This is a genomic window from Acidiphilium rubrum, from assembly GCF_900156265.1.
Classification (GTDB): domain Bacteria; phylum Pseudomonadota; class Alphaproteobacteria; order Acetobacterales; family Acetobacteraceae; genus Acidiphilium; species Acidiphilium rubrum.
The window spans coordinates 1-113,435 of record NZ_FTNE01000002.1 but is presented as its reverse complement, the minus strand read 5'-3'; the positions used below and the strand labels follow the sequence as shown (position 1 = coordinate 113,435).

Here is a 113,435-nt window from a genome sequence, read left to right as displayed (position 1 = left end):
CAGCGAAATCGCCGAGGAAGGCGCTGGCATCGATCATGGTGATGACCGAGAGGCTGCGCTTGAACGGGGCGATGGCCGGGCGTTCCAGCACGCCGATCAGCGAAGCAAGATCGGCGACGCCGGAGGGTTCGATCAGCACGCGGTCGGGGGCGAATTTGCCGACAACTTCTTCCAACTGGCTGGCGAGGTCGTTTTTCAGGGTGCAGCAGATGCAGCCGTTCGGCAGTTCCACCACATCCGCCCCCTGGCCGCGGAGCAGCGAGCCATCGATGCCGACGGTGCTGAAATCATTGACCAGGACGACGGTTTTTTCACGGGTTTCCACCGGAACATTGCCCAGCATGTCGAGCCGGCGGCGCATGAAGGTGGTCTTGCCGGCGCCGAGGAAGCCGGCGACGATTTCGACGTCGAACGCGCGTGCGGGCTTGTGGGATTTCAGGCCCCAGTTCCAGAGTTTCGCGGCCGGCAGCGGCAGCACGAGGAACCAATGTTCGAGGATGGCGAGCGCCATCATCACGCCGATGAAGGTATCGCCGGCGCGGGCAAAGCCCGTGGTGGCGCGGCCGGCGTGTTCGAACATGATGGTGCCGATCACGGTGGAGATGGTGATCGAGAACGGGAACAGCAGGTTCATCGGCTTGCGCTTGAGGAAGCTCTTCAGGAAGTTCAGATGTTCCGGCAGGAACTCTTCGTTCAGGTTGCGCACGCCGAGGAAGACGTTGAGCTTCGCACTCTGGTGCATCCACCACAGCACCATGAAGGTCCAGACGCCGATCTGGTTCGGCTGGCCCCAGGTGGCGACGACGATGATGACCGCCGAGCCGATGATGGCGAGTTCATGCCACAGGCTGGTCTGGATGGCGTGGCCGAAATGTTTCCAGCCCTTGCAGTTTTCCGGGCAGGATGCGGTGCGCGGGCCGGTGACGAAGCCCATGTAGAAGCTGATTTCCTGCCAGCCCCAGGCGAACAGGCCAAAACCGAAGGCCCAGTAGGCGGCGGCGACGGTTTGTTCGCCGCTGACCTTCACCAGCCCGATCACGCAGATGGCGAAAACGGTGGTGGCACCCAGCATGCTCCATTTGAAGGTCGGCCGGGGCAGGCCATCGAGGAAAATGATCGCGCCGGTGCTGAACCACCAGATGAACAGGGCGAACAGTCCAGGGATGATGTAGTTGCTCATGATGGGTCCTTGGGCTTACCAGGTGGGTTGCAGGCGCACGTCGGCCGGCAGTGCCTGGGCCTTGGTGCGCATGAGATAGAGCCGCGCGAAGCTGGCGGCAGCGCGGACGGCGTAGGAGGCGCGTTTGAGTTTCGCACCGATGCCCGGCACGTCGCGGATCGCCTGATTCGCGACGTCGATTTTCCGCAGGCGTTCGAGCCCGGCGAGGAAGGCGGGGTTTTCGATGTCGAGCGTGATCGGGAACACCTGCTGGGCGATTTTGCTGGTGATGCGGAACACCTGCATGTCGTACGCGGTGGGGTCGAGCCCGAGGGCGGCGTGGAAATTGGGCCGCGCGTGGTCGCGCACATACATGGTGGCGAACACGGCGAGCTGGAAAAACCGCACCCAGAGCTTGTTCATGCCGGTCAGCATCCACGGGTTGGCGCGCATCAGCAGAGCGAAGGCTTCGCCGTGGCGGAATTCATCGTTGCACCACTCGCGAAACCATTTGAAGATCGGGTGGATGCGCAGTTCGGGATGGGCTTCGAGCTGGCGGTAGATGGTGATGTAGCGGGCGTAGCCGATCTTTTCCGACAGATAGGTCGCGTAGAAAATGAATTTCGGCTTGAAGAAATGGTATTTTTTCGCCCGTGTGAGAAAGCCGAGGTCGACACGGGTGTTGAGGTCGCGCAGCGCCTCGTTGATGAAGCCGGCGTGGCGGGCTTCATCGCGGCTCATGTAGCCGAACAGGCGGCGGAGATCTTCGTTGCCGCAGCGTTTCTTGATTTCGGCGTAGAGCACGCAGCCGGAGAATTCGGCGGTGACCGAGCTGACCAGGAAATCGAGGAACTCGCGGCGGAGCGCTTCGGGCATGCCGGAGATGTCGACCTTGAATTCATCGGTGCGGGCGAAGTGACCCTTGTTGGGGTCGGCCTTCAACTCGGCCATCAGGGTTTCCCACTGATCGCGGATCGGGCCGACGTCGATCTTGTCGAGGGCAGCGAAATCGGTGGTGTAGAAACGCGGGCTCAGCATGGTGCTGTTCTGCGCGGCTTCGGTCTGGGCGTTCGGCGCGCTGTGGGCGCCGGGTGCTGCGATCGTGCTGGTCATGGCGTTCATGATCTCAGACTCCGGTATGGGTCGGGGCGATGTTGAAGTCTGCGAGCGGCTGGAAGCCGACTTCGTAGAGCTCGCCGATTTCGAACAGCGAGCGGAACTGCGTCCAGGCGCGTTCGAGGCGGCCGGCGCGGAGCAGTGTTGCGGTGCATTCGCCGGTCAGGCGTTCGCCGAAGCCGACCATTTCGGGCGCGTCGTGCAGCAGGATTTCATCGCCGGGCCAGATTTCGACATCCTGCGGAATCGCGTGGGCGTGCAGGCTTTGTGGAGTCTGTTCGAAGTCGATCTGGCAGCGCAGATCGATGCGTTGCTTGGTGCCGATCATGAGCGGTCTCCGTTGTGAAGCATCAGGGCCTTGAACTGGCCGGAATTGCTGGGGCCGAACGCCTGCAGGTCGATGTGCTCACCGGTGGTGGGGTCATCGAGGATCAGGACATGGTGGGCGGCGGGGATCAGCAGGAACGGGGCGGTGCGCGAGAAGCCATCGGCCAGGCGGGCCTCGATCATGGTGCGCAGGGTGGTGCGCAGGAAGGCATCGGCGCTGGGCGCGATGGTGGTGATGGGCTTGCCGGTGGCGGCGTTCTGCACCAGCAGGGCCTGCGCCTCGGTCTGGATGAAGCGGACCGCCATGATCGGCGCGGTGGCCGCGGGCAGGCTGTAATCAGGCGTGGTCAGGCGCGAAATTGTCGCGAGGGCGACGGTGCCGAGCATGAGGCACCCCGCCGCGATCACCGCCCAGCGCGGCACATGCGGCGGTGCGTCGTCGTCATGATAGGGTGCGGCGCCGCTCATGCCGCGTGACCGCCCGAGGCCAGCGCGTCCATCGCATCGCTATCCTGGCTTCTGTCGCGCTGCGGACTGGCGGCGATCGGCATGATCGCGGCCGGTGCGCGCGACGGATCGAGCGCGGCGGCGAGCACGCGGGCGGCGCCGGCGGCATCGGGGATGCCGCGCAGCACGGGTTCGACCCGGCCGCGCTTGCCGGCGCGCACATGCGGCCAGAGCAGCAGGTAAGACAGGTTGCGGTCGGCTTCCGGCGTCATCACGATGTCGCCCGTGCCATCGGGCGCGGTGCGCAGGCCGACGGCCTGGATGGCGCGGAACGGCAGGTTGACGTGTTTCTGGATCGCCGCACCGTAGCGGATCACGATGCGCTTGCTGGTGATGGTGTAAATGGTGGTGCGGGCGGTGAGGAAGGCGAAGCCGAGCACCATGGCCAGTGCGAGCACGCCGAGGAACAGCGACCAGAAGCCGGCGGCTTCGGCGACGCGCAGCGAGTGATGCGAGATCAGCGCGCTGACGATGCCCCAGGCCAGCATGATCGCGACGTAGATGCTCCACGCCTTGACGTGGAAGGCGCCGACCGCGAGGGCGCGGAAGGTGGGCGAGCCCTGCCACAGCAGGGTTTCACCCGCTGGCAGCGCGTGCGGCAGGCCGCGCCCCTCACGGCGATCGGGTGTGCTCATAGCAGCGGCTCCGAACGCTGCGGCGTCGCGTAGAGATGGCCGGAGGCGAAATAGGCCATCAGGCGATCTTCCTCGCGCGGGGTGATGATGTCGGGCATGGCGATGGGCGGGGCGATGGCGAATTGCGCCGCGGTGACCGAGGCGAGTTTCACCGAGACGCCGCTGGCCGAGCGGGGCAGGCCGGCGGTGCCACGGCTGCCGCTGACGATGCTGCCGAAGCTGACCCAGGCATTGTCGAACGGGTTGCTGTTGGCGATGACCCGGCATAGCGCGATCGGGAACATCACGCGTCGCGCGGGATCGGAGGCGACGCTGGCTTCGAGCCAGAGCGGCATCTGGTCGGCGCGGTCGATCCAGATATCGACGACGGTGCCGCCGATCACGCCATCGCAGCAGATCACCGGGGCGCCACGTGGATCGGGGTCTTCGGCGGCGACCCAATGGTCGGTCGCGACACGGAGCGGGGCGATGCGGACTTCACCTTCGGGCATCATCTCGGGGTGGGTGGAGCGCTGGGTGTAGGAGGCCGGGCCGATGCCATCGAGCATCGGGTTGCCGAGCGGGATGATCGGCGCGCCATCCCACGGTGCGCTGGAACGGGCGTTGATCACCTCGATCGGCTCGTTCCAGGGCACGGATTTGGTCGTGCCATCCGGCAGGATGAAGGTTTTCGGGGTCGGCAGGAAGGGAAAACCTTCGAGGCGTTCGCCCTTGTGGCCGGTGACCAGCGGGTAGCCTTCGCGCTTGCTCTCGCGCTGGAGGTAGAACACGAGGCCGAAAAAGAAGATCCAGAATGCGTAGAGCACCAACTGAGCGACATCGATATAGGGAGTGATTGCACCGGTTTGCATGACGGACCTCGTGGTTATTTCAGGCCGAACGCAGCGTCCTGCTGCGTCAGCGCGTTGGTTGGGGTGGAGGAGCGGCGGACCAGCGGCCCGATCGCGATCAGCGTGGCGAACAGCAGGTAGATTTCGACGTGATAGACGGCATCGTAACCGACGGCGGGGCCGGTGAAGCTGGGGCCGAAGGTGCCGTGCGCGGCGAGTGTGGCGATGGTGCCGCGCAGCGTGCCGGCGATGGCGATGGCGATGCCCGAAGCGAGCACCTGCACCGCACCCCAGGCACCGAGGGCGAGGCCGCTCATGTCGCCAATCACGCGGCCCATGGCATCGGACAGGGTACCGACCAGGAACAGGCCGCCGCCGAAGCCGATCAGGCCGACGCCGGCGCCGAAGATCAGGCCCGAATGCAGCGGGGCGGCGAAGATGACGCAGCTGAACGCGAGCAAGCCGACCAGCGTGCCGGCGGCGGCGATGCGGTAGGGATCGCCGTTGCGGGTCAGGCGCCAGCGCGCGACCAGCGCGGCGGCACCGGCACCGGCGGCGAGCAGGGCGGTGAGCGCGGTGGTTTCACCGACCGGCAGGTGCAGCACCTGACCGCCATAGGGTTCGAGCAGAATATCCTGCATCGAGAAGGCGAGGGTGCCGAGCCCGATGGTGACGAGGCGGCGCATCGCGAGCGGCTGGGCGCGAAACAGCGCCCAGGCGGCCGAGAGGGTTTCCATCCCCGCGCGGCGGGCGGGCAGTTCCTCGTCATCCGCGTAGCGGCGGCGGGGTTCCTGTTTCCAGAGGGCGATGCTGTTGAGAACGATGGTGATCAGCGCGGTGGTCTGGATCACCTGGATCATGTGGAACTGGTTGTAGGGGGTGAGCAGCCAGCCGAACAGCAGCGCGCCGCCGATCATGCCGGCGAGCAGCATGGCGCAGAGCATGGCAACCACGCGCGGGCGGGCGTGCTCGGGTGCCAGATCGGTCGCGAGCGCGAGGCCGGCGGTTTGCGTGGTGTGCATGCCGGCACCGACCAGCAGGAAGGAGAGCGCGCCGCCGATTTTACCCCAGATCGGCAGGCCGACGGCATGGCCGCTGAGGATGATCAGCGCGAAGGGCATCACCGCGAGGCCGCCGAACTGCGCCATGGTGCCGAACCAGATGAACGGCACCCGGCGCCAGCCGAATACCGAGCGATAGCCATCCGAGCGGAAACCGATCAGGGCGCGCACCGGGGCAAGCAGCAAAGGCAGGGCGATCATGAACGAGACCAGGGCGGCCGAGACGTGCAGCTCCACGATCATCACCCGGTTGAGCGTGCCGATCATCAGCGCCGCCGACATGCCGACAGTGAGCTGGAACAGCGACAGGCGGAGCAGGCGGCGCATCGGCAGTTCGGGCGTCGCGGCATCGGCGAAGGGGAGCCAGCTGGTGTCGAGCTTCATCCAGAAGGGGGTCATCGTGCGTTCGATCGCACGGCCTTTGGTTTTGATGTGTTGGCTCATCGGGACAACTCCAGGGCCTGGGAGATGTAGAAGCTGCGCGAAATCCGCGTGGTGCGGCGGGGCGCGAAACCGGCGAGCGCCGGATTTTGCTGGATGGCGCGGCGGAGTTTGCGCTCGGGCTGCGGCTCGATCGCCGGTGAGCGGTCACTGCGGGGGAACAGGCGGCCGATCACGCGGGCGGTGATCAACAGCGGCGTGCCCGGGGCGAAGGTGAACATCATACCGTGGCGGACGCGGGGGGCGATGCGGGCGAGGGACGCCACCACATCGTCACGCTGGTAATGGATCAGGGAATCCATTGCGACCATGTAATCGAAATCACCATGCGCGGCATCGAGCATGTCGCCGGCACGGAAATCGATGCGGGAGGCGGCGGGGTCGCTCGCCGCGCGTTCGCGGGCGAGATCGACCAAGGTGGGCGAGAGATCGACCGCGACGACATCGGCGCCGCGGCGGGCGACTTCGATGGCGAGTGCGCCGGTGCCGCAGCCGGCATCGAGCACGCGGGCGCCGGTCAGATCGTCGGGCAGATAGCCGAGCAGGGTGGCGCGCATCGCGTCGCGCCCGGCGCGGACCTTCGCACGGATGCCGCTGACCGGGGCATCCGAGGTCAGGCGTGCCCAGGCGGCGGCGGCGGTGCGATCGAAATAGGTCTCGATTTCGCCGCGCCGGAGTTGATAGGTCTCGCCTGCCATTATTCGAACCCCAGCAGGTCGAAGATCTCGCGGTCCTTCAGCGGCACGGCGGTCAGCGGTTCGACGCCGGCCCAGAGGGTTTCGGCCAGCGCCATGTATTCGGCGCGTACCGCATCGAGTTCGGGGCTGTCTTCCATTTCGAACAGCACGGATTTTTTCAGGCGCGAGCGGCGGATGACATCGAGATCGGCGAAGCGGGCGAGGGTGGAGAGGCCGGTGGCGGCGTTGTATTTGTCGAGCTGGTCGGTCGCGGCCGAGCGGTTGGCGATGACGCCGCCGAGGCGGACGTTATAGTTTTTCGCCTTCGCCGCGATCGCCGCGACGATGCGGTTCATCGCAAAGATGCTGTCGAAATCATTGGCGGTGACGATCAGCGCGCGATCGGCGTGCTGCAAGGGGGCTGCGAAACCGCCGCACACGACATCGCCCAGCACATCGAAAATCACCACGTCGGAATCTTCGAGCAGATGATGTTCTTTCAGGAGTTTGACGGTCTGGCCAACGACATAGCCGCCGCAGCCGGTACCGGCGGGCGGGCCGCCGGCTTCGACGCATTGGACACCGCCGAAGCCTTCATAGACGAAATCCTCGACGCGGAGGTCTTCCGGGTGGAAATCGACCGCTTCGAGCGCATCGATCACGGTTGGGACCAGGCGCTTGGTGAGGGTAAAGGTGGAATCGTGCTTGGGATCGCAGCCGATCTGGAGCACGCGTTTGCCGAGACGGCTGAAGGCGGCGGAAAGGTTCGACGATGTCGTGCTCTTGCCGATGCCGCCCTTGCCATAGACCGCGAAGACTTTGGCGCCGGTGATTTTGATGTGCGGGTCGAGTGCGACCTGCAAACTGCCTTCGCCGTCACCGCAGGAGGTGCTGCAGCTTGAGCCGCCGATGCGTTCTGCGAGTTTGTTGACCGTGCTGATGTCGTTCATGCTGCGCGCTCCATATCCAGCCCTTCGAGCCGGTCTTCCAATTCGGCACCGGCGGCGCGCAGCGCTTCGAGCGTGGCGTCATCGGGTGTCCAGTAGTTGCGTTCGTGTGCTTCGAGCAGGCGGCCGGCGATCTTGGCCGAGGCGATCGGGTTTAGCTTCGCGATGCGGTCGCGCATTTCGGGATCGAGCACGAAGACGTTGCTGATTTCGCGATAGATCCAGGGTTCGACCTGGCCGGTGGTGGCCGACCAGCCGAGCGTGTTGGTGACCGAGGCCTCGATGTTGCGCACGCCTTCCGAGCCATGGCTCAGCATCGCCTCGAAATATTTCGGGTTCAGCATGCGGGTGCGGGTTTCGATCGAGACCTGTTCGCTCAGCGTGCGGATGGTGCCGTCGCCGGTGGTCTGATCGCCGATATAGAGCGCCGCGTCGGTGCCGCGGGCGGCTTTGACGGCGCGGCTCATGCCGCCGAGGCCATCGAAATAATGATCGATGGTGGTGACACCGAGATCGAGCGAGTCGAGATTTTGATAGGCGACATCGACGGTTTTCAGGATCGCGCCGAACACCGCATCGTGCCGCTCAGCACGGCCGGCGACACCATAGGCGAAGCCTTTGCGCTTGACGAAGGCGTTGCCGAGCTCATCCTCGTTCTGCCAGGCGCCGGAATCGACCAGCTGGTTGACGTTGGCACCATAGGTGCCGTCGCCGTTGCTGAAGACGCGGAGTGCGGCGTCTTCGATGCTGCCGCCGTGCTGGGCGATGAAATCCTGCGTGTGCTTGCGGATGAAGTTCTGGCTGGCCGATTCGTTGATTTCGGCGGCGAGCAGGGCGGCTTCGGCGAGGAGTTTGGTCTGCAGCGGCAGCAGGTCGCGGAAGATGCCGGACAACGTGATGACCACATCGATGCGCGGGCGGCCGAGTTCTTCGAGTGGGATGAGTTCGGCGCCGGCGAGGCGGCCGTAGGAGTCGCGGCGCGGGCGGGCGCCCATCAGCCAGAGCGCCTGGGCGATCGGGCCGCCTTCGGATTTCAGATTGTCCGAACCCCAGAGCACCAGGGCGACGGTTTCCGGCAGCGCGCCGGACTCGGCCTGGTGGCGGGCGATCAGCCGGTCGGCCTGGCGGGCACCATCGGTGACGGCGTAGGGGCTCGGCATGCGGAACGGATCGAAGCCGTAGATGTTACGCCCGGTCGGCAGGATGGCGGTGTTGCGCAGGATGTCGCCGCCCGGCGCGGGGCGGATGTAATGACCATCGAGCGCGGCGATGATGGCGGGGAGTTCGCTGTCAGCACCGAGCAGCGCATCGAGCCGTTTGCGCTCGACGGGATCGGTGATGTTGGCGGCGTTCAGCAGATCGGTACGCTGTTCGGCGTTCGGCGGGCTGCCGACCACGTGCAGGCCCATCGGGATGAGTGAATATTCCAGATCGAGCAGGGCGATGCCGAGTTGCGCGATGGCGGGCTCGGCCGTGTCGCCCCAGGCGGGCTCGGCCTTGGCGAGATCGAGCTTGGCGGCGTCCGCCTGGATCAGCGCTTCAAGGTCGAGCCGTTCGGATGCCGGCGCGTCCGGCGGCAGGCTGCGCCATTGCAGGATGGTGGCCTTGAGATCGGCGAGGCCGCGATACAGCCCGGCCTGGGTGACCGGCGGGGTGAGGTGGCTGATCAAGGTCGCGTTGGCGCGGCGCTTGGCGAGCATGCCCTCGGACGGGTTGTTCGAGGCATAGAGATAGAAATTCGGCAGATCGCCGATCAGCCGGTCCGGCCAGCATTTGCCGGTCATGCCGGCCTGCTTGCCGGGCATGAATTCGAGCGCGCCGTGGGTGCCGAAATGCAGCACGGCGTGGGCGGCGAAATCTTCGCGCAGCCAGCGGTAGAAGGCGCTGAACGCATGGGTGGGGGCGAAGCCGCCTTCGAACAGCAGGCGCATCGGGTCGCCTTCGAACCCGAAGGCGGGCTGGACGCCAACGAATATGTTGCCGAGCTGCGCGCCGACCACGAAGATCGAGGACCCATCGGTGTTCTGCCGGCCGGGCGCGGGGCCCCACATTTTCTCGATTTCGGCGAGATGCGGTTCGCGGCGGACATGATCGTCACGCGGGATTTTCACCGCGACATTGGCGGGCGCGCCGTATTGCGCGGCGTTGCCGACGCAGATCATATCACGCAGGGCTTCGACATCGGCCGGCATTTCGACGGTGTAGCCAGCGTCGCGCAGGGCGCCGAGCGTGTTGAACAGCGACTGAAACACCGAAAGATAGGCGGCGGTGCCGGTCGCACCCGCGTTGGGTGGGAAGTTGAAGATGACGAGGCCGATGCGGCGATCGGCGCGGGCCGCCTTGCGCAGGCGGATCAGCCGGCCGACGCGGTTGGCCAGCATCGAGGCGCGCTCGATATGGACCGACATGGCGCGGGCGTTCTCGCCGGTGCCGCCGACCCTGCCGCCGAAGGTCATCGGCACGATGCCGCCATCGAGTTCGGGCAGGGCGACCATCATGGTCGCCTCGATCGGCGTCAGGCCGCGCGGGTCGGCTTCCCAGGCGGAGATCGGCTGGAATTCGAGGGCGTGGGCCGACATGTATGGCACGTCGAGTGCGGCGAGTGCTGCTTCGGCGGCTTTGGAATCGTTGTAGGCGGGGCCGCCGACCAATGAAAATCCGGTCAGAGAGATCACCGCATCGACGGTAGGAATGCCGTCCTTGACGAAATATTTATCCATCGCGGGGCGGGCATCGAGCCCGGCGGCGAACACCGGCAGGACCTGATAGCCGCTCGCTTCGATCGCGGAGATCACGCCGTCGTAATGGGCGCAATCGCCGGAAATCAGCAGGCTGCGCAGCAGGACGAGGCCGACGGTGCCGTGGGCACGGGTGCAATGCGGCACCTCGTTGCGCTCGGTGCCGAATTTGCCCGGCATACGCGGATGATAGACACCGACTTCGGTGTATTCGCGCGGCGCGGGCACGGCGAGCTTGCTTTTCAGCGCGCCGCGCGGGCCGGATGCGTAGCGGCGGATCAGCATCCGCATCAGGCTTTCGATATTGTCCGACGAGCCGGCCAGCCAATAGGACAGAGCGAGGAAATAGCTGCGCAGATCCTGGGCGGCACCGGGGATCAGTTTCAGCATTTTCGGCAGGCGGCGCAGGGTGCGCATCTGCGATTCGGCGGCCGAGGCATCCTTGCGCTTCGGGCGCAGGTTTTTCAGGAATTTGAGGGCGGCGCTGCCCTCCTTGCTCATGTCCAACCGGCCGAGTCGGGTCAGGTTGACCACTTCGGCGGCGGACAAGGCGCAGAGCATCGCATCGCAGGAGTCGCGCCGCGCGGCGAGGGCGGGCTGGACCAGTTTGATATGATCATCGAGGAACAGCATCGTGGCGATCACGATATCGGCGCTCGCGATCGCATCGGTGCAGGCGGTGAGCGCGGTTTTGTTGGACGCCCAGTGGTCGGCGGTGTGCAGCTCGATCGACAGGCCGGGGTATTCGCTGATCAGGGATTTGCGGCCGGCCTCGATCACGCCATCGAGATGGCTGTCCATCGTGACGATGGCGACGCGGATCGGCGTCGCCTGGTCAGCGGGAGAAATGGGCTTTTGCATCGTAAATCGTCTCAATCGTGATGAGGGTCACGCCATGCTCGGCGGCAAAAAGTTCGGTGTTCTTCCGCGCCTTGCCGCGCACGAAGAACGGGATTTTCTTGAGTTCGGCCTCGGCTGACGGCTCCCAGCCGGTGAGGATGGGTGCGGTTGCTACCGGTGCCGCGGCTTCGGCGCCAAGATGCGAGGGGGCAGCCTGATCGTTGAATTCGAAATCCTCGCGGAACATGCCGAGCAGATGCTCTTCGAGACCCATCATCAGCGGGTGGGTCAGCGTGTCGAACAGCACATTGGCCCCTTCGAAGCCGGCGAAGGGCGAATGGCGGGCCGGGAAATCCTGCACATGGGTGGGGGCGGAAATCACGGCGCAGGGAATGCCGAGGCGTTTGGCGATGTGGCGTTCCATTTGTGTGCCGAGCACCAGCTCGGGCTGGGCGGCGGCGATGGCGGCTTCGACGGTCAGGTAATCGTCGCTGATCAGGGCTTCGACATTGTAGAGTGCGGCGGCGGATTTCACTTCGCGGGCAAACTCGCGGCTGTAGGTGCCGAGGCCGGCGATGGTGAAGCCGATTTCGGTGGCGGCGATGCGGGCGAGGGCGATGGCGTGGCTGGCATCGCCGAAAATGAAGACGCGCTTGCCGGTGAGATAGGTGCTGTCGATCGAGCGGGCGTACCAGGACGAGCGGGCCTGGCTTTCCAGATCGTCCGGCACCGTGCTGCCGGTGAGGGCCGCGATTTCGGCTGCGAAGTCGCGCGTGGCGTTCAGCCCGATCGGCACGGTGGTGATGGTCTTCTGGCCGAATTTGCGGGCAAGATAGGCGGCGGCGGTGCCGGCGATTTCCGGGTAGAGCACGATATTGGCATCGGCCGCGGGGATGCGCGCGAGATCGGCGAAGCGGGCGCCGAGCGGGGCGATCACGTTGATCGAGACACCGAGTTTGCCCAGCAGGTCGGTCACTTCGATCAGATCGTCGCGGTGGCGAAAGCCGAGTGCCGCTGGGCCGAGGATGTTGACCGCGACCGGGCGGCCGGTGCGATCCGGTGTTGCGACGCCGTTGGTTGCGGCGCGGACCAGATGATAGAGGGTTTCCGCCGCGCCCCAGTTTTCCTTGCGCTGATAGGCGGGCAGCTCGAGCGGTATCACCGGGATCGGCAGGCCGAGTGCCGCGGCGAGGCCGCCTGGATCGTCCTGGATCAGTTCGGCGGTGCAGGAGGCGCCGACGATCATGGCTTCGGGTTTGAAACGGTCATAGGCGTCGCGCACCGCGTTTTTGAACAAGGTTGCGGTGTCCGAGCCGAGGTCGCGCGCCTGGAACGTGGTGTAGGTGACCGGCGGGCGGCGGTCGCGCCGTTCGATCATGGTGAACAGCAGATCAGCGTATGTGTCGCCTTGCGGTGCGTGCAGCACGTAGTGCACGCCCTGCATCGCGGTGGCGATACGCATCGCGCCGATATGGGGGGGGCCTTCATAGGTCCAGAGGGTCAGCTGCATGGCGCTATACCGAAAGCAGGGCGCGGCGCGCGAGCGGCCGGGCGAAGAGATTGGCGAGGTCGGCGGCCTGTTCGAAACCGTGGATCGGGCTGAACACCAGTTCGATCGACCATTTGGTCGCGATGCCTTCGGCTTCGAGCGGATTGGCGAGGCCAAGGCCGCAGATCACCAGATCGGGCTGCTCGGCGCGGCAACGGTCGAGCTGGCGTTCGACGTCCTGGCCTTCGGAGAGTTGGGTGGCGAAGGGCAGCAGAGCGAGTTCGGCATCCATCAGGTCGCGGTGGAGGAACGGGGTGCCAACTTCGACCAGTTCGACGCCGCATTCGCGGGCGAGGAAGCGGGCGAGCGGGATTTCGAGCTGCGAATCGGGGAAGAAGAAAATTTTGCGCCCGGCGAGTTTGGCGCGGACCGCGGCGAGCGACTCGGTGGCGCGGCGGGCGGGTAGGGCAAGCACGCTTTCGGTGCGGGCGGGATCGATGCCGAAGGCGGCGGCGGCGGCTTCGATCCAGAGGCGGGTGCCCTCGGCGCCGAGCGGGTAGGGGGCGGCGATCCGGCGGGCGCCGCGCTCGTGCAGGGCGCGCGCGGTGGCGGCGAGGAAGGGCTGCGCGAGGATGAATTTGGTGTGCGGCCCGACCGCGGGCATCGCGCCGGCGTGGCGGGCGGGCAGGAAATCGACCCGCTCGATGCCGATGGCGGTAAACAGGCGGCGGAACTGGTCCTCGACGATATCGGCGACCGCGCCGACCACCATGAGGGAGGTGGTGGAGCCGGCGTCGGCGAGGGTGGGAACCAAGGCTTCGAGGCAGGCGTCTTCGCCCTCGGTGAAGGTGGTTTCGATGCCGCTGCCGGAATAGGCGAGGATGCGGGGCAGGCGGCCAAACCGCTCATCGAGCCGGGCTGCCGCGCGGGTGAGGTCGAGCTTGATGACTTCGGAGGGGCAGGAGCCGACCAGGAACAGGAGTTTGATATCCGGGCGGCGTTCGATCAGGCGGGTCACCACGCGGTCGAGTTCGTCATCGAGATCGGCGCGGCCGGCGAGGTCGCGCTCCTCGATGATGGCGGTGGCGAAACGGGGTTCGGCGAAGATCATTACCCCGGCGGCCGATTGCACCAGATGGGCACAGGTGCGCGAACCGACCACGAGGAAGAACGCATCCTGGATCCGCCGGTGCAGCCAGACGATGCCGGTCAGGCCGCAGAACACTTCGCGCTGGCCGCGCTGGCGGATGATGTCGGGCGCGGTCGCGGAGGGCGCGGTGGTGCAGACGCTCATTATATCGACACCGCGGCATGACGCGGTGCTTCGAGCCGGGCGGCGCGCAGTTTCATGATGAACTGCATCGCGTTGATCAGGTAAGTGGCGTAGGCCGCCAGCGCGATCATCATTTGCGTCTGCGGGCCCGCGATATGGGTGAACAGCACCAGCACGTAGAGCGAGTGCAGCGCGATCACCAGCATGCTGAACAGGTCTTCCCAGAAGAAGGCGCGGGCGAAGAGGTATTTTCCGAACACCTCGTGTTCCCAGATCGCGCCGGTGATCATGATGGTGAACAGCACGATGGTTTTGACCAGGATGGAATCGGTCGCCAGGGCAAGACCGTTGCCGGTGATCAGGTAATGCGCGACCAGGCTGAGGCTGACCAGGAAGACCACGAACTGGATGGGCGCCAGAATGCCCTGCACCAGGGTCCATTTGGTGGCGTCGCGCCGGCGGCGTTCCTCGATACTATAGAGAAAGGGCGTGCGGCGCGGCTGTGGCGCGCTGGTCTGGTGGCGGCCATAGCCGTGACCCTCCCATGGGCAGCAATTGACGGCACCGGTCAGGCGCTCAACGACCTTTGTAAACATCGCTTGACATGTCCTGAAAGGAGGCGTTCGATCCCGTCGCTAAATAAGCATTGGTTAATGTGTGCCCGGCTATTTCGCTTGCGGCACCGCGCCAGATCAACGGGAGACGACCATGGGAATCGTAGAATTCGGTAGCTTGGTTCATCAGAGTTTCCTCTGTCGCGGGTCAGCGACGAGACGAAAACTAGCCCCGCTGAATATCGACTGTCAACCTTTATTTACGTCAATCAAACTTGACACTCGACGCGGTTCGGGTGCATGTTCGTTGAAGAGTTGAGGAGGCCTATCGATGAGAGACGCCACACAGCACCAGGGATCGCGAGGCCAATCCGGCCGGTCCGAACTCGACCGTGCCGCCTTATCCTCGGGCGGCAACGCGAGCGGCCCCGTGGCAGGTAACGCGCCGCGCGGGGCGGCTCCGAGCAAACCACATATATATGAAGCGATCGCCGATGAGTTGCATCGCCAGACCGTGATCCGGCCGTGGTCCGGCCTGCTGGAGCGCACGATCGCGACCGAGGTGCTGCCGCGCATGCTGGCCAACCGGCCCGATCGCGCGGCGGCACCATCGGGCGCGGCGCCGATGCCGACGCGGGGCGAGGTGGAGCGGTTCGTCGATCTGATCCTGGCCGAGAACATCGCCGAGGCGCATGCCACGCTGGCACGGTTCGTGGTGTCCGGTGCTACACGCGATGCGGTTCTGCAGGGGTTGTTGGCCCCGGCGGCGCGGCGGCTGGGTGATTTATGGGATGAGGACCGCACCGATTTCGCGGCGGTCACGCTCGCGATGATCCGGCTCAACCAAATCCTGCGCGACACTGCCGATCCGGTCAGTGACGCGCCGATGTTGCGTGGTCGTGAGCGGCATTTTTTGATCGCGGCGGCGCCGGGTGAGCAGCATAGTTTCGGGATCGCGGTGTTATCCGACCTGTTCCGGCGGGCCGGGTGGATCGTGCAGACCGAGGCGTTGCTGACGCGGGCGTCGCTGATGTCGATGGTGCGGCGCAACTGGTTCGATGTGGTAGGGCTTTCGGTGAGCGGCGAGGGAGGGCTGAAGGGTCTGCCAGCGGTGATCCGCGCCCTGCGGCGCACCGCGCTGAACCCGGCGCTGGGCGTGATGGTGGGCGGCAAGGCGTTTGCCGATCATCCGGAGCGGGCACAGTTCGTGGGTGCGGATGCAACGGCGCGCGATGGCCAGGCGGCGTTGTTCGAGGCGGATACCATGGTTGAGCGTGCCCACGCGGCGATCCGATAGCAACGGCCCGGCGATGTCGGCGCATGATGGTCTGTCATGTGGCGATTGCGAAACGAGGCAAAACGAGTTGACGGAGAGGTGGCAAGGTTACATCTGCAGATACTTATATATTCGAAAGTGTGGTCGTCTATGAAAGCCTTCAAATCGCCAGCGAAATGGCTTGCCGATGTCGATGCCGACGCTGCAGGCATGCTGATCGCCGCGGCTGCCGATATCGCCCTGATCGTGGACCGCAAGGGCATCGTGCGCGATGTCGCGTTTCAGAGTGCGAGTTTTGCCAATGAGTTCGATCAGAGCGAGACCTGGATCGGGCGACCGTGGGCGGACACCGTAACGGTCGAAAGCCGGACCAAGGTGACCGAGATGCTGCACGACATGGCGGGCAAGGCGGATGACCGGCCCAACCCGCTGGGGCGGCATGTGAATTACCCGGCCCGTGAGGGCAAGGACGTGCCGATTTTGTTTTCAACGATTCCGGTCGGCCATAGCGGGCGGGCGATTGCCTTCGGGCGGGATCTGCGGGCGCTCGCCTCGTTGCAGCAGCGCCTGGTGGATGTGCAGCAATCGTTGGAGCGGGATTATTCGCGGCTGCGCCATGTCGAGACGCGCTACCGGATTTTGTTTCAGATGTCGGCCGAGCCGGTGCTGGTGCTCGATGGCCAGTCGCAGAAGATCGTCGAGGCCAATCCGGCCGCGCAGCGGTTGTTCGGGGATCGGGACAAATTGGCCGGGTTGGCGTTTGCCGGGCTGGTCGAACCGGAAAGCCGGGGGGCGCTTGAGCAGTTGCTCGGCAGCATCCGCGCTGCCGGTCGGATGGATGACGTGCGAATCCGGCTGACCGATCATGATAGCGAAATGCGGATTTCCGCGTTTTTGCTGCGTCAGGGCGAGGGGCAGAATTATCTGCTGCGTCTGTCGCCGGTCAGCCCGGTCGATCCGCATAATCTGTTGTCCGACAGCAAGGCCAAGCTGCTCAAACTGATCGAGAGCGCGCCGGATGGCTTCGTCGTGACCGGCAATGACGGGCGGCTGCTTGCGGCCAACGCCGCGTTTCTGGATATGACGCAGCTGGGTTCCGAGGAACAGGCGCATGGCCAGACGCTGGATCGCTGGCTCGGCCGGCCGGGGGTGGATTTGAATGTGCTGAGCGCCAACCTGCGCCAGCATGGTTCGGTGCGGTTGTACCCGACGTTCCTGCGCGATGAGTTCGGCACCCAGACCGAGGTCGAGATTTCGGCGGTGACGGTGATGAACGGCGGCAAGCCGTGTTTCGGGTTTGCGATTCGCAACATCGGCCGACGGACCGCGCCCGAGTTCATTCCGCCGGCGACGACGACGCGTGCGGTGCCGCGTTCGCTCGAACAGATCAGCGAGTTGATCGGGCGCGTTTCGCTCAAGGAAATCGTGCGCGAAGCGACCGAGGTGATCGAGCGCCTGTCGATTGAGGCGGCGCTGAAGATCACCGGCGATAATCGCGCGTCGGCGGCCGAGATGCTCGGTCTGTCGCGCCAGAGCCTTTACGTGAAACTCCGGCGTTACGGCATGATGGATGCCGAGGCGCTGGGAGTCGCATAACCCAGGACCGGAGACCGGATGACGCCAGCCGACAAGCCCAGCATTACCTTCGATCAGCCCGCGGCCTCGGTGCGTCTGCCCGATCTCAAGGTCTGTATCGAACTGCTCAAACCGGTCACCTGGTTTGCCGCGATCTGGGCTTTCATGTGCGGGGTGGTATCGTCCGGTGCGCCGCTCGCGGCACGGTGGCCGGAGCTGGTGCTGGGCATGGTGCTGGCGGGCCCGATGGTGTGCGGCACCTCGCAGGCGGTGAACGACTGGTTCGATCGGCATGTCGATGCGATCAACGAGCCGGATCGCCCGATTCCCTCGGGCCGGATGCCGGGGCGCTGGGGGTTGTATATCGCGATCATCTGGTCGGGCGCCTCGCTGCTGGTGGCGCTGCCGCTGGGGCCATGGGGCGTCGGTGCCACGATGTTCGCGTTGGCGGCGGCCTGGGGCTACAGCGCGCCGCCGTTCCGCTTCAAGATGAACGGCTGGTGGGGCAATGCCGCCGTGGCGCTCTGCTACGAGGGTGTGCCGTGGTTCACCGGGGCGGCGGTGATGCGCAATGCGCTGCCTTCGCCGCATATTCTGATCATCGCGGCGCTCTATAGCGCCGGGGCGCACGGCATCATGACCTTGAACGATTTCAAATCGATCGAGGGTGATTTGAAAATCGGGGTCCGCTCGTTGCCGGCGCAACTCGGTGTGCTGCGCGCCTCGATCGTGGCGTGCATCATCATGGCGGTGCCGCAGGTGTGCGTGATCGAGTTCATGATCGGCTGGCATCATCCGCTGGCGGCCACACTGATCGGGGTTTCGCTGCTGGTTCAATTGTTTCTGATGCGCCGCTTGCTCGAAAAGCCGCGCGAACGCGCGCCCTGGTACAATGCCACGGGCACGACGCTTTATGTTCTGGGCATGCTGGTCAGCGCGTTCGCGCTCGCCGCGACGGGGGTTTAAATGACACAGATGACCGAATACGACGTGGTGGTGGTCGGCGGCGGCCCGGCGGGTGCGACCGCGGCGGAGACGCTGGCGCGCGCCGGGCGCACCGTGCTGCTGCTGGATCGGGACGGGCGGATCAAGCCTTGCGGCGGCGCCGTGCCGCCGCGGCTGATCCGCGACTATGATATCCCCGAGCATCTGATCGTGGCGAAGGCGCGCGGCGCGAATATCGTGTCGCCGAAGGCGAAGAAGGTCGCGATGCCGATCGATGACGGTGGCTATGTCGGCATGGTCGATCGTGATGTGTTCGATGCGTTCTTGCGCGACCGGGCGGCGGCGGCGGGGGCCGAGCGGCGCACCGGGCGGTTCGAGCGGATCGAGCGCGATGCCACGGGCCGCACCATCATCCACTACAAGACCAAGGATGGCATGGGTGCCGTGGTGGCGCGCGCGGTGATCGGCGCGGATGGCGCGGTTTCGGCGGTGGCGCGGCAGACGATTCCCGGGGCGGACAAGCACAAGCGGGTGTTCGCCTATCATGAGGTGATCAAGGCGCCGCCGGCCGGCACGCCGGGGTGGAACCCGCAGCAATGCGAGATTTATTACGATGCCAAGGTATCGCCGGATTTCTACGCCTGGATTTTCCCGCATGGCGAGACCGCGAGCATCGGCACTGGCAGCGCGGTCAAGGGGTTTTCGCTACGCGGCGCGGTGGGTGATCTGCGGAGCACGGCGGGGTTGACCGGTGCCGAGACGATCCGCTCGGAAGGCGCGCCGCTGCCGCTCAAGCCGCTGCCGCGCTGGGATGACGGGATCAACGTGCTGCTCGCGGGCGATGCCGCCGGGGTGGTGGCGCCGGCTTCGGGCGAGGGGATCTATTACGCCATGCTCGGCGGGCAGTTGGCGGGCGAGGCGGTGGACGAATTCTGCCGGACCGGCGATGCCAAGGCGCTGAAAACCGCGCGCAAACGCTTCATGAAGACGCATGGCATGGTGTTTTTCGTACTCGGGTTCATGCAGGATTTCTGGTATTCCAGCGACAAGCGGCGGGAATTGTTCGTCGCCATCTGCGGGGATTCCGATGTGCAGGCGATGACCTGGCAGGCCTATATGAACAAGGCGCTGGTGCGGGCCAAGCCGATCGTGCATGCACGCATCTTTGCCAAGAACATGATACGGCTGACCCGGCTGATGCAGGCATGACGGCGCTGGCGGTCGGGCAGTTTCGTGACACGCGGACAGGAGATCGCAATCATATGAGTTGGTTCGGCGGCCATTGGGGACCGGTTCTGGTCGCGGCGGTGACCGCGACGGTGGTGGCCGGTGCCGGCGGTGCCGCCAGCACGATCGGGCCGTGGTATCGGGGCTTGCGCAAACCCTCGTGGCAGCCGCCGCCCTGGCTGTTCGGACCGGTCTGGACCTTGATTTTTGCCCTGATCGCCGGGGCTGGGGTGATCGGCTGGGAAGCCGCGCCGAGTGTGACGAGCGCGACGTTCCTGCTGGTGTTGTTCGGCATTAATGCGGTGTTCAATGTCGCGTGGAGCGTGCTGTTCTTCACCATGCGCCGGCCGGATTGGGCGTTGATCGATATCGCACCGCTCTGGCTGACGATTCTGGCGCTGGTCGTCACCACCGCGCAATTCGCCGGCACCGCGGCGCTGCTGCTGATGCCGTATCTGCTCTGGGTGACGTTTGCCGGCTACCTGAACCTTGTGATCGTGCGGCTGAACGCGCCGTTCACCGTAACCGCGCAGGCCGAGTGATGGCGCTGTATCCGTTCACCGCGATCGTCGGCCAGACCGAGATGATCCGCGCGATGCTGATCGCGACGGTCGAGCCAACGCTAGGTGGGGTGCTCGCGTTCGGTGATCGCGGGACCGGTAAATCGACCGCGGTGCGCGCCCTGGCGGCGCTGCTGCCGACCATGCGCGCGGTGGCCGGCTGCCGGTATCATTGCGATCCTGCGGCGCGCAGCGCGCTGTGCCCAGAATGCCGCAACCGCCGGGCGGCGGGGCGGCTGGCATCGGAACGGGTGCGGATCCCCGTGGTCGATCTGCCGCTCGGCGCGACCGAGGACCGGGTGGTCGGCGCGCTCGATCTCGAGCGGGCTCTGGCCGATGGGGTGAAGGCGTTCGAGCCCGGCCTGCTGGCGCGCGCGCATCGGGGGTTTTTGTATATCGACGAGATCAACCTGCTCGAGGATCATCTGGTCGATCTGCTGCTCGATGTCGCGGCGTCGGGCGAGAACGTGGTGGAGCGCGAGGGGCTCAGCCTGCGCCACCCGGCACGGTTCGTGCTGATCGGCAGCGGCAACCCCGAGGAGGGCGAGTTGCGGCCGCAGTTGCTCGACCGGTTCGGCCTGTGCGTCGAGGTGAAGACGCCCACCGATCTCGACCAGCGGATCGAGGTGGTGCGGCGGCGTGATGCGTTCGAGCACGACCAGGCGGGATTCACGCGCCGGTTTGCGGCCGATGAGGCGGCGTTGCGGCGGCAGTTGGTGACGGCGATGAAACTGCTGCCGCTGGTCAGCGTGCCGGAGGCGATTTTACGGCTGGCGGCGAAGCTCTGCATCGAACTCGGCACCGATGGTCTGCGCGGCGAACTCACCCTGCTGCGTGCCGCACGCGCCGAGGCGGCGTTGGAGGGCGATACCGTGGTGACCGAGAGCCATCTGCGCGCGGTGGCGCCGGCGGCGCTGCGGCATCGGTTGCGGCGTGATCCGCTCGATGAATCGCTGGCGGGTGCGCGGGTCGAGCGCGCCATGGCTGCGCTGTTCAGCCAGGCGGCGATCGCCGCATGAGCCCGTTGCCGGCGCCGCGCAAACCGACCCGCGACGCCGGCCTGGCCGCCTGCCTGTTCGCCATTGATCCGGTCGGGCTGGGCGGCATGGTGATCCGCAGCCGGATCGGGCCGGCGCGGGACGGGTTTTTGAGCCGGTTGCGCGGCCTGCTGCCCAGCGCCACGCCGGTGCGGCGCTTGCCCACGCATATCACCGATGATCGGCTGCTCGGCGGGCTCGATCTCGCGGGGACTCTGTCTTTTGGGTCCAGGATTGTGGCTACCGGCTTGTTGGCCGAGGTCGATGGCGGAGTCGTCGTGATTCCGATGGCCGAACGGCTGGATCGCGCGTTGGTCGGCAAGCTGGCGGCGGCGCTCGATCGTGGCGTGGTCAGCGTGGCGCGCGATGGCGTGATGAGCGAGCGGGATGCACGGTTCGGCGTCGTCGCGCTGGATGAAGGGATCGGCGATGACGAGGCGGCACCGGGTGCGCTGTGCGACCGGCTGGCCTTCGTGCTCGACGAGACGATGCTCAATGATGATTTCGTCTGGCCGGGGGCACGCGCGATTGCCCGGGCGCGCGGGCGGCTGGCGGGGATTGTGGCAGGCGATGATACCGCGATTGCGCTGTGCCGGACGGCGGCGGCCCTGGGGATCGATTCGTTGCGCGCGCCGATTCTGGCGTTGCGCGCGGCCCGGGCGGCCGCGGCATTGGCCGGGCGGCGCAGCATCGATGAGGCAGATGCGATTCTGGCGGCGCGGCTGATCCTGGCGCCGCGCGCGACGACGCTGCCGGCGCCCGAACCGCCGCCCGAGCCGCCATCCGAGCCGCCAACCGAATCACAGAACGAGCCGGACGAGCCGCCGCCCGAGGCGCGCGAGGCTCAGGCGGATGACCAGCCCCAGGATGAACCGCCGCCGGGTGATGCCTCGGAGGAGCTGGCCGAGCGCGTGCTCGATGCGGCCCGCAGCGCCTTGCCGCTCGATCTGCTGGCGGCGCTGGCGATGCTGGGCGGCCCACGCCGCGCCGCGAGCGCCGCCAGCGGCAAGACACCGATCGCGCAGGGTGGCGTGCGTGGCCGCCCGGCGGGCGTGCGGCCCGGCCGGCCCGGCAATGGCGCGCGGCTCGCCTTGATCGACACGCTGCGCGCCGCAGCGCCGATGCAGCCGCTGCGCCGGCGTGAGCGCGCGGCGCAAAACCCTGGGCCGATGCCGCGCGTGCTGGTGCGCGCCGAGGATTTCCGGATCAAGCGGTTCATTGCGCCGGTACGCACGGTCGCGATTTTCGCCGTCGATGCTTCGGGTTCCTCCGCGCTCAACCGGCTCGCCGAGGCCAAGGGCGCGATTCAGATTTTGTTGGCGGATTGCTATGTTCGGCGCGATCAGGTTGCGCTGATCGCGTTTCGGAACCGCACCGCCGAATTGCTGCTGCCGCCGACCGGAGCGCTGGCGCGGGCACGGCGCAGCCTGGCCGCCTTGCCGGGCGGTGGCGCGACGCCGCTGGCCCTGGGCATCGATGCCGCCTGCGCCATGGGGATTGCCGAACGTCGGCGCGGGGCCAGCCCGTTGATCGTGCTGTTAACCGACGGGGGGGCCAATATCGGGCGTGACGGCAAGCCGGGGCGCGAGGCCGCCGGGCGCGATGCCCGCGCCGCCGCCCAGGCCTGCGCCGCCGCAGGGCTGGCGGGCATGGTGATCGACACCGCGCCGCGCCGCAGCGGGTTCGCGGCGGAACTCGCGCGCCTGATGAACGGGCGTTACTTGCCGCTGCCCTACGCCGATGCCGCCGCACTCAGCAACGCCGTCCGCGCCCAGGCGGCCTAGGGGAATGACCAGAATGGCCATCGAGATGTCCGAGCCTGTGATAACGACTGAAGACACCTCGCTGTGGCAGGCGCTGCTGGGCGATGGCGCGCCGAACTGGCAGCGCGACGGCACCAATTGGCCGAACCGGGCGGCCAGCCGCTTCATCGAGGCGGGCGGACTGCGGTTTCATGTGCAGATCATGGGCAAGGGGCCGGTGGCGCTGCTGCTGCACGGCACCGGCGCGGCGACGCATTCCTGGCGCGACCTGGCACCGGCGCTGGCAGCGGATTTTACGGTGGTGGCACCCGACCTGCCCGGCCATGGGTTCACCGAGGCGCCGGTCTGGCCGCGCATGTCGCTGCCGGGCATGGCGGGGGCGGTGGCCTCGCTGATCGGCGTGCTCGATATCGCGCCGGCGCTGATCGTCGGCCATTCGGCGGGCGCCGCGATCGGGATCGATCTGTGCCGCAGCGGGCAGGTCGCACCGTCCGGGCTGGTCAGCCTGAACGGCGCGTTGCTGCCGTATCGCGGCAATCTGACCAAAGTGTTTTCGCCGATCGCCAAAATGTTCGCGATGAACCCGCTGGTGCCGCGGCTGTTCGCCTGGCGCGCGAAGAACCCGAGCATCGTGCGCCGCCTGCTCGCCGGCACCGGTTCGACGATCGATTCGGCCGGCGAGGCGCATTACGCGACGCTGGTGCGTCGCAGCGGCCATGCCGCCGCGGCGCTGACCATGATGGCGAACTGGGATCTGGACCCGATCGAGGCCAATCTGCCCAATCTGGCGCCGAGGCTGTTGCTGGTGACCGGTGCGAACGATCGCTCGATCCCGCCGCGCGAGGCGGAGCGGATCGCGCGCATCGTGCCGGGCGCGCGGCTGGTGTCGATGCCGGGGCTCGGTCATCTCGCGCATGAGGAGGCACCGGCCGAGACCGCTGCGATCATTGCGGAATTCGCGCGCGAGATCGGGGTGCTCGGCGCATGAACGCGATGCCGGAGCGTGGCGCGCTGGATGATCCGCAGCGGCCGCATGCGATCGTGATCGGCGCGGGGATCGGCGGTCTGGCCGCCGCCATCCGGCTCGGCGCGCGGGGCTGGCGGGTGAGTGTGCTGGAACGCTGCGAGCAGGCGGGCGGGCGCGCCGCGGTGTTCCGCCAGGACGGGTTTACCTTCGATGCCGGACCGACCATCATCACCGCGCCGTTTCTGCTGGAAGAACTCTGGACGCTGGCGGGAAGGCGGTTTGCCGATGACGTGACGCTGGTGCCGATCGACCCGTTCTATCGCATCCGGTTCGATACCGGATCGTATATCGATTGTTCGGCCGATCCCGCGTTCATGCGCGCCGAAATCCAGCGGCTCGCGCCGGGTGATCTGGCGGGGTATGAGCGGTTCATCGCGCTGACCGAGCGGATTTATCAAATCGGCTTCGAGCAGCTCGGCCATGTGCCGTTCGGTTCGTGGACCGACATGGCGCGGATCCTGCCGGATTTGTTGCGGCTGTCCGGCCATCGCAGCGTCTATGCGCTGGCGGCGCGCCATGTGCGCGACGAACGAATTCGCGCGGCGCTGAGTTTTCACCCGCTGCTGGTCGGCGGCAATCCGTTCAAGGTGAGCGCGATCTATGCGATGATCCTGCATCTGGAGCGCGCGCACGGCGTGCATTTCGCAATGGGCGGCACCGGGCGGATCGTCGAGGGTATGGCCGGGCTGATTGCCGGGCAGGGCGGCAGCATCCGGCTGAATACCAATATCGACCGGATCACCATTGCGGATGGCGCGGCGACCGGGGTGGCGCTCGATGACGGCACGCGGATCGCGGCGGATATCGTGGTGTCCAACGCATGCACCGCGCATACCTATCGTCATCTGCTGCGCGATGCGCCGCGCCGGCGCTGGACCGACCGCAAACTGAAAGCGACCCGGTATTCGATGGGTCTGTTCGTCTGGTATTTTGGCACCGACATCAAGTTTCCCGATGTGCCGCATCACGCGATCATCATGGGGCCGCGCTACCGCGGGCTGCTCGATGATATTTTTGAACACAAGACACTTGCGACCGACATGAGCATTTACCTGCACCGACCGACCGCAACCGATCCTTCATTGGCACCGCCGGGGTGCGATGGGTTCTATGCGCTCGCACCGGTGCCGCATCTCGGCGGTGATATCGATTGGGCAACGCAGGCCGAGCCGTATCGCCAGGCGCTGGAACGGCGGCTGGCCGAGACCATGCTGCCCGGGCTCGCGGGGCATGTGGTGACCTCGCGCATCATGACGCCAGCGGATTTCGAGAGCCGCTACGCCTCGACCCTGGGGGCCGGGTTCGGCATGGAGCCTGTGCTGACGCAGAGCGCATGGTTTCGGCCGCATAATGCGAGCGAGGAATTGCGGAACTTGTTTCTGGTCGGCGCCGGGACGCATCCGGGTGCCGGGGTGCCGGGGGTGCTGTCGACCGCGCGGGTGCTCGATGGTCTCGTGCCGGCGGTTTCGACCGTCATGTCGTCGGCGGCGGGGCGGGAGGTTGGCCAGCATGTCTGAGCGGATCGCCGATCCGGATATGGCCGCCTGTGCCGCGATGCTGCGTGGCGGTTCGCTGAGTTTTCATGCCGCCTCGCGCCTGCTGCCGGCGCGCATCCGCCATCCGGCCACCGCGCTCTACGCGTTCTGCCGCGTCGCGGATGACGCGGTGGATGACGGTGCGGACAAGGGGGCAGCGGTGGCGCGTCTCGCGCAGCGGCTCGACCGGGCCTATCACGGCCGGCCGGAGAATACGCCGGTCGATCGCGCCTTCGCCCGGATGATCGAGACCCATGCGATTCCGCGCACGCTGCCGGATGCGTTGATCGAGGGCCTCGCCTGGGATGCCGCCGGTCGGCGCCACGAGACCATTGCCGATGCGCGTGCCTATGCCGCGCGGGTGGCCGGTTCGGTCGGCGCCATGATGACGCTGATCATGGGCAGGCGCGATGCGGAGAGCCTGGGTGCGGCCTGCGACCTCGGCATTGCGATGCAGTTCACCAATATCGCGCGCGATGTGGGCGAGGATGCCCGCGCCGGGCGCCTGTATCTGCCGCTCGACTGGCTGGCGGCGCGTGGCATCGATGCCGAGGCGTTTCTGGCGGCACCACGGTTTTCGCCCGATCTGGCGCAGGTGATCGCGCAATTGCTCGACGAGGCAGAGCGTTTCTACGATCGGGCGCGGCCGGGCATTGCGTGCCTGCCGTTCGATTGCCGACCGGGGATCCAGGCGGCGCGCATGATCTATCGCGCGATCGGGCGGGGGCTGGCGCGCGGGGGTTATGATTCGATCACGCGGCGCGCGCGGGTTTCGGCGCCGCGCAAGCTGGGTCTGGCCGCCCTGGCGGTCACGCGCACCCTGCTGCCGGCGCTGCGGCTGCCGGCCCTGACCTGTGCCGAGACGCAATTTCTGATCGAGGCGGCGGCGTTGCCGGTGCGCGAGTCGATCGGGCCCGGGACGCGGGTGATCATGCTGATCGACCGGCTGGAGCGGATCGATCGTCTCGCGCCGGGCGTACGTGCCGAATTGTCTGCCCTGTCTGGCGATTTCGCCTGTCCACCCTAAATCCGTGCGAGGAGGATCAACCCATGTTGGATACCGCCATCGGACTTTCGCTCTATCTGACCGCTGCGGCCTTCGTGCTGCACGGGATTCGCGCCCGCCGGCTGAAGCGGCTGGAGGCGTATGAGCCGATCAACCCGATGATTTTCGCCGCCGGCGAGATCATGCGGCCGATCTTGCAGATCGCCGCGGCCTATGCGGCGGTGAAGACCAGTTTCATGTATTACGCGCTCGGCGGCCCGCGGATTTTTCCGCTGGTCGATTTCGGCGGGTTGCTCGCGGTGATCGCGGCCTATGGCATCTGGATTCAGCTCAAGATGCAGCCGGTCGCCGAGCCCAACCAAGGCAGCAGCGAACCGGCACCACCGCCCGCGCCGCAGCTGCCGGCGCTGCCGCCTGAGCTGATACCCCAGCCGGCGGCCACGCAGCGCGAACCGGCGCGGGCGCTTGAACTGATCGACTGAGCCGCATGCTGAAACTGTTCGGCCATTACGCGACGTTCCTGGAATTCGGTGGCCTGGAACTCGTCGTGCTGGCCGGCGCGGTCTGGTCGCTGGTTTCGGTGCGGCGGAGCCTGAAGCGGGACCGCGCGGCGGAGGCGGCGAAAGATCAGCGGGAGTAGAGGCGCCGATCAGCTGCGGGTCGGTGTCGGGTCGATCACATTGGCGCAGGCATCGGTCGGCGCGGCGGCGACCGGGCCGACCAGCGGCACGATTTTAAGCCCCGCCGACGTCACCCGGCAGGGTGCGGCAAAGAGTCCGCACCCGGACAGCGCCACGGCGGTAAGGCAGAACAGCAGGATGACGCGCAGTTTCATGATGATCCTCATTGAAATCAAGGCCGGTATATAAGGTCGTGCGGTCGCCGGTGCATCGGGACCGGTCCGGTTGGCGATTCGGGACCGAAGTATTATGTGCAGTGCACAACTGATGATCGGAGCCATGCCCATGTCATTGCAACTCGGCGATACCGCCCCGGATTTCGAGCAGGACAGCTCAGAGGGCCGGATCAAATTCCATGAGTACCTCGGTCATTCCTGGGGCATCCTGTTCAGCCACCCGGCCGATTACACGCCGGTCTGCACGACCGAGCTTGGTGTGGTCGCGCGGCTCAAGCCGGAATGGGACAAGCGCAACGTCAAGCCGGTCGGCCTGTCGGTCGATACCGGGGAGAACCACGTCGGCTGGGCGAAGGATATTCAGGAGACCCAGGGCCAGACCGTGAATTTCCCGATCCTTGCGGATCACGACCACAAGGTCAGCCGGCTGTATGAAATGATCCACCCGAACGCCAGCACGACGGCGACGGTGCGTTCGGTGTTCATCATCGACCCGGCCAAAAAGATCCGGCTGATCCTGACCTATCCGATGGCGACCGGGCGCAATTTCGATGAGATCCTGCGGGTGATCGACTCCTTGCAGCTTACCGATTCCGACAAGCTCGCCACCCCGGCCAATTGGAAGGACGGCGATGACGTCATTATCGTCACGTCGGTGTCGGATGAAGAGGCGCACAAGCGTTATCCGGCCGGTTTCAAGACGTTGAAGCCCTATCTGCGTCTGGTGAAGCAGCCGAAGCTGCCGAGCGCGGGCTGACCCGGCACATCTGTCATAAAAGCTTCATCGCACTGTCATAACCATGGCATGATAGGGGCTTAAGGAGCGGTGTCATGATCCTGACATTGCTCCTTCCCACGCTGTCGCACCAAGACGGAGCCTGTTGATGCCCGAAGCCGCCGCCCGCCTCGCACCGATGGCGCAGTCCGCGTCCGAGGAGCCGCGGATCGCCATCCGCAATCTCGATTTCTATTACGGTGCCACCAAGGCGCTGAAATCGGTCTCGATCGATTTTCTCGACCGCCAGACCACCGCGATGATCGGCCCGTCCGGTTGCGGCAAATCAACGCTGCTGCGCGTGCTCAACCGCATGTACGATCTTTACCCCGGTCAGCGCGCCGAGGGCGAGGTCATGCTCGATGGCGAAAACATCATCGCCCCCGGCATGGACATCAACCGCCTGCGCCGCCGCGTCGGCATGGTGTTCCAGAAACCGACGCCGTTTCCGAAGTCGATCTACGAGAACGTCGCCTTCGGGGTGCGTCTGCACGAACGCCTCTCGCGCAGCGCGATGGACGAACGGGTGGAATCATCCCTGGTGCGCGCCGCCCTGTGGGGTGAGGTGAAGGACAAGTTGAACAATTCGGCGCTTGCCCTGTCGGGCGGGCAGCAACAGCGCCTGTGCATTGCCCGCACCATCGCGGTAAAACCCCAGGTCATCCTGCTCGATGAGCCGACCAGCGCGCTCGACCCGATTTCGACCCTGAAAATCGAGCAGCTGATCGAGGAATTGAAGCGCGATTTCACCATCATCATCGTCACGCACAATATGCAGCAGGCCGGCCGCTGCGCCGATCGGGTGGCGTTTTTCTATCTCGGCGAAGTGGTCGAAGTGGCCGACGCGACGCAAATGTTCACCGCCCCGCGCGAACGCCGCACCCAGGAATACATCACCGGCCGGTTCGGTTGAGGAGCATCGCCATGCCTGACGAATCCCGCCATATCCTGACCAGCTTCGAAGCCGATCTCGGCCGTCTGCGCGACATGATCGCGGCGATGGGCGGGCTGGTCGAGACCGAACTGGCCGACGCCACCGCAGCCCTGCTCTCGCGCGATGCGGTAATGGCCGCCCGCGTCGTCGAGTTCGATGCTCGGGTCGATGCCGAGGAGCGCGCGATCGAGCAATTCGCGATCCGCGTGCTCGCCCTGCGCCAGCCGGTCGCGGATGATCTGCGCCAGGTGGTCGCGGCGCTGAAAGTCACCACCGATCTGGAGCGCATCGGCGATTACGCCGCCAATGTTGCCAAGCGCACGATCATTCTGAACGAGGCGGTGCCGGCCTATCCGCTCGCAAGCCTCGCGCAGATGTCGCGCCTGGTGCAGGAGAACCTGAAATCGACGATCGATGCGATCGGCGAGGCCGATCCGCAGAAAGCCATGGCGGTCTGGCGCGCGGATCAGATGATCGATGATCTCTACACCACGATCTTTCGCGAGCTGATCACCTACATGATGGAAGATCCGCGCAACATCAGCGCATGTACCCATTTGCTGTTCATCGCGAAAAACCTGGAGCGGATCGGCGATCACGCGACCAACGTGGCCGAACTCACGTATTACGCGGCGACCGGCGAAACCCTGCCGGACAACCGGCCCAAGGGCGATCTGTCCGCCACCTACATGCCGCGTACCGACACGTGAGCGCGCTTTACCGATGGAGTCTGTCGTGAGTGAATCCAACCGCCCGCTGGTGCTCGTGGTCGAAGACGAGGCGCCGCTGGTCACGCTGCTGCGCTATAATTTGGAAAAGAGCGGCTTCCGGGTCGATGAAGCCGGCGACGGTAACGAGGCTTTGACCAAAATCACCGAGTCGCCGCCCGACCTCGTGCTGCTGGACTGGATGCTGCCGACCCTGTCCGGCATCGAGCTCTGCCGCCAGCTCCGCCGCCGCCCGGCCACGCGCAGCCTGCCGGTGATCATGCTCACCGCCCGCGCCGAGGATCAGGACGCGGTACGCGGCCTCGAAACCGGCGCCGATGATTACATCACCAAGCCGTTCTCGCCCGAAGCGCTGGTCGCGCGCATCCGCGCCCTGCTCCGCCGCACCGGCGCCGCCCCCGCCAAGGCGCCGTTGCAGTTCGCCGATATGGAACTTGACCCGACCACCCATAAAGTGACCCGCGCCGGCAAGGTGCTGCACCTCGGGCCGACCGAATTCCGCTTGCTCGAATTCTTCATGCGCCACCCGCGCCGGGTGTTCTCGCGCGAGGATGTGCTGAACGCGGTGTGGGGGCGCGATATCCATGTCGAACCGCGCACGGTCGATGTGCACATCCGCCGCCTGCGCAAAGCCATCAACGGTGAAAACGAACTCGATCTGGTCCGCACCGTGCGCGCCGCCGGCTACGCGCTCGACACCGACATGGTCGCGGCCTAACGCGAACCGGGCTCAGCGCGAACCGCCGGGCGCCCAGCCCTCGGGTGCCATTTCGAAACCGGCGAATTCGAATGCGGGAGCCACCACGCAACTGACCAGGGTCCAGCGCCCCAGGCTTCTCGCATCCTGCCAGGCGCTGACCGGCACCGTATGCTGCAGGGTCTCGCCCTGCGCCAGATCGGGGCCGAGCCGCACCTGATACGGCACCCCTTCCGCCGCACAAACCCCGAGCGCCAAGGGCGCTCCCGCCTGCCACAGCCACAGCTCCGCCGCATCGACCCGATGCCAGCGCGAGCGTTCGCCGGACTCCAGCAGGAACAGAATGCTGGTCGCCGCGCCACGCCCGCCGGCTGCCGGCCGATCGCGCCAGACCTCCCGGTAATGGCCGCCTTCGGGGTGGGGTGCGAGATCGAGCGCCTGCCGCACCGCCGCCGGATCGCACAAGGGATTGCGGAGATCGATCATGAATGCTCCCGCATCGAAACCGGATTTCACATAAAACCGCGGCTAGCTGGCCGCATCGCCGCCCCAGCTCCACCATCCCGGCCGGGCCACGCGTTCGGCCGCCCGTGCCGCCACCGTGCGGTCGGAGTAGAGGCCAAAGCAGGTCGCGCCCGATCCGCTCATCCGCGCCAGCAGGCAGGCGGGGTCGGCGCGCAGCGCGTCCAGCACGGTGCCGATGGCGGGTGCGATCGCCATTGCCGGCGTTTCCAGATCGTTCGACAGTCGCCCGAGGTCGTGCGCCATCGTCGCCGCGTCGTCCCACCCGCCCGGCAGTGCCGCCACGGTTGAGAACGCGCCGCTGCGCGCCTTGAAAATCTCTGGAGTCGCCACCGCCACACCGGGGTTCACCAGCACCATGCCGAATGCAGGCAGTTTTGGTGCCACGGTCAGTACCTCGCCGATCCCGCCCATCCGCGCCGGTTCGCTGGCGATGCACACCGGCACATCCGCCCCCAGCGGTTCGGCCAGGAAATCGGGCATTGGGCAATTCCAGTGCCGCGCGATCAACCGGCACGCTGCCGCGGCATCGGCCGAGCCACCGCCGATGCCCGATGCCACTGGCAGATTCTTGGTCAGCCGGAACGCGAAATTCGCCGATCGCCCCATGGACGCGCCGAATCCCCGTGCCGCCCGCAGCACCAGATTGTTCGGCTCCGCGGCCAGCCCATCGCTGAACGGTCCGGTCACCGCGATGCTCAGCGCCGAGGCCGGAGTCATGCTCAAGCGGTCGCCCACGCCGGGAAACACCGCGAGGCTGTCGAGCAGATGAAACCCATCCGCCCGCCGTCCGACCACGTGGAGGAATAAATTCACCTTGGCGCGCGCCAATTCGGTCAGGATCGTGCTCATCGGCTCACGACCCTGCCGCTTCATGTTTCAGATGAGCCTCGATCTTTGCGGCCTCCGCCTTGTCCGGGTGCAGCGCCAGCGCGCGCGCCCATTGGTTGCGCGCCGCCAACCGATTGCCGGCGGCGGCGAAAATATCGGCCAGATGCGCATTGACCTCGGCGTCGTCCGGTGCGGCCTGCACCGCGCGGATCTGCACCTTCATCGCTTCGGCGATCTTGCCGCGCCGGAGCAGCACATAGCCCAGGCTGTCGATGATCGCGCCCTCGTTCGGATCGACCTGCAACGCCTGCTCGATCATGGCCTGCGCCTGCGCCAGATGAACGCCGTGGAGCGCATCCGAATAGCCCAGATAGTTCAGCACGAACGGCTGGCCCGGTTGCAGGGCGAGTGCGCGGTGCAGATCGGCCTCGGCGGCGGGCCAGTCGTTCAGCTTATCCTCGGCGATCGCCCGGCCGTAATACAGCGCCCAGGCATTGCCCGGCGGGTTTGGCCCCAGCCGCGCCAGCGCGCGGGAGTATAAACTGCGCGCCGCCTGGAAATGGCCCGCATCGCGCTCGATATCGGCGGCCAGGGTCAGCGGCGCCGTGTTGTGTGGATGCGCCTTTGCCAGGGCGGCGAGCGCCGGCAGCAGGGGCGCGCCCTGGCCCAGCCCATCGAGGATCTGGCCGCGCTGCATCACGGCCGGGCCGTAGAGCGGATCATCCGGCCCGATTTTCGCCAGATCGGCGGCGGCATTTTCAGGATGCTTCAGTGCGATGTCGAGGTCGGCCCGTACCAGGCGTGCGGCCGTCAGATCGGGTCGCAGGCCGAGCGCGAATCCCAGCAGAATCTGGCGCAGCAGCACTTGTTGCGGCTGATTGATCGATCCCGCCAGCGTCAGATAGGCCTCCGCCACGCCATCCTTGGCCGATCCGATCATCGGGTTCGCCGCGTCCTGCTCGAGCGCCCGCAGCGCCAGTGACAGGTCGGGATGGCTGGCAACCATGCGGACCAGCAGCGCATCGGCGCGGTCGCGATGGCCCTGGCGTGCCTGAAAACTCGCGATCGCCTCGGCAAGGCGCAGATTGGGCGCCTGGAACGCCTGCTCCGCCTGGGCATAGAACGGCGCCGCCTGCACCGCCCGCCCCGCCAGATCGGCGATCAGCCCGGCATTCAGCGCGTAGACCGGCCCGAACGGCGGCGTGGTTTCGAGCCCCTGCAGCAGTTCGATCGCCCGATCCGTCTCGCCCGCGCCGGTTTCGGCCCAGGCGACCAGCAGGGGGCGGATCAGGCCGGTCACGCCATCGGGTGCCATCGTCGCGAAGATGGCCGCCGCCTTGGCATCGTCCCCGGCCTGCATCATCGCATTGCCGCGCACCATGATCGCGAGCGGATCGGTCCCGAGTTTCGCGGCGAGTGCCGGCGCATTCGGGCTACCGGCGAGCAGGGCGGTCACGAACCCCTGGCGCAACAAGGCCTGATTGCCGGGATCGAGCGCAATCGCCTGCGCGAACAACCGTGCCGCGGCTGCTTCATGCCCGGTGCCGGCGGCGTAGTTGCCGGCCATGAACGCACCGTACAGCGACATCGTGCCCGGCCCGGCGGTGGCGGGTGCGGAGCCGGCCACGCCGCCGGCGCAGGACGAGAGCAGCAGAACCAACGAACAGGCCGCGCGCCGCAGCGCCTTCGAAGCTGGGATCATCATGGTTTCCTAACCCGGATCACCGTGCCGGTCACGCCCCCCGCGACACCCAGGGAACGGCAGCCGGCTTGTTTCCAGCGCGCTGCGGGATTACAGCAAATGACCCCGCACCGATCGCCATTGGATGCGGTACCCCTCCGGAGCTTGCGCTTTCGAGGCCTATGAGGATAGCAACGATGGCACCGAGCCGCCCGCAAACCGCCAACAACCTCTACCAACGCGAAACATCCGGCATCCGCGTTTCGGTCCGCGTGATTTTTCTGGAAGACCAGTCCCGGCCGGACGAGCGGCATTTTGTCTGGGCCTATCAGATCAAGATCGAGAACATCGGCATCGTCACCATGAAATTGCTCCGCCGCACCTGGATGATCACCGATGGTAACGGCCATATCCAGCAGGTTCACGGCCCGGGCGTGGTCGGCGAGCAACCGGTGCTCGATCCGGGCGATAGCTTCGAATACACCTCGGGCACGCCGCTCGAGACGCCCAGCGGGTTCATGACGGGGCTGTTCCACATGATCGCGGTGGACAGCGGCGAACCGTTCGACGTCGCGATCCCCGCGTTCAGCCTCGACAGTCCGCATGGCGATCAGCGGCTGCACTGATGATCAGCCCACAAATCATGGCAACATCATCGGGTTGCGGGGTTGCAAGTGCCGACCATATGCCGTTCAGAGCGGGCTGTTGAAAACATCCCGCAAGTCAATGATGGGAGACTGCCGGTGGATATTCATACCCCGCTCGATCACTTGGATAACGCGGGACATCCTGATCGTCCGAGCCGCGCCGAAGCCGAGGCCGCGATCCGTACCCTGATCCAATGGGCCGGTGACGACCCGGCGCGTGAGGGGCTGCTCGATACACCGGCCCGGGTTGCGCGGTCCTACGAGGATTTCTTTCGCGGCTATGCCGAGGACCCCGAAGCCATCCTGACCCGTACCTTCGAGGAAATCGAAGGCTATGACGAGATGGTGATTTTGCGCGACATTCGCCTCGAATCCCATTGCGAACATCACATGGTGCCGATCATCGGCGTCGCCCACGTCGCCTACCTGCCGAACCGCCGGGTGGTCGGCATCAGCAAACTCGCCCGCGTGGTCGATGCCTATGCCAAGCGCCTGCAGATCCAGGAAAAGCTTACCGCCCAGATCGCCAACACGATCAACGAAGTGCTGCAACCGCGCGGCGTCGCCGTGGTGATCGAGGCTGGGCACGAATGCATGTCCACCCGCGGCGTCCATAAAACCGGTGTCGCCATGGTCACAAGCCGCATGCTCGGCGCGTTCCGCGATGATCCCTCGACGCGGCGGGAGTTTTTGTCGATGATTCAGGGGCGGCGGTGTACGGGGTTTGAGAGTTAAGCGAGCACTTCTTTTTTTGTAAAAAAAGAAGCAAAAAAACTTCTACTCGCTAGGTCCCCGGCGTTCAGGCGCCGGGGACCCAAATTAAAAAAAGTTTTTTGCTACTTTTTTTCAAAAAAGTAGTGCTTCCTTACCTTCCCTCACGCCATTTCCACCAACAAATCCTTAGCCTCCACCGCCTCACCCGGCTTCACATGCAGCGCCTTGACGCTGCCATCGCGCGGTGCGGCGATGCGCGTCTGCATCTTCATCGCCTCGATCGCGACCAGCGCGTCGCCCTGGCTGACGGACTGCCCCTCGCGCACCATGATGGTGGCGACGGTGCCCGGCATGGGCGCGCCAATCTCGCCATCCTTGGTATCATCCGCCTTGCGCCGCGCGGCGCGGGTGGGAGTCACCGCGCGGTTCGGCACCACCACCACGCGCGGCTGGCCGTTGAGTTCGAAAAACACCCGGACATTGCCGTCCTCATCGGTCTCGCTCATGGTTTGCAGGCGCAGGATCAGGGTCTTGCCGGGTTCCATTTCAATCGCGATTTCATCGCCCGGCTGCATGCCGTAAAAATACACCGGCGTCGGCAAAACGCCGACCGGCCCATAGGTCCGCCGCGCCGCGCAATAGCCGGCGTAGACCTGCGGATACATCACATAGGCCGCCAGACCATCGTCATCGATCGGCCCGGCGCATTGTTCGGTCGCGGTGGCGCGCAATGCCTCGAGATCCGCCATCGGCAGCAGCGACCCCGGCCGCACGATATAGGGCTCCTCATCGCGCAGCGCCTTGGCCTGCAACAACCCCGGCCACCCGCCGGGCGGCTGGCCCAGATCGCCGCGCAGCATTTCCACGGCGGAGGCCGGAAACGCGATCTCCTTGGCGGGGTCGAGCACATCGCCCACCGTCAGCCCCTGGCTGACCATCATCAGCGCCATGTCGCCCACCACTTTCGACGAGGGCGTGACCTTCACGATATCGCCGAACATCATGTTGACATCGCGATAGGTGCGCGAGATTTCGTGCCAGCGCTCGGCCAGGCCCAGCGAGCCGGCCTGTTCGCGCAGATTGGTGAACTGCCCGCCCGGCATTTCATGCAGATAGACTTCCGACGCGCCGGATTGCAGATCGCTCTCGAACGCCGCGTATTGCGCGCGCACCGCCTCCCAATAGAAACTCAAATCCCGGATCACATCCGGATCGAGCCCGGTGTCGCGATAGGTATGCCGCCACGCCTCGACCAGCGAGCCCAGGCAGGGCTGCGAGGTCAGGCCGGACATCGGGTCCATCGCCGCATCCACCGCATCCACCCCGGCCTCGACCGCGGCGAGCACGGTTGCTCCCGAAATGCCGGAGGTATCGTGCGTATGCAGATGAATCGGCAGCCCGACCGCATCCTTCAACGCCCGCACCAGCACGCCGGCGGCCGAGGGTTTCAGCACGCCGGCCATGTCCTTGATCGCGAGGATATGGCAGCCCGCCGCTTCGAGTTGCTTCGCCAGATCGACGTAATAATTCAGCGAATACTTCGCCCGCGCGGGGTCGAGAATATCGCCGGTGTAACAAATCGCACCCTCGGCGAGCTTGCCGGTTTCCAGCACCGCATCGATCGCGACGCGCATGTTCTCGACCCAGTTGAGGCAGTCGAAAATCCGGAACAGATCGATGCCGTTCGCCGCCGCGCGCTTGACGAAGAACCGCACGATATTATCAGGATAATTGGTGTACCCCACGCCGTTCGCACCACGCAGCAGCATCTGCAGCAGAATGTTGGGCGCGGCCGCGCGGATCGCGGCGAGGCGCTCCCACGGGCTTTCGGTCAGAAACCGCATCGAGACATCGAACGTCGCCCCACCCCAGCATTCCAGCGAGAACAGGCCGGGCAGTCCCACCGCGTAGGCGGGGGCCGCGGCAATGATGTCGTAGCTGCGCATCCGGGTCGCCAGCAGCGACTGATGCGCATCGCGCATCGTCGTGTCGGTGATCAGCACGCGCGATTGCTGGCGCATCCAGGCGGCAAACCCCACCGGCCCGAGCTGATCGAGCAGTTGTTTGGTGCCGTCGGCGGGTTTGCCGGCGATGCGCGGCGCATCGGGCGTGCGGGCCGAGGCCAGCGGCTTGCGCTTGCCCCTGACATCCGGATGGCCGTTCACCGTCACATCCGCGACATAGCGCAGCAGCCTGGTCGCCCGGTCGCGCCGCTTCGGCAGAGCGAACAGTTCGGGTGTGGTATCGATAAACCGCGTGGTGTAATCGCCCGCCTGGAACGATTGATGGGTCAGCAACGCTTCGAGGAACGGCAGGTTGGTGGTGACGCCGCGAATGCGATATTCGCGGAGCGCGCGCAACATCCGCGCCGTCGCCTCGCCGGGCGAGGGCGCCCAGGCCGTCACTTTTTCCAGCAGCGCATCGTAGAACCGCGTCACCACCGCGCCCGAATAGGCGGTGCCGCCGTCAAGGCGGATGCCGAAGCCGAACGCGCCGCGATAGGCCGAAATCCTGCCGTAATCGGGGATGAAATTATTCTCCGGATTCTCGGTGGTGATCCGGCATTGCAACGCGTGGCCATCGAGCACGATGCCCGATTGCGGTGGCACGCCGGTCTCGCCGACTTCGCCGATATGCCCGCCCTCGGCCACCTTGATCTGGGCTTTGACGATGTCGATGCCGGTGACCATTTCGGTCACCGTGTGCTCGACCTGAATCCGTGGATTGACTTCGATGAAATAGAATTTGTTGGTATCGCGATCGAGCAGAAACTCGACCGTGCCGGCGTTGCGATAATCGGTCGCCCGGCCGATCGCGAGTGCTGCCTCGCACAGCGCAGCCCGCGTCGCATCATCGAGATACGGCGCCGGCGCGCGTTCCACCACTTTCTGATGACGCCGCTGGATGGTGCAATCACGCTCGAACAGATGCACCAGATTGCCATGCGCATCGCCGAGCAACTGCACCTCGACATGGCGTGCGCGCTGGACGAGTTTTTCGATATAGACTTCATCATTGCCGAACGCCGCCTTCGCCTCGCGCCGCGCGGTGCCCAATTCGTCGATCAGCGTATCCGCCGCGGCAATCGGCCGCATACCGCGCCCGCCGCCACCCCAGGACGCCTTGAGCATCACCGGATAGCCGATTTCCGCCGCAATCGCGCGCGTCGCCGCATCATCATCGCCCAACGGCGGACTCGCCGGCATCACCGGCACGCCGACCGAAACCGCGAGGTTACGCGCGGCAACCTTGTTGCCCAAGGTGCGCATGGTCGCCGGCAGCGGCCCGATGAACACGATGCCGGCATCCGCGCAGGCATCCGCGAAATCCGGATTTTCCGACAGGAACCCATATCCCGGATGAATCGCATCCGCCCGCGCCTCGATCGCGACGCGCAACACCTCCTCGATCGACAAATAAGCCTCGATCGGGCCCATTCCCTTGCCGATCAGATAGGCCTCGTCGGCCTTGAAGCGATGCAGCGATAATTTGTCCTGTTCGGCATAGACGCCGATCGTCCGAATCCCCAATTCAGCGGCCGCCCGAAACACGCGAATGGCGATTTCGGACCGATTCGCCACCAATAGCCGACTGAATTTTTTCAAGTTTCGCTCCGATCCGTTTTTGCGTCGCGTATCACGTGCAGCTTCAAGCTATGGTGACATAAACTTGCTGGCAAGCGAATTGTGCGGTGCGGTAGGCTTGGAGGAAGGAAGGGTTCTTTTTTGTAAAAAAGAACCAAAAAATTTTTTGTTGTTTGGTATTGCGGTTGTGGGTGGATCGTCGCGCTATTTCATCTTGGTTGCTGTCAGGTCGATGGTGACGTCTACGTTCAGCGCGACCCATTGGCCGCTCTGCCAGGGGCCTTGGCCGACGCCGAAGGCGGTGCGCAGCAGATTGGCGCTAGCCGTCGCATGGGCGGTGTCGCCGGCGATCGTGACGGTGAAGGGCAGGGTCAGCGGCTTGGTCACCCCGCGCAACTGCAGCGTGCCGATCGCCTGGTAGGTGTTCGCCCCGGTTTTCGTGATGCGATTCGAGGTGAACACCGCCTGCGGCGATTTCGATACGTCGAACCAATCCTTGCCCGGCAATGCGGTATCGCGCTGCGAATCGCCGGTGCTGGCGCTCGCCAGATCGACCGTGACGTCGATATGTGAGTCCGCGAGATCGTCGGGGCTGAACGCGATGTCGGCGGTGAATGTCTTGAACGTTCCATGGAACTTCGTGCCGGTTTGGGTACCTGTGAAACCAAGGCTGCTTTTCGCGGCATCCACCGTCCATCGTGGCGCACCGGCAGCGTGCGCGGCCAAGGGTGAAGCCAGCAGGGTGGCAGCGGCGATCGAGAAACGCGTGAACGAGTTCATGGAGCACTATCCTTCGTTTGCGCAGCACGCCGGCCGGGCAACATGCGCCGTAGCACCGTGTCGCGCTTGATGAAATGATGATGCAGGGCCGCCCCCGCATGGGCGCAGATCAGCGCGATCAACGCAAAGGCGCCGTAGTCGTGGATATTTTCGAGCACCGCCTCGGCCTGTTTTTTATGCGCAAGCGTCGGCAGAATTGGCAGATCGGGCCAGGGGATGACGCCGTACAGCACGGTCGGAATATCGAACGGCGAGGCGGAAACCGCCGCCCAACCGGTCAGCGGCAAGGCGAACAGCGCAACATATAGTAGCCGATGGCTCCACGTCGCCGCTGCCCGCTGCCACGGCGGCATCGCCTCGCGCAGGATCGGCGGGCGATGGCGCAGCTTCCAGCCGATCCGCAAAAATGCGGCGAGCAGGATTGTGATGCCGATCGACTTGTGCAGCTGATATAGTTGAAACAGCGATTGCGGCGGCAGTTTCACATGCGTCATCACCAGCCCGATGATTGCAAGCGCCACGATGCCGAGCGCCATCACCCAGTGCAGGATGATGGCGACCAGCGTGTAGCGCTCGGCCGGAATCGGCATCGCCACCGGCATTACTTCTGCAGTTCGAACGCGCCGGCCAGCGTCAGCGTGACATCGTCGCCCACCATCGGCACATAGGCCTTGACGCCGAATTCACTGCGCTTGACCACGCCGGTCGCGGAAAACCCGACAGTATCGGCCTTGTCGATCGGGTTGATGCCGGTGCCGATGAACCGCGCCTTCAGCACGATCGGTCGGGTCACGCCATGCAGCGTCAAATTGCCGTCGATCGTCGCGGTGGTCTTGCCGGTGCGGATCACCTTGGTCGATGTGAACGTCGCGGTCGGATATTTGGCGGTGTCGAACCATTGGTTGTTGTTCAACTCGGTGGTCAATGCAGGCACCGTCGTCATCACCGACTTCATCCCGATCGTGACATCGAGCTTGTCGGCCGCCGGCTTGGCGGTATTCAGCACCAGGCTGCCCGAGGCATCGCCGAACATGCCGGAAAACTCGGTGAACCCGAAATGGGACAGGGTGAAGACCACCTGGGTATGATAGGGGTCGACCTTGTATGTGCCCGCCTTGACCGCTGCCGGGTTTTTCGAGGCGATTTGCGCGAGCGCGGACGGCGCCGCAGCGATCAACGCCGTTACGGCAAGAGCAGCAAACGATAGTTTCATGAGATGTCGTTCCTTGATGTAAAACGCGATGCGGGCGGCTGAACCTGTGCGGTCGGGGCGTCCCGCTTTGCGAGGTCAGGCCGCCAATGCCGCAATTTCGGCTTGGGCTTTGCCGATTGCACCCTCGCGGGCCTCCGGTCCGAACGCGATGCCTTCGGCGCGGATGAAGGTGATATCGGTCAGGCCGATGAACGAGAGCACGGCGGTCAGGTAGGTTTCCTGGTGCTCGAGGCCGGCGGCGGGGCTGCCGGCGGAATAGACGCCGCCGCGGGTCGAGGCGATCAGGATTTTCTTGCCTTTGGGCAGCAGGCTCTCCGGCATGCCGCCTTCGCCGTAGCGGAAGGTCTTGCCGGCGACGACGACGCGATCGATCCAGGCCTTGAGCTGGCTGGGAATCCCGAAATTATACATCGGCGCGCCGATCACGATAATATCGGCGGCAAACAATTCGTCGATGAACGCGCTGCCGGTGGCGAGATCGGCGCCGAGAGCGGCATCGCTCACCGTGCTGCCCTGCCAGGCGGCCATGTGCGCGCCCGACAGATGCATCATCGGCGTCGCGGCCAGGTCGCGGTAGACGATGTCGAGGTCAGGATGCAGTGCGGCCTCCTTGGCGACGATTTCGGCGGTGAGGGTTCGGCTGACCGAGTGGGGGCCGAGGATGCTGGAATCGATGTGCAATAACTTCATGGTTTGAAACTCCGGCCGGCGGCGTGGGTGCCGGCGTGGCAAAGGTTGCGGCGAGGCGCCGGTTCACGGCTTGATGCATGGTTATTGACTATCTGCATACCCGGTATATTCCGATCCTATCCATCGGATGAAGCGATAGACGGAGAGTGGCGATGCTTGACGGAATTTCACTCGACCAGTTGCGGGTGTTCATCACGGCGGCGGACGAAGGCAGTTTTTCAGCGGCGGGACGCAAATTGCGCCGCGCGCAATCGGTCGTGAGCGACATGGTCAGCACGCTGGAAGGGCAAATCGGTGTCACTTTGTTCGATCGCACCGGTCACACGCCGAAATTGACCGGGGCGGGCACGGCCCTGCTCGGCGATGCGCGCACCATCATGTGCGGCGTCGATGGTTTGAAAGCGCGGGCGAAGGGCATGGCGCGCGGGCTGGAGCCGGAATTATCCGCGGTGATCGACGTGTTTTTCCCGATGACCGCGATTACCGCCGCGGCACGGGCGTTTCGAGCCCAGTTCCCCGGCACGCCGCTGCGGCTCTATGTCGAAGCTCTGGGAGCGGCGGGCCTGAAAGTAGTCGACGGCAGTTGCAGCTTCGGCGTGGTCGGCAGTTCATTGCCGCTGCTGCCACCCACAATGACGAGCGAGCGGCTGGATGGAATCGAGATGGTGCTGGTGGCATCGCCCGCTCATCCGCTGGCGTCGCTGACGGGTACGATCCCGCGCGCCGTGCTGGCGCGCCATGTTCAGCTGGTGCTGACCGACCGGTCCGACCTGTCGGCCGGGCGGGAGTTCGGTGTGATTTCGCCGCAGACCTGGCGGCTCGCGGATTTATACGCAAAGCACGAATTCCTCCGCCACGGCCTGGGCTTCGGCGGCATGCCGCTGCATTCGGTCACGGCGGATCTGGCGAGCGGCGCGCTGGTGCAGCTTATGGTCGAGGATATGCCGGCGGGTGGGCTTACTCTGCCGATGGCGGTGGTCTATCCCAGCGCGTTGCCGCCGGGGCCGGCCGGTCGATGGTTGATCGAGTTTTTGAAGACGGCGGAAGCAAGCGCTTCTTTTTTGTAAAAAAGAAGCAAAAAACTTTTTTTAATTTGGGGCACGGGTGTTTTCGCCGGCATGGGCTCAACGTCAAAAAGTTTTTTTGCTTCTTTTTTTACAAAAAAAGAAGTGCTGACTTAAACCTTGTGGGCCGCCACAAACTGCTCCAGCCAATGAATGGTATAATCCCCACTCTGAAATCCCGCATCATCCAGAATCCGTAAATGCAACGGAATCGTGGTCTTGATCCCCGCGATCGCGAATTCTTCCAGCGCGCGCCGCATCCGGGCGATCGCTTCGGGACGGGTGCGGCCATGGACGATCAGTTTGGCGACCAGGCTGTCATAATGCGAGGGCACGCGATAGCCGGCATACAGCGCCGAATCGAGGCGCACGCCCAAGCCGCCGGGCGCATGGAACATCGTGACCGTTCCGGGCGACGGCGCGAAGGTTTCGGGGTCTTCGGCGGTGATCCGGCATTCGATCGCGTGGCCGGACACTTTCACGTCGGACTGGTCGTAGCCGAGCGGTTCGCCGAACGCGATGCGGATTTGTTCGCGCACCAGATCGACGCCGGTGACCATTTCCGTGACCGGATGCTCGACCTGCAGGCGGGTGTTCATTTCGATGAAGGCGAACTGGCCCTCCTGATACAGGAATTCGAGCGTGCCGGCGTTGCGATAGCCGAATTTTTCGAGCGCCTGGGTGGCGATGGCGCCCAACGCGGTGCGTTCCGCAGCGGTGATGCCGGGCGATCCGGCTTCTTCGAGCAGTTTTTGATGGCGGCGCTGGAGCGAGCAGTCGCGCTCGCCAAAATGCACGACCTTGCCGTAATTGTCGCCCAGCACCTGCAACTCGATATGGCGCGGCCGATCGAGGTATTTTTCGATATAGACGGCGTTGTTGCCGAACGCGGCGGCGGCTTCGGCGCGCGCGGTCGAAAACGCCTCGGCCACTTCATCGAGCGTGCGGGCCACTTTCATGCCGCGCCCGCCACCACCGGCCGCCGCCTTCACCAGCACCGGGCAGCCGATCTGGCGGGCAACCTCGATCGCCGCCTCGACATCCGGCACTTCGCCGTCCGACCCGGGGACCAGCGGCACGCCAAGCTCGGCCATCGTGGTCTTGGCGGTGATCTTATCGCCCATCATGCGAATGTGGGTGGGGCTGGGACCAATGAAGGTGAGACCGTGAGCCTCCACCATTTCGGCGAAATCGGCGTTTTCCGACAGGAAGCCATAGCCAGGGTGGATCGCCTCGGCGCCGGTGATCAGCGCGGCGGAGAGCAGCGCCGGCATATTGAGATAGGAGTCGCGCGCAAGCGGCGGGCCGATGCACAGGCTTTCGTCGGCCAGGCGGACATGCATCGCATCGGCGTCGGCGGTGGAATGCACGGCCACGGTGGCGATGCCCATTTCGCGGCAGGCGCGCTGGACGCGGAGCGCGATTTCGCCGCGGTTGGCAATCAGGATTTTACTGAACATTACTCAATGATCACCAGCGGTTCGTCGTATTCGACCGGCTGGCCGCCGGTGACCAGAATCTGCTTCACGGTGCCGGCACGAGGTGCCTTGATCTGGTTGAAGGTTTTCATCGCCTCGATCAGCAGCAGCGTCTGACCGGCCTCGACACTGGCGCCAACCGTGATGAACGGGGCGGCACTCGGCTCGGGGGCGAGGTAAGCGACGCCGACCATCGGCGATTTCACCGCACCAGGGTGCACGCCCATATCCTGCGCCGCCGCGACCTGCGGTGCCGGTGCGGGGGCAGGGGTGGCCGGCGCGGCCATCATCGGTTGCATCATTGCTGCCGGTTGGGCCACCGCGCGGGCGAGGCGCAGCCGCCGGTCGCCCTCTTCCAGTTCGATCTCGCCGAGACCGCTTTCGTTCAACAGGGCTGCCAACTGGCGCAGCGCTTCGGGGTCGAAGGATAAACTCATGCTTCCTGCTCCACAATGTCGGCAATCGCCTGCAAGGCCAGCCGGTAGCCGGTGAACCCAAGCCCGCAGATCACGCCGCGCGCCGCCATCGATATATAGGAATGGTGGCGAAACGCCTCGCGGGTGAAAATATTCGACAGATGCACCTCGATCACCGGCAGATCGACCGCGTGCAGTGCATCCATCAGGGCGACCGAAGTATGCGAATAGCCCGCCGGGTTGATGATGATGCCGGCGGCCCGGCCGCGGCATTCCTGGACCCAGGTGATCAACTCGCCCTCGCCGTTGGTCTGGCGGAAATCGATGGCGAGGCCCAACGGCTCGGCCGCCTCGGCACACACCGCCTCCAGATCGTCGAGCGTCTGGATGCCGTAGATTTCCGGCTCGCGCAGGCCGAGCAGATTGAGGTTAGGGCCGTTGAGCACGGCAATCAGGGGTTCCGCCATCCGCCGCGCCTAGCACAAGGCGATGGGTCGGCCAACTGTGCCGGGCTGGCGGACGAACAGGCAGGGGACAGCAGAGGAGGTCTCTTCTTTTTTGTGAACAAAAAAGAAGCAAAAAAAACTTCGCTAATTCTGGCCCGTGCCCGCGACAACACCCGTACCCCAGATCAAAAAAAGTTTTTTGCTTCTTTTTTTCAAAAAAGAAGCGCTTCCTTCCTTACTCCTCCTCAGCCCAACACGGTCTTCCCGCCCGCCGCATCGAGGATGTAATGCGGCAGAGCAGTGCCCGAAACCGTGCCGCGCAGCGCGGCGAGCAGGGCGCGGCCTTCGGCGATCGGCACATGAAACCGGGCGGTACCGGGTGCCGGGTCGAGCTGGTGGAGGTAATAGGGTTTCACCCGGCAGGCCAGCATGGTTTCGAACAGATCGCGCAGGGCGGCCTCGGAATCATTGACGCCGCGCAGCAGCACGGATTGGCCGAGGACCGGTATGCCGCCGTAGCGCAGGCGGGCCAGCGCATCCTGCGCGGCTGCGGTGAATTCGCTGGCGTGGTTGGCGTGCAGCACGATGAACAGCGGGGTTTCGGTATCGAGGGTCTCGACCAGGGCGCCGGTGATGCGTTCCGGCGCGACCACCGGCACACGGGTGTGGATGCGCAGGCGCCGGACATGCGCGATGGCGGTGAGGCGGCTGAGGATGTCATCGAGTCGCCGTTGCGACAGGATCAGCGGATCGCCGCCGGTCAGGATGACCTCGGCGATGGCCGGGTGATCGGCGATCCAGCCGATCGCGGCATCGAGTTCGGCGTCGTTCAGGACACCGCCGTCCGGCCCGACATGCTCGCGCCGAAAGCAGAACCGGCAATAGACCGGACAGGCCAGGGTTGGTTTGAGCAGCGCGCGGTCGGGGTAGCGGTGGACGATGCCCTTGATCGGCGAGAGCGCGTCATCGCCGATCGGGTCCGCGCTTTCATGGGCGGCCAGCGTCAATTCTGCCGGATCGGGGATGAATTGCAGGCCGATCGGGTCGGTGCGATCCTCGATCAGCGCGGCCATGCCGGGCGGGATTGCGGTGGCATAGCGCGCGGCGACGGCGGTGAGCGCTGCCCGCGCGGCCGGCGGGACCAGGCCGGCCGCGATGAGGTCTTCGGGGGTGCGGAGTGTGCGCAAACTCATGCGGCGGTGCTATCCGCTGCTGCATGACCGCACAAGACACGCATTCACGCCGCTGGCATCCCGAACGATTGGCCGCGCGCATGCCCTATTTGCGCCGGCGCGCTGGGCTGACCCAGGCGACGCGGGCCTTTTTCACCGCGCGCCGCTATCTGGAGGTGGAAACGCCTTACGCTGTGCCAGTGCCGGGCGAAGAAGTGCATCTCGCCGCGTTCGCGACCGCGCGTAGCGCGCCAGATGGGGCGGTCGAGCCGTTATGGCTGCACACCAGCCCGGAATTTGCGATGAAGAAGCTGCTGGCCGGCGGGGCGGGGCGGATTTTCCAGCTGGCGCGGGTCTGGCGCAACGGTGAGGGTTCGGCGACGCACGCGCCGGAATTCACCATGCTGGAATGGTATCGACCCGGTGCTGCGATGGCTGAGCTGATCGCCGAGACGATCGCGTTTCTCCGTGCAGTGCTGCCGCCGGTCGTCACCTGCCGGGGCGTGACGACGCGGCTCGATCGGGTCGAGGTGATCAGCGTGGCGGCGGCGTTCGAGCGCTATCTCGGCATCGACGTGCTGGCGAGTGTGAACGATGCAGAGCGTCTGGCGGCTGATGCGCGCACGCCGCGCCGGCCGGGCGAGAGCTGGGAGGATCTGTTCTTCCGGCTGATGCTAGGCCATATCGAGCCGCGGCTTGGGCGCGATGTGCCGAGCGTGCTCACCGGCTGGCCGGCGCCGCTGGCGGCACTGGCGCGGCGTGATCCCGCCGATGCGCGGGTGGCCGAGCGGTTCGAGCTTTACGTGTGCGGCATCGAACTCGCCAACGCCTTCGTCGAACTGACCGATGCGGCTGAGCAGCGTGCCCGGTTCGAGGATGATCGGGCGCGGCGTCACGCGATCAACGGCGTGGCGGATTGGCCGCTCGATCAGGATTTGCTGGACGCCGTGGCGATGATGCCGCCCTGTACCGGCATCGCGCTGGGTTTCGACCGGCTGGCGATGATCGCGACCGGGGCGGCGCGCATCACGGATGTGTTATGGATGTAAAACTCTTCCGAAATGCTGTGGTTACACCAGATCGCTACCATATGTAGCTGATAATATCATCGTGATGGAGCGCCTCATGCGTAATGTGTTCCTGGCTGCACCGCTTGCGGCCATTGCATTGGCTGGCTGCGCGGTCGGGCCTAGTCTGGCTGAGCAGATGTCCGGCTATGTCGGTCGTCCGGAATCGGTGCTGGTTGCCCAGCTCGGCGTGCCGGATCGGCGGATCCACGTTGGCGGGCTGACGTATTTCGCCTATGTCCACAAATCATTCCATTACCAATCGGGGTCGTTCGGCTACGGCGGATTTGGTGGGTTTTACGGGCCGTTCTATGGTCCGTTCTACGGCGGTGGCTTTCCGGCGGAGGCCTACACCAACGAATGTACGACGACGTTTACGCTAAAGGATAAAGTGGTTCAGTCGTTCGCGCTGCGGGGCAACGATTGCTGAAAACAGAACTGCCGGATGCCTGTGCATCCGGCACCTGACGATGCTTGCCGGACCATCGGACCGGCCCGCATAGCAACGGTTAAATGACCCCAAGCAGCCAGAGGATCAGCAGAACAATAATAACCGTGCCTAGACCACCACCCCAGTAGAACATCCGCCAGTCTCCTTTTGTGTTATCACGATCGCGTTCAGTTATGTAAAATCCGGCGCGGCCGTTTCCAGCCGTGATTCATTGCTTTACTGTCATTATGGCCCGAGGCGGCGCGGTCGCGGCAGATGGTTAGGCGGCGGTGTCGTCCGGCAAAGCCTGCGTCCGGTAGTTCAACCAATCATGCAAGGCAGCATCACGCAGCGCCGGCGAAAACAGGCTGCCCTGGCCATGGTCGAACCCGAGATCGGTGAGCGCGGTTTTCATCTGTTCGCTCTCGACGCCCTCGCCCGTGACGCGCATGCCGATCTCGCGTGCGAGATGGGTGATATTGCGCAGGATCGCCCGGCGGCGACAATCGCCCATGGCATCGTGGATCAGGGTGCGGTCGATTTTCAGCCGGTCGAACTGGACGTAGTACAGTGTTGCGATCGATGAGAAGCCGGAGCCGAAATCATCGAGGCTCAACCTGCACCCCAGCGCCTTGATGCCATCGAGTGTCGCGACCGTCTCGGGCGTGATGTTCAAGATGGCGGTTTCGGTCAGCTCGAACACGATGCGGCCAGGGGCCAGAGCGTTGCGCGCGAGGTTGTTTGCAATCGTCTCGATCAGCCCGGCATCGTGCACCTGCACCGCCGAAAGGTTGATCGCAACGGACACTTCATCTGGCAACGTCGCCGCAAAGTCGCAGGCGATCGCGAGGACGTGGCGTCCGATCGGGATGATGGCACCGCTGTGTTCGGCCTCGGGGATGAACAGATCGGGTCGTAACACGCCGTATTGCGGGTGATCCCAACGTACCAGCGCTTCGACCGAGGTCGCATGACCGGTCGCGAGGGCCACGATCGGCTGATATTCCAGGTAGAACGCACCAAGGTCGAGGTCGTTGTTCAGAGCGAACTTGATGTCACGCGTCTGCCGGGCCTCGGTCTCCGCTTGGGCGGCGAAGGCACGATGCGTGCCGCGCCCTTCGGCTTTGGCGCGATAGAGCGCGAGGTCTGCCGCGTGATGGACGTCTGCCGGGTTCTGATCGTTGGCTGTGACCATCGCGATACCGACGCAGGCACCGATCGTGAGATTGACCTGATCGATCCGGAACGGTTGAGCGAGATGGTGGACGATCCGGGCGGCGATGAGCTCGGCCGTCGCTTGATCGGTGGTGGGCAGGATGATGCCGAATTCGTCACCGCCGAGCCGGAACGGCCGGTCGTGCTCGCGCACGCAGCCTAGAATACGCTGCACTGCCGCCACCAGCAGCGCATCGCCCGTTTGATGGCCGAACCGGTCGTTGACCGATTTGAAATGATCGAGATCGATGCAGAGCAGGGCCGCCCCGTCGCCGGGGGTCGCGCAAAGGCTGGCGAGGGCGGCATCGAAGCTCATCCGGTTGGCGAGGCCGGTCAGATTGTCGTGGCGGGCGATATGGTCGATCTGGCGCTCGGCCTGCCGGATCGCAGTCACGTCGGACCCGACGCCACGATAGCCGATGAATTGGCCATCCGCGCCGAGGATCGGTTTGCCGGTCATCGACCAGCAACGGATTTCGGTGCCGAAACTCAGTTCGACCCGCTGTTCATGGAAGGGTTGGCGGCGGCCGACGTGATCGATCAGGGTTGCGATCACGCCATCGTTGGTCTGGTTGACGCAGCGGGCGCGATGGTCGGTGAGAAAGCGGATGATCGACGTGCCGTCGAGCGCGGCCTCGGTCGTGAAAGCAGCCTCGGCGAACCGCGCCGAGGGGCGCACGAGGTCGAGGTCGGCATCGGCTTCCCATAGGAAGTCGCTGGTGCCTTCCTGAAAATCGCGCAGCAGCAGCCCGATCAGCGCATTCTGGCGCTCGGCTTCGATGCGCTTGAGTTCGCGATCGATTGTGCTGGCGTTAACTGACAGAATCGATGTGAAGGTGAGGAAGGCGTAGCTGAGCAGCCCGATCAGACTGGGGATGGGCGGGGTCGCGGCATCGATCATGATCGCCAGAAACGAGCCGATCGTGATGGGAATCCACAAGGCGAACGCATAGAGGGCGGGGCCGGAAAATGCGGGTGCTGACATCAATCCGACAGCCAGGGCGTATAATGTGCTGGTCTGAATGAGGTTCGCGTCGCGCAACCCGAACATGATGACAGCGGACCAGAACACGCCGATCAGGCTCGCGACCAGGCAAAACAGAAACTGATAGCGTTTTAAGCGATCGTTGCGGCGATGATCACGCCACCATGATGCCGAAATGGCAAACAGGCCGATATAGCTTGCAAAGACGCCGATCAGACCGCTGCGGAGCGCGAACGCGTCGTGATGATCCCAGAAACTCCATGATAGCGCAGCTGCGACAATAAACCCGGTGAGCCCCATCCGTGGTGCCAGTGTTGCACGCACGCCAAGTTGGGAGAGCTCGATCTGGCGCCTGATATCACTCGAGGCCCTGTCGGAGTTTTTAGACGAATAACCGAGATTTGTAATAAAATTAAGAAGCTGCATCGATTATTATTTCCAACATTCCTTATATAGGCCCGCCTGCAAGTTAAGGTACCCTTAAATTATCCCAAACAATCCATTTCCGGCTATCATTGTTCGCTCATACAACCAGCATTGGTGAGCGAAGATGGACGGTATCGATTTCGTGCCTCGGACGTTTGGGACCCCGCAATACAGAGTATGTCCCGAGCATACAGACCAAATCGAGGCGCAACTTGCTTCTGGCTCTCACCTCAAGGACGCCGCTTATCGCATTCGATATGAGGCCTATAACTCCTATGGATTTGTGCCGCAGAGGCAGAACGGTATTTTTTCTGATGCGTACGACGAACGATCAAACTGCCAGACGGCTTTGGTATTCAAACACGGTGTTGCCGCCGCAACCATCCGAATCGCTTCCTACGACCCTGAAAGTTTCAACACGGACTACCATTTCGTTCAGGCGATGGAAATCTTTGAGACCGAAATCAAATCGGCGTTGGGTCAATTGCGTCCTGGCGGCCGGAAACCCCGTGCCGTCGAGATCGGGAAACTGGCCCGACTGCCTGGATATGCCAAGGATTTGGATATTCTTTTCGCATTGTTTCGGGCGGTCGGGTACCTCATTCTCAACCGAGATGTCGACGTTGTGTTCAATGCGGTCCGGTCACACCACATGCCGACGTACCGTCGTTTCGGCTTCCGGCAGCTTGAGGCACCGCGCCAATATCCGGGGTTGACTTTCAAAACAGGCCTGATGGCATGTTTTCGCACCAGCTATGATCAGGCCCGCAACAACCTGCCATTCCTGCGCGGCATCAGCACCGACGATGCCGCCTATCACGGCCTCATCGCCGGTGAGCGCGTGCCGATTTTCGGGGCGGCCGCCGCACCGATCAGCGTGGGGCACCAACCTGGATCATCGGATCGGCCTTCGCAAACGCCGGATGCGCTTCACAATCGCGCATGATCCGCTCGATGGTCGGAATACCGGGGATTTCGATGCGGAAAATCCGCATCACCGCGATGATGCTGGCGAGGCAGATATCAGCCAGGGTCACCGCATCGCCGTGGCAGAAACCGCGGGTCTCCGCCTCGCTCACCAGCCGGTGCTCCACCGCCTGCAGGCCGGTGGTGAACCAGTGAATCTGCCACGCGCGCCACGCCGCATCATCAAAGCCGCCGGTGCCGGTCAGGTATTTCCTGACCCGCGGCGTGATCAGCGGATGGGTGTCGCCCGCCAGCATCGCCGCGATGGCACGCACGCGCGCCCGCCCGTGCGGATCAGGCGGCAGCAGCGCGGGTTCGGGATATTCCTCGTCGAGGAACTCCAGGATCGCGAGTGACTGAGTGAGCGGTGCGCGCGATTGCCCGGCACCGCGATCGATCAGCGCCGGGATCGCGCCGAGCGGGTTGATCGCCAGAAACGCCGCACCGCGCTGCTCGTTCGCATCGATATCGACGATCCGCTCCTCGGCCGCGATGCCCTTGAGGTTCAGCGCGACCCGTACGCGATAGGTCGCGGAGGTCCGCCAGAACGCGAACAGCTCGAACCGTGGTGCTTCACTCATATCGGGTCTCCATCCTTGAAACTTGTTTTGAAAGGTCCTTAGTGCAGGCCAGCATACCATCAACCGCCGCGCAACCGCCGCGCCGGCCGCAAGGAGGCAGACCCGATGGCTACCGACGTCGTTTTCATCCCCGCCCTGCTGTGTGACGAGGCGCTGTATCGCGACGTGATCACCGCCGCCGGCGACGCGATCAACGCCCATGTGATGATCTCGCCCCGTGCCGATCTCGCCGAGAGTGTCGCCGATATCCTGAGCCAAGCGCCGGCGCGTTTCGCGCTGGTGGGCACGTCCTACGGTGGCAATCTGGCGCTCGAGGTGGCGCTCGCGGCCCCCGAACGGGTCACCGCTCTGTGGTTGATGGGCTGCGATCCGGCCGCGCCGCAAACCGGCGGTCCCGATCTTGCGGGCGGTCTGACCGCGCAGCCCGATGCGGTGATCGATATGCTGGCCGGGCTGGTGGTGCATCAGGATGCGACCGCTTGTGCCGATATCTTCAAAACCATGGCCCATCACATCGGCGGCAAAGCCGGTGCCGCGCAGGCGACCGCGCTGGCCACCCGCCGGGAAGCGACGTCACGCCTCGGCGCGCTGCACATGCCGGCGATGGTGCTGTGGGGCAAGGATGACGCGATCGTGCCGGTCGCGGTCGGTCGCAGCCTGGCCGATGATCTGCCGCACGCCCATTTCCACGTCCTGAAAGACTGCGGCCATCTGCCAACGCTCGAGAAACCGGCCGAATCGGCGGCCCTGTTTCTGGAGTTCCTCGCCGACGAGCCGCATCATCACCACCACCATTAGGGCGGCGCGGGCAGGGCAGGGTTCCGCTCCTGCCCGCCGCTCAACCCGGCCCGCTGCCGCCGATTACAACTCCTCAATGCTGCGCGCCGCCTGATCGATCAGCGCGGCGATCTCGCGGGCGACCGCGGGGGAAATCGCACCGCTGCCGCGTTTCAGGCGGAGGGCTGTCTTCAGGTTTTCCATCGCGCGGATCACCGGCAGTGCTGGTTCGTGCGTCTGCTCATGGCCGACCCGCGCGAGGATCGTATCGACCGCCTTGCGGTTGGCGGTTAACGCTTCGGTGCCCTCAGCCGTGATGGTGAAACTCTTGCGGCTGCCTTCGGTGGTGCCGGTCACGTGGCCCAGATCCTCCAGCATCGCCAGCGTCGGGTAGACCACGCCGGGGCTCGGCGCATAGGTACCCCCCGCCAGATCTTCGATCGCTTTGATGATTTCATAGCCATGGCGAGGCTTTTCGGCGATCAGGTGCAGTACCAGCAGGCGCAGATCGCCGTGCTCCAGCAAGCGTCGCAACCGGCCACCCCGGAGCCTGCCGTGCCCCGGACCGCCGTGGCCCGATCCGCCATGCCCCGACCCGCCATGATCATGATGCGCGCCGTCAGGTCCATGCCGGCCACCGAACGCGAAGCGGCGCTGCATCATCGCCTCGGCATAGTGTCTCCCCGCGTGATGGTCGCCCCACATTGTTTCGATTCGTCTGAACAGTCTCATCAATGGATCTCCTCTCTATCGATCCATATTAGATATATCTAAAATAGGTCGAATTCAAGGGAAAAATGGGTCGCGTATCCTGCGGCTTCTGCTATGCTGATCCGGTTTCCAACCACGAACAGAAATCCGATGCCCGATCACACATGGCGCCTGACCCTGCTGGCAGCGGCATCGCTTGCTCTCACCATGGCCCATGCCGCTTCAACGACCGCGATGACCGCCGCCGAAGGCCCGATGGCCGCAGCAGTCGCGCGCGGTGGACAATTATTCGATCACGCGCGGTTCGGCAGCACCCTGACCTGGGTGCCCGACATGGCATTTCACGCCAAGCCGATGACCTGCGGCGCTTGCCACACCAACGGCGGCAAAACCATCGGCACCATGCCGAATGGCAAACAAATCCCCAGCCTGATCGGTGCAGCGGCCGATTTTCCACGCTACAATGCGAAGAAACATGCGGTGTTCACGCTGCAACGCCAGTTGGCGCATTGCATTCGCGCCGGCATCGGCGGCAAGGCGCCCGCTTATGAGAGCCCGGCGATGATCGACCTCGAAGTCTATCTGATCTCGCTGTCGAAAACCGCGCCGATCGGCCGGAACGTGCCGTAACGCCGGTCAGACCTTGCGGGCGATCGGTGCGATGAATTGCGGCTCGGTATCCCACGGAAACAGGATCCAGGTGTCCTGCGAAACCTCGGTGATGAAGGTATCGACCAGCTCTTTGCCGGCCGGCTTGGCGTAGACCGTCGCGAAATGGGCGCGCGGCAGCAGGGCACGGACCTGCCGGGCCGTGGTGCCGGTATCGACCAGATCGTCGATGATCAGAAACCCGGTGCCGTCTCCGGCAGCGGTCGGCGGTTTCGTGATGCGGGGTTCGCCGCGCTCTTCCTCGTCATAGGTCACGATCGACACGGTTTCGATCAGCCGGCACTCCAGTTCGCGCGCCACGATCGCCGCCGGGATCAACCCGCCGCGGGTGATGGCGACGATGCCGTCGAACGGACGCATGGCGTTCAGCCGCCAGGCCAGCGCCTTGGAATCGCGGTGCAACTGGTCCCACGAAACGACGTAATAATGCTGCGCCATCAGAACAATCGGCCTCCCACCGGCACTTCGAAATCGGGTCGGACCAGAACCACCGCCCCTTCGGCATCCGGCATCCCGAGGGTCAAGACTTCCGATACGAACTTGCCGATCTGGCGGGGCGGAAAGTTCACCACCGCGCACACCTGGCGCCCGAGCAACCGGTCCGGCTTGTAATGGACGGTGATCTGCGCCGACGATCGCTTGACGCCGATATCGCCGCCGAAATCGATCCACAGCTTGATCGCCGGCTTTCTGGCCTCGGGAAACGGCTTGGCATCGATGATAATGCCGACCCTGATGTCGACCTGTTCGAAATCGGTGTAGGTGATGGTGGCATTGTCCATGGCCCGGCATTGGCCAGCAGCGCGTCCTTGTCAACCGTGACATGCGTTGCCCGGCGAATTGCTCCCGGCGGCAGGGCCTGCATTGTCATTCTGCCGTCAGCCGTGCAATTTGATACAAAACCGAATCAGGAGGTCCGATGCGCGATTTTCATCAACCCGGCCGCAGCGCCGTCTATGCCGGGCGGGCCATGGCCGCGACCTCGATGCCGGTTGCAACACTTGCCGCACTCGATGCCCTGCGCGCCGGCGGCAATGCGCTCGATGCCGCCGTCACCGCCGCCGCCTTGCTCGGCGTGGTCGAACCGCAATCGACCGGTATCGGCGGCGATTGCTTCTGCCTCTATAAAAAGGCCGGCAGCGCCGAGGTGATCGCGCTCAACGGTTCCGGCCGCGCACCAGCCGCCGCCACGATCGATCATTACGAGGCGCATGGCATCACCAGCCTCGATTCGACCTCGCCGCACGGTGTGACCGTGCCAGGCGCGGTCGGCGCATGGGAGACCTTGCTCGAGGCTCATGGCAAGCGTGGCCTCGCCGCGGCGCTGGCGCCCGCGATCCATTACGCCGAGGCCGGATTTGCGGTTTCACCGCGCGTCGCCGCCGATTGGGCGCACACCGCCGACAAGCTGCGCAAGACCGGCGCCCACGCATTGTTGCCGAACGGTGCGGCACCCGGCGTCGGCACCATCATCCAACAGCCGGAACTCGCGGCGACGCTGCGCGCGATCGCCGCACAAGGCGCGCGGGCGTTCTACGAGGGGCCGATCGCCGCCGGCATGGTGGCGGAACTGCGCAGCCGCGGCGGCCTGCATACCGAGGCCGATTTTGCCGAGGGCCGCACGGCCGCAAAATTCGTCACGCCGATCCAGCGCGATTTCGACGGTCTCACAATCTGGGAATGCCCGCCGAACGGTTCGGGCATACTCGCGTTGATGCTGCTGGGGATTCTCGAAGGCTTCGGCCCGGCGCCGGATGGGCCGCTCGGCCCGATCCGTGTCCATCGGCATATCGAGGCGGCGCGCCTGGTCTATCGCGATCGCGACGCCCTGCTGGCCGACCCCGAGCACGCGTCGGTTCCGGTCGAGCACCTTTTGAGCGATGCGTACCTCACGTCGCTGCGCAACCTGATCAAAGACGATCAAACCATCAAGGACATGCCGCGCGCCGGCGAGGCTCTACTCCCGGCCCACCGCGACACCGTCTATCTCTGCGTCGTCGATGAGGAGGGGAATGCCTGCTCGTTCATCAACTCCACCTTCGAGAATTTCGGCTCGGGCATTCTGGCCGGGAACACCGGTGTGATCCTCCATAATCGCGGCCTCGGCTTCCGGCTCGAACGCGGGCACCCCAACTGCATCGCCCCCCGCAAGCGGCCGATGCACACGATCATCCCCGGCATGGCCACACGCAATGGCCACGCGATCATGCCGTTCGGCGTCATGGGCGGCCACTATCAGCCGATGGGCCAGTCATGGTTCCTCACCAACCTGCGGCACTATAACCTCGACGTCCAGCAATCGCTCGACCTGCCACGCGCGTTTCCCTACGCCGGCGTCGTCGAACTCGAACCGACCTTTCCGCAGGCAACCATCGATGGCCTGATCCAGCGCGGCCACACCGTCGCACCCACCGCCCGACCACACGGCGGCGGCCAGGCAATCCTGATCGATCCGACGAGCGGCGTGCTCGCGGGCGGGTCAGACCCTCGGAAGGATGGGTGCGCGCTTGGGTATTAAGGAAGGCCAGGGGCTCTCCCTCCGGAGCCATTCCAGCGATGAAGAGCATCGCCGGAACCTTCGGCTCCGCCCTTAGCGGGGGTCGAGGGGGCAGAGCCCCCCGCCTTCCTTCAATCTCCAACCGAGGACCTTTCCATGCAAGCGTGTGACCTGACAGCGACCCAAGCGCGGCACCTGATCGGCGGGCGGCGGCTTTCGCCGGTTGAGCTGTTGGACAGTTGCATTGCGCGGATCGAGGCGGTCGATCATGCGGTGAATGCGATGGTCGCGCGCGATTTCGAGCGTGCCCGGGCGGCGGCGATCGTGGCCGAGGCGGCGGTGATGGCGGGCGGTGCGATCGGTCCGCTGCACGGCCTGCCGATCGGCGTCAAGGATCTCGAAGATACCGAGGGGCTGCGCACCACCTATGGCAGCGTGATGTTCCGCGATCACGTGCCGAAGGCGGATCAGCGCCTGGTGGCGGATATCCGTCGTGCCGGCGGCATCGTGCTGGGCAAGACCAACACGCCGGAGTTCGGCGCCGGCGCAAATACGCGTAACGCGGTGTATGGCGCGACCGGCAACCCGTTCGATCCGATGAAATCGGCGGCCGGTTCATCCGGCGGGTCGGCGGTGGCGCTGGCGACCGGAATGGTGCCGCTCGCGACCGGTTCGGATATGGGCGGCAGCTTGCGCAACCCGGCATCGTTCTGCGGCATTGTCGGCATGCGGCCTTCGGCGGGGCTGGTGCCGTCCGAAAAACGGCTGCTCGGGTCATCGGCCCTGTCGGTCCTGGGGCCAATGGCGCGCAACGTGCCGGATCTCGCCTTGATGCTCGGCGCAATCGCGCATTACGATACGCGCGATATGCTGGCGTTTCCCAACCCAGCGCTGCAACCGCAAACGGTCGACCTCGGGACGCTGCGTGTTGCGTTCACGCCGGACTTCGGCTTCGCGCCGACCGCAAAGGCGGTCCGCGCGGCCTTCGCCGCCAAGACCGCCCTGCTGGCGCCGCTGTTCGGTGCGGCCGAGGCCGCGACACCCGATTGCGCCGGCGCGGATGAGGCGTTCGCCATTCTGCGAGCGGTCAATTTCCTCGCCGGGTTCGGCGCGACCTACCAGACCAACCCAGAGCGGCTGGGTCCGAACGTGCGCACCAATGTCGAGGAAGGCTTGCGCTACAGCGCGACCGATGTCGCGCGCGCATTGATGATCCAGACCCGAATATACCAAGCATGGCAACAGTTTTTCGGCCAATACGACGTGCTCATCGCGCCCAGCGTGACCATCACGCCCCGCCCCTGGAGCGAATTGTTCCCCGCCCAGATCGACGGCGTCGCAACCCAATCCTACTACCACTGGCTGGCCCTGGCCTACGCCGTAACACTCACCGGCCACCCCTCGCTGTCGCTGCCACTGGGGCGCGATGCCGATGGCATGCCGTTCGGCGTCCAAATCATCACCGCCCGCCATACCGATGCCAAAACCCTCGCCGTAGCCAGCGCGATCGAAACCCTGTGCGCCGATAACCCAAACCTCAACCGCCCCACCCCCGACATCGCCAAACTCACCACGGCCCCCACACTCAGCACCACCCCAGGCTTCCACGACGTCGCATAACCCGCCGCGCGGCGTGCGGGCTTTAGGGCTAAGCGCCGGGTGGGATGACGCTTTGAGTCAGTAAGGCCAAGGGGCTCTGCCCCCTGGACCCCCGCTAAGGGCTCAGCCCTTAGAACCCGCTAGTTTTAGGCAAGGGGAGGGCGCTGCCTCGCACTTGTCGCGGGTCTGGCCTGGACAGCCCTCCCCTTGCCTAAAACTAATGGATTTTAAAGGCTCCGCCTTTAACGGGGTCCAGGGGCAGAGCCCCTGGTCTTCCTAACCCAAGCCGCCGCCCCACCCGGCGCTTGGCCCTAAAGCCCACACGCCGCGAGGCGGATGATGGAGACTGTCGTGCCGGCGGGTGTGGCGGGGGCGTGGGGCGCGCGGAGGACGACGGCGTCCGCGCGGGCGAGGCGGCGGAGCATTGAGCTGTCTTGGGGGCCGAAGGGGGTGACGGTCCAGTGTCCGTCGGCGTCACGGTCGATCGTGGCGCGGAGGTGATCGGCGCGGTGATCGTTGGCGGACAGCGCGATGGTGCAGCGGGCCGAATCGGTGGAGGGTGCGGTGCCGGGCAGGCCGGCGAGGCGTTCGATCGCGGGTTTGGCGAAGAGCAGCGCGCAGATCATGGCCGAAACCGGGTTGCCGGGCAGGCCGAGCACGGGGAGGTTGCCGAGCCGCCCGAACATGAGGGGTTTGCCCGGGCGCATCGCGATTTTCCAGAAATCGACATCGAGCCCGATGTCGGACAGGCCGGCTTGTACCAGGTCGTGCGTGCCGACGCTGGCGCCCCCGGTGGTGATCAGCAGATCGGCGTGTGATGCGCTTGCCGCGGCGTTGGCGATGGCGGTGCGGTCGTCGGGTGCGATCGGCAGGATGATCGGTATGCCGCCGTTGGCGCGGACGAAGGCGGCGAGCGCGTGGGAGTTGGAGCTGACGATGCCGCCCGCGGGGATGGGATCGCCGGGCATCGCGATTTCATCGCCGGTGGCGAGGATGGCGATGACGGGTTTGCGGTGGACGGTGATCCAGGGGTGATTGGCGGCGGCGGCGAGGCCGATATCGCGCGCGGTGAGGTGGCGGCCCGGGCTGAGGAGCGTGTCGCCGGCGGCAAAATCGAGTCCGGCGCCGCGGATATGCTTGCCGGGGAGGCCGGCTTCGCGCAGCGTGACGGTGGTGTCGTCGTATTCGGCCTCTTCCTGGATGATGATGCAATCGGCGCCTGCGGGCACCACGCTGCCGGTGAACAGGCGCACGGCCTCACCGGGGCGGACCGATCCGGCGAAAGGGTGGCCGGCGGGGGCCGCGCCGATAATGCGCAGCCGCGCGCCGATCACACTATCCGCCGCGCGCAGGGCGAAGCCATCCATCGCGGAGACATCGTTCGGCGGCTGGGTCAGGCGGGCGATGAGCGGGGCGGCCAGCACGCGCCCGGCGGCTTCGGCCAGCGGGATGATTTCCCCGCCGGTCGGCGCGAGCAGGGCCAGGATCCGCGCGCGGGCTTCAGGGACGCTCAGCATGGGTCAACCTTGGGTGAAATCGCCGGATTTGCCGCCGGATTTGGCGATGACGCGCAGCGCCTCGATCCGCATGGCGCGGTCGGCGGCTTTCAACATGTCATAAATGGTGAGCGCAGCGACCGAGGTGGCGGTGAGCGCTTCCATCTCGACGCCGGTCGGCCCGGTGGTGCGGACCGTGGCGGTGATGCGGATGCCGGGGAGTGCGTCATCCGGTGTCAGTTCGATGGTGACGGCGGCGATGGCGAGCGGGTGGCAGAGCGGAATGAGGTCCGACGTGCGTTTGGCGGCCATGATCCCGGCGATGCGGGCGGTGGCCAGCACGTCACCCTTTTTCGCAGTGCCGGAGGTAACGAGCGCGAGGGTTTCCGGCCGCATCGTGACATGGCAGGCGGCGGTGGCATCGCGCACGGTGGCTGGCTTGCCCGACACATCGACCATGCGGGCCGCGCCGGTGGCATCGATATGGGTGAGGCTCATGCGCCGACGCCCAGCAAGGCGCGGGTCGCTTTGGTGATATCGTCCTGGCGCATCAGGCTTTCGCCGACCAGAATACCCTGCACGCCGGCGGCCTTCAGGCGTTCGATATCGGCGAAATCACGGATGCCGCTCTCCGCGACAACAAAGCGTTCCGGCGGGATCTGCACGGCCATGCGTTCGGATACCGCGATGTCGGTGACCATGGTCTTGAGATTGCGGTTATTGATGCCGACCAACCGGGCGCGCAGGCCCAGCGCGCGTTCGAGTTCGGCTTCGTCATGCACTTCGACCAGCACGTTCATATCGAGCGCGGTCGCCAGTTCCTCGAAGCTGCGGGCCTGTTCGTCGGTCAGTGCCGCCATGATCAGCAGAACACAATCGGCCCCCATCGCCCGGCTTTCATAGATTTGCCATTCGTCGAGGATGAAATCCTTGCGCAGCATCGGCAGATCGACCGCGGCGCGCGCGGCGGTGAAATCGGCTTCGCTGCCCTGGAAATAGGTGGCATCGGTCAGCACCGACAGGCAGACCGCGCCGCCGTCCTTGTAGGCGGTCGCGATCGCCGCGGGGTCGAAATCGGGGCGGATCAGCCCAGCGCTGGGCGAGGCTTTCTTGATTTCGGCGATCAGCCCGGTGCGGCCGGAGGCGGCGGCATCCATCAGGGCGCGGGCGAACCCGCGCGGCGGTTCGGCATCCTTGGCGCGCGCGCGGATGTCATCGAGATCATGTTCGGCCTGGCGGCGGGCGACCTCGGCGCGCGTATCATCGCAGATCTTGCGCAGAATATCGGTAGGCGAATCGTTCATCGGGCCAGTTCCAAGGTTGTCGCGGCACTCGCATGGCGCAGCCGATCGAGGCTGGCGCGCGCCGCACCGCTATCGATCGAAGAGGCCGCCATGGTAACGCCAGTGCGGAAATCATCGGTGCGACCAGCGACGATCAACCCGGCGGCGGCGTTCAACAGCACGGCGTCGCGATAGGGGCTCGCCTCGCCATCGAGCAGGGCGCTGAGGCGGCCAGCATTGTGGGCGGCATCGCCGCCGATGATCGCGGCAAGCGGCGCGCGGGCGAGGCCGGCGGCTTCCGGCGTGATGGTCAGTTCGCTGATCGCGCCGTGATCGAGCGAGACGATCCGGCTTTCACCGACCAGAGTGAGCTCATCGAGCCCCTGGCCATGCACCACCATCGCGCGTTCGGTGCCCAGTTGCGCCAGGGTTTCAGCCATCGGTCGCGCCCAGGCGGGATCGAACACGCCGATCAGCTGCCGGCGCACCGAGGCGGGGTTGGCGAGCGGGCCGAGCAGGTTGAAGATGGTGCGGGTGCCCAGCGTTATGCGCGCCGCGGCGGCGTGGCGCAGCCCGGCGTGGTGGCGTGGCGCGTATAAAAAGACGCAACCGGCCTCGTTCAAAATGCCCGAGAGTCGTTCGAACGGCGGTTCGACCGCAACGCCCAGCGCGGCCAGCACATCGGCCGCACCGGCGCGCGAGGAAAGCGCGCGGTTGCCGTGCTTGGCGACCGGTACGCCCAGCCCGGCGAGCACGAAGGTGACGGCGGTCGAGATATTGAGCGTGCCGACGCCATCGCCCCCGGTGCCGCAGACATCGATGGCACCTTGCGGGGCGGCGATCGCACGCATCCGCTCGCGCATCGCTCGCACCGCCCCCGTGAGTTCCGCGACGGTTTCGCCGCGCACCCGCATCGCCATCAACATGCCGGCGATCTGCGCATCGTTCGATTTACCGTCGATGATCGCGCCGAACGCGGCTTCTGAAAGCTCCTCGCTGAGTTTGTCGCCGCGCGCGAGGCGATCGAGCACCGGTTTCAGATCGGCCAGGATTTCCGCCGAGCCTTGGTTGCGGCCGCGCGCGAGTGCCAGGAAATTGCGCAGCAGCGTATGGCCATGCGCGGTCGCGATGCTTTCCGGATGAAACTGCACGCCGAAAATCGGCAGGTCGCGGTGGCGCAAGCCCATGATCAAACCATCCTCGGTGAAGGCGGTCGGGATCAGGGTTTCCGGCAGCGTTTCGCGCTCCACGATCAGGGAGTGGTAGCGCGTGGCTTCGAATTGGTCCGGCACGCCGGCGAAGATGTCGCTACCCTGGTGGCGGATCGCGGCCATTTTGCCATGCATCGGCTGCGGCGCGCGCTTAACCACGCCGCCGAACGCCTGGCCGATCGCCTGATGACCCAGGCAGACCCCCAAGATCGGCACTTTGCCGGCAGCGGCGTGGATCAGATCGAGGCAGATGCCCGCCTCGTTCGGCGTGCACGGCCCGGGCGAGAGCACGATGGCTTCGGGCTGCAGCGCGAGCACCTCCTCCGGCGTGATCTGGTCGTTGCGGCGGACCACGCAATCGGCGCCGAGATCGCCAAAAAAATGCACCAGGTTGAAGGTGAAACTGTCGTAATTATCGATGATCAGGATCATGGGGCGCTCCGGTTTGCGCTCACGTAGTTCACCGCATCTTCGGCCGCGCGGAACAGGGCGCGCGCCTTTTGCAGGCTTTCGGCATATTCGGCATCGGGGTCGGAATCAGCCACGATACCAACGCCGGATTGGACATACAGGGTAGCGTCCTTGATCAGCGCGGTGCGCAAGGCGATGCAGGTGTCCATCGTGCCGTTGGCGGCGAAATAGCCGATGCAGCCGCCATACAGGCCGCGGCGCGAGGGTTCGAACTCCTCGATGATTTCCATCGCCCGCACCTTCGGCGCACCGGAGAGCGTGCCGGCCGGAAAACCCGCGATCAGCGCATCCAGCGCATCGGCATCGTCGCGGATGGTCCCTTCGACGGTCGATGAAATATGCATGACATGGGAAAACCGCTCGATCGCGAAGCTCTCGGTCACCGCGACAGAGCCGATCTTGGCGACCCGGCCGACATCGTTGCGCGCCAGATCGAGCAGCATGAGATGCTCGGCGCGCTCCTTCGGGTCTTCCAGCAATTCGGTCTCCAGCGCCTCGTCCTCGGCGCGGTTGGCACCGCGCTTGCGCGTGCCGGCCAGCGGTCGGATGGTCACCGTGCCATCGCGGAGCCGGACGAGGATTTCAGGGCTGGAACCGACCGCTTGATAGCTGCCGAAATCGAGGAAAAACAGGAACGGCGCGGGGTTGATCCGCCGCAGACTGCGATAGAAGGCAAAGGGCGGCGCGGTGAATTCCTGGGCGAAGCGCTGGCTGGCGACCACCTGGAACACATCCCCGGCGGCGATGTAGTCCTTGCCGCGCAGCACCATCGCCTTGAACGCGGCCTCGGTCATGTTGGGCACCGGCGCGCCAGCCCCCGAAAGCGAGCCGGTCAGGTGCGGGGTGGGCCGATCGAGCGCTGCTTCCGCGGCTTCGATCCGCGCCGTCGCGGCGCGGTAGGCATCGGCCGCGGAGACACCCTCGCGCCGCCAGGCCGGTGCGGCGAGGGTGATTTCATCCTTCACGGAATCGAAAATCGCAAACATGCCGGGGCGCATCAGCACCGCATCGGGGATGCCGAGTACGTCCGGATTTGACGCCGGCAGGCGCTCCATCAGGCGGACCATGTCGTAGCCGAGGTAGCCGACGAGCCCGCCGGTCATCGGCGGCAGGTGCTCGGGCAGGTCGAGCCTGGTTTCCGCGATCAGGGCGCGCAGGCTGGTGAAGGCGTCGCGCGGGTCGGTGGTGAAAGCCGCCGGGTCGGTGCTGGCGTCGCGGTTGACGCTGACCGCGCCACCCTCGCAACGCCAGATCAGGTCGGGCGCGAAACCGATCACCGAATAGCGCCCGCGCGCCGCTCCACCTTCGACGCTTTCGAGCAGCAGCGAATAGGGTCTGCCATGGGCGAGCTTCAGAAACGCGGCAACCGGGGTGATCAGATCGGCTGCGAGCACCCGCCAGACCAACGCGCCCGATCCTGCTTCATAAGCGGCGCGGAATGGGGTGGTCGGGTCGGGCACGGCGTTCATGGTGCGTCCTTAATCGCTGATCTGTTGCAGTTTTTTTTCATTGACGGTGACATGGTAGCGCGACCGCAGGGCGGTTGCGTAGGTTTGCAGAACATCGGTCTGCATCGCGGTGCTCAACGCGGTCTGGATCCGCTTGAGCATCGCAGGATCGCTGCCGGGTTTCGGCTCGGTGATCGCGGTGACCACGCCGACCACGAATTCGGAATTGGTCTCCACCATGGTGGGCTCGCCGATTTTCAGGGTGAACAGGATCGGCAGCAGCTTCGCCGGAATGCCCGGCGCGGGTTTCGCGCGGGTCATCGGCGGGCTGGTGGTGATCGGCTGGCCAGCGGCGTTGGCGGCCTGAGCGAAGGTCTTGCCCGATTTGACCGCACCGATCAGCCCGGCGGCGGCAATTTCCTCCTGGCGCTTCACCTGATTGCCGGTCCAGTCGAGCAGAACGTCCTGCTTGACCTGATCATAGGGTTTCAGCGCCGGCGGAATGAGTTTCTGCACGCTGACCGCATAATAACTGTCATCCGGTCCGGTCACCGCGCGGGGTGCGGCACCCGGTGCGGTCGCAAAGACGGTCTTGATGATCGCGGCGCGCAACGCCTTGCCGCCGGGGATCGGCGCCGGCTTGCCGTCAGCCTCGAGCCCCTGGGCATCGAGCGTGCCTTCTACCGCGGCAAGATGCAGCGTGCCCGGCAGATGATCGAGGGACGTGTTGCCCGCCAGCGCGTCCTGGAACTTCGAAACCGTGGCATCGACCAGTTCACGCGCCTTGCGCTGCTGCACGGCCGCCTTGAGCTGCGGTTCGACCTGCGCCATCGGCGTGGTGCCGCCCGGATTGGCCTGGGTCACCTTGAACACATAGGTACCCAGTGCCCCGGTAACCGGATCGGAGATCGTGCCGGGAGTGGCCGCAAACACCGCCTTGGCGAGCCGGCCGGAGGGGAATTGATCGGGCTGCGCGTTCTTGAAGCTCACACCCGTCGCGGTCGCGGCGGTGGCGGCCTGCTGCATCGCCGCCCAGCTGGTGCCCTTGCGCCACAAGGCGGCCAGCTTGGCGGCGCTGGCGGCATCCTCGGCGGTAATGATGTGCACCGAACGGCTGGCGGTACGCGCGAATTTCGATTTCTCCGCCTCGTATTCGTTGGCGATCTCCGCTTGGGTCACAACCTGGCTTTGCGCCAGCAGCGCGGGCGAGAGAATCACGATCTGGGCCTTGCGCAGCGCCGGGGTCGAGAACCGCTCCGGATGATTGCGCCAAAACCGCCGCAGCACGGCAAGCGCCGGGGCCGGCGGCGGCGTTGCGGCGGCAAACGGCAGCTGCGCGTACTGGATCGTGCGCTCCTGGCCGACATAGTCGAAAATCTGCTGCACCAGCGGCTTGGGTGCGGCCGCACCCACCGTGATCGCCTGGACGATCTGGCTGGCGTTCAGCCCGCGCGCAATATCCGCCATGAACGCCGCCGGCGTCAGCCCGTGCTGCGAAAGCACCTGATTGAACGTGGTCTTGTCGAACTTGCCGTTCGGCCCGTTGAACGCGCTGATCCCGAAAATCTGCTGGCGCAGAGCCTCAGGCGGCGCGGTAACGCCAAGACGCTTGGCATCGAGCGCCAGCGCCGTCCGGTCGATCGCCTGACCCAGCGCATTGCCCGCATAAAGGCGCCGCTCACCCTTGCTCGGCGAGGCACCGTTATGCTGCTGCGCATACGCCGTGATCTGCTGCTGATAGCCGGTGTTGACCGTGCCCGCCTCGATCGCGTGACCACCAACGGTCGCGACCGCGTTGCTGGACGCGTGATTGGTCACCACGCTGGATACACCCCAGAAAATGAACACAGCGATCAGCAGCATGAAAAACGCGCGGACCAGCCAGTTATCGAGCAGTTTGCGGATCGTCGAGAGCATCCGGTTCCAACCTCATCCAACGGAAAGCCGGGTCTTTACCACGCGCGCGGCCGATTGCCACCCGGTGCCGGGTAAGGCTAGGGAACCCGACACCTTCGTTCCCGGCTGAACGAGGCGAAGATTTTTCACGCGGTGGGGATAAGATCGATGCGACAGATGATTGCGGGAAACTGGAAAATGAACGGCACGCTCGCCGGCATCGCCGCCTACGCGGCGGCGCTGGGGCAGGGGGTCGCAGGCGTCGATTTGCTGATCTGCCCGCCTTACCCGCTGATCGGGCCGCTGCGCGCCGCCTGCGCGCCAGGCATCGCGGTCGGCGCGCAGGATTGCGCGGTCGAACAATCCGGCGCCCATACCGGCGACGTGGCGGCCGGCCTGCTGGCTGAAATCGGCGCCAGCCATATCATTCTCGGTCACTCCGAACGCCGGGCCGATCACAACGAGCGATCCGCCCTGGTGCGCGACAAATCCCGCACCGCCATCGCCGCCGGGTTGACCCCGATCATCTGCGTCGGCGAAACCCTCGCCGAACGCGATGCCGGCGAAGCCGAAACCGTGGTCCGCGCCCAACTCGCCGGCAGTCTGCCGGATGGCTTCACCGGGCTGGTCGCCTATGAACCGGTCTGGGCGATCGGCACCGGCAAAACCGCAACCGAAACCGACGTGCAAGCCATGCACGCCACCATCCGCGCCGCCCTCAAAAAACAACTCGGCGAACCAGGCGAAACCATGCTCATCCTGTACGGCGGCTCCGTGAAACCCACCAACGCTGCCACCCTGCTCGCAACCCCCGAGGTCGGCGGCGCCCTGGTCGGCGGCGCCAGCCTGACCGCGACTGATTTCATGGCCATAGCCGAGGCGGCGCTAAGGTAAGTAAGGCCAGGGGCTCTGCCCCTGGACCCCGTTAAAGGCGGAGCCTTTAAAATCCATTAGTTTTAGGTAAGGGGAGGGCGACACAGGCCAGATCGACGGAACCACCGAGGCAGCGCCCTCCCCTTACCTAAAACTAGCGGGTTCTAAGGGCTCCGCCCTTAGTGGGGGTCGAGGGGGCAAAGCCCCCCGCCTTACTTACCTCAGCACCGCCACCGTTATGCCGGGTCCATGCGGGTGCCTGTTGTGGGGTCGAAGACGTGGATGTGGTGGGGCGGGATTTCGATGGGGATTGTGTGGTCGGTTGGTGCTGGGCTGGTGACGCGGAGGGTGAAGGGGGTGGTATTGGGCAGGGTGCCGTGCAGCAGGGTTTCCGAGCCCAGCGGTTCGGCGAATTCGACGGCGAGGGGGATGCTGTTGGGCCCGGATGCGATGGTGGCGTGTTGGGCGCGGATGCCGAGGGTGATTTTTGTGCCATCGGGCGCGGTGCGGGGGCCAGCGGTGAAGGTGAGTTCGGGGCCGGCGTCGAGTTTGGCGGCGCGGCCATTCTGGGTGATTGTGGCGGCGCAGAAATTCATCGCCGGCTCGCCGATGAAGCTTGCGACGTACATGGTCGCCGGCTTGTCGAACACTTCGATCGGGGTGGCGATCTGGGCGGCGCGACCTTGGTGCATCACGATCAGCCGGTCGGCCAGGGTCATGGCTTCGACCTGGTCGTGGGTGACGTAGAGGCTCGTGATATTCAGGCGTTTCTGTAGCTTGCGGATATCGGCGCGAACCTGGACGCGGAGTTTGGCATCGAGGTTGGAGAGCGGTTCGTCGAACAGGAATAATTTGGGTTCACGCACGATGGCGCGGCCCATGGCGACACGCTGGCGCTGACCGCCCGAGAGTTCGCGTGGCTTGCGGGCAAGCAGGGGGGTCAATCCCAGCGTTTCTGCGGCGATTTCGATTTTCGATTTGATCGTGGCGCGGTCGAGACCTTTCAGTTTCAGTCCGTAGCCCATGTTGTCGAACACCGACATGTGCGGATACAGCGCGTAATTCTGGAACACCATGGCGATGTCGCGACGCGAGGGATCGCGGTCGGTAATATCCGCGCCATCGAGCAGGATGCGCCCGGCGCTCGGTGATTCGAGGCCGGCGACCAGGCGGAGCAGGGTGGATTTGCCGCAGCCGGACGCGCCGACGATCACCAGCATTTCGCCATCGGCCAGCGCGAGATCGATCCCGTGCAGCACGGTGGTGGCGCCGAAGGTTTTTTGCAGGGATTGGAGTTCGAGCGTCGCCATTATTTATCCACTTCGGTCAGGCCGCCAATGAACCAGCGCTGCATCGCGACCACCACGAGGACCGGGGGAATGATGGCGAGGATGGTGGCGGCCATGACGAGGTTCCATTGAGGGATCTGGTCGGTGGTGATCATCTGCACGATGCCGAGCACGATCGGGTCGAGTTTGCCGTTGGTCGCGACCAGCAGGGGCCAGAGATACTGGTTCCAGCCGTAGACGAACAGAATGACGAACAAGGCGGCGAGGTTGGGGGCCGACACGGGCAGCAGGATGTCGAAAAAGAAGCGCATCGGCCCGGCGCCATCGAGTTTAGCGGCTTCGACCAGTTCGTCAGGGATGGCGAGAAACACCTGGCGGAACAGCAAGGTCGCGGTGGCCGAGGCGATCAGCGGCATGGTCAGGCCGGTGAAGCTGTTGATCAAATGGAAATCCGACATCACCGCATAGGTCGGGATGATGCGCACCTCGACGGGCAGCATCAGCGTGATGAAGATCAGCCAAAACGCAATCATGCGAAACGGAAACCGGAAGAAGGCGATGGCGAAGGCGGACAAGGCGGAGATAACGATTTTTCCGATCGCGATGACCAACGCCATGCCAAGGCTGACCAGCAGCATGTGCCAGACCGGCACGCCGCCCTTGGCCGCGTTGCCGAAGCCGAACGCCGTGATGAAAATCTTCAGCCCGGCGAGGCGGGGGATCAGCGAGATGTCGCCCCGGTTGATCGCCGCGGCCGATTGCGTGGCCCCCGCAAAGGCGACCCAGAGCGGGAAGATGAAAATCACCACCCCGAGCAGCAGCACCGCATGGGCCAGATAATCGGGCTTGCGGTTCATCCGGCGCGTTTCCCGGTGTAGCGGAACTGGATGGTGGTGAGGCCGATGATGATGACCATCAGAATGATCGATTGCGCCGCCGAACCGCCGATATCGAGGTTCAGAATCCCATCACGATAGACCTTGACCACGAGTGTCTCGGTCGCGGTGCCCGGGCCGCCGGCAGTGAGCGCGAAGATCAGAGCGAACGTGTCGAACGCGGCATAGACGATATTGACGATGATCAGAAAAAACGTCGTCGGTGCCAGCAGCGGAAAGATCATGGTCCGAAACCGATAGAAACCCCGCGCACCATCCAGCGTTGCCGCCTCGATCACCGAGCGCGGCACCGATTGCAGTCCGGCAAGATAGAAAATGAAATTATAGCTCACCTGCTTCCACGCGGCGATGACGATCACCAGCAGAAACGCCTGGTCGGCATGGGTGGCATAATTGAAATCGAGACCCAAACGCCCAAACAGATTGGTCAGCAGGCCAATCTGCGGCTGCAACAGGAATACGAAAATCACCGAAGCGATCGCGGGCGCAATGGCATAAGGCCAGATCAGCAAAATCCGGTAGACCCGCGCACCACGGATCGCGCGATTGGCGAAGCTCGCCAACAGCAGACCAAATCCCATCGCCAGACACGTCACCGCAATACAGAACACGAACGTGCGCACCAACGCCGCCTGATAGGTCGATGACTGAAACAATTCAGCGAAATTGGCGAGGCCGACAAAACTGCTGTTCAGCCCGAACGCATCCGTCGCGCGCACACTCTCGCCAAACGCCCGCCAGGCCGGCAACAAAAAAAACAACACCGTAATCGCCAACTGCGGCGCCACCAGCACCGCCGGCAGCATCCAACCCGCGAACAACGTGCGCCGTTCCATCGGCGCCTATGCCGGGGTGTGGGGGTGGCGTGTTGGAAGCAAGGAAGGCCAGGGGCTCTGCCCCTGGACCCCGTTAAAGGCGGAGCCTTTAAAATCCATTAGTTTTAGGCAAGGGGAGGGCTGTCCAGGCCAGATCGACGGAACCACCGAGGCAGCGCCCTCCCCTTGCCTAAAACTAGCGGGTTCTAAGGGCTCCGCCCTTAGTGGGGGTCCAGGGGGCAAAGCCCCCTGGCCTTTCTTTCCTTCCAACACGCCACCCCCACCCCCCGGCATCAGGCGTGGATGGATTGGGCGAACCGGTTGATCACGGCTTGGGCGCGGTGTTGGGCGGTGGCGAGGGCGGTTTTGGCTGGTGTGTTATTCTGGATGGCGCGTTCCCATTCTTCTTCGATGATAACGCGCACTTCGGGCATGCCACCGAGGCGGATGCCGCGCGAGAAGTTGGTGGGTTGGGTGCGGGTGAGTTGTTCGACCGCGATATTGGTCCCGGGGTTGGCGGTGTAGAAGCCTTGTTTGGTGATCAGTGCGTTACCGGCGGTGGTGACGGGGATATAGCCGGTGGCTTCGGACCAACCGGAATCGTTGCCGGGCTGGCTGATGAAGTTGAAGAAATGTGCCACCGCCGTGTATTCGGGTTTGGTGCGATCGGGTGCGGTCATGGCCCAAAAGGCGGCGCCGCCGATGATCGAGTTGATCGGCGATTTGATGATCGAGGGGTGGTAGGGCAGGTAGGTATCGTTGAATTTGAATTTTGCGCTCTGTTTGAGCTGCCCGTAGATCGAGGAACTGTCGAAGGTGATACCGGCTTTGCCGGCGTAGAAGATCGGGCTGGGGGCGCCGTCGCGACCCTGGTATTTGAACAGGCCTTCCTTCTGCATCGACAGGATGGTGCCGAGGTTTTTGACGAAAGGGGCGGTGTCGATTTTGAGGGTGGGTTTCGGGCCGCCGAAGCCATCGTTCAGCGTTGCGTATTCGACATTGTGGATGGCGGCGAACTGCTCGAAATGCACCCAGGTCGGCCAGGAGGTCATCACCGGGATGGGTGCGGCGTTGCGGGCTTTGATGGCGCGGGCGGCCTTGATCACGTCGTCCCAGGTGGCGAGGGACATTTTGGGGTCGAGCCCGGCTTTCTCGAAGACGTCTTCATTGATCCACATGGTTGCGGTGGAGGAGTTGAAGGGTGCTGCACCCATCTTGCCGTCATTGAGGCTGTAGTAGCCCCGCACGGCGGGGATGTAGGTGGCGGGGTCGATGGCGACGCCGGTCATGGCCGCGAGTTTATAGACATCGACCACGGCACGCCCGGCGCCGAGCATGTCGGCGGTGCCAACGTCGAACACCTGCGCAATCGAGGGGGCTTTGCCGGCGCGCCAGGCGGCGATGGTCGCGGTCAGCACCTGCGGGTAGGTGCCTTTATAGACGGCATCGACCTGATAGGCCGTCTGGCTTTTGTTGAATGCATCGACGGTCGCCTGGAGTTTCTGCCCGAGCGCGCCGGCCATGGCGTGCCAGAGCGTGATGGTCACGGGTGCGGCGGCGCGGGCGGTGGCGGCGGCGAGCGCGGTTACCGGCGCTGCGGCGATCAGGAGGCGGCGTTTCATGAAAAATTCCCTTATTGACGACCCGTGCCGCTTAGCGCGGCTTGATGACAGGGCGATGACATATCAGTGAAGGTCACGTGACAACAAGAGGGGCGTGGCCGCGAATGGCATGAATCGGCGGGGCCGCGGCTATTGTCGATCGAAAGCGGGCGCTGTTTTTTTGTTCGATTGCTTCTGATACCAGCGGGCGGCTCACGTTGGACGCGTCATGCAAGACCGAGTCGGGCGAACACCGGCAGTTTCACCAGATCGAGCATGAGCGCGAGCAGAACTGACGCCACGAAGACGCCGAGCACCACTGGGGCGCCCAGCGCGGGCATCGCAATGCCGCTGATGGCGAGACAGGCGACACCGCCGATGCCAGCGGCCGACGATGCCAGCAGCCAGCCGCTCGGGCGCGACGCCCAGCGATGGCGCCGGTCGCGGATCGCGTAGATCGTGGTCTGGGTGGAAAACACCAGGGCGACGAAGGCGAGCGTCTCTTGCGCGGCGGCGCTCAGGCCGAGTGCGAAATGCCCGATGGCGAGCGTCACGCTGCAAAACACCAGCAGACCGGCTGCGATGATGGCGCAGGCGATGGTCAGCCGGCCGATGCGCCAGACATTCGGCTGGGGTGACCAGCTGACATGGTCGGTCGAGAGCGACATCGACAGGAAATCGCCGCTGATCATGAAAATGACCATCAGCATGGGCGATAGAATCGCATGGCCGGTCATCAGCAGACCGACGGCGAGGAACAGCACCGTCACCAGTTTCCGGATGATGGTATTGATCGTGTAGGTCTGGATGCGCTGGAAGATCACGCGCCCTTCCTTGACCGCGGCGACCACGCCGCCGAGCCCCGCGCCGGTCAGCACCATGCCGGCGGCCGATTTGGCGACATCGGTGGCGGTCGCCACGGCGATGCCGATCTGCGCCTGGCGCAGCGCCGGGGCATCGTTCGCCCCGTCGCCGCACATGCCGACGATATGGTGCTGGCTCTGGAACGCCTTGACCAGCTTGAATTTGTCCTCAGGCAGCACGCCGGCGAACACGGCAAAACTGCCTGGGCTGATGCTGTCCGGAATCGCGCCGGCCGGGCAGATCGCGCCATCGAGCCCGACGGCGTGGGCGACGATCGCGGCGGTGGCGGCGGCATCGCCGGTGACCATGATGGTGTGCACGCCGAGGGTTTTCAGCGCGCGGATCAGATCGGCGGAATCATCGCGCGGCGGATCGCTCAGGGCGATCAGACCGGCCAATTTCAGGCCTTGCGCCGGCCCGACGGCAACGGCGAGCACACGAAACCCCTTGGCCTGGAGGGCTTCGGCGGTCGATGCGGCATCGGGCGACGCGGCGGCGAGATGCGCAATCGCCGCGAACGCGCCTTTGACGACGCGCTGAGTTTCGCCGCTCAAGGCGGTCACCGTGGCTGCGGACATTTTGGTCGCCGGATCGAACGGCGTGAAGCCGATCAGCCGGGGGGCGTCGGAGATCGGCTTGGCCTTGGCGGCGGTGGTAATCGCGCGATCCACCGGGTCCTGCCCGCCATCCGAGCTGGCGAGGGCGGCGCACGCGAGGATATGGGCAACATCGAAGCCGGGCAGGGCGTGGACATCGGTTACTTTGAGCGCGTTGCGGGTCAGCGTGCCGGTTTTGTCGGCGCAGAGCACATCCATGGTGGCGGCTTCATCGACCGCGGACAACCGGGTCGGCAGCACGCCCCGCGCCGCCAGCGCGCGGGCGCCGAGTGCGGCGGCGAGGGTGAAGGTGGCGGGCAGCGCGACCGGAATGCTCGCCAGCACGGCGGTGAGCGCGAGCGCGATGATCTGGTCGGTCGTCATGCCGAGATGAACCGCGTATCCGACCAGCAGAACCGTGATCACGCCATTGAAACCAGCGAGATTGCGCACGACGCGCAGCACCGCGGTTTGCTGGGAGCTGACGTTGTGGGCGATCCGCACGAGTTCGGCGGTCCGGCCGAATTTGGTGCGCGCACCCGTCGCGGTCACTTCGGCGATGGCTTCGCCGCGCCGCACCAGCGCGCCGGCGAAGGTTTTCTGGCCAGCGGTGCCTTCGATCGGGACGGATTCGCCGGTCAGCATCGATTGATCGAGCAGGATTTCGCCGCTGATGAGCGTGACATCGGCCGCGACGACGCCGCCAAGCGATAGTTTCACGACATCGCCCGGCACCAGATCGGTGGCGGGCACGGTTCGCCACGCGCCGTCGCGCCGGACCGAGGCGTTCAAGGCGAGGCGGGATTTCAGCGCATCCAGCGTCGCCTGCGCGCGGCCCTCCTGCACCAGGCCGAGGACAGCGTTGAACAGGAGCAGCAGCGCGATGACGGCGGCTTCGATGATGCTGCCGCGCAGCAGTTCCAGCCCGATCGCGGCTTCGAGCATCCAGGGAACCGGCGCCCAGAATTTACCGATGGCGCGGCGCAGCACATGTTCGGTCGCGTCCGGCATCGCGTTCGGACCGTTGGATTTCAGCCGGCTGGCGGCTTCGTTGCTGGTCAGGCCCGCTGATGCCCCGGTTGTGGCGATGGCGGGCGCTGTCATGCATAATTCCTGTTCAAAGACGGGGCGGATGTGCGGGCGGTTTCAGCGGTCGGTCGGGCTCGTGATGGCGGCTTCGGCCGTATGGCCGGTTTGCGTGTCGGGCTCGCTGCTTGAGACGACATAGACGAGCGATGCGATCAGGGCGGCACAGAGCAGGATGGCGGCGACGCGGGAGCGCGCACTGACGGCTGGAAATTGCATGGTGGTGGTGCGCGCCATGGTCGCGAACGGATGATCGATGGCGATGCTGGCGTGCGGCAGGAGTTTGACCAGGCGTGAGGCGGTGGTTTCCGGGCATGCGCTACCCTCGATCCCGTCCGGCACAGCCGTGATCAGGCCGGCCAGCCGATCGGCAGCGGTCGTGCGGGGCAGTCGGGCAAGGGATGCGGCCTCCTCCCACGGATCGATGTTCGAGCGCGCCAGGATCGATAGCACGCTGACGGGCACGCCGCGCCTGTCTTCCCCGACCACGGCAAACAGAAAGATGTCGAACGAGGGTTCGAGCGGCATAAGTCCGGGGGATCTGGGCATCGCAAATTGTTATCCTTCACGAAATGGTCGGTCACACGCGGCGTGGGATATCGGGTCGGTGGGCGATGAAGCGGTGGACGCCTCCGGACATCACCCGATGCAGCGCTTGATCCGATCGTTCCTCAAAGTGGCGGACACCGTCCAAGCGTGCCTTGATTCAGATCAATGCGAGGCGGGACCTGTCGGCATTTAAACGCTGGAAACCTGCCGGGGGCTGGTTGATCGCGCATCGTCCGGTGGACTTTGCATCACCGGGGCTCCCCGCCATGACGGAGATTATTCAATGAGTCGAACGATACCTTGTTGCGCGCACACCCGGCCGGCCGCGATCGTAAAGACCGCCAGGCGGGACCATTCGCCGGATCGGATCGAGTCATGACCGCCGTTTTGGGCGTTCATTCCGAGGTTGGGATATTGCGCGAAGTATTGGTGCACCGGCCCGACCTGGGCCTTGAGCGGCTGACGCCGGGCAACTGCCACGCGTTTCTGTTTGACGATGTCCTGTGGGTCAAGAAGGCGCGCCAGGAACATGATGCGTTTGTCGATACCCTGCGCGAACGGGGGGTGATCGTGCACGAATTCGGCGCAATGCTCGCCGAGGCGATGGCCGATGCGTCAGCACGGGCTTGGCTGCTCGATCGGCGGGTCGACCTGAAACATCTCGGTCATGGTACGATGGGGGAGATGCGCGCCTGGCTCGATGAATTGCCGGCCGCGCAGCTCGCGAGGTTTCTGATCGGCGGGATTGCGCGGGCCGAGCTGCCATTTGCGGCGAGGGGCCTGTTCGCCCTGACCCAGGCGGATCATCAATTCGTGCTGCCGCCGCTGCCGAACCAGTTATTTACCCGTGACAGCTCCTGTTGGGTCAACAAGGGGGTGTTCATCAACCCGATGTTCTGGCCGGCGCGCCGGCCGGAGGCGATCAATGTGGCGTGCGTGTATCGGTTTCACCCGCGCTTCAGGAATGCCGATTTCGTCCGCTACCTCGATGCTGCGGACGAGGATTTCAGCCCGCTGAGCCTGGAAGGCGGCGACGTGATGCCGCTGGCCGAGGGTGTGGTGCTGATCGGCATGGGCGAGCGATCGACGCCGCAGGCCGTGACCGAATATGCCAGCCGTCTGTTCGCACACGGGGCGGCGCGGCGGGTGATCGCAGCGCTGATGCCGCGCGACCGCAGCTATATGCATCTCGATACCGTGTTCACCTTCTGCGATCGGGATCTGGTGACGGTGTTTCCCGACATCGTCGATCACATCAGGGCGTTTTCGCTCTATCCGGGCGATGACACCGGTGCGATCCGCGTGGTCACCGAGGTTGGACCGTTCGTTGATGTGGTCGCGCAGGCGGTCGGCGTTGCGACGCTGCGCCGGGTCGTGACCGGCGGCGATGCGTTCGAGGCGGAACGGGAACAATGGGACGACGGCAATAATGTCGTCGCGGTCGCGCCCGGTGTGGTGATCGCCTACGACCGCAATGTTTATACCAACACGCAACTCCGCAAATCGGGCGTCGAGGTGATCACCATTGCGGGTTCGGAACTCGGGCGCGGCCGCGGTGGCGGCCATTGCATGACGTGCCCGCTGGTACGCGACCCGATCTGATCAACTCCCGATCTGATCAACCCCCCGATCTGATCAACCCCCCGCTCTGATCAACCAAAGACAGGACAATCCGATGGCCATCAATCTGCACGGCAGAAGCGTGATCGATCTTGATGATCTCGCCGCCGATGAAATCCGCTACCTGCTGGACATGGCAAAAGATCTGAAATCCGCCAAGCGTGGCGGATTCGAGCGCGCGGCACTGACCGGCAAGAATATCGCCTTGATTTTCGAGAAGGATTCGACCCGCACACGCAGCGGCTTTGAGGTCGCGGCCCACGATCAGGGCGCGCATGTGACGTATATGGGGCCCGGCGGCAGCCATATCGGTCAGGCCGAGACCGTGCGCGATACCGCGCGCGTGCTGGGGCGAATGTTCGATGCGATCGAGTTTCGCGGCTTCGGCCAGGCGGACGCGGTCACACTGGCGCAATATGCCGGCGTGCCGGTGTACAATGGCTTGACCGATCAATCGCACCCGACCCAGATCTTGGCGGACTTCATGACCATGCGTGAATTCACCCACAAGAATCTGTCGGACGTTCGGTTCGCTTTCATGGGCGATGGGCGCAACAATATGGCGCGCTCGCTGGCGACCGGGGCGGCAAAACTGGGTATGCGTCTAACCATCGGCGCGCCGCCCGCACTCCGGCCGGAGGCAGCGTTCATCGATCATATCGGCGCGCTCGAGGCGACAAGCGGTGCCTCCGTGCTGTACGAGACCGATCCGCTCAAGGCGGTCGCGGCCGCCGATTTCATCTATACCGACGTCTGGGTATCGATGGGCGAAGATCCATCGATCTGGCGGAAACGGATCGATCTTCTGAAACCCTATCAGGTCAACGCGGCGTTGATGGCCGCAACCGGCAATCCGCTGACCAGATTCATGCACTGCCTGCCATCGTTCCATAATGCAGAGACGACGACCGGACGCGATATCGAAGCGAAATTCGGCATCACCGCGATGGAGGTGACCGATGATGTTTTCGAATCCCCGGCATCGATCGTGTTCGATCAGGCGGAGAACCGGATGCACACCATCAAGGCGATCCTGGTCGCGACGTTGGGCTGAGTGCCATGCGCATCGTGATCGCACTCGGCGGCAACGCGTTGCTCAAGCGCGGCCAGCCACTGACCGCCGCCAATCAGTTGGATACGCTGCGGGGTGCGGCGCGCGCGCTCGCAGCATTGGTCGCGGCCGGCCATCAATTGATCCTGACGCACGGCAACGGTCCGCAAGTTGGGCTGCTCGCGCTGCAATCGGCGGCCGGGCCGGCAGAGTCGGCGTTGCCGCTGGATGTGCTGGATGCGGAAAGCGAAGGCTGGATCGGCTTTGCGATCGAGCGCGAATTACGCAACGCGCTGCCGGTTGGCACCGAGGTGGCAACCCTGTTGACCCAGATTGTCGTCGCTCGGGATGATCCGGCTTTTGCCGCGCCGGCCAAGCCGATCGGCCCGATGCTGGACGAAGCGGCCGCGCGCCTGATCGCGGCCACGCATCACTGGTCGATCGCGCCCGATGGTGAGGGATGGCGCCGCGTGGTCGCTTCGCCGCGGCCGCAAGCCATTGTCGAAATCGGCCCCATTCAACGGCTGATCGAGGCGGGTGTCATCGTGATCTGTGCGGGTGGCGGGGGAATTCCCGTCGCCGCCGGCGTCGACGGGCGAATGGACGGAGTCGAGGCCGTGATCGATAAGGACGCGGCCAGCGCCTTGCTGGCGCAACAGGTGGCGGCCGACCTGTTCGTGATGCTGACCGACGTGTCAGGCGTCTATCTCGACTATGGCACGGAACACGCGCGCTTAATCGGGCGGGCCGACCCCGATGCATTGAGGCGCCACGGCGAGGCGTTCAAGGCAGGCTCGATGGGGCCGAAGGTTGCGGCTGCCGTATCGTTCGTGGCCGCCACCGGCAGGCCAGCGGCGATCGGGGCGCTCGCTGATCTGTCACGGGTGATCGATGGCGATGCGGGGACGCGCATCATCAGCGATTCCGGCACGATCGGTTTCCGGACCGCCTGATCACTGTTGCGACGTGGCGCCTTGCGCTACCTGGTTCTTCATCGTGGAGGATTGATTTGGTGGAGCCAAGCGGAATCGAACCGCCGACCTCCTGAATGCCATTCAGGCGCTCTCCCAACTGAGCTATGGCCCCACCGGTCGTGGGCGGCGTATAAACCGGGTGGCGGGGGCAGGCAAGGGGTGGAAACCCGGCGCGGTCGTGATAAGAGGTCGCTGGCGCGGCCGGGTTAGCACAGTGGTAGTGCAGCGGTTTTGTAAACCGAAGGTCGGGGGTTCAAATCCCTCACCCGGCACCACGCGCCCACTTCCCATTATCAATATAGATGCCAGACGGTCTGTAAGCCGGGTTCTGTCCGCATCCTCGCGGATGGTGGACGGCCATTCGTCTGGGACGCGCATTGCTGCGCGCCTCGCGCGACCAACCCGGGTGACGGGTCGAAAACACCCCCGCGGCCATGATCGCTCACGCCGCCGGCCACCCCTATTCGGTCTTGCTCCCGGTGGGGTTTACCCTGCCGCCTACGTTACCGCAGGCGCGGTGCGCTCTTACCGCACCGTTTCACCCTTGCCCGCGGGTTTGCACGCGCGGGCGGTTTGTTTTCTGTGGCACTGTCCCTGGGGTCGCCCCCGCCGGTCGTTAACCGGCACCGTGTTTCCGTGGAGCCCGGACTTTCCTCCGCCCCGGTTGCCCGGAACGGCGGCCGTCCAACCGTCTGGCTCAGGTCTCTTCGACGATCGGGTAAGGCTGGTCAATGGGCACGTTGAAAATGCCGCGCGCCATGATCACCGCGATGGCGCCGAGTTGCACGGTTGTCGCACCGAGCAGGCTCATCACGACCGATGGCGTAATCACCCGCGCGGTCGCCGGAATCAGGTGATCGGCGATGTCGCGCTGATCGAAATAATAAAGCACGCCGATGAAGATGACCGAGAGCACGTTGGTGATCGCGAACAGCGCCATGATCACGATCGCGATCTGCCGCCGGATCGACGCATCGCCGAGCGCGATCCGATCCTTGACCGACAGGCCGCGTTCGACATCCTCGAGCTGGACCGCCGGCGACAATCCTGGCGACGTGCCGCTCATCGCCGGCGCCGTGCCTACCCGTTGAGCACGATGCGGACCGGCTCGGCCCGGCCGCTGACCGTGATGGTATGGTCCGCCGCCGCCTCACGGCTGATCACCTGGGCCAGAGCGAGCGCCCGCCGAATCACCGCGGCATTGGTCTTGACCCCGAACAGGCCGCGCAGTTCCGATATCGCTTCGGCGGTATGCTGGTCGACTTCGAAACTGGTGACGGCCATCGGTGTGCTCCGGATTTCAGGGTTTTTATATAGTTTTTATATAGAAATGCAAGGTTTCGGGGGATGGGAGGGTAGGGAAGGACAGGGAAGGATCTTCTTTTTTGTGAACAAAAAAGAAGCAAAAAAAACTTTGTTGATTTGGGCCCGTGCCCGTGAAAACGCCCGTGCCCCAGAGTCAGAAAGTTTTTTGCTTCTTTTTTTCAAAAAAGAAGCGCTTCCTTACCTCCCCTAAGCCAACACCCCAGCAACAGCGCCAATCCGCCCGGCCGTCGCCTCATCCATCACGCCATCGCAGCATGACGGCCAGAATCGCCGTTGAAATGCGGTGATCGAAACAACCGGATCAAGCCCCGGATCATACCCGATCGCGGTCAGTGCCCCGAGCGGGTCGGACGGCGCGGCGAATTCGTCGGTCCACAGGCCGATCCCGTGCGCCGCGAGGTGCCGCCAGGGGAACAATTCACCAGGGTCCTGCTTGCGATCGGCCGCGATGTCGGAATGCGCGACGATGTGCGCGCCCGGAATCGGGTGGCGCGCCAGGATACCTTGGGCGAGCGTGATGACGGCGGCGATCTGCGCGGGGGGGAAGGCGCGATAGCCCCATTCATGGCCCGGGTTGACGATTTCGATGCCGATCGAGCAATCGTTCAGAGTGCGCCGCCCGCGCCAGAAACTGATGCCGGCGTGCCAGGCGCGGCGTGTTTCCGGCACGAGTTGGTGGACCATGCCATCTTCCTCGATGACGTAATGCGACGAAACCTTGGCGGCCGGGTCGCAGAGCCGCGCAATCGCATCCGCGGCACTGCGCATCCCGGTGTAGTGGAGTACCAGATGATCGATCGGCGCGCCGGGCGGACGGTCGTCCTGGTTGGGTGAGGTCACAGACCCCGCTCGCGCTTGATGTCGTCCCAGGCGGCATTGATTCGGGCAACGCGATCGGTCGCGCGCGCGGCGAATTCCGCCGGAACGCCGCGGGCAGCCAACTGGTCGGGGTGGTTTTCGCGCATCAGCTGCTTCCAATGGGCGCGGATGGTTTCGTTGCTCGCGGTCTTGGCGATGCCGAGCACCTCGTAGGGATCGCCGTCGGATTGCGCGAAGGATGAGGGGTTGGCGGCCCGGTTGCGGGCGGCTTCGTCGAGGCCGAAAGCCACCCCGATCCGGGTCAGCACGTCAGCCTCGCGGCCGTTGAGCGGCGCATCGGCGCGGGCGATCGCGTGCAGGGCGCCGAACACCTGTTCAAGCGCAAGCCGATTGTCCGCGAAGCTTTCGGCCAACTGCCGCGCATAGGGCTCAAAGCCGGAGGCGTCGTCGCGCGCCTGATCGAACAGCCGGCCGATCATCGGCACCGCAGCGTCCTCGATGCGGAACTGGCGCTTGAACGCATCGATCTCGGCGCGATTGACGGGGCCGTCGCATTTGGCAAGCTTGGCGGCAAGCACAGTGACGGCGATCGCGAACACCTGCTCGCGCCGCCCCAGCATGGCGGCAAACCGGGCGGAATCGAGCGGCAATACCCGCCCAACCCGCGCGCCCAGCGAACCGAGATCGCCGGTGTCGGCCGCATGGCCAAGCGCCGCGCCCGCAATCGCACCGATCGGCCCGCCGAACGCGAAGCCGGCGACGCCGCCGATAACCTTACCCCATACCGCCATTCGTCCCATATCGGGTGGCAGGGCCGTCAGGTCAAAGGGGGGACCGGCCCTGCCTGACTAATATCGGCGCATCAGCGCAACCAGGCAGCCCTGCACCTTGACCCGTTCGGCGGGAAAAATGCGGGTTTCATGCCGTGCGTTGGCCGGTTCCAGCGCGGTCGAGTTGCCGCGCCGGCGCAGACGCTTCAGCGTCACTTCGTTGTCATCGACCAGCGCCACCACGATCTGCCCGTTCTCGGCGGTCTCGCCCTTGCGGATAATCGCGGTGTCGCCATCGAGAATGCCGGCCTCGATCATCGAATCGCCGGCGACCTCCAGCGCGTAGTGATCGCCCTGGCCGATCAGCGCGATCGGAACCTCGATTTCCATCTGATGCTCGCGCAAGGCCTCGATCGGCTGGCCGGCGGCGATCCGGCCATAAAGCGGCAGGCTGATCGCCGCCACTTCGGCGGCGGCGCGCGCACCCTGAAAGCGGGCGGAAAAATCGCCGCGGATAACATTGGGTGCGAATTTCTGATCGATGACACGCTCGGGTGCGCGCTCGGGTGCGCGTTCGGGCGCACGTTCGCTGGGCACGCTGTCCGCCGGCAGCCGGATCACTTCGAGCGCACGCGCACGATGCTTGTGCCGGCGCAGGAAGCCGCGTTCCTCCAGCGCACCGATCAGACGATGAATGCCGGATTTCGACTTCAGATCGAGCCCGTCCTTCATCTCCTCGAAACTCGGCGAACAACCGGTGCGGCGCAGATGCTGGTCGATAAACACCAGCAGTTCGTGTTGCTTGCGGGTAAGCATCGATCCCTCGTTTCGGTCTGACGCGTTCTGGAACAAAACGCTAACACGATGTTCTAGGTAGCGATTCCGCGCCGCGTCAAGGGGGTATTGCCGGAATAATCGCGTTTTGTTCCTGTTTTGGCGCGCGCCGTCAGATCGTCACGCGCTAGATCAGCGCGCGCTGATATTGTGGCACCAACTCGGGTTTGAGCCCGAAGTGGCTCGCGGCACGGTTGGGCCAGGCCGGGTCCGCCAGCAGCGCGCGGGCGAGGAACACGAGGTCCGCCCGCTCGTTGGCGATGATTTCGGCGGCAAGTTCCGGTTCGCGGATCATGCCGACCGCCCCGGTCGCAATGCCGGCCTCGCGGCGAATGCGCTCGGCGAACGGCACCTGATAGCCGGGATGGACCGAGGCGATCTTCTGCTGTGGCGCAATGCCCGCGCTCGAACAATCGATCAGGTCGACGTCGCCACGCTCGCGCAGCCAGCGCGCCAGCGTCACGGAATCCTCGATGGTGTGGCCGCCCTCGATCCAGTCCGTGCAGGACAGGCGGACGAATACCGGCAGTTCGGCCGGCCAGACCGCGCGGACCGCATCCAGCACCTCCATCAACAGGCGCGCACGCGCTGCCAGGTCGCCACCGTAGCGATCGGTGCGGTGATTGCTGATCGGTGAAAGAAATTCATGCAGCAGATAGCCGTGGGCGGCATGAAGTTCGACAATCTTGAACCCGGCCCGGTAAGCCCGCCCGGCGGTCTCGGCAAACTGGCGGATGGTGGTCGCGATATCGCCCTCGGTCATGGCGTGCGGGTTGGGCCGATCCGGCGCGTAGGGGATCGCGCTGGGTGCGGCGGGCAGCCAGCCGCCCGGCGCATCGGGCGCGATGTGCCGTTCACCCTCCCAAGGTGCCACCGTGCTGGCCTTGCGCCCGGCATGGGCGATCTGGATCGCCGGGATGGCGCCGCCATAGCTGATCAAGGTGGCGAGCCTGGTCATGAACGCCTCCTGCGCATCGTTCCACAGGCCGAGGCAATAGGGCGTGATGCGCGCTTCGGGCGCTATATGCGTCGCTTCGGTGAACACGATGCCTGCACCGCCCATCGCCTTGGCGCCGAGCGTTTGGATGTGCCAGTCCTGACCCAGCCCGTCGATCGCGCTGTATTGGCACATCGGCGAGACGACGATCCGGTTCTTCGCGGTGACCGCGCGAAAGGTGATCGGCTGCAACAATTTCGGAATGCGTGACAGGGGAACTCTCCTTGGGTTCGAACCGCGGCGATGCCGCAGCGTGCCAGTAGCGGCGATGCCCCAGCTTGCCAGCGGAAGGCCAATCGCGCCAAGTGCCGCGATGGCGATTTTATCGATCCAGTCCCAGGTCCTGAACGGCAGCGTCGGCAATGCGGGGGCTGCGTTCATCTACGCGCGGCTCGGTCATGAGGTCTGGCCCCTGCCGACCACGCTGCTCTCCCACCATCCGGGTCATGGCGGCACCGAAGGTGGCCCCGTGGCGCCGGCGTCGATGGCGGCCCTGATCCAGGGCCTTGCCGCGCGCGGTGCGTTCGCGCGCTGTGCCGCGGTGGCATCGGGCTATCTCGGCGCGGCGGCGGCGGTGCCGGTGGTGTGCGATGCGGTGGCACGCGCACGCGCGGCGCATCCGGCTGCGCTCTATGCGTGCGATCCGGTGATCGGCGATGCCGGGCGGGTCTATGTGCCGGCGGCGCTGGTCGCCGCGTTCCGCGATGTCCTGCTGCCGCTGGCCGATATCGCGTTTCCCAACCCGTTCGAACTCGAAATTCTGACCGGCCGGGCGCTGGCGGATCGCGCGAGCGCCTTCGCCGCGATGGCGGCGCTCGGCCCGCCGATCGTGGTGCTCACCGGCTTCACCGGCGCGGACACCGCACCCGGGATGCTCGATGTTCTGTTGCTGACGCCCGAGGCGCGGCATTTCGTCCCGGTGTCGAAGCTCGATCGCGCGTTCTCCGGCGCGGGGGATGCGTTCGCCGCATTGTTCATGGCGCGTTACCTGCGCGATCACGACGCGGTAGCGGCGGTGAACACCGCCTGTGCGGCGAGTGCGGCGCTGCTCGCCGCCACGGCGCAGGCGGGTGGTGACGAACTCGCCATCGTGACGGGCCAGGCTGCATGGGTGGCGGCAGCGTCGGGCGCAACGGCGCGATGAAATCCGGTCACAGCTGGTAATTTTATTGATTTGAGATCGTTCGATGACATATGATCGTCATCTGATGTTTGCCTGAGGCGAACGCCCAAGTGCCGGCCCGGATCCACGGGCACAGAATCCTCGGGAGGATTATGATGACGACGATGGCTGCTTTGTTGAAACGGAAACCGGCTGCGCTGATTTCCGTATCGCCCGATACCAAGATCCGCGACGTGGTGGTGGTGCTGGCCGAAAAGCGGATCGGTGCCGTGGTCGTGCAATCATCCGACAACGATCTGCTGGGCATCCTGTCGGAACGCGACGTGGTGCGCAGCCTCGCCGCGAACGGCACCGGCACGGTCGACATGCTGGCAAGCCAGCTGATGACCCGCGCCCCGACCACAGCGACGCCCGCGACATCGATTTTCGAAGCCGAAACCCTGATGACCGAAGGCCGCTTCCGCCATCTGCCGATCGTGGATGGCGGCAAGCTGATCGGCGTGGTCAGCATCGGCGACGTGGTGGCCGGCTTGATGGATGAGCAGGCCCAGGAAGTCCGCAGCCTGCGCGATTACGTGACCGGCGGCGCCGTCTAAGCCGACAATTGCCGGCTGAAACCAGGCCGCAGGCGGAAGCACATCCGCCTGCGGTCGCGCGTGATCGCGTTACTGGCTGCTTGAGCTGTCCGACGAGGTGCCCGGCAGTTTCACCTTCGGCGGTGCGCCGAGGTTAACCTGCTGCGGCGTTGTCTGCGAGCCGGCAACCGCGCCGCCGACCGCACCAATGCCGGCACCCGCCAGCGCGCCGATCGGGCCGCCCACCGCACCGACCGCGGCGCCGGCTGCCGCGCCACCGGCAGCGCCACCCTGGGCGCGCTCCGGCTGCGACGTGCCGCATCCGGCCAGGGCCAGAGCCATGCCTAGGGCGACGGGGGCCGCGATGATGGTCTTCTTGAATGTCATATCGGTATTCCTTTCCGAGATCGTATTGAGCCAACCTGTCGTCGTCCCGAAGCACAGGACCGTTGACGGACCGATATGGTGGGCATCGCCATCCGGGGGATCAACCCGGCCCACGTACCGCATGGACGAAGTTTAAAGCGCCGCTCATCTGGTGCGGATTCGGCGCGTTCTGCGCCGAATGCAGGACAAACCCTATTGCGTATTGGGCGGCGGCAGCGGTTGCGCCTGAACGCTTTGGCCATAGCCGGCGGGCGGCGCGGCCGTGGTGAGCGATTGCGGTTGCGACTGATATGAATTGATCTGGTTGCGCAACCCCGGCTGGGCGTAGGCGGTGTTTGGCTGCGAGGGGGCGGCCGCCGGTCCGGTCCCTGTTTTGCCGACGTTATCGAGATTGATCTGCTGCGGCGTCGTGGTCGAAGCGGTGAGCGCGCCGATGCCACCGCCGATCGCCCCGCCGATCACCACGCCGATCGGCCCGCCGATCAGCCCGAACGCAGCACCGGTCGCAGCCCCGCTGGCGGTGCCGGTGCCCATGCGGTGCGGTGCGTCGGTGCCGCAACCGGCAAGCGCGGCGGCCAGGCCGAGCAGCAATAATGAAGGCTTGATCAGATGCAGTTTCGATCTCGACATGATCGGCTCCCTTTATGAACGGCTTGAACAACCGCGGGCAAAACTTATAAACGAGGATTATGGTAACATAAAGTTTTTCAGCGGCTTATACAAAGGCGTGAAGACTTCGTGTTAATTCAACATGATGGCTCTGGAGCATAATCCGCGGCAGGCGATGGCCCAAACAATCACTGATGCCGATGCTCAGCAGTGGTGGCGCCGATTTCGCGCGCGGGCGGTGCTGGGTCTCGTCGGATTTGCGGCGCTCTACGGCGTGCTGGCGGTCAAGCTGATCGATGCCACCGTGATCGCGCCGATCCTGCCGAACCCGGCGGTCCTGGCGGCGCAGCGGCCCGACTTCCGGACGATGCTCCACGCACCCGATCGCGCGCGGATTCTCGATCGGCGGGGCCGTTTGCTGGCGGTGTCGCTGCCGGGTGCCGCGTTATACGCCGATCCGACACAGATCACGCACCCAAACCGCGACGCCGCAAGGCTTGCAACGGTATTGCCGATGCTGAACCGCGCCATGCTCGCGCATCGGCTGGGTCTGGTTCACGAGCGCTTCGTCTACCTCGATCGCTCACTGACCGCGGCGCAGGAAATCGCAGTCAACCGCCTCGGAATTCCCGGGGTCTATTTCCAGCCGATCTGGGTTCGCCATTATCCGCAGGGCGATCTTGCCGCACATATTCTGGGCGGCGTCACGCCGGACCAGCGCGGCATTGCCGGGATCGAGGCCTATTTCGACCAGCGCCTGATCAGCGCGCCGAACCGGCCGCTGCGCCTTTCGATCGATCTGCGGATCGAGGCGATCGTGCATCGCGCGGTTGCGCGCGCCATGCACGATTATCAGGCGCGCGGCGCGTGCGGCATCGTCGAGAGCATGACCGGCCGCATCGTCGCCATGGTCAGCCTGCCCGACTATAACGCCAACGATCTGCATGACGCACCCGGCAACACGCTGTTCGATCGCTGCATTTCCGGCGACTACGAACCGGGCAGCGTGATGAAACTAATGACCCTGCCGGCGGCCCTGCAATCGGGGCTGCTGCATTATTGGGACCGGTTCGACACCACCCACCCGCTGTCCGTCGATGGGTTTTCGGTAACCGATTTCGAACCGGTGCATCATTGGCTCGCGATGCCGGCGGTGCTGGCCTATTCATCGAATATCGGCGCCTCGCGTATCGCGACCATCCTGGGCCGGAAAATCCAGCGGGCGTGGCTGCGGAAAATGGGTTTTTTCCGCCCCTCGCCGGTGCAGATGCCCGGCGCGCAACCGCCGATCTGGCATCCGAAGGATACCTGGAACCTGCTCACCACCATGACGGTGAGTTTCGGCAACGGGATTGCGATGGCGCCGATCATTCTGGTCAATGCGGTGGTGGCCGATGTCAATGGCGGGATTCTGTTCCGGCCCACCCTGCTCGCGCGAAGGCCGGGCGCGCCGCCGCGCACCGGTGTGCGGGTCATGCGCCACCACGTGTCCGTTCTGATGCGTAAAATGATGCGCGGCGTCGTGCTGTCGGGCACCGGCGTCTATGCGCGGGTCAAGGGCTATCGGGTCGGCGGCAAGACCGGCACCTCCCAGGTCGTCGCGGCCGACGGGCGGTATCGCAACCATCTGAACAACGCCTCGTTCATGGCGATGTTTCCGGCCAATCATCCGCGCTACGTGGTGTACGTGCTGGTCGTCCACCCGAAGCCGACGCAAAAGATGCGCCATTTTTCCTATGGTTTCACGACCGGCGGCTATGTCGCCGCCCCGGCGGTGGGGCGCATCATCGCACGCATCGGGCCGATGCTCGGGATCAGGCCGCTTGAGGGCTCTGCGCTCCGGGCGATGAACGCGCGGTTCGACATGGGTTTGCGCCCGCAAGTACCGCCGGGCCGCATCGGCTTGGGCCCGGGTCATCCGTTTCCATCCGGGGCAAATCGCTACGCATACGTTCTTGCGGGCGAAAAACCACCCCGTCATCGCGACCATGCCACTGCTTTGCATGCCTTGCAGCGTGCCGCCATGGCAATTCCGGGCCAGCGCATCGCACGCGAGGCACCCACCCGCACGGTTACGAGCGGTGGTATGATTTCAGAGACATCTACTATTAATTGAGCAACATATTAGTTTTTCGTTGACAATGTCTCCGTTTCCCGTATTATGCAACCTTAAGTTTCGTTTTGCAATCAAATTCGGCGGATCGCGTCTTCATAGTGGGGCTGTTACATGAGCACGACAACGGTTACCGTGGGTACAGGCACGGTCGGTTCCTACACCCAGGTGACGACCAGCGGTACCGTCGACCTCGTCGTCGATGGCACACAGGGCATTCTCGACGTTTCTGGTTCCGCCCAGTCCACTCTTGTCATCGACATCGTTTCGGTGAGTGGCACCGGCTTTCTGTTCACCGACGAGATCAGCGGCGGCGCGTACGAGACGTTCAACCCGACGAGCTTGGGTATCATCGTTCCGTTCCTCGAGATCGGTTTCGCGCCGGGCGCTGCGAGCGCCCCGGGCTTCGGCACCCTTGAACTCGGCAACAATATGGCGACCGTCACCGCGCCACCACCGCTCAAATTCTCGGGCACCAACAACGAGTTGATCGTCGATTCCGGCGTTTCCAGCAGTTCGCTGGGCGCAATTTCCGGCTTTGCCTACACCGACACGATCGACCTGCGCGGCGTCACCGGCGTTGCCAGCGCGGTCTGGACCCAAAACGCGGGCACCGCCGGCGGCGTCCTCACGCTGGAGTCCGCGACGCAAGCCGATCTCGCCGATATCACGCTGTCGACCGGCAGTTTCACCAGCAGCCAGTTCAGCATCACGACCGACGGGCTCGGCGGCTCGGCCATCACCGTGGCCTGCTATCGCGTCGGCACCCGCATCGCCACGGCAGCCGGCGATGTCCCGGTCGAAGCTTTGGCGATCGGCGATCGCGTGCTGACGGCCGATGGGTCGCACAAGCCGATCAAATGGCTGGGGCGCCGGGCCTATTCGGGCCGCTTCGCCGCCGGCAAGCCGCATCTGCTGCCGGTCCATTTTGCCGCCGGCGCGCTCGGCAACGGCCGCCCGCTCCGCCCGCTCTGGGTCAGTCCGCAGCACGCCATGCTGGTCGATGGCGCGCTGATCCCCGCGATCTGCCTCGTCAACGGCGTCTCGATCGTGCAGGAAACCGCGGTCGAGCGGATCGAGTACGTCCACGTCGAACTCGATCGGCATGATGTCATCTTCGCCGAGGGTGCCGCCTCCGAAACCTATATCAACGACGACAATCGACTGATGTTCCACAACGCGGCCGAGTATGCCGCCCTCTACGGCGCGGATGCGATCGATCACCGCTATTGCGCCGCGCGGATCGAGGATGGCCCGGTCCTGGCCGCGATCCAGGCCCGGCTCGCGGCGTTGGCCGGCCCGGTCGCGGCCGAGGCAGGGCAGGGCGATCTGGCCGGCTGGCTCGAACGCGTCGAGACCGACCGCGATGGCACCCATGCCGTCGGCTGGGCGGTCTGCCCGCAATATGCGGCGGTCCCGGTGTGTTTCGAACTGCTCCACCGCGGCCGGGTGATCCATCGCGCCCTGGCCAATCTGCACCGGCCCGATGTCGAGGACGCCGGGTTCGGCAGCGGGCGTTGCGGCTTTCGCGTCAGGCTGCCGGACGGCGCCAGGCTCGAGGATATTACGGTGCGCCGTGTTGCCGACCGCGCCGTGTTATCGAGTGCGGCAGCCTTCGCGGCAGCCTAGTCATGCTGCGCGGCCGGCTGGATGTCGCCACGCGAACCCATATCTCGGGCTGGGCGCAGGACGAGCGCCTGCCCCACCAGCCGATCGCCCTGCTGGTCATCGACAATGATGTTCTGCTCGACCGTGTGGTGGCCAACCGGCTTCGGCCGGATCTGGCGGCCGGCGGCATCGGCGATGGCCGGCACGGGTTCGATCTGCGCTTCGAAGGCGGCTTGCCCGGCCTCGGCCAACATCTGATCCGCGTGGTGCGTGAGCGTGATGGCGCGGAACTCGCCGCCTCGCCCGCCGTGATCGCCCCGGCCAATGCGTTCGATGCGCATGAAACCTCGCTCCTGCAATCGGTGCTGGATGGTCTGGCCACGACCACGGCGATCGATGCGGCAATCATCGCCCTCTCCGCCCAGATCGATCGCCTCGCGGCCCGCCGGCTCGCCCCCGCCGGTACCAAGCCGCGCGCTTTGGTGATCGACACCACGATGCCCGCCCCCGGGCGGGATGCCGGGTCGAACGCGATCCTCTCGCATGTCGAAGCGCTGATCAGGCTCGGCTACGCCGTGAGCTTCGCCGCAGCCGACGGCTCGGCGCCGCCCCGCCACCCCCGCATCGACTGGCGCAGCCGGCCGGTCCATCGCTCGGTGGAGGAGGTTTTGACGCGGGAGGCCGGGCGCTTCGACCTGGTCTATCTGCACCGGCTCGATGCGGCGGCGGGCTACATGCCGCTGGTCCGCCTGCATCAGCCGCGCGCCCGGGTGATCTACAGCGTGGCCGACCTGCATCATCTGCGCCTCGCCCGGCGCGGCTACAGCGAGCGCGAACCGGCGCTGATCGCCCACGCCCGCAAGGTGCGCGATACCGAACTGGCGGTTGCCGGCGCGGCGGATGCGGTCCTGACCCATTCGCACGCCGAAGCCGCCATCCTGCGCCGCACCCTGCCGGCCGAACGCGTGGTCGTCGCACCATGGCTGGTCACCCCGGCCAAGACTCGCGCTGTGGTGCCGCAAGCGACCATCGGGTTCATCGGCCATTTCGGTCACGCGCCCAATCTGGCCGCCGCGCACCGGCTGGCGTTCGAGATCATGCCGCGCCTGCGCGCCGCCATACCGGCAATCACCTGCCTGATCGCCGGCTCGGCGATGCCGCCGGCAATGCGCCAATGGGCCGCCCCCGGCGTTCAATTGCTCGGCGCGGTCGATGACCTGCCGGCATTTTTCGCGCGCCTGACCCTGACGGTCGCCCCCATGCGGTTCGGTGCCGGCATCAAAGGCAAGCTGCTCGACAGTCTGGCCGCCGGCGTGCCCTGCGTCGCCACACCAATTGCCATCGAGGGGCTCGATTGGCCGGCCAAACTGGCGCATTGCGTCGCCGATGACGACGCAGGCTTGGCCGACGCCATTCTGGCGCTGTGCTCCGATGCCGCGCTGCACCGGCAATCGGTGCTGGCGGGAAGGGCGCTGATCAAGCGGGATTGGTCGATGGCCCAGGTCGATGCGGCCCTCGCTCAGGCGCTGGGCAGCGATGCCGCCGCGGCTGGATGATCGACGCAGCCGCGCACGCCCGGCGCGACGCACCGTTCGCTATGTCCCCAAATCAGGAGACCGCGGCCCGCAACGCCGCACCGGCCGCCAACGGCGCCAGCGGCAGAAACAGCGCCAACAGCCCCAGCAGCATCGCGAATTCCGCGATCGGATGCGGCGTCACCGCACCGGCCGCCCCGAAAATCAACGCCGGGATCATCAAAGGGAGCGCGATGAGCGGCAATAAAACGGTGCCGCCCCGCGCGCCGAGCGTGATCGCCGCACTCATGCCGCCGACCAGCGAGAGCAGGATGGTGCCCGGCAGCAAGGTCAGCAGCAATTGCGGCACGCCGCTGGCGTCGAGCCGCAGCATGATCGCGACCGGACCGGCGATGATCAGCAGCGGCAGCCCGGTGGTCAGCCAATGGCCGATAATCTTGCCGAACGCCACCGCGCTGGCCGGCAGGCCGGAGACCATCAATTGATCGAGCCCGCCGTCTTCGTAATCGGCGGCGAACAGCCGGTTCAGCGGCAGCAACGCGGCGAGCAGGGCGATCACCCAGATCACACCCGGCGCGATGCCGGAGAGCACGGCCGGCGAGGGGCCGACCGCGAAGGCAAACAGGCTGGCCGCGATAATGAAAAACAGCAGCGAAGCCACCGAATCGCCCGCATGGCGCAGGGCGAGGATCAGTTCGCGCCGGATCAGCGCCAAAAACCGACTCACGCTGCCATCCGGCTCAGATCGAACGGGACCGCGCCCGGCAGGTCGAGCGGCAGATGGGTGGCGGCGATCACCATGCCGCCGCGCGCACGGTGGCCGGCGAAATTCCGTTCCAGCCGGCGGACCGATGCGGCATCGAGCCCGGTGGTCGGTTCATCGAGCAGCCAGAGCGGCGCGTCGCTCAGCGCGAGGCGCGATAACGCAAGGCGGCGGCGCTGCCCGGACGATAGCAGCCGCGCCGGCAGATCGGCAAACCGATCGAGATCGACCGTGGCGAGTGCGGCGATGATATCACCGCGCGTCCGTTTGCGCGCGAGGCCAAGATTATCGGCGACCGTCAGACCCGGCTTGATCGCGTCCATATGCCCGACGAAGCACAGCCGCGTCGCATGCGAAGGCGGATCATCGAGCGCGTTCTCGCCCTGCCAGAGCAGATCACCGGCGGCCGGTGGCGTGAGGCCCGCGAGCAGCCGGATCAGCGATGATTTGCCCGCCCCGTTCGGCCCGATCAGCAGCAACGCACCGCCCGAAGCGAGGCTGAACGAGACATCCCGGAACACCAGGCGCTCGCCGCGAATCGCGGCCAGGGACCGTGCTTCGAGCATGGCTAAATCGCCCTGGTGGCGATGGACGCGCGGCGGTCACCGTGATTAAAGCGGATCACAAATCGATTTTGCTGCGGCGCGACACGCCGAACGCTGCGAAGAGGAACAAGCACCATGAACATGATCGGTCAGGACAGTCTGAAAGTGGAGACGACGCTGCGCGTCGAGGGCAAGGAGTACACCTATTTCGCACTCAATGCCGCCGCTGAAAAGCTGGGCGATATTTCCCGCCTGCCCCGCACGCTGAAAATCCTGCTCGAAAATGTGCTCCGCTTCGAAGATGGCGCCGCCTATACGGTCGATGACGCCAAAGCGATCGTCGAGTGGGTTGGTGCCGCCCATTCCGACAAGGACGTGCCGTTCCGCCCGGCGCGGATTCTGATGCAGGATTTCACCGGCGTGCCCGCCGTGGTCGATCTGGCCGCGATGCGTGATGGTATCGTCAAGCTCGGCGGCAATGCCGACAAGGTCAACCCGCTGGTGCCGGTCGATCTGGTGATCGACCATTCGGTGATGGTCGACGTTTCAGGCCGCAAGGATGCGCTGGAACGCAACGTCGATCTCGAATTCGAGCGCAACGGCGAACGCTACGAATTCCTGCGCTGGGGCCAGGAGGCGTTCGATAATTTCCGCGTCGTACCGCCCGGCACCGGCATCTGCCATCAGGTCAATCTCGAATACCTCGCCCAGGCGGTCTGGACCGCGGAAGCCTCAGGCAAGACAATCGCCTATCCAGATACGCTGTTCGGCACCGACAGCCACACCACCATGGTCAACGGCATGGGCGTGCTGGGCTGGGGCGTCGGCGGCATCGAGGCCGAGGCGGCGATGCTCGGCCAGCCGATCGCCATGCTGATCCCCGATGTGATCGGCTTCAAACTCACCGGCTCGCTGCGCGAAGGCATCACCGCGACCGATCTGGTGCTCACCGTGACACAAATGCTGCGCAAAAAAGGCGTGGTCGGTAAATTCGTCGAGTTCTACGGCGCGGGGCTGGACCATCTGCCGCTGGCCGATCGCGCGACGATCGCCAACATGGCGCCCGAATACGGCGCGACCTGCGGGTTCTTCCCGGTCGATCAGATCACGCTCGACTACATGATGCTCTCCGGGCGTGACGAGCACCGCATCAAGCTGGTCGAAGCCTATGCGAAAGCGCAGGGTCTCTGGCGCGATGGCACCGAACCGGTGTTTTCCGACACGCTGGAGCTCGACATGTCGAGCGTCGAACCCTCGCTCGCCGGCCCGAAACGCCCGCAGGACCGCGTCGCCCTGTCCAAAGCGGCGTCGGCCTTCGCGACCGAACTGACCAAAAGCCTCGGCGTGCCCGCCAACGATGTCGGCGTGAAGGCCGAGGTCGCCGGCAAGAATTTCTCGATCACCCATGGCGATGTGGTGATCGCGGCGATCACCTCCTGCACCAATACCTCCAACCCCTCCGTGCTGGTCGCCGCCGGCCTGGTCGCCCGCAAGGCGCGTGCCCTGGGGCTGACGCCGAAGCCCTGGGTGAAAACCTCGCTCGCACCGGGCTCGCAGGTCGTGACCGAATATCTCGACAAATCCGGCCTCTCGGCCGATCTGGACGCGCTCGGCTTCGAGACCGTCGGCTACGGCTGCACCACCTGCATCGGCAATTCCGGCCCGCTCGACGATGCGATCGCCGATGCGATCGAGGACAACAAGCTGGTCGCCGTCTCGGTGCTGTCCGGCAACCGCAATTTCGAAGGCCGGGTGCACCCGAACGTGCGGGCGAACTACCTTGCCTCGCCGCCGCTGGTGGTCGCCTACGCGCTGCTCGGCACCATGACCAAGGACATCACCACGGTCGCGATCGGTCAGGACCAGACCGGCCGCGACGTCTTCCTCAAGGACATCTGGCCGACCACCAAGGAAATCGCCGATATCGTCAAAGCGACCCTGACCCGCGCGATGTTCCTCGATCGCTACGGCGACGTGTTCAAGGGCGGGCCGCAATGGCAGGCGATCGAGGTCGAAGGCGATGCCGAGACCTATCGCTGGTCCGGGTCCTCGACCTATGTGAAGAACCCGCCGTATTTCGAGGGCATGACGATGGATCCCGCGCCGGTCACCGATATCACCGGCGCGCGCATCCTGGCCCTGCTCGGCGACAGCATCACCACCGATCACATTTCCCCCGCCGGCAGCTTCAAAAAAACCACCCCGGCCGGTGAATATCTGGCCGAACGCCAGATCCTGCCGAAGGATTTCAACTCCTACGGGTCGCGCCGCGGCAATCATGAAATCATGATGCGCGGCACCTTCGCGAATATCCGCATCCGCAACGAAATGCTCGAGAACGTCGAAGGCGGCTACACCAGGCACTACCCCTCCGGCGATCAACTGCCGATCTACGATGCGGCGATGCGCTACAAGGCCGAAGCCGTGCCCCTGGTCGCCTTCGTCGGCCGCGAATACGGCACCGGCTCCTCGCGTGACTGGGCGGCCAAGGGCACCATGCTGCTCGGCATCCGCGCGGTGATCGCGGAAAGCTTCGAGCGCATCCATCGCTCGAACCTGGTCGGCATGGGCATCCTGCCGCTGGTGTTCAAAGACGGCATGACCCGCAAGACGCTCGAACTGAAGGGCGACGAGACGATCGACATTCTCGGCCTCGAACATCTGTCACCGCGGATGGACATCGAAATGCTGATCCATCGTGCCGATGGCACGACCGACAAGGCCAGCCTGCTCTGCCGCGTCGATACCAAGGACGAGGTGATGTATTACGAAAACGGCGGCATCCTGCACTACGTGCTGCGCAACATGGCCAAGGCCGCCTGACCCACCACGCCGACCCTGAAAGCGATCAACCCTGCCCAGGGTTGATCGCTTTCAGTGGCCGGCGATCAACCGGCTGATCTGCCCGGCGAGCGCATCGATCGAAAACGGCTTGGTCAGCACATGCATCCCGGCATCCAGATGACCGTGGCTGATCACCGCGGTCTCCGCATATCCTGTAATGAACAGCACTTTCAGCGCCGGCCGTTGCGCCCGCGCGGCATCGGCCATCTGCCGCCCGTTCATGCCGCCCGGCAGACCGACATCGGTGATCAGCAGATCGACCCGCACCGGCGATTGCAGGATCGCGAGCCCGCCCGCACCATCCTCCGCCTCGATCGCGCGATACCCCAGATCGCTCAGAGCCTCCGTCACCAAACTACGCACCGCGGGTTCATCATCGACGATCAGCACCGTTTCACCCGCACCGGCCTGCACCGCATCGCTGGGCGCCACCGCGGCATCCGGCCCGGCGGCAGCACCACGATGCCGCGGCAGATACAAACACACCATCGAACCCTCACCCGGCTCTGAATAGATCCTGACCTGCCCGCCTGATTGGCGGGCGAACCCATAGATCATCGACAGGCCAAGCCCGGTGCCCAACCCGATCGGCTTGGTGGTGAAAAACGGATCGAACGCGCGCGCAATCACCTCCGGCGTCATGCCGGTGCCGTTGTCACTGACGCAGAGCGACACGTAATGACCGGCTGCCAGATCGCAGGCGCGCGCCGCGTGTTCATCGAGCCGCCGATTGCGCGTCTCCACGGTCAGGCGCCCGCCGTCCGGCATCGCGTCGCGGGCGTTGATGCACAGGTTGAGCAGGGCGTTTTCCAACTGGTTGGGGTCGCACAGCGTCGGCCACAAATCGTTCGACAACGCGAGTTCGACATCGATGCCCGGCCCCACCGTCCGCTCGATCAGGTCCGCCATGCTCGAAGCCAGCAGATTGATGTCGGTCGGTTTCGGCGCCAGCGTCTGGCGGCGCGAAAACGCCAGCAACCGGTGCGTCAGCGCCGCCGCGCGCGATGCCGCACCCTGCGCGCCGGTGACATAGGTCTCGAGCCTATCATAGCGTTGCTGATCGAGCCGGCGGCGCAGCAATTCCAGATTGCCCGAAATCCCGGTCAGCAGATTGTTGAAATCATGCGCGATGCCGCCGGTCAGCTGACCGATCGCCTGCATCTTCTGCGCCTGACGCAACTGCTCCTCCACCTGCCGGCGATCGGTCAGATCGGTCGCCTCAGGCACCAGCGCGATCACCTCGCCGGCCACGTTCAGCACCGGGCGGATCGATAGTTCGAACACCCGCCGGCCCGTCGGCAAGGCCAGACTGATTTCCTGGACAAAAGTCTCGCCGCTCGCCGCGGCCGCCACCGCGGCTTGCATCAATTCAGGCATGCCCGGCGTGCCGGCAAACCACGGCGTCTCCCAGAACCGCAACCCGGCAATCTGATCCAACGTCGTGGCCGCCAGGCTGAGCGATGCCGCATTGGCTTCGAGCAGAATGCCATCCGGGGTCAGCAGACCCTGCGCCTGCGAACTCGCGCTGAAAATCGTTCGCAACCGCGCCTCGGAATGTTCCAGCGCCTCGGCCTGCTGGCGTTCGATCGTGGTGTGCCGGCCACTGGCATAGATCACCCCATCCTCGACGGCGGTAACCCAGGCGAGCCAGCGCCACGAGCCATCCTTGTGCCGATAGCGGTTCTCATGAAACGGCAGATGGCGTGACCCAACCGAGGCCAGCCGCGCCTCGCTCGCCGGCCGGTCCTCGGGGTGGACGAATTCGAGAAAACTATGGCCGATCAGGTCATCGCGGGTCCAGCCGAGCAGATCGGTCCAGACATCGTTGACCGCCCGGATGCTGCCCGCCTCGTCCAGCACCAGTTGCAGATCCTGCGAGTTTTTCCACGCGCGATCGCGCTCGCGCGTCCGCTGTTCAACCTCCTGTTCGAGCGTGGCATTCAGCGCCTCGAGCGCCTGCTGTGCCCGCAACCGTTCCGTGACGATGCGGGTCCGATCGCCGACCGCCCGGATGAAGCCGATATCCTCGCTGGACCACTCACGCGGCTCGACACAGGCGACAAAGTAGAGTGCGACAAACATGCCCTGCTCGAAGATCGGCAGATTGACCAGGGATCGGACATGGAGTTCAGCCAGGTTGCGCGCGCGGCCGCGGGTCCGGCCGTCCAGCCGCACATCGCTCACCGCAACGACTTCGCCGCGCTTCAGATCCTCGACATAGCGGCCGAAATCCCGCAACCGGTGCAGCCCGATCACGTCGGGGATCGCATCGCCGTGATAATCGTGCAGCACATCGATCGTCTCGGTGACCGGATCGACCACCCCATAACCGGCCCGGCTCACCCCGAGCGTCAGCGTCAAAGTCTCCGCCGCACAGAGCGCGATCTCATCGATCGATACCATGTCCCGCATCCGATCGCCGAGCGCCAGCAGCGCCGCCTGACGTTGCTGGGCGTCGCGAATCTGCGTGATGTCGCGCCCGACCGAAACCAGCCGTTCCGGGCTGCCATCGATGCCGGGCAGCGGCGAAATCACCACGTCCCACCATTTCGGCGTGCCCTTGTGGGTCGGACAATACCCCTGAAACCGGCCGATCCCGCCGGCACGGGCTTCGGCCACCGCCGCGCGCGCGGCGATCAGATCCTCGCCCTTCCAGACCCGCAGCCATGACGACCCCAGCACGCCGGCGAGATTGGTGATTTCCATGCTCTCGATGCCGCCGGGGCTGACGAACAGCGTGTGACCATCGAGGTCGAGCACAACAATACAATCGCGCGCCGAACGCAGAATCAGCGTATTCAGCCCGCGCGCCTCGCGCAGCGTCGCATCGGCGGCGCGCTGATCGGTCCGGTCGCGCAGGATCTTCAGATAACCGACATGCACGCCCGCCTCATCGCGCAACGGCATCATCTCGCCGCTGGCCCAGAACCTGGTGCCGTCCTTGCGCAGATGCCACCGCTCGTCATTGGCCCGCCCATCGGCCAGCGCCCGGCGCATTTCGAGGCCCGGCCGCCCCTGCTCGCGGTCCTCCGGCACAAAGATCAGCGCGACATCGCGCCCGACGGCGTCCCCGTCCGTCCATCCGAAAATCTGGACGGCGCCGCTGTTCCAATCGACAATCGTGCCGTCCCGATCGAGCGCCACGATCGCAAAATCGACCGCACTATGGAAAATCGCACGGTAGAACCGATCCGCCGTCATCTGACCGACAGCGATCGCGCCGGCTGCACCAAAAGAGTTTTCGTCGGCTTGCCGTCCTGTCACGCTGTCTCCCTGGGTTGCGCTACGCCCGATCCGTGACCAACAGCGTCTCGATGCGGTTCCCTATAAACCACCGGTCGGTTTGCGTAAACGTAAACTCGCTTGAACCGCCGCCGATCGGCACGGTTTGTGATCGTCTGTGGGGCAGATGACCAAGGTTTCATGGTGGCGCGCGCGCAAACGCTTGTGATCGCGCGCCGGCTTGCCACGTTTCGTCTCAACGAAACCCTGTTGGAGACTGCCGCCTATGCCGCCATGGATCGTCTTCCGCCGCGATTCCGAAGGCGTCATCGAGCGCGTCGACGGCTTGTGGGACGCCCCGGATGCCCAGGCCGCGATCCAGCGCATGTGCAACGAGCGCGACCGTGTGGACGACGGGCATTGGCTGGCCGAGCGCCCGGAAGACCAGCCCCACATCATGAACTGGGCGCTCGATGAGGAAAAAAAGGGCCGCCCGAAGCGATCTTGATCACGAACCCCCACCATCAGAACGCCCCACCATCAGAACGGAAGCCTCCGATCATGACAAATCCGACCCATGACGATCCGCAGGACACCGACCCGCAGAACAGCGCGACGCCGGTCGCCGTGCGTGAAGCCGTCGGTATTTTCGACGATCAGGCCTCACTACAAGCCGCGATCGACGAGTTGATGCTGGCCGGCTTCGAACGCTTCGAACTCGGCCTGCTCGATCACGACGCCGCACCCGATACCGCGCCGCATCATTTGGCGGATGATCCTGCCGTGCCGCGCAAACCCTATATCGCGCCGGAATCGGTGGGCGATGCCCAGGGCGGCCTGATCGCCGGTTTCGCGCTGATCCCCGCCATGGGAGCCGCCGCCGCAACCGCCGGCGCCGGTGCGGCAATTGCAGCCACGGCGGCGGTTACCGCCGCCACCGGCGGCGTCGGCGCCCTGGTCGGCGGTGCGCTCGCCTACGCGCTGACGCGCAAACGGGCGCGCGGCATCGCATCGCAGGAGGACGCCGGCGGTCTGCTGCTATGGGTGCGCGTGCGGTCCGCGGCGCACGAGCGCCTGGCATTGGATATTCTCAGGCGCAACGCCGCTCACCATGTGCATGGTCACGACTGACCAGACGGCCAACGCAGCACCTCAGTGGATCATTTCGCGGATCTTGCTGGCCAGCGCATGCAGCGCGAAGGGTTTGGTCATAACCTCCATGCCGTGATCGAGCAGACCATTGCCCACCGCGGCCTTCTCAGCATAGCCGGTAATGAACAACACCCTGAGATCATGCTGGTTCTGCCGCGCCGCATCCGCCAACTGGCGGCCGTTCATGCCGTTCGGCAGCCCGACATCGGTGATCAGCAGATTGATCGGATTGCCCGACCGCAGGATGCGCAGCGCCGCACGGCCGTCCTCGGCCTCGAGCGAGGCATAGCCCAGATCATCCAGCACCTCGCGCACCAGCATCCGGATCGCTGATTCATCATCCACGATCAGCACCGTCTCCCCGGGTTGCGCACGCGGTATCTCAGCACTCAGCCCGGCAGCATCGGCGCTGCCGACCCCACCATGATGGCGCGGCAGATACATCCGGATCGTGGTGCCCGATCCGAGTTCACTGTAAATCCGCAGATGCCCGCTCGATTGTTTGGTGAACCCATAAACCATCGACAGCCCAAGCCCGGTGCCGGCGCCGAGCGGCTTGGTCGTGAAAAACGGATCGAACGCCCGCGATGCCACTTCCGGTGACATGCCGGTGCCCGAATCGCTGATGCTCAGCACCACATAATCGCCCGCCTCAAGATCGGCATGATCGGCGACATACGCGTCGTCGAGCACGGTATTGCCGAGTTCGATGCTCAGCCGCCCGCCTTCGGGCATCGCATCGCGCGCATTGATCACCAGGTTGAGCACCGCACTTTCCAACTGATGCGGATCGCACAGGATCGGCCAAACATCCGGCGCATGGGTCGTCTCGACGCGGATGGCCGGGCCGACCGTGCCGCCGATCAGCGCGGCCATGCCGCGCACCAGCGCGGTGGCATCGGTCGGCTTCGGGCTGAGCGTCTGGCGGCGCGAAAACGCCAGCAGCCGATGGGTCAGCGCGGCGGCGCGCGTAGCCGAAACCGTGGCAATATCGACATAGCGCGCAAGCTCGCCATGACGGCCCTGAGCGATGCGCCGGCGCATGATTTCCAGGCTGCCGGTAATGCCGGCGAGCATATTGTTGAAATCATGCGCCAGCCCGCCGGTCAGCTGACCGACCGCCTCCATCTTCTGGGCCTGGCGCAACGCCTCCTCGGTGCGTTCGCGCTCGGCAATCTGCTGATGCAGCGCCGTATTGGCATGGGCGAGTTCGCGGGTCCGATCCTCGACCAGATGCTCCAGCATGATCGCGGTCTGCGCCCGCGCCGCCAGATGATGGCGCACCTCATACTGCCGGCGCCGCGCGCGCAGCGCCGACCCCGCCGCACTCGACAGTGTCAGCCCATCGAGCGGGCGTTCGATCAGCGCCGCATTGCGCAGCGTCGCGATCATCCGCAACCGCCAGCGCTCCACCTCGGGGCGGACCTGCCGGCTGGTCAGCACAATGAACGGCAGGTCGGACCAGGGCGCCTGCGCGTCCACCCATGCCGCCAGAACCGCCTCACCCGCGCCGAACAAGCCTTCCTCGGCAATGAACGCCGCCGCCACGCCGGCATCGAGCGCCGCAACCAGCGCCGCCGCATCGCCGCAGATCACGCTGGCATAGCCCGCGCGGTCCAGAACCCCGGCAATCGCCGCGGCATCCCGCCCGATCGGCGCCAGCACCGCAAACCGGTCTTCATCCCTGCGTTCGAACACGGCCGATGGCGCGCCACTCTCATCCATCGCGCTCATCCATCGCGCGCGCCGCCCCCCGCCAGCAGCGGTTCGGGACTGCCGGTATAAACCGGGTTGCCGGACAGGATGCCGGTAAATGCGGCGAGCGGATCGCCGATCGCAATTCCCTCATGGGTCAGCCGGAACTCGCGAATGGTATGTTCATGCGCGCCGCTGCGCTTTTTCATGACCGACAGGGCGCGCCGGATCGTGCCGGCAACTTCGAAATACCGCAGCATCACCACGGCATCGCTCAGGTAACTCACATCGAGCGGTGTTTCGGTCGTCCCGATCATGCCGTGCTGTGCCAGGATCATGATGCTCAGCACACCCATCTGGCTCAGGTAGCTCAGCAATTCGTGCATCTGCAACACCAGGAAGCGGCCATCCGGCATCGCGTTCAAATAACCGTTCAGACTGTCGATGATCACCACCCGCGCCTGATGCTCTTCAACCGCGGCACGCACCTGATAGGCGAACTCGCCCGGCGATAACTCGGCCGGGTCGATCTGGCGAATGCGGATCAAACCGGAGTCCAGCGCCGCGTCCAGCGCCATGCCGAGCGCGCGGGCGCGGGCGATGATGGTGCCCCGCCCCTCATCGAACGCGAACACCACGGCGCGCTCGCCGCGCGCGGCGGCGGCGACCGCGTAGGTCAGCGCGAGCGTCGATTTCCCGACCCCGGCAGCCCCCATCAGCAGCACATTGGTGCCGCGTTCGAGCCCGCCGCCCAGCAATTCATCGAGCGCGGCATTGCCGCTCGGCGTCCGTTCGGTGGTGAATGCGGCGTGGTGTTCCGCGGCCACCAGGCGCGGATAGATCGCAAGCCCACCGGTTTCGATCGTGAAATCATGAAACCCGCCGCGAAAGCGAATGCCGCGCATCTTGATCACCCGCAACCGCCGCCGCTCCGCGCCGTAGTCGATCGCGAGCTGTTCGAGCAGGACGACGCCGTGCGAGATCGAGTGCACCTGCAAATCGGTCTGGGCGGACGACAGATCATCGAGCAGAACGACCGTGCAGCGACGACCCGCAAAAAAATGCTTCAGGGCCAGGATCTGGCGGCGATAGCGCAGCGGATTCTGCGCCAGCAACCGCATCTCGGACAGGCTGTCGAACACCACGCGGCTCGGGTTGGTCGCCTCCACCCGGTCGAACACCAGCCGCGTGGTCTCGTTCAGCTCCATCTCCGCCGGATGCAGCACCGTCATCTCGTGGTCGGGATTGAGCAGCGCCTCGGGCGAGAGCAGTTCGAACACATCGATGCCCTCGATCGACCAGCCATGCCGCTGTGCGACAACCGCGAGTTCCACCCGCGATTCCGACAGCGTGATGTAGAGCGTCTGCTCACCCCGCCGCGCACCCTCGAGCAGGAATTGCATGGCCAGCGTCGTCTTGCCGGTGCCGGGACGGCCCTCGTAGAGATAGATCCGATCGGCATCGAACCCGCCGCCCAGAATATCATCGAGCCCGGTGCTGCCGGTCGAAATGCGTGCGGGCCCCTGCGCCTCGCTGGGTTGTGTCGCGCCGGCCGCAGCGGGCACCACCTTGACCCCCGTTTGTTCGATATCGTTCACAATCAGCGCCTTATCGCCAGGGGACATGATCGTTCCTGGTTTTTCGCCGCCGACATGGCGAGCGTACCGGGCTCATTCAAGCTTGTGGTAACCGCTCTTTTCGCAGCCATCCGCCGGCGTGATGCGGCAACGGCCGGTAATGGCGTCAATTGAATACTCACATCCAGGTCCATAATACTCAGCGCGCTGATATTTAGTTATCACGGTATTGTGATCGGTCACATGCAGAGGGGCGTATTGTCATGGTGCCGATCCTGCCGGTCGATGTCGCCGATATTATCGATTGGTCATCCTACCGATCAGCGGCGTGGCCTCGGCGGTATAACAGCGACCGACCAAAGACTGAGTATCGGTTTTCTGTCAAAAATATAATTTTACCGAACAATAAAGTAATATCTCAGCAATCGCCCTTCGAGCACTTGGTTTGATAATGCCCAATCACCACATCGCGAATGTTAGAAAACAGCTCTCTTGCGGATCGACTTGGCAGCTGAAATCATGGTTCGCGTGGTTTCAAGCGTTCGTCAGTCGCCGCTTCGAGCCAATCACCTGGAGGTTTCATGGGTCTCATTCTGCTGATTATCCTGATCGTCATTCTCTTTGGCGGCGGTGGTGGCTATTATGGCTACAGCCGCTATGGCGGCCGCGGACTCGGCGGCGTCCTCGGCATCGTGCTGATCGTGCTGATCGTCGTCTGGCTGGTCGGCGGCATGGGCGCAAACGGTGTCGGCATGCACTGATCGATCGCAAGGCTTCAACCCGGGCGGCGCTAGCCTGCCCGGGTCAACTACATCCCGCTGCCCTGCACCTGCATGAAATCAAGCATGGTGCGCGGGTACAGCGTGTGAAACATCCAGCCGGTCAACCCGATCGACAGCACGAACAGCGGCACGACCAGCAACAGCGAAATGGTCTTCCATCGCTGTCCGCCCGACAAATCCAGCCGGAACATCAGCACCGCCTGCGCCAGCAACGCCAACCCCCCAAGGATGGCGACAGCGATGACAAACCGCACATACGACATCTCATGCCGCAGCGTGACCATCAGCGCGATGGCCATCAACCCGACCGATGCCGCATATCCAGCGACAAACGCGATTCCGCTGGCGTTGCGAACATCCGGATGATCGAGCGGATCGGCGCGATGCAGGCTCATCGATAGGCTCCGTTGAGATAGACGAACACGAACACACACACCCAGATCGAGGCCTGGAACATCCAGAAAATCCGCAGGTTGAGCAGCCGGGTCACCACCGCGGTGGTAAAGCCCTTCATGGCCACCTGAACGATCATCACCAGCATCCATAAAATGCCGAACACCATATGGATGCCATGGGTAGCGACCAGCACGAAAAACACCGACAGCAGGCCGCTCCGATCCGGTGTGGCACCCTCTGCGATGAGCACGGCAAAGTCCCGTAATTCGAGCCCCAGAAAGGCAGCGCCCAGCAGCACCGCGGCGACCAGCCCGCCGATCACAAAGGCCCGGTTGCCCGCCTTCAGCCCGACCATCGCAAGGCTGTAGGCAAACACGCTGGTGAATATGATGACGGTCTGGATGAAAGCGGCAACCGGATGCACCACATCGCTGATCTGCGGTCCGCCCGCCGCGTTATAGGGATGATCGAGCACCGCGTAGGCCGCGAACAATGCCGCGAAAATCAGCGCATCGCTCATCATATACAGCCAGAACCCCAGCGTGTGCAGCGAAACCGGGTCCGCTTCGGGGTGATGCGGCGCCCAGAGCGGTTCCTCAGGCCCGATCAGCCGATGTGCCGTGCGGCTCATTGGAACAACGCCAGTTCGGCAACCGGCGGGCTGATATGATCGGTCACGATCCCCGTATCCTCATGGTTGCGTTCCATCCGGCGCACCGTCGCGGCCGTCAGTGTGAAACCTCTATCATCCGCGAACGAGCGCAGAATGACGAGGCCGATGATCCCGAGCAGGCTCAACCCGGCCAGCCACCAGATGCGCCAGACCATGCCAAAGCCGAACCCGAACGCCAGCGCCCCGAGCATCGCCGGCACGATGGTGTTGTTCGGCAGATTGATATCCTCGTAGTCGCCAGGCGATGTCGCGGTCAGTCCGCTGTCGCGCCGCATCGCCCAGGCATCGCGCCCGTGCACCACCGGGATCACCGCAAAATTGTAGAACGGCACCGGGGTCAGCGTCATCCACTCCAGCGTGCGCGAGGTTCGCCACACATCCTGGCCATGCGCCTCCTTCGCCCGGTCGCGGATACTGACGTAGATCATCTTGCAGAAATAAAACACCGATACACAATACAGAAAAATACCGAACTCCTGAATGATCAGTAACGCCTGCCAATGCGGATTGTACAGATAATCGAGCCGGCGGGTCATGCCCATCAGGCCCAGCGTGTACATCGCGGCAAACACGAACACCGTGCCGAGCGAGAAAAACGTGAAAAACCGCCGGCCGCTCCGCTCATCGAGCCGAAACCCGAACACTTTCGGAAACCAGTACATCAGCCCTGCAAAAATACCGAATACACTGACCAGGAACATGGTGTGGAAATGCGCCACCACGAACACGCTGTTATGCACCGTGTAGTTGATCGCCGGAATCGCCAGCATCATCCCGGTCAACCCGCCGACCAGCAGCAGAAACAGCGCGCCGATCGCCCATAACATCGGCGTCTCAAAGCGCAGCCGGCCGCGATACAGCGTGAGCGACCAGTTGAACACCTTCACGCCGGTCGGAATGCCGACCAGCATGGTCGAGACACTGAACACCAGATTGACGCCCGGCCCCGCACCCATCGTGAAAAAATGGTGCAGCCAGACCGCCCACGACAGCCCAGCGATCGACAAGGTCGCCGCAACCATCACGGTATAACCGAACAGCGCCTTCTCCGAAAACGTCGGGATCACCTCGGACATGATGCCCCACGCCGGCAGAATGATGAAATAGACCTCAGGATGCCCCCAGATCCAGAACAGATCAGTATACAACATCAAATTGCCACCCAGACCCGCAGTATAGAAATGCGTGCCGAGATAACGATCACAGCTCAACAACGCGAGGGCCACGCCCAGCACCGGAAATGCGGTGAGCCCGATGGTCTGCGTGCTCAGCGTCGCCCAGGTGAAAAACGGCATCCGAAACCAGCGCATGCCCGGGGCGCGCATCATGATGATCGTGGTGATCAGGTTCAGCGCGCCGAGCGTGGTGCCCAGGCTGCTCAGCTGCAACGCCCAATCCCAGTAATCGACCCCCACGCCCGGGCTGTAGGGCAGTTCGGTCAGCGGCACGATGCCCACCCAGCCGGCATGCGAGAAATCGCCGATGAACAGCGAAATCATCACCAGCGCCGCACCCGCCGCGGTCAGCCACAGGCTGACGGCATTGAGGTATGGAAACGCCATATCCCGTGCGCCGATCTGCAACGGCACAATGATGTTCTGAAACCCGGTCAGCACCACGGTGACCGCAAAGATGATCATGATGGTGCCGTGCGAGCTATAGATCTGATCAAAATGGAACGGCGGCAAATACCCATGCACCGCCTGCAGATGCGCTGCCGATCGCGGCCCATCGGCCAATAATTGCTGCGTGCGGATCATGATGCCATCGATGAAGCCGCGCAACAGCATCACCAGCCCGATGATGATGTACATCACGCCGATTTTCTTGTGGTCGAGCGTGGTGATCCACTCGCGGATCAGATAGCCCCATTTCTGATAATAGGTCATCAGCCCAACGATCGGCGCCGCCGCCAGCAGCGCAAAGGCAAACGCACCGAGCACGATCGGGCTGTGGTAGGGTATCTGCGAGAGCGTCAGCCGCCCCAGCCAGGGGTTCCAGGCACCTTGAAGATGAACCAGCACTGTTGAACCTCGATACTTTCAGGAATGCGGATAGCCCGACAGATACGGCGCGCGCCTCGCCAGGTCGCGCCGCATATGCTCGGTCAGAAACATCGGCGTCGTGTCGGTCGCACCCTTCACCGCCGCGTGCACGATCCGGCTGAACAAATGCGGCTGAACCGCCGAAAAATTCCGCGTGACACCGCGTAAATCGATGGTGGGACGCGCGATCGATCGAAACCCCGCGTAGTCCAGATGGCGCGGCGCCACCTGCGTTTTCGCAACCCAGGCCGCAAAGCCAGCGTGCGTCATCACGCGGGTCGGAAACTGCATCCACGAAAATCCGGCGCCGCTGATATCCGCCGAAAACCCCTGCCACACGCCGGGCCGGTCAGCCCGCATCATGTCCTTGGTCCGCATCCCCGGCATCACGTCGATCATGCCGATCAGTTGCGGGATATAGAAATCATTGACCACATCGGTCGCGGTCAGTCGAAACTCAATGTTCCGCCCCGCCGGCAGGCTCAGCGTATTGAGTGTCGCGATGTGCTGATCAGGATAAATAAACAGCCACTGCCAGTCGGTCGCGACAACATCGATCACCAGCGGATTGCCTGTCCCCGGCCGATCCGGCATGGCGAGCAAGGACTTGCGTTGCCCCAGCGCGGTCGGTGCATAGGGGTTCACCAGAAACACACCCCGCCACGAAAAATACGCAAGCGCCGCCACCGCGGCGAACGGCACGCCCCACATCAAAACCTCGAGCCGAACCGAATGCGTGAAGCCGGGATCGTAGCGAGCCTTGCGCGCGGCCCGGAAACGCCATAGCGATATCGCAACGAAAATACCGGTCGGCAGAATGATGCAGAGCATGATCAGCACATCGATCACGCTCAACCGCAACGACGTCGCCGCAATCGGCCCATCCGGATGCAGCAGCCGGAGCTGATGCCCCGAACACCCAGACAGCGACGCCAACAGTGCCAGCGGCAACAGCCGCAACCAACCGCATCGCCGCCTCATGAAATCTGCACGATGCCTCAGTTGCACAATCGCAATCATCCCCTGCTTCACCGCGGCTATGATGTCCGCGCGCATGCGTGGCGCCCATGGCGGGTCCCGTCACGGCGCCTCAGCCCACATTGGGATGGCGCATCCGGCGATCAACGGATGCGCGCGATCAACCCGTCACAAAGCCGTCAGGCCCGGATTATCGGCGCCGCCGGGTCAGCACTGTCTGGATCAGCACGGCGATCAGCAAAAACACCCCGCTCGCCAAATTCTGATAATATGAGCTCAAATTCCCGATCTGATCGATCACGTTCTCGATCAGGCCGAGCAGCAGAACACCGGACAGCGCGCCCGCCATGGTGCCCACGCCACCGGTCAACAGCACGCCGCCGATCACCGCCGCCGCGATCGATTTCAATTCCTCACCCTGACCGGCGGTGGAAATGCCCGATGACAGATGCGCCGCCAGCAGCGCGCCCGACAGCCCGGCGAGCGTGCCGGAGACCACGTAGGTGAGCACTTTGATGCGCGCCACCGGCACACCCAGCATCCGCGCCGCTTCCTCGTTGCCGCCGATCGCAAACACCGCCACACCGTACCGGGTGCGGTTGAGCACGATGGCGGCGATCGCAAACCCGATAAACACAATCCAGATCAGATTATCGATCCCAAGGATCTGCCCGTTCGCGATCAGGCCGAACACCCCGGGCGTGGCAATCACCAGGCTGTTCTTCGCCAACACCAGCGCAATGCCGCGCACGCCGAGCAGGGCCGCCAGCGTCACAATGAACGGCGCCATGCCGGCGCGTGCGATCAACAGGCCATCGACCAACCCCACCGCGCCACCGGCCAGCGCAGGCACCAGCAACGCCGCCCACCAGCCATAGGGCAGCGCATAGGCCGCCAGCACGGACCCGAGGCCGATCAGCGACCCCACCGATAAATCGAACCCACCCAGGATGATCACGAAGGTCTGGCCGATCGCCACCAGGCCCAGAAAACTCGCCGCGGTACCGATGTTCTCGAAATTCGCAACCGTCGGAAAAAACGGAAAGCGCAGGCTCGCGACAATCGTGGCCAGCAACAGCACGCCAATCGCCCCGCGCGACTGGATCAGCGCGATCAACCGTGCCCGTCGCTCCGGCGCGGCGCCTTCTGCCCGTACGGCCGCGCTTGTACCCGACACGCTCAACCCCCCGCCCGCTGCAAATACAGCGCACCGACGATGAACACCGCCTTGAGGATCTGCGCATAGCTGAAATTGATGTCGTTCATAATGAAACTCGCCCCCAGCACCTGCAACAGCAGCACGCCGAACACGCCGCCGAGAATCGAAATCCGCCCGCCGGACAGCGGCGTGCCGCCGATCACCGCCGCGGCGATCGCATCGAGTTCGTAATTGACGCCGATGTAATTGGGGTCGGATGCGCCAAGCCTGGCCGCCGCGAACACACCCGCCAGCCCCGCCAGCACCCCGCTCGCGGCATAGACCAGCAACAACGTGCGCCGCACCTTGATCCCGGCAATCATCGCCGCCGCCTTGTTCGCGCCGATGAACAGCACGTATCGCCCGAACATCGTGGTGCGGACCAGAAAAGCGACCAACCCCGCAATGGCAAGGGCAATGATCGCGACGGTCGGCACGATCCAAACGGCGCCGATGCCCAGCGCATCGAACAACCCACCGGTCGGCAGGCTCACGCGCGAACCATCGAGCAGGGCTTCCGCGGTGCCGCGCGCGGCAACCAGCAGCGCCAGGCTCGATATCAGCGGATTGATGTCAAGCGCCGCGATCAGGCCACCATTGATCATCCCCACCACCAGCCCCGCGCCAACCCCCGCCGCCACCGCCAGCCATGAGCCGCCGGGCAGCGCCAGTGCCATCACCGCCGCGGCCAGCCCCATGGTCGAGCCGACCGACAGATCGATGCCGCGCGTACCAATGGCGAGGCTCTGCCCCAGCGTCACCAAAATGACCGGCGCCGCCTCGAACAGCAGGTTGCGGATCACGAACACGTTGCGAAAGCCAGGTGTGAAAATCAAATCGATCACGATCAACGCGGCAAACGCCACATAGACACTTTGCGCCCGCAGCAGAGCCATCGGGCTGTCATGCCCGGTCCGCGCCATCAAACCGGTGCTCATGGGTGCGCGACCGCCTCGTGCGGCTGGGCCAGCATGTCGAGCACGTCCTGCACCTCCAGCCCGTCGGTGCTGGTCGCACCGGTTACCGCCCCTTCGGTGAGCACGATCAACCGATCCGCCAGCGCCATCAATTCCTCCATCTCCGACGATGTCACCAGCACACCCAAACCTTGCTCGACCAGCCGGTTGATCGCCTCATGCACCTCGGCCTTCGCGCCGACATCGATGCCGCGGGTCGGATCATCCAGCATGATCGCGCGCGGCGCCGTGGCGAGGCAGCGCGCCAGCAGCACCTTCTGCTGATTGCCGCCCGAGAGCGAGGTGATCGGCGCATTCGGCCCGGCGGTCTTGATGCCCAGAACCTTGGTGAATTCGGCAACCATCGCCGCCTGCTTGCGCCGCGAAACGAAGCCGAACCGGGCAATGCGGGGCAGGGCGGTCGCGGTCAGATTTTCAGCGACTGACAGCTTGGGAAATATCCCCTCCGCACGCCGATCCTCGGATAAAAACGCCAGACCCGCCGCAATCGAGCGTCCGGGTGTGGGGGAGGGGACAGAGCTGCCGCCGACGCGGATTGCCCCGCCCTCTTTGGTCTCGGCGCCAAAACTCGCCTTCATCGTCTCGGTCCGGCCCGAACCGAGCAACCCGGCCAACCCAACAACTTCACCAGGCCGCACAGCGAACGATACGTCGCGCACCCGGTTGCGCCAGCGCAGGCCGCTCGCCTCGAACGCGGCGACGCCCTCGCGCGGGGTTCGTGCGGGCCGATTGCCGTGAATGGCCTCGGCATTGCGCCCAAGCATCGCGCCGATCAGCGCGGCGCGCGGCAAATCCGCAACCGCTTCACTGGCCACCACGCGGCCGTCGCGCAGCACCGTCAGCCGGTCGCACAGCCGATAGGACTCCGAAAGCCGATGGCTGACGAACAAAATCGCAATACCGTCGGCCTTCAGCCGGTCGACCACCCGATACAGCGTTTCCACCTCGGTGCCGGTCAACGCGGAGCTGGGCTCATCGAGAATCGCAACCCGTGCCCCAAGCCGGACACCCCGCGCGATCGAGACCATCTGCTGCAAACCAAGACCCAGCGCGCCAAGCCGTGCGCGCGGGTCGATCGCGAGATCGTAGCGCGCCAGCAGCTCGGCCGCCGAGCGCTCCATCCGCGCCCGATCGATCAGCACGCCGAACCGGCGCGGCTCGTTGCCGAGAAACAGGTTTTCGGCAACGCTGCGCTCGGGAATCAGGTTGATCTCCTGATACACCGCACTAATCCCCTGGCGCTGCGCGGCACGCGGGCTATCCAGGCGAACCGCCGTGCCGCTCAAGATAATCTCCCCCTCATCGGGCTGATAAAACCCGGTGAGGATCTTGATCAACGTGGACTTGCCGGCACCGTTTTCACCGGCCAGCCCATGCACTTCGCCCGCCCGCAAGGCGAACGACACGTCGGATAATGCCTGCACCGCGCCAAAGCGCTTGGACACGGCGCGGGTTTCGAGGATGATATCGGACAAGATCGTATCAGTTCCGTAATTAGTAGGGCGCATCGCTCGCGAGAGCCGATTTGGCATCGGCCTGCGTGTAGAGATGATCCTTGATCACGATGGTCTGCGGCACGGGCTTGCCGTCGAACCAGTTCTGAATCTCGTGCAGCGCAATGGGCCCGAAGCGCGGATTGGTTTCATCATCGGCATAGACCCAACCGCTGACGATATCCTGCACGCCCTGCTTGGTGCCATCGATCGTCACGATCTTGACCTGACCCGGCTTTTTACCGGCATCCCGCAGCGCCGTGATCGCGCCGAACGCCATCGTGTCGCTTTGGGTGTAGACCGCATTGACGTTCGGATGCGCCAGCAAAATCTGGCTCATCACGGTCTGCGCGTCGGTCGTCGACCAATTGCCGGTCTGTGCCGCAATGATCTTCATGCCCGGATATTTATGGATTGCTGCGGCAAACCCCTTGGTCCGCGCGGTCTCGACCGAATTGCCGTACGCACCCTGGATTTCGGCGATCACCGCATGGCCGCCGGTCGCCTTGGCGAGTTGCTCGCCGTCGATCTCGCCCTGCTTGTAAAAATTCGAGCCCATGAAGCTGAGATAATCGGTGCAATCAGTGCCGGCGGTATGGCGATCGATCGTGATGATCGGAATATGCTTGCCGACCGCCTGAGCGAACGCCGGTTGCAGCCCGGTCGAGTTCAGCGGCGCGATCACGAGTGCCTGGGCACCCTGATTGATCATGCTCTCCACATCGGCGACCTGCTTGGCCTCGTTGCTGTGTGCGTTGGTATAAACGTAGCGCTTGGCATGAAACGATGCAGCGGCATCCTTGAGGGACTTGGTCTCCTCCGCGCGGAACGGATTTTCATTGCCCTGCGATTGCGAAAACCCGACGACGATGGCCGAGATTTTCATATGGTTGGGATGCGGATTGACGCAAACCGCCTTGGAGCGCGAGCGGATCATCTGCGCGGCGTGCGTCGAGGGCGACTGGGCATGCGCCACGCCCGCGAGCGCTGCGGCACAAGCGACTGATGTGACGACCCATGATGTCTTGATGGTCATTGTTGGTTTCCTCCGTTTATTGGCGGCAGCAAGAACAGGCAGAATTATCTGGACCGAACCATATCGAACAACCTGAACCGCCAGGGCCAACACGATCACGCCGACCCAGCCTCAGACCATCCGCGTAGTTCCATAATTCAGAACCGTGTTCTGGACTGAAAGATAAACGCAGTTTCTTGCATCGTCAATCACGCCCCCGATCGCGCGCGGCCGCGAACCGGTCGAACGGCTTCGACCGGCCCCGGGCCGACATGTTTCAGAACGGAATGTTATTCTTCAATGCCGCGGCGGCGTTCGCCTTGGTATAGAGATGATCGGTCAAAACCACGTGCTGGGGCACCGGCTTGCCATCGAACCAGTTCTGGAGCTCGTAGAATGCCAGGGGGCCAAACCGCGGATTCGTTTCGTCATCGGCATAGATCCAGCCGCTCACAATGTCCTGCACGCCCTGTTTGGTCCCGTCGATCGAAACGATCTTGACCTGACCTGGTTTTTTGCCGGCATCGCGCAATGCCGTCATCACCCCGAACGCCATGGTGTCCGCCTGCGCATACACCGCATTGACATCCGGATGTGCCAGCAGGATCTGGCTCATCACCTTCTCAGCGTCGGTGGTGAACCAGTTGCCGGTCTGCTCGGTCACGATTTTCATCCCCGGATAGGCCTTCAGCCCGGCCGCAAACCCCTTGGTGCGCGCCACTTCGACGGAGTTGCCGTAAGCGCCCTGAATTTCAGCAATTTTGGCGTGTCCACCCGTCGCCTTGGCCAGTTCTTTCGCGTCGATCTCGCCCTGCTTGAAGTAGAAATTCGACCCCATGAAACTGAGATAATCGGTGCACATGGTCCCGGCGGTGTGCCGGTCCAGCGTGATAATGGGAATATGCTTCGCCGCCGCCTGGGCAAAGGCGGGTTGCAGCCCCGTGGCATCGAGCGGCGCAATCACCAGAGCCTGCGCGCCCTGGTTGATCATGCTCTCAACATCCGCGACCTGCCGGGCTTCGTCGCTATGGGCATTGGTATAGATCAGGTGCTTGACATGAAAACTGGCAGCAGCATCCCGCACCGACTTGGTTTCGCCAGCCCGGAACGGGTTTGCATTCGACTCAGATTGCGAAAACCCCACCACCAACTTCGACAGATCGATATGCGAGGGTGACGGATTGATACACACCGCCTTCGATTGAGCCTGCGTGATTTTTGAAGGGTGCACCGCCGCGGCATTCGCCAGTGCCGTCGTACCGAGCAAAGCAGTCGTCGCCAGCAATAGCTTTCTGATGTCCATTGTTTCCTCCGTTCTGCCGCTTCTGGTGAAGCGGTCGTTTGATTGTGTTTTATCGATAACGAACGGATAAAATCATGTCAACCGAATTCGATCATCGCTCGATCGGCCGATTTTTGTCGATCGATCAACAGACCAGCGCAATGCCACGACAAATCATCATCCATATATCAATCAGCCCTGCTGATTGTCGCATCAAGTTCACCGCATCGGCTGCCCACCCACGCAATCGTGATCAGCGCGGCGGCACATCCAGCGCGCCAGCGTGAGATTCGTATCCCATGATCCCCACCATCCCACCCCCGCCACACCACCAAACCAAAGTCTAACACCCCACCTAACAAACCCCTTTCTCACCCCCCCCCCCCC

105 protein-coding genes, 2 tRNA genes and 1 other RNA gene (1 of these 108 running past the window's edge) are annotated in these 113,435 nt (G+C 64.8%); 41 read left to right on the top strand and 67 right to left on the bottom strand.

All coding sequences use genetic code 11. The annotated features are described in order from the left end of the window. The 13 genes in view from puhE to bchF are tightly spaced (at most 15 nt apart) and all read right to left on the bottom strand, a layout consistent with a single transcriptional unit that may run on beyond the window. Window positions 1–1,180: the 5' portion of a putative photosynthetic complex assembly protein PuhE gene (puhE, locus tag BW994_RS02075; protein WP_029311388.1), read on the bottom strand. The gene continues 764 nt to the left of window position 1, outside the view; 1,180 of the gene's 1,944 nt are visible here — the first part of the coding sequence; its start codon is at window positions 1,178–1,180; its stop codon lies beyond the left edge, outside the window. A 15-nt stretch (window positions 1,181–1,195) separates the two neighbouring features. Then, a complete protein-coding gene (gene acsF / locus BW994_RS02070) occupies window positions 1,196–2,281 on the bottom strand; it encodes a magnesium-protoporphyrin IX monomethyl ester (oxidative) cyclase (RefSeq protein WP_245594085.1) in 1,086 nt (361 codons plus the stop codon). A gap of 4 nt (window positions 2,282–2,285) precedes the next feature. After that, window positions 2,286–2,603, bottom strand: a complete 318-nt coding sequence (locus BW994_RS02065; protein WP_029311390.1) for a hypothetical protein — start codon at window positions 2,601–2,603, stop codon at window positions 2,286–2,288. Beyond that, window positions 2,600–3,070: a photosynthetic complex assembly protein PuhC gene (gene puhC, locus BW994_RS02060; protein WP_051657265.1), complete on the bottom strand. Its 471-nt coding sequence runs from the start codon at window positions 3,068–3,070 to the stop codon at window positions 2,600–2,602. The genes BW994_RS02065 and puhC overlap by 4 nt, the downstream gene beginning before the upstream one ends. Continuing rightward, window positions 3,067–3,744, bottom strand: coding sequence for a photosynthetic complex putative assembly protein PuhB (gene puhB / locus BW994_RS02055; protein WP_051657266.1), 678 nt, complete (start codon window positions 3,742–3,744; stop codon window positions 3,067–3,069). Before puhB ends, puhC begins: the two co-directional genes overlap by 4 nt. Next, a complete protein-coding gene (puhA, locus tag BW994_RS02050; protein ID WP_029311393.1) occupies window positions 3,741–4,595 on the bottom strand; it encodes a photosynthetic reaction center subunit H in 855 nt (284 codons plus the stop codon). Before puhA ends, puhB begins: the two co-directional genes overlap by 4 nt. 14 nt (window positions 4,596–4,609) lie before the next feature. Further along, the gene (locus tag BW994_RS02045) at window positions 4,610–6,079 is read right to left on the bottom strand and encodes a BCD family MFS transporter (protein ID WP_081849043.1); all 1,470 of its coding nucleotides are present in this window, start codon (window positions 6,077–6,079) and stop codon (window positions 4,610–4,612) included. Next, window positions 6,076–6,774 carry a magnesium protoporphyrin IX methyltransferase gene (gene bchM, locus BW994_RS02040; RefSeq protein WP_029311395.1) on the bottom strand — a complete coding sequence of 233 codons (699 nt, stop codon included), beginning with the start codon at window positions 6,772–6,774 and terminating at the stop codon, window positions 6,076–6,078. Before bchM ends, BW994_RS02045 begins: the two co-directional genes overlap by 4 nt. Beyond that, window positions 6,774–7,703 carry a ferredoxin:protochlorophyllide reductase (ATP-dependent) iron-sulfur ATP-binding protein gene (gene bchL, locus BW994_RS02035; protein WP_081849044.1) on the bottom strand — a complete coding sequence of 310 codons (930 nt, stop codon included), beginning with the start codon at window positions 7,701–7,703 and terminating at the stop codon, window positions 6,774–6,776. The genes bchM and bchL overlap by 1 nt, the downstream gene beginning before the upstream one ends. Next, window positions 7,700–11,299 (bottom strand): magnesium chelatase subunit H, encoded by a 3,600-nt coding sequence (locus BW994_RS02030; RefSeq protein ID WP_029311397.1) that lies wholly within the window; start codon window positions 11,297–11,299, stop codon window positions 7,700–7,702. The genes bchL and BW994_RS02030 overlap by 4 nt, the downstream gene beginning before the upstream one ends. Beyond that, entirely contained in the window at window positions 11,274–12,788 is a 1,515-nt protein-coding gene (gene bchB, locus BW994_RS02025; RefSeq protein ID WP_029311398.1) for a ferredoxin:protochlorophyllide reductase (ATP-dependent) subunit B, read from the bottom strand. The genes BW994_RS02030 and bchB overlap by 26 nt, the downstream gene beginning before the upstream one ends. A gap of 4 nt (window positions 12,789–12,792) precedes the next feature. Beyond that, window positions 12,793–14,061 carry a ferredoxin:protochlorophyllide reductase (ATP-dependent) subunit N gene (locus BW994_RS02020; protein WP_029311399.1) on the bottom strand — a complete coding sequence of 423 codons (1,269 nt, stop codon included), beginning with the start codon at window positions 14,059–14,061 and terminating at the stop codon, window positions 12,793–12,795. Further along, window positions 14,061–14,636: a 2-vinyl bacteriochlorophyllide hydratase gene (gene bchF, locus BW994_RS02015; RefSeq protein WP_029311400.1), complete on the bottom strand. Its 576-nt coding sequence runs from the start codon at window positions 14,634–14,636 to the stop codon at window positions 14,061–14,063. The genes BW994_RS02020 and bchF overlap by 1 nt, the downstream gene beginning before the upstream one ends. Before the next feature lie 289 nt (window positions 14,637–14,925). On the opposite strand from bchF, the gene BW994_RS02010 reads away from it, so the two are divergent. The 12 genes from BW994_RS02010 to BW994_RS19520 all read left to right on the top strand — a co-directional run bounded on the left by BW994_RS02010 (window position 14,926) and on the right by BW994_RS19520 (window position 27,185). Next, on the top strand, window positions 14,926–15,891 hold the full coding sequence (locus BW994_RS02010; protein WP_081849045.1) for a cobalamin B12-binding domain-containing protein: 966 nt from the start codon (window positions 14,926–14,928) through the stop codon (window positions 15,889–15,891). 129 nt (window positions 15,892–16,020) lie between these two features. Further along, window positions 16,021–17,466: a transcriptional regulator PpsR gene (gene ppsR, locus BW994_RS02005; protein WP_029311402.1), complete on the top strand. Its 1,446-nt coding sequence runs from the start codon at window positions 16,021–16,023 to the stop codon at window positions 17,464–17,466. An 18-nt stretch (window positions 17,467–17,484) separates the two neighbouring features. Continuing rightward, window positions 17,485–18,411 carry a chlorophyll synthase ChlG gene (gene chlG / locus BW994_RS02000; RefSeq protein WP_035228544.1) on the top strand — a complete coding sequence of 309 codons (927 nt, stop codon included), beginning with the start codon at window positions 17,485–17,487 and terminating at the stop codon, window positions 18,409–18,411. Continuing rightward, the gene (locus BW994_RS01995; protein WP_029311404.1) at window positions 18,412–19,599 is read left to right on the top strand and encodes a geranylgeranyl diphosphate reductase; all 1,188 of its coding nucleotides are present in this window, start codon (window positions 18,412–18,414) and stop codon (window positions 19,597–19,599) included. A 53-nt stretch (window positions 19,600–19,652) separates the two neighbouring features. Next, window positions 19,653–20,159, top strand: a complete 507-nt coding sequence (locus tag BW994_RS01990) for a TspO/MBR family protein (protein WP_029311405.1) — start codon at window positions 19,653–19,655, stop codon at window positions 20,157–20,159. Then, window positions 20,159–21,196, top strand: a complete 1,038-nt coding sequence (gene bchI, locus BW994_RS01985) for a magnesium chelatase ATPase subunit I (protein WP_029311406.1) — start codon at window positions 20,159–20,161, stop codon at window positions 21,194–21,196. The genes BW994_RS01990 and bchI overlap by 1 nt, the downstream gene beginning before the upstream one ends. Continuing rightward, on the top strand, window positions 21,193–22,998 hold the full coding sequence (locus BW994_RS01980; protein ID WP_029311407.1) for a magnesium chelatase subunit D: 1,806 nt from the start codon (window positions 21,193–21,195) through the stop codon (window positions 22,996–22,998). The genes bchI and BW994_RS01980 overlap by 4 nt, the downstream gene beginning before the upstream one ends. 4 nt (window positions 22,999–23,002) lie before the next feature. After that, complete coding sequence (bchO, locus tag BW994_RS01975; protein WP_245594087.1) at window positions 23,003–23,965, top strand: alpha/beta fold hydrolase BchO; 963 nt, start codon at window positions 23,003–23,005, stop codon at window positions 23,963–23,965. Continuing rightward, window positions 23,962–25,521 (top strand): phytoene desaturase family protein, encoded by a 1,560-nt coding sequence (gene crtI, locus BW994_RS01970; RefSeq protein ID WP_051657268.1) that lies wholly within the window; start codon window positions 23,962–23,964, stop codon window positions 25,519–25,521. Before bchO ends, crtI begins: the two co-directional genes overlap by 4 nt. Beyond that, window positions 25,514–26,566: a phytoene/squalene synthase family protein gene (locus BW994_RS01965; RefSeq protein ID WP_051657269.1), complete on the top strand. Its 1,053-nt coding sequence runs from the start codon at window positions 25,514–25,516 to the stop codon at window positions 26,564–26,566. The genes crtI and BW994_RS01965 overlap by 8 nt, the downstream gene beginning before the upstream one ends. Before the next feature lie 23 nt (window positions 26,567–26,589). Next, the gene (locus BW994_RS01960) at window positions 26,590–27,027 is read left to right on the top strand and encodes a hypothetical protein (RefSeq protein WP_029311411.1); all 438 of its coding nucleotides are present in this window, start codon (window positions 26,590–26,592) and stop codon (window positions 27,025–27,027) included. A 5-nt stretch (window positions 27,028–27,032) separates the two neighbouring features. Continuing rightward, complete coding sequence (locus BW994_RS19520) at window positions 27,033–27,185, top strand: hypothetical protein (protein ID WP_156038111.1); 153 nt, start codon at window positions 27,033–27,035, stop codon at window positions 27,183–27,185. A gap of 9 nt (window positions 27,186–27,194) precedes the next feature. Here the strand turns inward: BW994_RS19520 and BW994_RS01955 are convergent, their stop codons facing one another. Further along, window positions 27,195–27,380 (bottom strand): DUF6726 family protein, encoded by a 186-nt coding sequence (locus BW994_RS01955; protein WP_076454346.1) that lies wholly within the window; start codon window positions 27,378–27,380, stop codon window positions 27,195–27,197. 130 nt (window positions 27,381–27,510) lie between these two features. Here BW994_RS01955 and BW994_RS01950 point away from each other — a divergent pair, with 130 nt between their 5' ends. From BW994_RS01950 to phoB, 4 genes are all read left to right on the top strand, one after another. Beyond that, complete coding sequence (locus tag BW994_RS01950; protein WP_029311412.1) at window positions 27,511–28,158, top strand: peroxiredoxin; 648 nt, start codon at window positions 27,511–27,513, stop codon at window positions 28,156–28,158. A gap of 127 nt (window positions 28,159–28,285) precedes the next feature. Beyond that, the gene (gene pstB / locus BW994_RS01945) at window positions 28,286–29,089 is read left to right on the top strand and encodes a phosphate ABC transporter ATP-binding protein PstB (RefSeq protein ID WP_029311413.1); all 804 of its coding nucleotides are present in this window, start codon (window positions 28,286–28,288) and stop codon (window positions 29,087–29,089) included. A gap of 11 nt (window positions 29,090–29,100) precedes the next feature. Beyond that, window positions 29,101–29,820 carry a phosphate signaling complex protein PhoU gene (phoU, locus tag BW994_RS01940; protein ID WP_029311414.1) on the top strand — a complete coding sequence of 240 codons (720 nt, stop codon included), beginning with the start codon at window positions 29,101–29,103 and terminating at the stop codon, window positions 29,818–29,820. 13 nt (window positions 29,821–29,833) lie between these two features. Further along, window positions 29,834–30,556: a phosphate regulon transcriptional regulator PhoB gene (phoB, locus tag BW994_RS01935; protein WP_029311415.1), complete on the top strand. Its 723-nt coding sequence runs from the start codon at window positions 29,834–29,836 to the stop codon at window positions 30,554–30,556. Window positions 30,557–30,568: 12 nt separating this feature from the next. Here phoB and BW994_RS01930 read toward each other — a convergent pair whose 3' ends face one another. Genes BW994_RS01930 through BW994_RS01920 form a run of 3 tightly spaced genes read right to left on the bottom strand, consistent with a single transcriptional unit; the run spans window position 30,569 to window position 33,590 of the window. Then, window positions 30,569–31,021 carry a cupin domain-containing protein gene (locus BW994_RS01930; RefSeq protein WP_029311416.1) on the bottom strand — a complete coding sequence of 151 codons (453 nt, stop codon included), beginning with the start codon at window positions 31,019–31,021 and terminating at the stop codon, window positions 30,569–30,571. Between the two features lie 42 nt (window positions 31,022–31,063). Further along, window positions 31,064–31,933, bottom strand: a complete 870-nt coding sequence (locus BW994_RS01925) for a 4-(cytidine 5'-diphospho)-2-C-methyl-D-erythritol kinase (RefSeq protein WP_051657271.1) — start codon at window positions 31,931–31,933, stop codon at window positions 31,064–31,066. After that, the gene (locus BW994_RS01920; RefSeq protein ID WP_245801491.1) at window positions 31,914–33,590 is read right to left on the bottom strand and encodes a tetratricopeptide repeat protein; all 1,677 of its coding nucleotides are present in this window, start codon (window positions 33,588–33,590) and stop codon (window positions 31,914–31,916) included. The genes BW994_RS01925 and BW994_RS01920 overlap by 20 nt, the downstream gene beginning before the upstream one ends. Window positions 33,591–33,766: 176 nt before the next feature. On the opposite strand from BW994_RS01920, the gene apaG reads away from it, so the two are divergent. Both apaG and folE read left to right on the top strand, forming a co-directional pair. Beyond that, complete coding sequence (gene apaG, locus BW994_RS01915; protein WP_029311419.1) at window positions 33,767–34,195, top strand: Co2+/Mg2+ efflux protein ApaG; 429 nt, start codon at window positions 33,767–33,769, stop codon at window positions 34,193–34,195. Between the two features lie 117 nt (window positions 34,196–34,312). Beyond that, a complete protein-coding gene (gene folE, locus BW994_RS01910; protein WP_029311420.1) occupies window positions 34,313–34,951 on the top strand; it encodes a GTP cyclohydrolase I FolE in 639 nt (212 codons plus the stop codon). A gap of 140 nt (window positions 34,952–35,091) precedes the next feature. On the opposite strand, the gene pyc is transcribed toward folE, so the two are convergent. The 5 genes from pyc to BW994_RS01885 all read right to left on the bottom strand — a co-directional run bounded on the left by pyc (window position 35,092) and on the right by BW994_RS01885 (window position 41,197). Then, window positions 35,092–38,535: a pyruvate carboxylase gene (gene pyc / locus BW994_RS01905; protein WP_029311421.1), complete on the bottom strand. Its 3,444-nt coding sequence runs from the start codon at window positions 38,533–38,535 to the stop codon at window positions 35,092–35,094. Window positions 38,536–38,718: 183 nt separating this feature from the next. Further along, window positions 38,719–39,294: a YceI family protein gene (locus tag BW994_RS01900; RefSeq protein WP_029311422.1), complete on the bottom strand. Its 576-nt coding sequence runs from the start codon at window positions 39,292–39,294 to the stop codon at window positions 38,719–38,721. Beyond that, entirely contained in the window at window positions 39,291–39,896 is a 606-nt protein-coding gene (locus tag BW994_RS01895) for a cytochrome b (RefSeq protein WP_029311423.1), read from the bottom strand. The genes BW994_RS01900 and BW994_RS01895 overlap by 4 nt, the downstream gene beginning before the upstream one ends. Next, on the bottom strand, window positions 39,896–40,507 hold the full coding sequence (locus BW994_RS01890; RefSeq protein WP_029311424.1) for a YceI family protein: 612 nt from the start codon (window positions 40,505–40,507) through the stop codon (window positions 39,896–39,898). The genes BW994_RS01895 and BW994_RS01890 overlap by 1 nt, the downstream gene beginning before the upstream one ends. Before the next feature lie 75 nt (window positions 40,508–40,582). Continuing rightward, window positions 40,583–41,197: an FMN-dependent NADH-azoreductase gene (locus tag BW994_RS01885; RefSeq protein WP_029311425.1), complete on the bottom strand. Its 615-nt coding sequence runs from the start codon at window positions 41,195–41,197 to the stop codon at window positions 40,583–40,585. A 152-nt stretch (window positions 41,198–41,349) separates the two neighbouring features. Here BW994_RS01885 and BW994_RS01880 point away from each other — a divergent pair, with 152 nt between their 5' ends. Further along, window positions 41,350–42,264, top strand: a complete 915-nt coding sequence (locus BW994_RS01880; RefSeq protein ID WP_029311426.1) for a LysR family transcriptional regulator — start codon at window positions 41,350–41,352, stop codon at window positions 42,262–42,264. Between the two features lie 110 nt (window positions 42,265–42,374). On the opposite strand, the gene accC is transcribed toward BW994_RS01880, so the two are convergent. The 4 genes from accC to BW994_RS01860 all read right to left on the bottom strand — a co-directional run bounded on the left by accC (window position 42,375) and on the right by BW994_RS01860 (window position 45,794). After that, window positions 42,375–43,721: an acetyl-CoA carboxylase biotin carboxylase subunit gene (gene accC, locus BW994_RS01875; RefSeq protein ID WP_029311427.1), complete on the bottom strand. Its 1,347-nt coding sequence runs from the start codon at window positions 43,719–43,721 to the stop codon at window positions 42,375–42,377. Beyond that, window positions 43,721–44,176, bottom strand: a complete 456-nt coding sequence (gene accB, locus BW994_RS01870; protein WP_029311428.1) for an acetyl-CoA carboxylase biotin carboxyl carrier protein — start codon at window positions 44,174–44,176, stop codon at window positions 43,721–43,723. The genes accC and accB overlap by 1 nt, the downstream gene beginning before the upstream one ends. Next, window positions 44,173–44,622, bottom strand: coding sequence for a type II 3-dehydroquinate dehydratase (gene aroQ / locus BW994_RS01865; RefSeq protein WP_029311429.1), 450 nt, complete (start codon window positions 44,620–44,622; stop codon window positions 44,173–44,175). Before aroQ ends, accB begins: the two co-directional genes overlap by 4 nt. A 224-nt stretch (window positions 44,623–44,846) precedes the next feature. Further along, the gene (locus tag BW994_RS01860) at window positions 44,847–45,794 is read right to left on the bottom strand and encodes a lysine-2,3-aminomutase-like protein (RefSeq protein WP_029311430.1); all 948 of its coding nucleotides are present in this window, start codon (window positions 45,792–45,794) and stop codon (window positions 44,847–44,849) included. Between the two features lie 23 nt (window positions 45,795–45,817). Here BW994_RS01860 and epmA point away from each other — a divergent pair, with 23 nt between their 5' ends. Together epmA and BW994_RS01850 are read left to right on the top strand one after the other, a co-directional pair. Then, window positions 45,818–46,822 (top strand): EF-P lysine aminoacylase EpmA, encoded by a 1,005-nt coding sequence (gene epmA / locus BW994_RS01855; RefSeq protein WP_029311431.1) that lies wholly within the window; start codon window positions 45,818–45,820, stop codon window positions 46,820–46,822. Between the two features lie 76 nt (window positions 46,823–46,898). Further along, window positions 46,899–47,270, top strand: coding sequence for a hypothetical protein (locus BW994_RS01850; RefSeq protein ID WP_029311432.1), 372 nt, complete (start codon window positions 46,899–46,901; stop codon window positions 47,268–47,270). Window positions 47,271–47,550: 280 nt separating this feature from the next. Here the strand turns inward: BW994_RS01850 and BW994_RS01845 are convergent, their stop codons facing one another. After that, the gene (locus BW994_RS01845) at window positions 47,551–49,794 is read right to left on the bottom strand and encodes a putative bifunctional diguanylate cyclase/phosphodiesterase (protein WP_175612076.1); all 2,244 of its coding nucleotides are present in this window, start codon (window positions 49,792–49,794) and stop codon (window positions 47,551–47,553) included. Window positions 49,795–50,020: 226 nt separating this feature from the next. Between BW994_RS01845 and BW994_RS01840 the strand changes: the two genes are divergently transcribed. After that, complete coding sequence (locus BW994_RS01840; RefSeq protein WP_139333944.1) at window positions 50,021–50,842, top strand: N-acyl amino acid synthase FeeM domain-containing protein; 822 nt, start codon at window positions 50,021–50,023, stop codon at window positions 50,840–50,842. On the opposite strand, the gene maiA is transcribed toward BW994_RS01840, so the two are convergent. After that, window positions 50,769–51,443 (bottom strand): maleylacetoacetate isomerase, encoded by a 675-nt coding sequence (gene maiA / locus BW994_RS01835; RefSeq protein WP_029311435.1) that lies wholly within the window; start codon window positions 51,441–51,443, stop codon window positions 50,769–50,771. The two genes, BW994_RS01840 and maiA, sit on opposite strands and share 74 nt — an antisense overlap. A gap of 105 nt (window positions 51,444–51,548) precedes the next feature. On the opposite strand from maiA, the gene BW994_RS01830 reads away from it, so the two are divergent. Beyond that, window positions 51,549–52,241, top strand: a complete 693-nt coding sequence (locus BW994_RS01830) for an alpha/beta fold hydrolase (RefSeq protein ID WP_029311436.1) — start codon at window positions 51,549–51,551, stop codon at window positions 52,239–52,241. 63 nt (window positions 52,242–52,304) lie between these two features. Here the strand turns inward: BW994_RS01830 and BW994_RS01825 are convergent, their stop codons facing one another. Further along, window positions 52,305–52,952, bottom strand: coding sequence for a PadR family transcriptional regulator (locus BW994_RS01825; RefSeq protein WP_211252765.1), 648 nt, complete (start codon window positions 52,950–52,952; stop codon window positions 52,305–52,307). A gap of 129 nt (window positions 52,953–53,081) precedes the next feature. Between BW994_RS01825 and BW994_RS01820 the strand changes: the two genes are divergently transcribed. Continuing rightward, window positions 53,082–53,561, top strand: a complete 480-nt coding sequence (locus tag BW994_RS01820) for a hypothetical protein (RefSeq protein WP_076454342.1) — start codon at window positions 53,082–53,084, stop codon at window positions 53,559–53,561. 6 nt (window positions 53,562–53,567) lie between these two features. Here BW994_RS01820 and gpt read toward each other — a convergent pair whose 3' ends face one another. Then, window positions 53,568–54,038: a xanthine phosphoribosyltransferase gene (gene gpt, locus BW994_RS01815; RefSeq protein WP_029311439.1), complete on the bottom strand. Its 471-nt coding sequence runs from the start codon at window positions 54,036–54,038 to the stop codon at window positions 53,568–53,570. Next, a complete protein-coding gene (locus BW994_RS01810) occupies window positions 54,038–54,382 on the bottom strand; it encodes a tRNA-binding protein (RefSeq protein ID WP_029311440.1) in 345 nt (114 codons plus the stop codon). Before BW994_RS01810 ends, gpt begins: the two co-directional genes overlap by 1 nt. Window positions 54,383–54,519: 137 nt before the next feature. Here BW994_RS01810 and BW994_RS01805 point away from each other — a divergent pair, with 137 nt between their 5' ends. Together BW994_RS01805 and BW994_RS01800 are read left to right on the top strand one after the other, a co-directional pair. Next, window positions 54,520–56,118 carry a gamma-glutamyltransferase family protein gene (locus tag BW994_RS01805; protein ID WP_029311441.1) on the top strand — a complete coding sequence of 533 codons (1,599 nt, stop codon included), beginning with the start codon at window positions 54,520–54,522 and terminating at the stop codon, window positions 56,116–56,118. Between the two features lie 135 nt (window positions 56,119–56,253). Continuing rightward, window positions 56,254–57,717 (top strand): amidase, encoded by a 1,464-nt coding sequence (locus BW994_RS01800; protein ID WP_029311442.1) that lies wholly within the window; start codon window positions 56,254–56,256, stop codon window positions 57,715–57,717. Window positions 57,718–58,007: 290 nt separating this feature from the next. Here the strand turns inward: BW994_RS01800 and BW994_RS01795 are convergent, their stop codons facing one another. The 6 genes from BW994_RS01795 to BW994_RS01770 are packed head-to-tail and all read right to left on the bottom strand — an operon-like array spanning window position 58,008 to window position 65,522. Then, entirely contained in the window at window positions 58,008–59,213 is a 1,206-nt protein-coding gene (locus tag BW994_RS01795; protein WP_029311443.1) for a molybdopterin molybdotransferase MoeA, read from the bottom strand. A 3-nt stretch (window positions 59,214–59,216) separates the two neighbouring features. After that, window positions 59,217–59,690 (bottom strand): cyclic pyranopterin monophosphate synthase MoaC, encoded by a 474-nt coding sequence (gene moaC, locus BW994_RS01790; RefSeq protein WP_029311444.1) that lies wholly within the window; start codon window positions 59,688–59,690, stop codon window positions 59,217–59,219. Then, the gene (gene trpC, locus BW994_RS01785; protein ID WP_029311445.1) at window positions 59,687–60,496 is read right to left on the bottom strand and encodes an indole-3-glycerol phosphate synthase TrpC; all 810 of its coding nucleotides are present in this window, start codon (window positions 60,494–60,496) and stop codon (window positions 59,687–59,689) included. The genes moaC and trpC overlap by 4 nt, the downstream gene beginning before the upstream one ends. Further along, window positions 60,493–62,118 (bottom strand): bifunctional anthranilate synthase component II/anthranilate phosphoribosyltransferase, encoded by a 1,626-nt coding sequence (locus BW994_RS01780; protein ID WP_029311446.1) that lies wholly within the window; start codon window positions 62,116–62,118, stop codon window positions 60,493–60,495. Before BW994_RS01780 ends, trpC begins: the two co-directional genes overlap by 4 nt. Beyond that, window positions 62,115–63,626: an anthranilate synthase component I gene (trpE, locus tag BW994_RS01775; RefSeq protein ID WP_029311447.1), complete on the bottom strand. Its 1,512-nt coding sequence runs from the start codon at window positions 63,624–63,626 to the stop codon at window positions 62,115–62,117. Before trpE ends, BW994_RS01780 begins: the two co-directional genes overlap by 4 nt. A 9-nt stretch (window positions 63,627–63,635) precedes the next feature. After that, the gene (locus BW994_RS01770) at window positions 63,636–65,522 is read right to left on the bottom strand and encodes a peptidylprolyl isomerase (protein ID WP_029311448.1); all 1,887 of its coding nucleotides are present in this window, start codon (window positions 65,520–65,522) and stop codon (window positions 63,636–63,638) included. Window positions 65,523–65,669: 147 nt separating this feature from the next. Between BW994_RS01770 and tpiA the strand changes: the two genes are divergently transcribed. Further along, entirely contained in the window at window positions 65,670–66,395 is a 726-nt protein-coding gene (gene tpiA, locus BW994_RS01765; RefSeq protein WP_029311449.1) for a triose-phosphate isomerase, read from the top strand. 215 nt (window positions 66,396–66,610) lie between these two features. Here the strand turns inward: tpiA and BW994_RS01760 are convergent, their stop codons facing one another. From BW994_RS01760 to BW994_RS01735, 6 genes are all read right to left on the bottom strand, one after another. Next, entirely contained in the window at window positions 66,611–67,684 is a 1,074-nt protein-coding gene (locus tag BW994_RS01760; RefSeq protein WP_076454326.1) for an ABC transporter ATP-binding protein, read from the bottom strand. Then, window positions 67,684–68,520 (bottom strand): sn-glycerol-3-phosphate ABC transporter permease UgpE, encoded by an 837-nt coding sequence (gene ugpE / locus BW994_RS01755; protein ID WP_076454324.1) that lies wholly within the window; start codon window positions 68,518–68,520, stop codon window positions 67,684–67,686. The genes BW994_RS01760 and ugpE overlap by 1 nt, the downstream gene beginning before the upstream one ends. After that, window positions 68,517–69,395: an ABC transporter permease subunit gene (locus tag BW994_RS01750; protein WP_029314557.1), complete on the bottom strand. Its 879-nt coding sequence runs from the start codon at window positions 69,393–69,395 to the stop codon at window positions 68,517–68,519. The genes ugpE and BW994_RS01750 overlap by 4 nt, the downstream gene beginning before the upstream one ends. A gap of 272 nt (window positions 69,396–69,667) precedes the next feature. Next, a complete protein-coding gene (locus tag BW994_RS01745) occupies window positions 69,668–70,996 on the bottom strand; it encodes an extracellular solute-binding protein (RefSeq protein WP_029312908.1) in 1,329 nt (442 codons plus the stop codon). Window positions 70,997–71,202: 206 nt separating this feature from the next. Continuing rightward, entirely contained in the window at window positions 71,203–73,539 is a 2,337-nt protein-coding gene (locus BW994_RS01740) for an HAD-IC family P-type ATPase (protein WP_029312909.1), read from the bottom strand. 42 nt (window positions 73,540–73,581) lie between these two features. Beyond that, on the bottom strand, window positions 73,582–74,070 hold the full coding sequence (locus tag BW994_RS01735) for a hypothetical protein (RefSeq protein ID WP_139333943.1): 489 nt from the start codon (window positions 74,068–74,070) through the stop codon (window positions 73,582–73,584). A gap of 375 nt (window positions 74,071–74,445) precedes the next feature. On the opposite strand from BW994_RS01735, the gene BW994_RS01730 reads away from it, so the two are divergent. The 3 genes from BW994_RS01730 (at window position 74,446) to arcC (ending at window position 77,694) form a co-directional block, all read left to right on the top strand. Continuing rightward, on the top strand, window positions 74,446–75,672 hold the full coding sequence (locus BW994_RS01730) for an arginine deiminase (protein WP_029312911.1): 1,227 nt from the start codon (window positions 74,446–74,448) through the stop codon (window positions 75,670–75,672). 73 nt (window positions 75,673–75,745) lie between these two features. After that, window positions 75,746–76,744: an ornithine carbamoyltransferase gene (gene argF, locus BW994_RS01725; protein WP_076454320.1), complete on the top strand. Its 999-nt coding sequence runs from the start codon at window positions 75,746–75,748 to the stop codon at window positions 76,742–76,744. Window positions 76,745–76,749: 5 nt separating this feature from the next. Then, complete coding sequence (arcC, locus tag BW994_RS01720) at window positions 76,750–77,694, top strand: carbamate kinase (protein ID WP_029312913.1); 945 nt, start codon at window positions 76,750–76,752, stop codon at window positions 77,692–77,694. Between the two features lie 57 nt (window positions 77,695–77,751). Here arcC and BW994_RS01715 read toward each other — a convergent pair. Next, window positions 77,752–77,827 (bottom strand) — tRNA-Ala (locus BW994_RS01715). A gap of 88 nt (window positions 77,828–77,915) precedes the next feature. On the opposite strand from BW994_RS01715, the gene BW994_RS01710 reads away from it, so the two are divergent. Beyond that, window positions 77,916–77,990 (top strand) — tRNA-Thr (locus BW994_RS01710). Between the two features lie 26 nt (window positions 77,991–78,016). Here the strand turns inward: BW994_RS01710 and rnpB are convergent. From rnpB to BW994_RS01695, 3 genes are all read right to left on the bottom strand, one after another. Further along, window positions 78,017–78,411, bottom strand: an RNA gene (rnpB, locus tag BW994_RS01705) — RNase P RNA component class A. A 1-nt stretch (window position 78,412) separates the two neighbouring features. Then, window positions 78,413–78,781, bottom strand: coding sequence for a hypothetical protein (locus tag BW994_RS01700; RefSeq protein WP_029312914.1), 369 nt, complete (start codon window positions 78,779–78,781; stop codon window positions 78,413–78,415). A 14-nt stretch (window positions 78,782–78,795) separates the two neighbouring features. Further along, window positions 78,796–78,999, bottom strand: a complete 204-nt coding sequence (locus BW994_RS01695; RefSeq protein ID WP_029312915.1) for a hypothetical protein — start codon at window positions 78,997–78,999, stop codon at window positions 78,796–78,798. Here BW994_RS01695 and BW994_RS19000 point away from each other — a divergent pair. Beyond that, window positions 78,989–79,231 carry a hypothetical protein gene (locus BW994_RS19000; protein ID WP_139333942.1) on the top strand — a complete coding sequence of 81 codons (243 nt, stop codon included), beginning with the start codon at window positions 78,989–78,991 and terminating at the stop codon, window positions 79,229–79,231. The genes BW994_RS01695 and BW994_RS19000 overlap by 11 nt on opposite strands. Here BW994_RS19000 and BW994_RS01690 read toward each other — a convergent pair. The 4 genes from BW994_RS01690 to BW994_RS01675 all read right to left on the bottom strand — a co-directional run bounded on the left by BW994_RS01690 (window position 79,228) and on the right by BW994_RS01675 (window position 82,842). Then, entirely contained in the window at window positions 79,228–79,881 is a 654-nt protein-coding gene (locus tag BW994_RS01690; RefSeq protein WP_029312916.1) for an N-acetylmuramoyl-L-alanine amidase, read from the bottom strand. The two genes, BW994_RS19000 and BW994_RS01690, sit on opposite strands and share 4 nt — an antisense overlap. Next, window positions 79,878–80,651, bottom strand: coding sequence for a TerB family tellurite resistance protein (locus tag BW994_RS01685; protein WP_029312917.1), 774 nt, complete (start codon window positions 80,649–80,651; stop codon window positions 79,878–79,880). Before BW994_RS01685 ends, BW994_RS01690 begins: the two co-directional genes overlap by 4 nt. Before the next feature lie 57 nt (window positions 80,652–80,708). Then, window positions 80,709–81,446: a transcriptional repressor LexA gene (gene lexA, locus BW994_RS01680; RefSeq protein WP_029312918.1), complete on the bottom strand. Its 738-nt coding sequence runs from the start codon at window positions 81,444–81,446 to the stop codon at window positions 80,709–80,711. 145 nt (window positions 81,447–81,591) lie between these two features. Continuing rightward, window positions 81,592–82,842 (bottom strand): NADH:flavin oxidoreductase/NADH oxidase, encoded by a 1,251-nt coding sequence (locus BW994_RS01675; protein ID WP_175612075.1) that lies wholly within the window; start codon window positions 82,840–82,842, stop codon window positions 81,592–81,594. On the opposite strand from BW994_RS01675, the gene pdxY reads away from it, so the two are divergent. Both pdxY and BW994_RS01665 read left to right on the top strand, forming a co-directional pair. Further along, entirely contained in the window at window positions 82,775–83,605 is an 831-nt protein-coding gene (gene pdxY / locus BW994_RS01670; RefSeq protein WP_029312943.1) for a pyridoxal kinase, read from the top strand. The two genes, BW994_RS01675 and pdxY, sit on opposite strands and share 68 nt — an antisense overlap. Window positions 83,606–83,739: 134 nt before the next feature. Next, window positions 83,740–84,180 (top strand): CBS domain-containing protein, encoded by a 441-nt coding sequence (locus tag BW994_RS01665; protein WP_029312920.1) that lies wholly within the window; start codon window positions 83,740–83,742, stop codon window positions 84,178–84,180. A gap of 69 nt (window positions 84,181–84,249) precedes the next feature. On the opposite strand, the gene BW994_RS01660 is transcribed toward BW994_RS01665, so the two are convergent. Continuing rightward, window positions 84,250–84,546, bottom strand: a complete 297-nt coding sequence (locus BW994_RS01660; protein ID WP_051657505.1) for a YgdI/YgdR family lipoprotein — start codon at window positions 84,544–84,546, stop codon at window positions 84,250–84,252. 192 nt (window positions 84,547–84,738) lie between these two features. After that, complete coding sequence (locus tag BW994_RS01655; protein ID WP_076454318.1) at window positions 84,739–85,176, bottom strand: hypothetical protein; 438 nt, start codon at window positions 85,174–85,176, stop codon at window positions 84,739–84,741. 154 nt (window positions 85,177–85,330) lie between these two features. Between BW994_RS01655 and BW994_RS01650 the strand changes: the two genes are divergently transcribed. From BW994_RS01650 to BW994_RS01640, 3 genes are all read left to right on the top strand, one after another. Beyond that, window positions 85,331–87,271, top strand: a complete 1,941-nt coding sequence (locus tag BW994_RS01650; RefSeq protein WP_081849166.1) for a peptidoglycan D,D-transpeptidase FtsI family protein — start codon at window positions 85,331–85,333, stop codon at window positions 87,269–87,271. Window positions 87,272–87,382: 111 nt separating this feature from the next. Next, window positions 87,383–88,897, top strand: a complete 1,515-nt coding sequence (locus BW994_RS01645; protein ID WP_051657500.1) for a Hint domain-containing protein — start codon at window positions 87,383–87,385, stop codon at window positions 88,895–88,897. 2 nt (window positions 88,898–88,899) lie between these two features. Next, window positions 88,900–90,432, top strand: a complete 1,533-nt coding sequence (locus tag BW994_RS01640) for a glycosyltransferase (protein WP_035229746.1) — start codon at window positions 88,900–88,902, stop codon at window positions 90,430–90,432. Between the two features lie 52 nt (window positions 90,433–90,484). On the opposite strand, the gene ccmB is transcribed toward BW994_RS01640, so the two are convergent. Beyond that, window positions 90,485–91,138, bottom strand: a complete 654-nt coding sequence (gene ccmB / locus BW994_RS01635) for a heme exporter protein CcmB (protein WP_029312924.1) — start codon at window positions 91,136–91,138, stop codon at window positions 90,485–90,487. Further along, window positions 91,135–91,740, bottom strand: coding sequence for a cytochrome c biogenesis heme-transporting ATPase CcmA (gene ccmA / locus BW994_RS01630; RefSeq protein WP_051657501.1), 606 nt, complete (start codon window positions 91,738–91,740; stop codon window positions 91,135–91,137). Before ccmA ends, ccmB begins: the two co-directional genes overlap by 4 nt. Before the next feature lie 114 nt (window positions 91,741–91,854). Between ccmA and acnA the strand changes: the two genes are divergently transcribed. Then, the gene (gene acnA / locus BW994_RS01625) at window positions 91,855–94,542 is read left to right on the top strand and encodes an aconitate hydratase AcnA (protein WP_029312926.1); all 2,688 of its coding nucleotides are present in this window, start codon (window positions 91,855–91,857) and stop codon (window positions 94,540–94,542) included. Window positions 94,543–94,593: 51 nt separating this feature from the next. On the opposite strand, the gene BW994_RS18785 is transcribed toward acnA, so the two are convergent. After that, complete coding sequence (locus BW994_RS18785; protein ID WP_211252802.1) at window positions 94,594–97,827, bottom strand: PAS domain S-box protein; 3,234 nt, start codon at window positions 97,825–97,827, stop codon at window positions 94,594–94,596. 244 nt (window positions 97,828–98,071) lie between these two features. Here BW994_RS18785 and BW994_RS01605 point away from each other — a divergent pair, with 244 nt between their 5' ends. Together BW994_RS01605 and BW994_RS01600 are read left to right on the top strand one after the other, a co-directional pair. Next, window positions 98,072–98,293: a hypothetical protein gene (locus BW994_RS01605; RefSeq protein WP_029312928.1), complete on the top strand. Its 222-nt coding sequence runs from the start codon at window positions 98,072–98,074 to the stop codon at window positions 98,291–98,293. Between the two features lie 53 nt (window positions 98,294–98,346). After that, entirely contained in the window at window positions 98,347–98,916 is a 570-nt protein-coding gene (locus tag BW994_RS01600; protein ID WP_081849164.1) for a hypothetical protein, read from the top strand. Window positions 98,917–98,937: 21 nt separating this feature from the next. On the opposite strand, the gene BW994_RS01595 is transcribed toward BW994_RS01600, so the two are convergent. Together BW994_RS01595 and BW994_RS01590 are read right to left on the bottom strand one after the other, a co-directional pair. Beyond that, window positions 98,938–100,662, bottom strand: coding sequence for an ATP-binding protein (locus BW994_RS01595; RefSeq protein ID WP_051657502.1), 1,725 nt, complete (start codon window positions 100,660–100,662; stop codon window positions 98,938–98,940). Window positions 100,663–100,667: 5 nt separating this feature from the next. Next, window positions 100,668–102,257: an ATPase domain-containing protein gene (locus BW994_RS01590; RefSeq protein ID WP_081849165.1), complete on the bottom strand. Its 1,590-nt coding sequence runs from the start codon at window positions 102,255–102,257 to the stop codon at window positions 100,668–100,670. Window positions 102,258–102,790: 533 nt separating this feature from the next. Here BW994_RS01590 and BW994_RS01585 point away from each other — a divergent pair. Next, complete coding sequence (locus BW994_RS01585; RefSeq protein WP_029312932.1) at window positions 102,791–102,970, top strand: DUF3309 family protein; 180 nt, start codon at window positions 102,791–102,793, stop codon at window positions 102,968–102,970. A 47-nt stretch (window positions 102,971–103,017) separates the two neighbouring features. Here the strand turns inward: BW994_RS01585 and BW994_RS01580 are convergent, their stop codons facing one another. From BW994_RS01580 to BW994_RS01540, 9 genes are all read right to left on the bottom strand, one after another. Further along, window positions 103,018–103,386, bottom strand: a complete 369-nt coding sequence (locus BW994_RS01580; RefSeq protein WP_029312933.1) for a hypothetical protein — start codon at window positions 103,384–103,386, stop codon at window positions 103,018–103,020. Next, entirely contained in the window at window positions 103,383–104,018 is a 636-nt protein-coding gene (locus BW994_RS01575) for a cytochrome c oxidase subunit 3 (RefSeq protein WP_029312934.1), read from the bottom strand. The genes BW994_RS01580 and BW994_RS01575 overlap by 4 nt, the downstream gene beginning before the upstream one ends. Then, complete coding sequence (locus BW994_RS01570) at window positions 104,015–106,084, bottom strand: cbb3-type cytochrome c oxidase subunit I (protein WP_029312935.1); 2,070 nt, start codon at window positions 106,082–106,084, stop codon at window positions 104,015–104,017. Before BW994_RS01570 ends, BW994_RS01575 begins: the two co-directional genes overlap by 4 nt. An 18-nt stretch (window positions 106,085–106,102) precedes the next feature. Continuing rightward, a complete protein-coding gene (locus tag BW994_RS01565; protein ID WP_029312936.1) occupies window positions 106,103–107,086 on the bottom strand; it encodes a ubiquinol oxidase subunit II in 984 nt (327 codons plus the stop codon). 187 nt (window positions 107,087–107,273) lie between these two features. Continuing rightward, window positions 107,274–108,260: an ABC transporter permease gene (locus tag BW994_RS01560; RefSeq protein ID WP_029312937.1), complete on the bottom strand. Its 987-nt coding sequence runs from the start codon at window positions 108,258–108,260 to the stop codon at window positions 107,274–107,276. A 2-nt stretch (window positions 108,261–108,262) separates the two neighbouring features. Then, window positions 108,263–109,219: an ABC transporter permease gene (locus tag BW994_RS01555; RefSeq protein WP_029312938.1), complete on the bottom strand. Its 957-nt coding sequence runs from the start codon at window positions 109,217–109,219 to the stop codon at window positions 108,263–108,265. Continuing rightward, on the bottom strand, window positions 109,216–110,733 hold the full coding sequence (locus tag BW994_RS01550) for a sugar ABC transporter ATP-binding protein (protein WP_029312939.1): 1,518 nt from the start codon (window positions 110,731–110,733) through the stop codon (window positions 109,216–109,218). Before BW994_RS01550 ends, BW994_RS01555 begins: the two co-directional genes overlap by 4 nt. Before the next feature lie 19 nt (window positions 110,734–110,752). Then, window positions 110,753–111,787, bottom strand: coding sequence for an ABC transporter substrate-binding protein (locus tag BW994_RS01545; RefSeq protein ID WP_029312940.1), 1,035 nt, complete (start codon window positions 111,785–111,787; stop codon window positions 110,753–110,755). 256 nt (window positions 111,788–112,043) lie between these two features. Further along, window positions 112,044–113,069, bottom strand: a complete 1,026-nt coding sequence (locus tag BW994_RS01540) for an ABC transporter substrate-binding protein (RefSeq protein WP_029312941.1) — start codon at window positions 113,067–113,069, stop codon at window positions 112,044–112,046. Between the last annotated feature and the right edge of the window lie 366 nt (window positions 113,070–113,435).

Bases quoted from the DNA above. Each gene is read 5' to 3' on its own strand.
- acsF (WP_245594085.1), bottom strand. From the start codon at position 2,281: ATGAACGCCATGACCAGCACGATCGCAGCACCCGGCGCCCACAGCGCG.
- BW994_RS02065 (WP_029311390.1), bottom strand. From the start codon at position 2,603: ATGATCGGCACCAAGCAACGCATCGATCTGCGCTGCCAGATCGACTTC.
- puhC (WP_051657265.1), bottom strand. From the start codon at position 3,070: ATGAGCGGCGCCGCACCCTATCATGACGACGACGCACCGCCGCATGTG.
- puhB (WP_051657266.1), bottom strand. From the start codon at position 3,744: ATGAGCACACCCGATCGCCGTGAGGGGCGCGGCCTGCCGCACGCGCTG.
- puhA (WP_029311393.1), bottom strand. From the start codon at position 4,595: ATGCAAACCGGTGCAATCACTCCCTATATCGATGTCGCTCAGTTGGTG.
- BW994_RS02045 (WP_081849043.1), bottom strand. From the start codon at position 6,079: ATGAGCCAACACATCAAAACCAAAGGCCGTGCGATCGAACGCACGATG.
- bchM (WP_029311395.1), bottom strand. From the start codon at position 6,774: ATGGCAGGCGAGACCTATCAACTCCGGCGCGGCGAAATCGAGACCTAT.
- bchL (WP_081849044.1), bottom strand. From the start codon at position 7,703: ATGAACGACATCAGCACGGTCAACAAACTCGCAGAACGCATCGGCGGC.
- BW994_RS02030 (WP_029311397.1), bottom strand. From the start codon at position 11,299: ATGCAAAAGCCCATTTCTCCCGCTGACCAGGCGACGCCGATCCGCGTC.
- bchB (WP_029311398.1), bottom strand. From the start codon at position 12,788: ATGCAGCTGACCCTCTGGACCTATGAAGGCCCCCCCCATATCGGCGCG.
- BW994_RS02020 (WP_029311399.1), bottom strand. From the start codon at position 14,061: ATGAGCGTCTGCACCACCGCGCCCTCCGCGACCGCGCCCGACATCATC.
- bchF (WP_029311400.1), bottom strand. From the start codon at position 14,636: ATGTTTACAAAGGTCGTTGAGCGCCTGACCGGTGCCGTCAATTGCTGC.
- BW994_RS02010 (WP_081849045.1), top strand. From the start codon at position 14,926: ATGAGAGACGCCACACAGCACCAGGGATCGCGAGGCCAATCCGGCCGG.
- ppsR (WP_029311402.1), top strand. From the start codon at position 16,021: ATGAAAGCCTTCAAATCGCCAGCGAAATGGCTTGCCGATGTCGATGCC.
- chlG (WP_035228544.1), top strand. From the start codon at position 17,485: ATGACGCCAGCCGACAAGCCCAGCATTACCTTCGATCAGCCCGCGGCC.
- BW994_RS01995 (WP_029311404.1), top strand. From the start codon at position 18,412: ATGACACAGATGACCGAATACGACGTGGTGGTGGTCGGCGGCGGCCCG.
- BW994_RS01990 (WP_029311405.1), top strand. From the start codon at position 19,653: ATGAGTTGGTTCGGCGGCCATTGGGGACCGGTTCTGGTCGCGGCGGTG.
- bchI (WP_029311406.1), top strand. From the start codon at position 20,159: ATGGCGCTGTATCCGTTCACCGCGATCGTCGGCCAGACCGAGATGATC.
- BW994_RS01980 (WP_029311407.1), top strand. From the start codon at position 21,193: ATGAGCCCGTTGCCGGCGCCGCGCAAACCGACCCGCGACGCCGGCCTG.
- bchO (WP_245594087.1), top strand. From the start codon at position 23,003: ATGACCAGAATGGCCATCGAGATGTCCGAGCCTGTGATAACGACTGAA.
- crtI (WP_051657268.1), top strand. From the start codon at position 23,962: ATGAACGCGATGCCGGAGCGTGGCGCGCTGGATGATCCGCAGCGGCCG.
- BW994_RS01965 (WP_051657269.1), top strand. From the start codon at position 25,514: ATGTCTGAGCGGATCGCCGATCCGGATATGGCCGCCTGTGCCGCGATG.
- BW994_RS01960 (WP_029311411.1), top strand. From the start codon at position 26,590: ATGTTGGATACCGCCATCGGACTTTCGCTCTATCTGACCGCTGCGGCC.
- BW994_RS19520 (WP_156038111.1), top strand. From the start codon at position 27,033: ATGCTGAAACTGTTCGGCCATTACGCGACGTTCCTGGAATTCGGTGGC.
- BW994_RS01955 (WP_076454346.1), bottom strand. From the start codon at position 27,380: ATGAAACTGCGCGTCATCCTGCTGTTCTGCCTTACCGCCGTGGCGCTG.
- BW994_RS01950 (WP_029311412.1), top strand. From the start codon at position 27,511: ATGTCATTGCAACTCGGCGATACCGCCCCGGATTTCGAGCAGGACAGC.
- pstB (WP_029311413.1), top strand. From the start codon at position 28,286: ATGCCCGAAGCCGCCGCCCGCCTCGCACCGATGGCGCAGTCCGCGTCC.
- phoU (WP_029311414.1), top strand. From the start codon at position 29,101: ATGCCTGACGAATCCCGCCATATCCTGACCAGCTTCGAAGCCGATCTC.
- phoB (WP_029311415.1), top strand. From the start codon at position 29,834: ATGGAGTCTGTCGTGAGTGAATCCAACCGCCCGCTGGTGCTCGTGGTC.
- BW994_RS01930 (WP_029311416.1), bottom strand. From the start codon at position 31,021: ATGATCGATCTCCGCAATCCCTTGTGCGATCCGGCGGCGGTGCGGCAG.
- BW994_RS01925 (WP_051657271.1), bottom strand. From the start codon at position 31,933: ATGAAGCGGCAGGGTCGTGAGCCGATGAGCACGATCCTGACCGAATTG.
- BW994_RS01920 (WP_245801491.1), bottom strand. From the start codon at position 33,590: ATGATCCCAGCTTCGAAGGCGCTGCGGCGCGCGGCCTGTTCGTTGGTT.
- apaG (WP_029311419.1), top strand. From the start codon at position 33,767: ATGGCACCGAGCCGCCCGCAAACCGCCAACAACCTCTACCAACGCGAA.
- BW994_RS01900 (WP_029311422.1), bottom strand. From the start codon at position 39,294: ATGAACTCGTTCACGCGTTTCTCGATCGCCGCTGCCACCCTGCTGGCT.
- BW994_RS01895 (WP_029311423.1), bottom strand. From the start codon at position 39,896: ATGCCGGTGGCGATGCCGATTCCGGCCGAGCGCTACACGCTGGTCGCC.
- BW994_RS01890 (WP_029311424.1), bottom strand. From the start codon at position 40,507: ATGAAACTATCGTTTGCTGCTCTTGCCGTAACGGCGTTGATCGCTGCG.
- BW994_RS01885 (WP_029311425.1), bottom strand. From the start codon at position 41,197: ATGAAGTTATTGCACATCGATTCCAGCATCCTCGGCCCCCACTCGGTC.
- BW994_RS01880 (WP_029311426.1), top strand. From the start codon at position 41,350: ATGCTTGACGGAATTTCACTCGACCAGTTGCGGGTGTTCATCACGGCG.
- accC (WP_029311427.1), bottom strand. From the start codon at position 43,721: ATGTTCAGTAAAATCCTGATTGCCAACCGCGGCGAAATCGCGCTCCGC.
- accB (WP_029311428.1), bottom strand. From the start codon at position 44,176: ATGAGTTTATCCTTCGACCCCGAAGCGCTGCGCCAGTTGGCAGCCCTG.
- aroQ (WP_029311429.1), bottom strand. From the start codon at position 44,622: ATGGCGGAACCCCTGATTGCCGTGCTCAACGGCCCTAACCTCAATCTG.
- BW994_RS01860 (WP_029311430.1), bottom strand. From the start codon at position 45,794: ATGAGTTTGCGCACACTCCGCACCCCCGAAGACCTCATCGCGGCCGGC.
- epmA (WP_029311431.1), top strand. From the start codon at position 45,818: ATGACCGCACAAGACACGCATTCACGCCGCTGGCATCCCGAACGATTG.
- BW994_RS01850 (WP_029311432.1), top strand. From the start codon at position 46,899: ATGCGTAATGTGTTCCTGGCTGCACCGCTTGCGGCCATTGCATTGGCT.
- BW994_RS01840 (WP_139333944.1), top strand. From the start codon at position 50,021: ATGGACGGTATCGATTTCGTGCCTCGGACGTTTGGGACCCCGCAATAC.
- maiA (WP_029311435.1), bottom strand. From the start codon at position 51,443: ATGAGTGAAGCACCACGGTTCGAGCTGTTCGCGTTCTGGCGGACCTCC.
- BW994_RS01830 (WP_029311436.1), top strand. From the start codon at position 51,549: ATGGCTACCGACGTCGTTTTCATCCCCGCCCTGCTGTGTGACGAGGCG.
- BW994_RS01825 (WP_211252765.1), bottom strand. From the start codon at position 52,952: ATGAGACTGTTCAGACGAATCGAAACAATGTGGGGCGACCATCACGCG.
- BW994_RS01820 (WP_076454342.1), top strand. From the start codon at position 53,082: ATGCCCGATCACACATGGCGCCTGACCCTGCTGGCAGCGGCATCGCTT.
- gpt (WP_029311439.1), bottom strand. From the start codon at position 54,038: ATGGCGCAGCATTATTACGTCGTTTCGTGGGACCAGTTGCACCGCGAT.
- BW994_RS01810 (WP_029311440.1), bottom strand. From the start codon at position 54,382: ATGGACAATGCCACCATCACCTACACCGATTTCGAACAGGTCGACATC.
- BW994_RS01805 (WP_029311441.1), top strand. From the start codon at position 54,520: ATGCGCGATTTTCATCAACCCGGCCGCAGCGCCGTCTATGCCGGGCGG.
- BW994_RS01800 (WP_029311442.1), top strand. From the start codon at position 56,254: ATGCAAGCGTGTGACCTGACAGCGACCCAAGCGCGGCACCTGATCGGC.
- BW994_RS01795 (WP_029311443.1), bottom strand. From the start codon at position 59,213: ATGCTGAGCGTCCCTGAAGCCCGCGCGCGGATCCTGGCCCTGCTCGCG.
- moaC (WP_029311444.1), bottom strand. From the start codon at position 59,690: ATGAGCCTCACCCATATCGATGCCACCGGCGCGGCCCGCATGGTCGAT.
- trpC (WP_029311445.1), bottom strand. From the start codon at position 60,496: ATGAACGATTCGCCTACCGATATTCTGCGCAAGATCTGCGATGATACG.
- BW994_RS01780 (WP_029311446.1), bottom strand. From the start codon at position 62,118: ATGATCCTGATCATCGATAATTACGACAGTTTCACCTTCAACCTGGTG.
- trpE (WP_029311447.1), bottom strand. From the start codon at position 63,626: ATGAACGCCGTGCCCGACCCGACCACCCCATTCCGCGCCGCTTATGAA.
- BW994_RS01770 (WP_029311448.1), bottom strand. From the start codon at position 65,522: ATGCTCTCGACGATCCGCAAACTGCTCGATAACTGGCTGGTCCGCGCG.
- tpiA (WP_029311449.1), top strand. From the start codon at position 65,670: ATGCGACAGATGATTGCGGGAAACTGGAAAATGAACGGCACGCTCGCC.
- BW994_RS01760 (WP_076454326.1), bottom strand. From the start codon at position 67,684: ATGGCGACGCTCGAACTCCAATCCCTGCAAAAAACCTTCGGCGCCACC.
- ugpE (WP_076454324.1), bottom strand. From the start codon at position 68,520: ATGAACCGCAAGCCCGATTATCTGGCCCATGCGGTGCTGCTGCTCGGG.
- BW994_RS01750 (WP_029314557.1), bottom strand. From the start codon at position 69,395: ATGGAACGGCGCACGTTGTTCGCGGGTTGGATGCTGCCGGCGGTGCTG.
- BW994_RS01745 (WP_029312908.1), bottom strand. From the start codon at position 70,996: ATGAAACGCCGCCTCCTGATCGCCGCAGCGCCGGTAACCGCGCTCGCC.
- BW994_RS01740 (WP_029312909.1), bottom strand. From the start codon at position 73,539: ATGACAGCGCCCGCCATCGCCACAACCGGGGCATCAGCGGGCCTGACC.
- BW994_RS01735 (WP_139333943.1), bottom strand. From the start codon at position 74,070: ATGCCCAGATCCCCCGGACTTATGCCGCTCGAACCCTCGTTCGACATC.
- BW994_RS01730 (WP_029312911.1), top strand. From the start codon at position 74,446: ATGACCGCCGTTTTGGGCGTTCATTCCGAGGTTGGGATATTGCGCGAA.
- argF (WP_076454320.1), top strand. From the start codon at position 75,746: ATGGCCATCAATCTGCACGGCAGAAGCGTGATCGATCTTGATGATCTC.
- arcC (WP_029312913.1), top strand. From the start codon at position 76,750: ATGCGCATCGTGATCGCACTCGGCGGCAACGCGTTGCTCAAGCGCGGC.
- BW994_RS01700 (WP_029312914.1), bottom strand. From the start codon at position 78,781: ATGAGCGGCACGTCGCCAGGATTGTCGCCGGCGGTCCAGCTCGAGGAT.
- BW994_RS01695 (WP_029312915.1), bottom strand. From the start codon at position 78,999: ATGGCCGTCACCAGTTTCGAAGTCGACCAGCATACCGCCGAAGCGATA.
- BW994_RS01685 (WP_029312917.1), bottom strand. From the start codon at position 80,651: ATGGCGGTATGGGGTAAGGTTATCGGCGGCGTCGCCGGCTTCGCGTTC.
- lexA (WP_029312918.1), bottom strand. From the start codon at position 81,446: ATGCTTACCCGCAAGCAACACGAACTGCTGGTGTTTATCGACCAGCAT.
- pdxY (WP_029312943.1), top strand. From the start codon at position 82,775: ATGGCGATTTTATCGATCCAGTCCCAGGTCCTGAACGGCAGCGTCGGC.
- BW994_RS01675 (WP_175612075.1), bottom strand. From the start codon at position 82,842: ATGAACGCAGCCCCCGCATTGCCGACGCTGCCGTTCAGGACCTGGGAC.
- BW994_RS01665 (WP_029312920.1), top strand. From the start codon at position 83,740: ATGACGACGATGGCTGCTTTGTTGAAACGGAAACCGGCTGCGCTGATT.
- BW994_RS01660 (WP_051657505.1), bottom strand. From the start codon at position 84,546: ATGACATTCAAGAAGACCATCATCGCGGCCCCCGTCGCCCTAGGCATG.
- BW994_RS01655 (WP_076454318.1), bottom strand. From the start codon at position 85,176: ATGTCGAGATCGAAACTGCATCTGATCAAGCCTTCATTATTGCTGCTC.
- BW994_RS01650 (WP_081849166.1), top strand. From the start codon at position 85,331: ATGGCCCAAACAATCACTGATGCCGATGCTCAGCAGTGGTGGCGCCGA.
- BW994_RS01645 (WP_051657500.1), top strand. From the start codon at position 87,383: ATGAGCACGACAACGGTTACCGTGGGTACAGGCACGGTCGGTTCCTAC.
- BW994_RS01640 (WP_035229746.1), top strand. From the start codon at position 88,900: ATGCTGCGCGGCCGGCTGGATGTCGCCACGCGAACCCATATCTCGGGC.
- ccmA (WP_051657501.1), bottom strand. From the start codon at position 91,740: ATGCTCGAAGCACGGTCCCTGGCCGCGATTCGCGGCGAGCGCCTGGTG.
- acnA (WP_029312926.1), top strand. From the start codon at position 91,855: ATGAACATGATCGGTCAGGACAGTCTGAAAGTGGAGACGACGCTGCGC.
- BW994_RS01605 (WP_029312928.1), top strand. From the start codon at position 98,072: ATGCCGCCATGGATCGTCTTCCGCCGCGATTCCGAAGGCGTCATCGAG.
- BW994_RS01600 (WP_081849164.1), top strand. From the start codon at position 98,347: ATGACAAATCCGACCCATGACGATCCGCAGGACACCGACCCGCAGAAC.
- BW994_RS01595 (WP_051657502.1), bottom strand. From the start codon at position 100,662: ATGGATGAGAGTGGCGCGCCATCGGCCGTGTTCGAACGCAGGGATGAA.
- BW994_RS01590 (WP_081849165.1), bottom strand. From the start codon at position 102,257: ATGTCCCCTGGCGATAAGGCGCTGATTGTGAACGATATCGAACAAACG.
- BW994_RS01585 (WP_029312932.1), top strand. From the start codon at position 102,791: ATGGGTCTCATTCTGCTGATTATCCTGATCGTCATTCTCTTTGGCGGC.
- BW994_RS01580 (WP_029312933.1), bottom strand. From the start codon at position 103,386: ATGAGCCTGCATCGCGCCGATCCGCTCGATCATCCGGATGTTCGCAAC.
- BW994_RS01575 (WP_029312934.1), bottom strand. From the start codon at position 104,018: ATGAGCCGCACGGCACATCGGCTGATCGGGCCTGAGGAACCGCTCTGG.
- BW994_RS01565 (WP_029312936.1), bottom strand. From the start codon at position 107,086: ATGAGGCGGCGATGCGGTTGGTTGCGGCTGTTGCCGCTGGCACTGTTG.
- BW994_RS01555 (WP_029312938.1), bottom strand. From the start codon at position 109,219: ATGAGCACCGGTTTGATGGCGCGGACCGGGCATGACAGCCCGATGGCT.
- BW994_RS01545 (WP_029312940.1), bottom strand. From the start codon at position 111,787: ATGACCATCAAGACATCATGGGTCGTCACATCAGTCGCTTGTGCCGCA.
- BW994_RS01540 (WP_029312941.1), bottom strand. From the start codon at position 113,069: ATGGACATCAGAAAGCTATTGCTGGCGACGACTGCTTTGCTCGGTACG.